This is a genomic window from Methanothermobacter sp., assembly GCF_030055435.1.
Classification (GTDB): Archaea; Methanobacteriota; Methanobacteria; order Methanobacteriales; family Methanothermobacteraceae; genus Methanothermobacter.
This window is the reverse complement of sequence record NZ_JASFYG010000005.1, coordinates 53,502-140,040: the sequence shown is the minus strand read 5'-3', so window position 1 is coordinate 140,040 and position 86,539 is coordinate 53,502. Positions and strand designations below refer to the sequence as shown.

Here is an 86,539-nt window from a genome sequence, read left to right as displayed (position 1 = left end):
ACGGATCAGCACCCCAGATAGCCGGAAAAAACATAGCAAACCCCACAGCCATGATACTCACAACAACACTCATGCTAAAACACCTCAACAAAACACAGGAAGCACAGAAAATACAGGAAGCACTGGAGAGGACACTCCTTAAGGGTATAATGACGCCGGACCTTGGGGGAAGTGCCAGTACCATGGAGATGGCCCGTGCCGTGAAAGAAGAATTAGATAATTTAGATAAAAACTAAAAGAGAACACGAAGCAATCACCTAGTTATCATGGTCCCGATTCCCTTCTTTGTGAATATTTCAAGTAGAAGTGAGTGCTCAACCCTTCCATCGATTATATGGGCTGATGAGACACCATCATTTATGGCCTGTATGCATGTGAGTGTCTTGGGGAGCATTCCCCCCTCAACTATACCGCTCTTTACAAGGTCGCTGAGTTCATCAACACTCACCTTCCTTATGAGGGTGTCGGGATCTGAGGGGTCCTCGAGTATTCCAGGCACATCTGTTAAGACTATAAGCTTCTCTGCCCCTATACCCGCTGCAACCTCACCTGCAACCGTATCTGCATTGAGGTTGAGTGTGTTGGCGTTCCTGTCAACACCTATGGGTGATATCACAGGGATGTAGTTGTTATCTGTGAGCATGTTGATTATGCCGGGGTCCACCGACTCAATCTCACCCACAAGTCCAAGGTCTATCTCCCTTTTCTCACCTGTCTCAGCATCCTTAACAACATGTGGCGCCCTCTTTTTTGCAAGGAGAAGGTTACTGTCCTTACCTGACAGTCCTATGGCCCTTCCGCCATGGTAGCATATCTTTGAGACGATGCTCGTGTTTATCTTACCCACAAGTACCATCTTGACTATCTCCATGGTCTCCTCATCCGTAACCCTGAGGCCCTCTATGAACTTTGGCTCCTTGCCCATCTTGTTCATGGCCCTTGAAATCTCAGGGCCGCCTCCATGGACAACCACTGGCTCCATACCCACATACTTCAAGAGCACAGTATCCCGTGCGGTTGAGTCCATGGCAGCCTCATCTATCATGGCGTGGCCGCCATACTTTATCATTATCTTTTTCTTGTGAAACTTCTTTATGTAGGGGAGTGCCTCCACCAGAATGTTAACGGTCTTCATTCAAACACCCTATAATCTTTATATCTGGCATTATCCTAATTCAGGTCCTATACTCGGTATCTATCCTCAGCCTCATACTAAGTCGTGTACTCAGCATTTATCCTCACATAGTCGTAGGTGAGATCACAGCCGTATGCAGTTGCCGATTCACTGCCGGCGTTGAGGTCAACTGTTATCCTTATCTCATCATCACCCATTATCCTCTCTGCAAGTTCAAGTTCAGGTGTGCCATCAAATGCAAGGACCTCCCCCTCCTCGACTATCCCCACAGATCCGCTCTCAGATTCAAGTATCACACTTATCCTGTCGGGTTCAAATTCTGCACCAGAATATCCTGCAGCCGCAAGTATACGCCCCCAGTTGGGGTCGGCACCGAATATTGCCGTCTTAACGAGGGATGAACCTGCGATTGCCCTGGCGGCTCTCCTTGCATCCTCCCTTGTCCTGGCATTCACCACGTCAACCTGGAATGATTTGGTGGCGCCCTCACCGTCACGGGCCATCATACGGGCAAGTTCCCTGCAGACGACCCCCAGGGCCTCAGTGAAGTTCTCATCTATCCTCCCTGATCTGCAGGTTGATGCTATTATAACCATGTCATTGGTGCTCTCATCACCGTCCACTATGAGCATGTTGAAGCTGTCGTCAACAGCCCTCCTGAGGGCCTCCCTGAGCTCTGAAGGTGATGCATCAACATCAGTTGTTATGAAGGAGAGCATGGTGGCCATATTTGGGGCTATCATACCTGAACCCTTGGCAACCGCCCCTATACGGGCTATTTCGCCATCTTCAAGCTGGAACTCCACTGCAATCTCCTTGGGGAATGTGTCCGTGGTCATTATTGCAGATGCAAGATTTCCTGAGGCCTCAGGGGAGTTTTCAAGTTGATCTGCAGCCCTTCTTATGAGGGATCTGATCTTCCTGATGGGCATCCTCCTTCCTATAACGCCAGTTGATGCAACCGCAACCTCCCCTTCATCTGCCTGGATGGACTCGGCTGTTACCCTGGCCATACTGAGGGCATCATCCATCCCCTCTTTTCCTGTAAAACAGTTGGCGTTTCCACTGTTTGCAACTATGGCTGAAATTCTGCCACCCTCAAGGACCCTCTCCGTAAGTTTAACAGGTTCTGCCCGGACCCTGTTGGATGTTAAAACACCTGCTGCAGTTGCGTTTCTGGTGACAATAAGCCCAACGCCATATTTACCTTCACGGCAACCCGCCGCAAGCACTCCATCGACAGCGCAGACACCGCCTTCAATGAACCTGATTTTCATAGTATCCACTCCCTGCCAAAAAAAGTCCACTGGGACCCTCTCAGAAGGTTGTATTGTTGGAGGATCCCTGCTTGCTGTTAACAACGTTGACTTCCCCGTAACTGTTCTGGACTTCCTCCCTGCCACGATCCTTTATCCCATTCAGGGGCAGGTGGTTGGTGCTGCTGGGGGAGAGCTGGACATCACTGGATGGAGTATCGTTAATATCCATTGCAGTAATATTATCATTGGAAAGACCTATAAAAATGCCCAGACCTGACCCGCAGCCAAATGCTATTAGGGAAATCAGGAAGCTAACAATAATTTTAGCCTCGGTTTCAGGTCTCATTTCAATTCCCCCTTATATTATCTTGAAGTACTCTTAAATAACTTTCCTTTTCATGCCGTGACAGCATAGATAACAGCAAGAAGGATTGCGATAAGACCAAACTCCCAGTGCCCCATATTCCAGCCAAGGAAGGTTGCCACAAATACAAAGACGAACACCAGGAGCGCCACAGACTTTTTATGCATCAGAAAGTCGATAACAGACCTTGTGAAGGGTGATGGAATGAAGTAACCGTATATCCCATCCGCGACATCAAAGATCATGATTGATGTTGGGTTCCACAGCTTTATGCTATCGGCAATCTGGGCCCTCTCACCGGCCTCCCGCCTGGTCTTCCCGATACCAACCCTTATGTTGGCACCATTATCCATCGCATGCCATGCAGAATCTATACCCGCCCTCAGAGCCATGTCCTTTGTGGGAAAGTTTGCTATAAGGTCGTCCCCGCCCTCACGGTAACCCTCGATCTTTCCCCTGCAGTCATTCTCCATGTAGGCCTTTATATCATTCATTATCTCAACAAGGCTGTCACGGCCGAACCTTTCTATGAAGCCTGTTGAGTCGATGATGTCAATGAAGAGGTAGTTGTCACGGTATGATGGGCTGCCTGAGAGTGGTTCAAATTCACTGGTGAATATTATCGCAAATTCACCTCCTAGCTTCGTGAAGCCAACACCCGGAACCTCACCTATCTCCCTGTTGAGGTTTATGGCCCTCTCAATTGCCGCTGCCCCGGTCATCCCGACAGCAGCCCTTACATTTATCCCCCTTCTGCTTCCTGCACCTATCAGTTTTATGGCCACCCTTATGGCGTCGTTCTTGGAGAGGAACCTTGCTAGTATCTCACTTGAACTCTTCTCGATGATCCTCCCATTCTCCTCCTCTATTATGGACACGAACTCATCCATCACTCTTCCGCCATTGAAGACCTCAATGTATAGGTAGCGGTCGCTTCCCATTATTATATTGCTAAGGAGCGCATACTCGTCAACCCTGTCCTCTGCAGGTTTGAGTTCAATGAACTTTCTGTTCTTGGGGATGTTGTCGGTGCCAAGTTCCCTTATGAGGTTATCGAAGATGTTGCTGGTGTTGATATGGGCCCTTTTTATCTCTATAAGCATCGTCTTTGTGTAGTTGAGCATGTCCACATATTCTCTTTCTGTACTGTTAGTGGGCATGTACTTGGTCCCGATACTCAGAACCCTCTGTCCAATGAAAAAACCCAGTATCTTCCTTAGCAAGTAATCCATGACCATCAATCATTGCCTCCCTTCTCAAGAACCACGTCGAATTCCCCTGGCTTCTCAAGCAGCATACTTGGTTTAACAGACACTATGGGGAACCTCCATGACCCTATCCTGGCTGCGATTGTGCTTGCTATGTTCCTTGAATTTTTCTTAACAAAACTGTAATCGTGATCATTTATGGTTATGTTGACGTTGTAGGGGGCCTCCTCCATGACCTCCTCAGAGTACATTATGTTAAGTTCAAAGGTTCCTGGTTTCAGGAAGAGGTCATTCCTTACAGCCACCAGGGGGGCGTGTTCCAGTTTGAGTCTGTCACCAACCGTAACAGCAATGTTGCCAGCGTACTTCACCGCCTCCCTGTAGTCCCTCGGGTGCACCAGAACAAATATGATATAGTTGCTGGTCCGCTCCACCTCCTCCACCATACTCATGAACTTCTCAAAGAGTGGGAGCTTCATGAATATACCCTCAAGTTTGGGTTCCAGGCCCTCCTCCTGACTCCTCCTTATCCTGTCAATGGCCTCCTTGGCTATGGCTATACCGCTGAGTTTCTTGCCCCTTTTGGCCTTATATGAGTCTATCCTTTTCCTTTCGAATTCATTTAGGGCCTCGTTACAGATTTTCTGGAGAATATTCTTAACCTTCTTTGGCTTTCCAGATGTCCCTATGAGGATCCTGTCATCCCTGAATGTGTAGGGTATCCTCCTGCTGTTTATGTCCTGAAACTCGTCCTTATACTCTCTGAACACATCATTTGAGAGTATCTTGGCATCCTCCTCCTCGGCCATCTTGAGTATGAAGTGATCAGCCGTGGTACCTGAGGGCACCTGCTGGAATTTCCCCTCCTCAAGGAGTTTCTTAAACTTCTCCTTATCATCTATCTCATGTCGCAGGGATGCATCGGCAATTATAACAGGTTCATAGCCGAGTTTTTCAAGCTCCTCTGCTGCTGACAGTATATTATCTATGCATGGCCTATTATCGTCGTTTTTCCTTGAATGGGCGACGTTCGATGCATCTATAATTACCCTCAAGTAACCACCTGAATGAAATTATTCCCGCAGGCTATGGGATGCCAGTTCAATCCTTTCTCCCTGAACCTGGTTGAGAAATACTCTTATAGAATCCTCAGTAATGTAATATGTATTATATGAATTAATATCTTTACCCCTCAGTTTAAGGGATGAAACCGTCCCGGCGGTTACAAAGAACGTGTCCTCAACCCTCCAGACATGGGGGACATGCTTGTGGCCCGATATCACAAGGTCAGCGCCCTTCCTGATTATTGAATAGAGTATATCCCCTGCATCTGCAAGGACGTTTCTCTCACGACCGGTCTTGGGAACAGGTATTATATGGTGGTGGAGGGCTATAACCCTGAAATGTCCCCTCTCCGAGGCCCTCTCAAGTTCCTCCTCCATCCAGATCTGCTGGGACCTCCCTATCTTGCCATAGTCGAGATCAGGCTCACTGCTGTCAAGTCCTATTATTGTGAGGTCATCCATCACAAAGGTCCCCTTCCTGTACCTGAAGACATCCTCAAAGGTCTCGTTTCCCACATGCCTTGCATCATGGTTCCCTGGAACAAATATTTTAGGACCCTTGAGGTCGCTGAGGTACTCAGCGGCCTGCAGGAATTCGAGGTAGTAACCGTTATCTGTAAGATCACCGGTTATAACGGTTGCGTCAGGTTTAAGCTCATTTATCTGTCTTATGGCCTCAAGGAGTATGTCCTCCTTGAAGTTGGGTGCGCCCACATGGAGATCCGAGATATGGGCTATTAAGACCATCAGCTCAACCTCATAATGGCCTCTGCCAGGTCACCCCCGGTTTCCTGAAGGGCCCTGGTGGCTTCCTCCCGGCTTGCGCCGGTCTGGTTCATGACAAGTTCAATGTCATCCTCAGGTATCTTAACCTCAGCTTCAAGGTCGCGTTCACGGGCTTTACCTGTCACCTGATAGGTTTTCTGGCCCATGAACTCCATGACATTCACGCGGGGATTCTTTATTATGATCTCCTTCTTTTTGAGTTTGATCACGACCTCCTCAACACCACGGAGGTCCTTCATATCCATTCCCATCTGCTTCATGGCCCTCTGCATCTGTTTCAGCTGCTTCGGGTTCATTCCCATGCCCGGTATCATTCAAAAGCCTCCTTTTCTGGTTTTAACTGCCTGGCCATGGTTGAGGTCCATCATCTCCTCGGCACAGAGGAGGGCCCTGCCTGTGGCCAGAAGTTCATCATGAGCATTAACAATTAAAACTTCATCGCCGGCCCTTATATTATTGTCGCAGTCAATTATAAACTTTGCAAATACACTCCTGCCCTCCCTTGCAAATGGTTCAGACTCCTCATTCACAGCCACCCTGCAGCGGGGGTAGGCTGTGCCATCATGAAGCCTCCTGGCACCCTCGGCTGAGAGCACAAAGAGGCCGTCAGATGCCCGCATGGTGCATATCAGTTTCTCTCCTGAGTATATGTGCCTTATCTTCCCTGTGTTACGGCTCCTCTCAATCCTAACATCATCAGGGAACAGCACTTTACCTGATCCCTCACCGAACTGGTACTCTGCAATCATCCTTATACGGTCAAGGTCATCAACATAGGTCTTCACCTCCCCGGAGTAGGTGTGTGGAAGCTGAAGTCCAAGTTCACTGCAGAGGTCCTCACTGATGATGACATCCCCTTCAAGGTCGAGTATCAGTTCCCTCAGGAAGTGCCTGGCCTCCAGGTCCATGATACCCGGCGCATCGCTCTGGGCGAGTGGGTAGACCTGGTCAAGTTCAAGGGGTATGAGGCCAAAGGGGATGTCTGCAACCACCACACTCCACTCACCATCCAGCTGGGGCTTCATTGAGCGGAAGCCACTGATAGTGGAGGGTAAACTGGATGAGTAGGGTTTCCTTGACGGGCCTATGATGGCCATCCTTCCCTTCAGGTTTTTCTTAGCCCACCGAAGGTGCCTGTGAACCTCAACACGCCCCAGTGATTCTGGTCCAGTGTAGAAGAATGCTGAGCGTTTGGACCTTGGCTCGAATCTCTCAGAGAGTTCAACGTAGGCCGACATCCTCCTGTACCCCTCAAGGAGCCTTGGATGTGCCCTGCATCTCTCCTCAACAAGTTCCATTAGGCTCCCCTCATAAATTGCCTGGCGGACCTTCCTTATCTCTGCAAAGCTCACATGGAGGTTGTGTTCAGCTATGAGGTTCCTTCTATCCTCAGCCTCCATCCCCCGGAGCTCCGATGGGGTATAATCCGTGCATACCCTGCATGAGCACGGCATCTCCTGGAGATTCTCAAGTTTATATGTCCCCTCTGTGCTCAGAAGGCGGCCATCCTCTGCATAGAGTATGTAGGCCGCCGAATCAAAGAGGTCGCATCCCATGGAGGCGGCGAGGGCGAATATCATTGGATGCCCCGCCCCCATGAGGTGCCTTGGCCTTGATGGTGGAAGCTCCGAAACAGAGGACAGTACAGCGTCAACCAGTTCCCTGTACCTGTAGGACTCCATTAGAGGTACGACGGCACCTATTGGGTGGAGTTCCACCGGGAGCTCTGCAAGCTGTGAGGCGCAGTACCTTCTGAGGTCAGGGTGGGTTGATCCCTGTACAACGGCGTTGAGCATCATCCTCTCCCTGTACTCAAGGGACTCCCTGGCCCTTTGAAGTGTGACTTCAACCTCCTCAAGGGCCCTTCTGTGGCTCACACCAGGCGGCGTCGGTATATCCAGTGATGTACCTATGTCTGTTCCTATCTCATCCTGGAAGCGGACTATTTCATGGTTCTCAACCTCAACGTCGCCGTACTCTGAGAGCTGGAATGAACCCGAATCCGTCATTATGGGCCCATCAAAGTTTATGAGTCCATGGACACCCTTTTTCAGTGCCTCCTCCCTGAGTTCAGGGTTCCTGTAGATTATGTATGCATTGGTTATCACGATCTCAGCGCCGAACCTCTTAACGTCAATGGTCTGCTTACCTGGATGTATAACCGGCATCAGTGCCGGTGTCCTGACCTCTCCGTGTTCTGTCTTGAGGATACCTGTTCTTCCCAGGTTGTCCTTTGATCTTATCTCAAACATGAAATCCTCCCGTATTAAGCCATTAAACTCATTGGATCGCTCGAAAATATGAAATCATCGATATCTCATTATTTTAACATAAACCCATGAAGCCCCAGATATGAATCATCAAATCATACTAACGCATTGAATCGTTTTATATATGAATTTACAGTGGAACAGTAAAAAACTAGCAGATTGCATTATCCCTCTATTATCCCTCTGCAACCGGCCACTTCCAGTAGTCTCCTTCTCATTGACATTATCCTTTCCCTGGATGTTGCCACCCTTTCCTCTCCACAGCCACATACACATTCATCCATCTGAGGACATATTATGTAGAGTGCCTTCCCTCCTTTCAGATCGGAGATACCCATCCTTTCAAGGTTCCTTCTGACTCTGCGCCCGATCCTGCCCTCTTCAACGGAACCCCCAAGGTAGATCGGGGTTTTAACGGCGGATGATATCCTTGTAACACCGCGAACGAGCCTGCGTTCAAGTCTACGCCCCTCAATTATGGTTTCACCATCTGAAGAAAGTGTGGGATCCCTGTAGGGTACCCCTGCATCACTGAGGGCCACCATCCTCTCATCCCTCCAGTCCAGGGGCTCTTTAATCTTTGAGGGATCCATTGAGGCCAGTGTGCCTGCAGATTTCCTTCCAAATACCGGGCCGGCACCAACATGGAACCCCACCTCTATAAGGGCGGATCTCAGTGGAGCAGCGGAGGTGTAGGTTGCAAGGACTCCATCTGGCTTTATAACCCTGGCTATCTGTGATAGAAACTCCACAGTGTAGAGTTCAGGTGAAACCCCGGGACTGAATGCGTCAAGGAAGATGGCGTCATAGTATTCAGCCTCAAGTTTCTGTAGCGTCTCCCTTGCATCCTCACAGTGAACCTGCAGGGTGACCTCAGGGGGTGGTGGGGATGATGCCCTCATGCCGACGATTCCCATTTCCATCAGGCGGTCCTCATAGGCAGCCCTGACAAACTCATGGGATTTTACCGGTGATGGGACGATGAGGGCTGCTGCAAGGGTTTCAGGGGAGACCTCCACCATGTCCACTGTAACCTCACCAGCAGAGGTGAATTCAAGTAGCGCTGCTGTGTTATAGCCGAGGCCAGAACAGAGGTCAAGAACCCGGATTTCCTCTGCATCAGGTGGTACTGAGGGCCTTACAAATTTTTCAAAGGACTCTGTTATGGCTCCGCTCCTGGTGTGCATGGCCTCCCCACAGGAATCTGACTCGAGGGTGTATGAGCCATCATCGGTTCTTATGAAACTATCTGAAAGTGAACGCCATGCTTCAGTTCGCCTGTTTATACCATACCGGCGCTCACATTCAAAGTAATTTCTAACAGCCCTCAGAACATCATCCCTTGGCGTGAGTACCATGTTAAATGATCCCATGCATTTTAACTTAAACTTTGCCCTTCCTATATTCTGGGCCTGTAGGGCACAACCGAGAATCTTACCCTGAATTGGGTTCCATCCTTCATATCCACTTCAAGGTCCCCGTCCAGCTGATCCACAAGTCCACCTACAAGTTTCAGGCCCAGTGAATCTGACTCCTCAAGTACAAAGTCTGCTGGAAAACCCACACCATTATCTGAGATGGTGAGTATGAAGTCATCACCCTCTGATTCCAGTTTCACTGTGATCTCTCCCCCCTCACTGAACGCATGTTTCACGGAATTTGTGATGAGCTCATTTATTATGAGACCCAGGGGTACGGCTGTCTCGATGGGGAGAGTCACATCCTCGGCTGAGACATTGATTTCTATCCCCCTTGCATGGTAGCTGTCCAGGATGGATGATGTGAGCCTCTCAATGTAGCGCCTCATGTCGATTCTGGTTATATCCTCAGATTCATAGAGGAGTTCATGTACCAGGGCCATGGATTGAACCCTGGTCTGAAGGTCCATGAGGGGTGCTGGATCCTTGATTTCCTCTAACTGGAGGTTTATGAGGCTGGATATTATCTGGAAGTTGTTCTTGACCCTGTGATGCACCTCCCTCAGCAGCGCCTCCTTCTCCTTTATGGAGGATCTCAGCATCTCCTCATACTCCTTTCTGAGGGTTATATCCCCACATATTATGACAACCTCACCGGTTGAGAGCCTGTATATGTACACTTCAAGCCATCTCTCACCATGTTTAACCTCAGGAAGGTACAGTGGTCCATCCTTCCCGGTCACCCTTTCAAGGGCTTCTCTGATGCTGGACTCTGCGATTTCTGGAAGTGCCCTCTCAAGTTCCATTCCCTTCACGTCCCCGCAGACGACACCCTCCATCTCCTCAGCGACGGGATTCATGGATAAAACCCTGAATCCTCCTTTCACAGGACTTAATACGATTACACCTGCATTCATGTTCCTGAAAAGCTCCCTGAACTTCTCTCGGCTCACCCTGAGGGCCTCCTCTGCGAGTTTATGTTCATGTATATCCCTCAGGCCGAATACGTAGCCACTGATAACACCATCTCTGCGGATGGGCCTGTCAACGTACTCAACCCACCTGTAGCTTCCATCTGGCCTTTTTATCCTGAATGTTGCCCTGTGCATTTCCTCATCACTCATTATAAGTTCCCTGACATTCTCCCGGTCATCCGGGTGCACGTAATCCAGAAAATCGATAGCGGACCTGTTGATGAGGTGCCCATGTCCGTAACCAGTTATGTTCTTCACTGACGGGCTGAGGTATCTGAATTTGAAGTTCCTGTCAAATTCCCCGAGGCCATCAGCCATGTGCTCTGTGAGCAGCACAAGGCGTTCCTCCCTCCTTTTAAGTTTTTTCTCCATCTCCTTTATCGGCCTTATATCTGATCCCGTGAAGAGTAGGCCCACGTGTTCCCCTCCCCTTCCATGGATGTGGCCGGCGGATACAACAACGGGTACCACACCATCCCCTGATTTCAGGGCTGACTCCACCATGGATCCCATCATCTCAGATGGTTTACCATCCAATTCCATGACCTCATCTATCCTCCTCCCCAGAAGTTCCGCTGCACTGAAACCCGTTAACCTCTCGGCTGCAGGGTTAACATAGGATATTCTGAATTCAAGGTCTGTTATGATGAGAAAACTGTTCATGCTCCTCACAATATCCATCGCTGCGTTCATTGGACTGAGTACTGGTATGTGAAACCTGAGCACCCCGTAGGCTATGATGGAGACTCCAGCTGCAGCAGCAGTGTTTGTGAGTGATGGGACCTCAATGCCCATCAATGGAAGCACGAGGTCAGTTAAAAATCCAGTTACAATGGGAAGCATGAGGCCAGTGAAAAGGTAGACTCCCTGGGTCCTCCCTTCACTGGAGGAGGACCTGAGGTGAATCACAATAAGTATAAGTGCAGTTATTCCAACGGCGAGTCCCCAGATGGTTGAAAGATCATATGCTGGTGATCTGGATGCTGCGAAGGTCCAGCCCCATGGTGTAAGCAGCGGTCCCGCAGTTATGAGTCCGGTTGTCAGTTCAAGGACTGAAAATATAAAGGCCGGTGCGTAGAGTGCTGCGAGAGTGTACCATCTTCTCATTCTTCCCGTGAATATCATTACCATGTGAAGGATCACAGGGACCACGAATGGCCAGAGGAACCCCATCTTGACCCAGAGGGCTGCCATCCCATAGGATTCAGAGATGTAAAGGCCGAAATCTATGAGTGAAAGGTAGGCGACGAGTGCCGAAAAAGCAAGGAGTGTCCTGTTGAAACGGCTCTTAGGGTTCTTCACAAAGATGTATATTCCAGATAGGGTTGCAGTCACAAAAGCAGTGATTGAAATCAGGGCCAGTGGATTCATAGGACCACCCGGGTGTTATTATTACTATTTATCCATCATAGATATATAGTTAAGGAACAAGTGCAGGTAATAGAATTAATCTAGAGGAAGTGAGACGTGGGTTCTATGAGGATTCTAATAGTGTCAGATTTCTTTGTACCCCATTACAATGGAGGAGGAGAAAGGCGATACTTTGAAATTGCAAGGAGACTCGTAAGCAGGGGGCATGAGGTTGACGTGATTTCAATGAAGATTCATGGCGTCCCTGATCATGAGGAAATTGAGGGTATCCATGTGCATCATGTTGGCCCCAGAATAAGGGAGCCTCCCCTCAGAAAACCCCTGGACTTTATGAGGTTCATGCTGGCGGTGTTCCGATGGATATGCAGGAATGATTACGATATAATAGACGCCCAGACATACTCGCCGCTTCTACCATCCCTCCTTGCAGCAAGACTTCGTGGAATCCCCATGGTTGCAACCATCCATGATGTGAGTTCCTCCCATGGAGACCAGTGGTTACAGTCATCAGGGCTGGCGTCAGTCCTTGAGAGGATCCTCATGAGGCTGCCCTACGATGGTGTCGTCACTGTGAGCAGGAGCACTGCATCTGCGCTGATGGAAGTATATGGCAGATCCCCTGAGGGTATATATATCATCCCCAATGGCGTGGACCTTGAACTGATAGATTCCACTCCACCCGCCAATGGGGATTACATAATATTTGTGGGTAGACTCGCCCCCCACAAGCATGTCGACCACCTTATTGAAGTCTTCAAGGCCCTTAGCAGTGAGTTTCCAGGTCTGAAACTCGAAATAATCGGGGATGGGGTTGAGAGAACCATACTGAAAAGGATGGTTGATGAATATGGAATCAGTGCAAATGTATCGTTTCATCACAATTTGAGCTACAGGGAGGTCATATCCATGATTAAAGGGGCGAGGGTGCTTGTACTTCCCTCAACAAGGGAGGGATTCGGGATGGTTCTTGCAGAGGCGAACGCCTGCTCTGTGCCGGTTGTGGCATACAGGTCAGGGGGCGTTGTTGAGGTTATAAATGATGGTGAAAATGGATTTCTTGTGGAACCCTGTGATAGAGATTCTCTCAAGGAAAAAATAAATCTAGTCATCTCAAACAGCAAATTAAGGAGTAATATGGGGTATAATGGGCGAAAGATTGTCGAAGAGAAATTCGTATGGGATAAAATTGTCAGTACACTTGAAAACACATACAGAGTGATCCTATGCCAGAAACGTACATAATTGTCAGTACACTTGAAAACACATACAGAGTGATCCTATGCCAGAAACGTACATAATTGTCAGTACACTTGAAAACACATACAGAGTGATCCTATGCCAGAAACGTACATAATAACACCCAACCTCAATGGGCTCAGCTTTCTGGACGCATATTTCAGATCAATCATGAAACAGACGTACACCGATTTCAGAATAGTCTTCATTGACAATGGGTCATCAGATGGGTCCCTTGATTTTATAAAAAAGAATTTTGGGGATCTAATCAATCAGAAGATCCTATTAATTGAAAATGACGAAAATCGCGGATTTGCAGCATCAAACAATCAGGGAATAAGGGTTGCAATGGATGACCCCAAGTGCAGGTACATAGTTTGCCTCAACAATGACACCATGGTTCTTCCGGATTTCCTAGAAAACCTCATCAAAGAAGCCGAAGGAAGTGAGAATATAGGTAGCGTTCAGGCAAAGATGATATGGGGTCAGAAGAAGGATCTGATGGATTCAGCGGGACTTGAATACTCAAAGAACGGTCTTGGGTTCAACAGAGGCGCCTATGAACCCGTGGAAAATTTTGATGAACACAGCAGAATCCTTGGGTGCTGTGCCGGTGCCTGTTTATACCGGAAGGAGGCCCTCGAGGATATCGAAGTTGATGGCGAATATTTCGATGAGGATTTCTTTGCCTATTATGAGGACTTTGATCTTGCACTCAGACTCAGGAATGCCGGCTGGGACTCCTGGTACACTCCAGATGCCATAGTATACCACTACAAGGGTGGTACCAACCCATTCGTAAGTGATTTCACAGTCTATCATAACTGGAGAAATTACACATGGACCTTCATCAAAAATATGCCCCTCAAACTTCTCTTGAAGTATTTCCCCCTTTTCCTTTTCACAGAGATCCTGCAGGTTTTCCTGAATCTGAAGAGAAGGAAGTTTGTCATCCTCAAAGCAAAGTATGATGCATACAGAAACCTAGCCAAGATTATACGTAAAAGAAAAAAATTGAAGATGGTTCCAGATAGCGACCTTGAAGAGTATCTCATAATGAGGTGGAATGTCAGGGTCCCCAAAATTGAAGAATAACTGTTACTTAAAGGTGTTTGCCATCCTATTCTCAGCCTCTAACCAGATAGTAAACAATTCCCGTGAATACTGGAATCACAACAAGTAAAACCGTGGCAGGAAGTGCAGCTCCAGCTGAAAGGTAGGTGAGGGCCACTCCAACTGGGATCACGCCATCACGCATACCCGCCGTGTAAACATATGCGGCCCCATCATTCCCTCTCAGCCTTCGAGAATAAAGCCATAGGTGAAACCTGCAAGTAGCATCACAGAAACCGTAATGACAATCTCCATGACACCCCCAGCTCTCACTGAACCTGACATGTGGGCAACCGCGACAACGATTATAACAAGCCCGAGTATCGCCGACAGTAAGTTAAGGGTCTTCCCTGCAGTTATAAACCTCTCCTCCTCAAGTTTCAGGAGAAGCGCAAAAACTGCAGGCAGGAACACTGTGAATACAAGGAGTTCAAATACCCTGAACGCCACTGAAAGTGATGCCACACCCATTAGGTAGAGGACAGCAGGGTAAACTGCAACAGATAGGAACATGGATGTAAGGGCCGCTGAGAGGGCAGGGGTGCCGTCACCACCGGATAGTTCCGTCCAGAGGGCCGCAACAACCGGGATGGTGCAAATGAGAGGAGTATTATTCCAGTGACAATATCACCGCTAAAGTTGAATATTTTAATAAAAAGGAACCCAGAACGGGTATAACAGAAAATTGGACACAGAGACCAGACAAAGAAACTGAGGGTGGTGGATGATCCTCCAAAGTCCTCCAGGCTGTGTTCAATGAAAAGGGAGAACACCAGCAATGCAAGAAGCAGGGGGTGTGTAGCCTGAGAAAACTGAAAACTTGGGGAACAATAGACCCGTGAGGACCGCATAAGAGCTTCAGGGCCCCATAGTACTTCTTTATGGTTCCTCTCATCTCCATCATTCAACGGTTACACACTTTGCAAGGTTCTTCGGCTTATCAGGGTCAAGTCCCCGCTCAACACTCACATAGTATGAGAGCAGCTGCAGAGGAACAATGTACACAAGGGGTGAGAGCACCTCATCGACCTCAGGGCTCAGACCTATGAAGTCATCGGCCTCCTTCCGGAGGGCCTCATCAAGGGTGCTCCCAACACCTATAACCCTCGCACCCCTCGCCCTGACCTCCTCAACGTTGCTCAGGGTCTTATCATGGCATGGGCCGGGGGGTGAGATTGCAACAACAGGCACCCCATCATCTATGAGTGCCAGGGGTCCATGTTTCAGTTCCCCTGCAGCATAACCTTCCCCATGGATGTAGGTTATCTCCTTGAGTTTAAGGGCGCCCTCAAGGGCTGTTGGATAGGAGAATCCACGCCCTATGAAGAAAAAGTCACTCACGTTGCTGTAGCGGGATGCAAGTTTCCTTATATTATCCTCATCCCCAAGGGCCTCCTCCATGATAGCAGGGACCCTTTCAAGTTTCTCAATGAGCTCAGGGGCGCCCATAGCAGCCACCAGCATGTATATAATGGTGAGCTGGCTCACATAGGTCTTTGTAGCTGCAACACCTATCTCAGGACCCGCCCTCGTGTAGAGGACATGCTGGGCCTCCCTTGTTGCTGAGCTTCCAAGGACATTGACTATTGCAAGGGTCTTGGCCCTTGAATTTGCTGATCTCAGGGCATTGAGGGTGTCTGCTGTTTCGCCTGACTGGCTTATGAACACTGCAAGGGTCCTGTCTGTGAGGGCACGTGCAGAGTACCTGAACTCACTTGCAAGGATGACATCGGTGGGTATGCCCAGGATGCTCTCAAAGAGGTACTTGCCCACCAGTGACGCGTGGTAGGAGGTTCCACAGGCAACAAAGCATACCCTTTCAACCTCACCTATCTCCTTCACCACCCGCATAACATCCTCCATCTCTGTGAGTGTGTCCCTGACGGCCCCTGGCTCCTCATGTATCTCCTTGATCATGAAATGATCGTATCCTGCCTTTTCAGCCATGTCTGCTGTCCAGTCAATTACATGGACCTCCTTCTTCACCGTGTTACCATCAAGGTCCCTTATCCTAACATCACCGTCAATTATGACCATCTCACCGTCATCCAGGTATATGACGTTCTTGGTATGGTTAAGGATGGCCGGGACATCCGAGGCCAGGAAGAACTCGCCATCACCAACACCTACTATGAGGGGGCTCTCCTTCCTTGCACCCACAACCCTGCCGGGTTCACTGGAGGATATGACTGCAATGGCATATGCGCCCTTAAGTTTTCTGAGTGCTGTGGCTGTTGCGGCTTCAAGGTCCATACCCTCATCCATGTACTTCTCTATGAGGTGTGGTATCACCTCTGTGTCTGTCTCTGACCTGAAGACATGGCCCTCTGATTCAAGTTCCTCCTTGATCTCCATGTAGTTCTCTATTATCCCGTTGTGAACGACCGCTATCTCCCCAGTGCAGTCTGTATGGGGGTGGGCGTTCTCAGCTGTTGGAAGGCCATGTGTGGCCCACCTGACATGGGCTATCCCCATGCTGCCTGGTAGATCAGCGAGATCCAGCTCTGAGTCCACCTCGTCGATTTTACCCCTGTCCTTCTTGATATTTATCATTGGGTCTGCCGTTGCAATACCTACAGAGTCATAGCCCCTGTACTCAAGCCTCCTGACGCATTCAAGGAGTACCGGCGCCGCCCTGTTATCTTTGAGTATACAAGCCACAATGCCACACATTCAATCACCCTTAGAAGCATGATAAGGTTCACAAGATTATATAAACTGAATCGTAATATAACTCTAATAAGATTTACACATATATAAGTCTTAGAGGAGAGACTTAATCTCAAGGCTTTAAAAGTGATAGCATGAACGTGAAAATAGACGGCCCACTCTACAGTGGTAAGGCAAAGGATGTTCTAATGACAGATGACCCTGAAATCGTTGCAGTGAGGTTCAGGGACGATATAACCGCAGGTGACGGTGAAAAGAAGGACACCCTTGAAATGAAGGGCTACTATAACTCTGTTATCTCAGCCAAAATATTTGAGGTCCTTGAGGGGGCCGGTATACCAACCCAGTACCTGGAACTCCTGGAACCCGGCTGCATGCTCGCAAGGAAACTTGAAATGATACCCATAGAGGTTATACTGAGGAACATTGCAGCGGGCAGTATTGTTAGAAGGTTCCCCTTCACTGAGGGACAGGAATTCAAGCCCCCAATCATACAGATGGACTATAAGAGCGACGAGCACGGCGACCCCATGCTCAATGAGGACATAATCCTCGCCCTTGGGATAGCAACCAGGAACGAGATATCAGAGATAAGGAGGATGACACTTAAGATAAACGACGTCCTTGTGGAGTTCTTCAGGAAAAAGGGCATAATTCTTCCTGACTTCAAACTGGAATTTGGAAGAGATCCCTCTGGAATGATACGCCTGGGTGATGAGGTGAGCCCTGACACCTGCCGTCTATGGGAGATGGAGACAGGAAAACCCCTGGACAAGGACATATTCCGCCGGGGAGAGGAGGGCGTTGTGAGCGCCTACAGAAGAGTTGCTGAGATGATACTTGACAGAAAAGACATTGAAAGATGGAACGTTAAAATCTGAGGTGATGGAATGAAATTTATGGTTGAGGTCAGAATAAGGCTCAAGAAGGGCATGCTCAACCCGGAGGCGTCCACCATTGAAAGGGCCCTGGCACTCCTTGGATATGAGGTTGAAAATACCGATACAAGTGACATTATAACATTCACCATGGATGAGGAGAGCCCTGAGGATGTCAGGCGTGAGGTGGAGGATATGTGCCAGCGCCTCCTCTGCAACCCTGTTATCCACGACTACGAATTCAGTATAAAGGAAATGGAAGGCTGAAACATGAGGGTTGGAGTAATAAGGTTTCCTGGATCCAACTGTGACCGTGACGTTTACCATGTCCTGGAACTTGCCGGGGCAGAACCCGAATATGTATGGTGGAATCAGCGGGACCTGGGACACCTGGACGCGGTTATAATCCCGGGGGGCTTCTCATACGGGGACTACCTCCGTGCAGGTGCAATCGCAGCCATAACCCCAGTTATGGACGCTGTTAAGGAGCTGGTGAAGGAGGAAAAACCTGTCCTCGGAATATGTAACGGTGCACAGATCCTGGCAGAGGTCGGCCTTGTCCCGGGGGTCTTCACCGTCAATGAGCACCCAAAATTCAACTGCCAGTGGACCAGAATCCAGGTTAAGACCACAAGAACCCCCTTCACACGGCTCTTCAGACGGGATGAGGTTATACGGATGCCTGTTGCCCATGCAGAGGGGAGATACTACCATGAAAACGTCAGCGAGGTCTGGGATAACGATCAGGTCATGCTGCAGTTCCACGGTGAAAACCCCAACGGATCCCTTGATGGGATAACAGGGGTCTGCGATGAATCCGGACTGGTATGTGCTGTGATGCCCCACCCGGAAAGGGCCTCAGAGATGATACTCGGATCAGATGACGGCTTCAAATTCTTCAGGGGCATAATGAAGATCTGATCCAGAGCAAAAGGTGATTATCATGGTGGTTTATCTTGTTGGGGCGGGTCCAGGGGACCCTGAACTCATAACACTAAAGGCCATAAGGGTTCTCGAGAGGGCCGACGTGGTAGTGTATGACAGGCTGGCAGGTGAGGAGATACTCAGATATGCCCCTGAAGATGCAAAACTGATATACGTGGGTAAGAAGGCCGGTGAACACCACAAAACACAGGATGAAATAAACAGAATACTTGTTGAGGAAGGTAAGAAACATGAAACCGTGGTGAGGCTCAAAGGCGGCGACCCATTCGTTTTCGGGAGGGGTGGCGAGGAACTCCTTGCCCTCAGGGAGGCCGGCGTTGAGGCAAGGGTCATTCCAGGCGTGACCTCCGCTGTGGGCGTACCCACATCTGCAGGGCTTCCCGTGACCCACAGGGGCGTTGCAACATCCTTTACTGTTGTCACAGGACACGAGGACCCTACAAAACCTGAAAAACAGGTTCACTGGGATTACAGGGCCGACACCCTCATAATACTCATGGGTGTGGGTAACGTGCGGGAGAACATGCAGGAGATCATGAAGCACCGGCCCCCTGAAACCCCCGTCTGTGTGATTGAGAGGGGGACAACAGAGGATGAGAGGGTCATCCTCGGCACCCTTGAGGACATAGCAGAAAAGGATCTGAGGCCGCCTGGAATCATAGTGGTGGGTGAGGTTGTTAATGTCTACCGGAAAATTAAAGGGTCTCAGGGGTAAAACCATCGCCCTCACAAGGCCCGCTGAGCGGGTATCCGCTGCTGTTAAACTGATCGAGTGTGCCGGTGGAAGGGCCCTCGTCGCCCCAACCCTCGAGCTGAGGATCCTGAAAACAGATTCCCTCAGGGAGGTGTGCCGGAGGGCCCCTGAATGGGACCTGGTTATATTCACCTCCCCTGCGGCTGTTGAATCCCTCTTCAGCACATGCAGGGACTTTCATGAGAAACTCAGGGATGACTGTATTGTCGCAGTTATAGGCCCCAAGACCGCCCGTGCAGCATCTGAGATGGGTCTCATGGTGGACCTGGTGCCTAAAGACTACACCGCAGAGGGTCTCCTGGAGGCCCTCAGAAAATACGACCTCAGGGGGATGCGGGTGGCCCTTCCAAGGACTCTCTCTGCAAGGAAGGTTCTTCCGAGTGGACTCAGAGAGAGGGGCGCGGAGGTCCTCGTTGCAGAGGCCTACCACTCAGGGATACCAGAGGACACTGCACCTGCAGAGGAAATGATAGAGGGTATACTAAAGGGGGAGGTGGATGCTGTTACATTCACAAGTCCCCTCACAGTGGAAAACCTCTTTAAAATTGCAGGTGATAAGGAGAGGGATCTTATCCATGCCCTCAGGGGGATACACGTGGCTGCAATAGGCCCCATAACCCTCAGAAAACTCGAGGAGTATGGTCTTGATGCAGTCATCCCAGAGAGGTACACGGTTAGGGACATGTTAGCCGAGCTTTCAGAGAGGATGATGGAGGGTGAATAATGATAATATGGCCAGCCTATCTCGATTCACGGAAGTCAAGGAGCCAGGGGCGAAGGGTGCCCCTTGAATACGCGGTTGAATCCCCAAGTGCCAGTGAAATACTCAGAGCCGCAAAAAAACTCCAGCTCGAAGCCCGTATGGAATCTGATAAGTCATACCCTTCCTCATGGTGGGAATCATCAGGGAGGGTTATTGTTGAATATGATGGGAGCAAGAGGGAACTCCTCATAAAACTTGCAAGGCTTGTGAGGTCCTCAAAGAAGAACTGAGGGTATGAATAATGAACATGAACGAACTCGAAGGTGCGCTCAGAAGGGGCCGTAAACTGATTGATGAGGCTGAGACGATTACAGTCTACAGCCACACAGACTGTGATGGTATAACAGCGGCAACCATCCTCAGCCAACTCCTTGAGGGTCTCGGGAAGGAACATGAGATCAATATAATCAACATCAATGAGGTCCCTGAGGTTGACCATGACCCGGATCTAACAGTGTTCAGTGACCTTGGATCCGGACAGATGGTCCATGAAAACATGAAAAAGGGCTCCCGTGTTTTAATACTTGACCACCACCCCCCCGTGCGAAAGAGGAACTTTGAACCTCCACGTGGTGAGCTCCTTGAAATAAATCCCATCTTCTATGGAATGGATGGCTCAACCAGCATCTCAGGTGGTGGACTATCATATCTACTTGCAAGGCAGTTCGGATACACGGATCTCAGCTGGATGGGCCTCCTTGCCGCGGTGGGTGACATGCAGAACATCATGACCGGTAAGATGATTGGGGCCAACCGGCTGATCCTGGAGGACAGTATAAGGGAGGGTGCGGTTGAGTGCTGCAGTGACCTTACAATCTACGGTAGACACACCAGGTCCATCGTAAGTGCCCTCTCATACTTCGGGGATGTCACCCTGCCAACAACAAACAATACCAACGAGTGCATAGCAAGGCTTAAGAACCTGGGAATACCCCTGAAAAATGGTGAAACCCAGAGGAGGCTCTGTGACCTTACAGATGACGAGAAAAGGAAACTCTTCAACGAGATATACCGTATGATGGTCAACGAGGTCCCAAGGAGGTACCATAAATACCTCCCCCGGCTCATACTCGGTGAGGTCTACGAGTTAAGATCAGAGGAGAGGTACACAGTATTCAGGGACCTCTCAGAGTTCTCAACCGCAGTTAACGCCTGTAACCGGAACTCAAAGTGGAAGCTTGCAATGGATATCATCGGGGGTGATCGCCATGAAAAACTGGAGGAACTCGAGTATGTCCTAAGGGAACACCGGCTCTACCTGGCAGTCACTCTCGACAGGATAATGGAGGAGGAACTCATAAGGGATATGGATAACCTCCAGTACTTCCATGCCCGGGAGGTGAAACCCGCAGTGGTGGGTACTGTTGCCGGTATGCTCCTGGGTTACGGTGACTGGAGGAGGCCCATGATAGGACTTGCTGAAACCGGTGATGGGCTCAAGGTTTCACTTAGGTGCTCCCGCCTCCTGGCATTTGACGGCATACACTTCGGTTCAATCATGCAGATGGTGGCGGAGAAGGTGGGGGGTAGTGGTGGTGGTCATGCCACTGCCTGCGGAGCATATATACCCTCTGAAAATGAGGGAGAATTCCTAAGACTCCTTAACAGGGCCATAGAAAAGGTGAAGGTGAATGGATGAAGGCTTTCAGGAAGAAGGGTGAACTTACACGGTTCCAGGTGCTGAGTGAGATAGCAAGGCGTCAGCCCTATGTGAGGCAACGGGATATAGCAGATGAACTGGGAATAACGGTCCAGGCAGTGTCTGAGAACATAAAGAGCCTCATAGCAGAGGGCCTTGTGGAGGCAGGAAGTGGAAGGTCCCACTACAAGATAACAAGGAAGGGTGGTGAGAAGCTCAAGAGTGCCGCGGTGAGCCTCAGGCAATACGCCGATGAGGTCCTGGAGTACATGAGTTCCTACAAATCCATCTGGCCAGCCATCGCCTGGGAGGACCTCAACGCAGGTGATGAAGTGGAACTATTCATGGACGACGGCGTCCTATACGCCCGGAGGAGGACCAATGGTGAGGCCCACGCCATAGTCATGAAAGGTGCATCAGAGGGCGAGGATGTAGCCCTCACGGAACTCAGCGGCACCATACCCCTCCAGAGGGGAAAGGTGACCATCGCAGTTCTTCCGGCGATATCCGAGGGCGGTTCAGGGGCAGCGGACCTTGAAAGGATAAGGGAACTCACCCATGGCCAGGACAGGATAGGAATAATGGGGACAGTTTCAAGGGCCGTGGCGACCAGGTTAAACTTAAATGTTGATTTTGAATTTGCAACCCCCCATGCTGCCCTTGCAGCCGCAAAGAGGGGCCTCAATGTCCTCGTACTTGCAGTTGGTAAGATGAGCAGAAGTATAACAAAGAAACTGGAAGAGGAGGGCATAGAGTACTCGGTTGAGGATGTCAGGGTTAAGGGGGAGTAGACCCCAGCCCAGTTGAATATTCCACTCAGAGGGAGTATACCTCCTCTGGTGGAACCATCCGGATCCCGGCATCCCTCAGGGCCTCTTCAAGGGCATCCAGGTCCTCTGTACTCATGAAGAGTATCGCCTTATCCTTTTTTTCATGGACAAATGCGTATATGTAGTCAAGGTTCAGGTCATAGTCTTTGAGGACCCCGAGGATTGAGGCAAGGCCCCCTGGTCTGTCATCCATTTCAACTGCGACGACGTCCTTCAGCTTAAGAACAAAGCCACTCTTCTCAAGCACATCTGCCGCGCGTTCAGGTTCAGGTACTATGAGCCTGAGTATCCCGAATTCTGATGTATCTGCAAGTGATAGGGCCCTCAGGTTTATACCTGCCTCCGCAAGTGTACTCAGTGCCTTCCAGAGCCTTCCCTTCTTGTTTTCAAGAAATATTGATATCTGCTTAACCCTCATGGTATCACCATATTTTAAAGGTTCCTCTTATCTATCACCCTTACTGCCTTCCCCTCACTCCTTGGTATCGTTCCTGGTTCAACCAGGGTCACCTTAACCCTCAGGCCTATCTCGTTTTCTATGAACTCCTCGATCCGGTCCCTGGTCTCCACCATCTGCCGGATGTCATCTGAGAAGAGTTCAGGGGAGGTCTCCACCCTCACCTCAAGTTCATCCATGAGGTGGGGCCTTGTCACTATTATCTGGTAGTGGGGCTCAATACCATCTATGCGGAGGAGCGCCTTCTCTATCTGTGATGGGAACACTGAAACTCCCCTGACCTTGAGCATGTCATCGACTCTACCTGTGATCCTTGAGATCCTTGCAAGGGTCCTGCCACAGGCACAGGGCTCATAGTCTATTGAGGTTATATCCTTTGTCCTGAACCTTATAACCGGCATCCCCACCCGTGTGAGTGTTGTGAGTACCAGCTCCCCCCTTTCACCTGGGCCGACCCTTTCACCGTTCTTATCTATGATCTCAGGGTAGAAGTGGTCCTCTGCAACGTGAAGGCCATTCTTCTCACTGCACTCCATTGCAACCCCTGGCCCCATGATTTCAGTGAGACCGTATATGTTGAAGGCCGGTGCATTGAACCTCCTCTCTATCTCGGCCCTCATCTCCTCTGTCCACATCTCAGCCCCGAATCCTATGGCCTTTAACTGGGATTCGGCAGGGTCAAAGCCCTCCTCAGCTGCAACCTCGGAGAGGTAGAGGCCATAGGATGGGGTGAATATCATGACCGTTGTCCCGAAGTCCTTCATTATCTCTATTTGCCTTCTTGTCTGTCCGGTTGAGATGGGGATAACGGTTGCCCCGATCTTCTGGGCGCCGTAGTGGACCCCGAATCCTCCTGTGAAGAGGCCGTAGCCGTGGGTGTTCTGGATGACGTCATCCTCTGTGAGGCCCATCATTGTGAGGCCCCTTGCCATAACCTCACTCCATATCTCTATGTCCTCCCTGGTGTACCCTGAGACAACGGGTTTTCCTGTGGTTCCTGAGGATGTGTGGACCTCCACTATCTCCTTCCTGGGGACAGCGAACATCCCGAAGGGGTAGACCTTGCGGAGGTCGTCCTTGGTGGTGTAGGGTAACCTTGTGATGTCGTCCAGTGACTCTATGTCCTCGGGGTACACGCCCTCCTTCTCGAAGGCCTCATGGTAGTAGGGTACGTTTTCATATGCCCTCCTTACTGTGTCCTGAAGTCTTTTAAGCTGAAGTTCCTCCAGTTCCTCCCTGCTTATACATTCCATTTCCCTGTTCCAGATCATCTGAATCATTCCCGAATCAGTGTAACTCTTAGATGTTTATGGTGCTCTAAAAATAAATGTTGGTCTCTTTGTCTACTTTAATCCGCTATTGACATACTTATACTTCCAATAATAATACAGCATGGTGCCAGCGCAGGTCTTTTCTCCAGAGTGATATCATATAAACTTTCAGGGAATAAAAGTTTTCAATAAATGTGGGGGTGTTGAATTGAAGGTTAAATGTAAGGAGTGTGGCCACGAATACACTCTAAAAGATGATGAAAACCCTGAAGACTACACATGCGAATGTGGCGGAGAATTAAGGGCCATGAAAAGTGGGCCCACTGTTCCTGTTCTGGAGGGGAGTATCTTTCTAATCCTCCTCTACGTATCCACAGTTGATGTCACTGATAGGATGAGTGGACACGTGGAATGGTTATTAACATTCGTAACACTGATTCTGCCAATAATCCTTATACTGGCTATTATTTACAGAAAGAGAAACCCTAGATTGCTAATAATAGCAGAAGGCATACTCTTCTCCCTCTTAGGAGGTATCCTTTTATGGCACTCCAACGGCATATTTCGTTTTTTAGTAGGTGCAACCACTTTTATACTTGGGGTCCTCTCATCAATTGAGGGTGTCATGATGAAACAGGACACCATATAAATTCATAAATCCTGTTTCTTGATTTAATCAACTTTATATACCTTAATCAGTCGTTCATATCGTGAATGAACCAAGGTTAAGAAATAGAAAATTTTTCTAAAAAATTTATTAGAAGAGGTCGTCGAAGCGTTTTTCGACCTCTTTCCAGTTTACGATGTTCCAGAATGCGTCAACGTAGTCGGGTCTCACGTTCCTGTAGTCAATGTAGTAGGCGTGTTCCCATACATCAAGGACCATGAGGATCCTGAAGTGGGGTATCACGTTGACATTGTGCTTTTCAACCTGCATTATGAAGAGCCTGTCGGTCCTCTGGCAGTAGGTGAGCACAGCCCAGCCTGATCCCTCTGCACTGACAGCAGCCTGAGAAAACTCTTTTTTAAAGCGTTCAAAGCTTCCGAAGTCCCTCTCTATGTACTCTGCAAGCCGTCCACCTGGTTCCCCACCGCACTCATCTGCGGGTCCCATGTTACCCCAGAAGAATAGGTGCAGGACATAGCCCCCAACGTGGAATGAGAGTTCCTTGAGGGCCGCCTTGATGTCAACTTCCTCGTCATTCTCCCGGGCATCGTCGAGTTTTCTGAGGATGGCATTGGCCCCATCCACGTAGGCCTGATGGTGCTTCTCATGGTGTATCCTCAGCTGCTCCTCTGATATGTATGGTTCAAGGGCATCGTAGGGGTATGGGAGTTCAGGGAGTTCATAGAATTTTTTCTCCATCTAATCACCACCTATGCTGCGGTGGCATAGCCACCAGTCATAGCATTCGTATTCCTCTTTCCTTTTCCGGGCGGTTTCAATATCAGATGCCGGTGGGACTATCACATGGTCACCGATGAGCTGGTTATCGGGCCAGTTTGCAGGTGCAGCGACACCCTCGGCATCTATGACCCTGAAGGCACGTATCATCCTCACGATCTCAGGGATGTTCCTTCCAAGTTCCTGTGGATAGTAAAGTATCGCCCTGATTATCCCCTCAGGGTCAACCACAAATACCGCCCTCACAGTGTTTGTGGGCCTCGCAGGGTGTATGAGTCCAAGGGTATCCGCGACTCTCCCTGTATCCGCTATCACAGGGAACTCGATCTCTGTATCAAGGTTCTCCTCTATCCATTCGATCCACTTGATGTGTGAGAAGACCTGGTCAACGCTGAGGCCCACAAGTTCACAGTCAAGTTCCCTCAGTTCAGGGTAGACCTCCTGGAACGCCACGAACTCTGTTGTGCAGACAGGTGTGAAGTCTGCAGGGTGGCTGAAGAGTATGAACCATTTCCCCTTGAATTCATCAGGGAGTTTCATCATCCCATGGGTTGTCTGGACCTCCATTTCAGGGAATTTATCCCCTATGAGGGGCATGCCGCGCCCCTTCTTCTTCACCTTTCTGACTTCGTATACCTTCTCCCCCATAATAAACTATTCCCCCTTCTCACTTGCTGGTGGGTTGTAAACCCTCTTTCCAAGTTCCGCATCGAGCATGAGGAGGCCGCTTGGTGAATCCGATGCAAGGCGCACCTTCTGGAGCACTGAACCCGCGGATTCCTCCTCCTCAACCTGTTCTGCCACGAACCACTGGAGGAAATTGTTGGTTGCATGGTCCCTCTCTGAGATTGCAAGGTCAACGAGGTCATTTATGAGTCCTGTGACCTTCCTCTCATGTTCCAGGACATGCTTGGATACCTCCAGTGGGGACTCCCACTCGAATGGTGGTCTCTCTATCTCCTCAAGCACGACCCTTGCACCCCTCTGGACAAGGTAGTCGTAGAACTTCATTGCGTGTGCAAGTTCCTCCTGGGCCTGGACACGCATCCAGTTTGCAAATCCCGGGAGGTCAGAGGCCTCATAGTAGGCGGCCATTGAAAGATAGAGGTATGCTGAGTAGAGTTCAGCGTTGAGCTGCCTGTTGAGGGCCTCCTGCATCCTTTCACTTACCATTTAATTCACCCCCTATTTCCTTTATCTGAATGGCAAGTTCATCTATCCTCTGAAGGTCCTCCTCACGTGGAAGGCCCTTCACAAGGACTGGTTCAAGGTACTCCACGTTCAGGTTGGATAGCAGACCCTTGACCTCGGATTCAATGAGTGTCCCCCATCCGTAGGATCCCATCAGTGCAATGTGCTTCACCGGGGGTCTCAGTGCATTCACAAGGTAGAGTGCCGATGCAACTGCCGGGTGGGGCCTTGTGAGCACCGTGGGTGATGCGACAACCAGAACCGATGCATCCACGAGTTCCGTGAGGAATTCCCCTGTATCCGTTTCTGCAACGTTGATGGGTCTTACACTCACATCGAGTTCCATGAGCTTCTCTGTGAGTCTCTCAACCATGATCCCTGTGCTTCCATGCATGGTGGTATAGGCGATCACCGTTTTACTGCCCCCTGCGGTCCATCTCCGGTATGCATCCATTATAAGGTCGGGCATGGATACTAGGGGGCCATGGGATGGTGCTATGAGGGATATGTCAAGGTCCGAGATCTTCCTGAGGTTGGATGTGACCATCTGGCTGAAGGGCATCATGATATGGGCGTAGTACCTCTTGGCCTCCCTCAGGAAACCCTCAGGCACCTCCATGATGTCAGATGTTGCAAGGTGTGATCCAAAGAAGTCGCAGGTGAAGAGTATCCGCTCCTCCTCAAGGTAGGTTACCATGGTATCAGGCCAGTGCACCCAGGGTGTTACAATGAACCTCAGCGTTTTATCACCCAGTGAGAGTGTCTCGCCATCCTTAACTGCCCTGAAGTTTCCATCGATCCTTAAAAGTTCCCTGAGGAGTTCAATGCAGGCAGGCGTCCCCAGGACCTCTGCGTCAGGGTACATGTCAAGGAGTTCCGGGATTGTACCTGAGTGGTCCTGTTCTGCGTGCTGGGAGATTATGTAATCGATGTCAGTTTCCATTTCCTTTATGATCCCCAGGAATTCACTGCTCTTTGAGGGCTCTGCAGAATCAATGAGTGCCGTGGCACTGCTTCCAGAGACGATGTACGAGTTGTAGCTTGTGCCCCTTGGGAGGGCTACAAGCTCATCAAAGGTCCTCCGGTCCCAGTCAATGATACCGGTGTAGTAAACCCCATCTGCAATTTTTCTGGCTTTCATTTAATCCATCTTCTTGAACTGGTCCTTTCCAACGCCACATACAGGGCATACCCAGTCGTCGGGGAGGTCCTCAAAGGGTGTTCCGGGTTCTATCCCTGATGTGGGGTCTCCCTCTTCAGGGTCGTAGATATATCCGCACATCTGGCAGACGTATTTGTCCATTTATTCACCTCTCAGTCAAGTGGTTTGAACATCTTCTTCTTTGCACCGCATGACGGGCACCTCCATGTTTCAGGGAGGTCCTCAAACGGTGTTCCTGGTGGTGTGTCTGTCCTTGGTTCGCCCTTCTCAGGGTCGTAGATGTATCCACAAACCCTGCATTTGTATCTTTTCAAGTTTAACACCTTTCTCTTCAATTTTAGGGACACTATATTATTATTACTCTTTAAAAATTTAAAATTATCTATAATGTTTCCATGAGAATCCTTAAATCATCAAATTGCCTCCCTCAGGAAGATCCATTAAGAGGTAGAGAAAACTAAATAAATTGTTGAACAGTAACATGGTTTAAAAATTCAACGAAAAAATCCTTCTAATATTGTTAAATTTGAAGGTTTATAAAAAACTTTAGTAGTTCCCAAAACGATATATAAATTGTACCAAAGGTATAAGCAAGACTCAGAGTTGATTTAAATGAAAAGATATCTTCCTTTAATTTTACTGGGTCTTATTGCAATAGCCTTTTCTGGCACGGCCAGTGTATTCACCTACTTTGGATGGACAATACACATCAAATGTAAACCTAAACATCAAAAACTGCTTATTCATTAATAACACATCAGGCAATGGAGGAGTAATAGCCGTAGACTACTCCACAGTAACCATACAAAACACCACAATCACCAACAACAGAGCATCCTTGGTGGGGCAATAATTGTAAGTATTGTGCTTAATTGCTTGATGTAGAAGTAGAAAGCTTCGAAATAGATCACAGCAATAATTGTAAGTATTGTGCTTAATCGCCCCGAGCCAGCTAAAATCATGCTGCAGGATATTCAACAACCCTGACCAGACAGGTGTGAATGTCTGCACAGATAATAGTGCTGTGGATGCCCGATTCAACTGGTGGGGCTCCAACACTCCAGACTTCTCAATCCTCGTCTCAGGAAGTGTAACATACAACCCATGGATCGTCCTGAGCATCAATGCCAACCCCGGCACCGTCCCCACAGGTGGAACATCACAGATTAATCGCAGACCTCCACCATGACAGTAAGGGAGCGCTGCATGATCCATCTGAAGGATTAATCTAGTACACAGGTCCCGCAAACTTCTCCACAACCCTCGGCTCGATAGACGACACAAACTTCACAGACGGCACTGCCACCTCAACACTAACCAGCCTCAACACCAAGGGGATAGCCACAGTATACTCCAGAGTTGACAACGAAACAGTAAACACCACAGTCCCAGTCGGCCTGAAACCAGCAACCTTCCAATTAAGCAACTTAACAGTCACACCCACAACCGGAATAACACCACTGAACATCAGGATTAAAGCCAGAATCATCAACACAGGAGAACTTACGGCAACTACACAGCAACCCTCAAGGTAAACCAGAGATCCATACAAAACCAGACAACCACCCTAAACCCCGGAGAAACAAAAACAATCGAATTTACACTAATAATCACCCAACCCGGAACCTACAACGTAACCATCGGCACACTCCCACCCAAACCGGTAACTGCAGGTATAACAATAAACCAGCTCGCAGGAACTGCAAACTGGGTCAGAAGATACTACGTGCTTTACAAAAGACTCCCATCTTCAGTGACAATCTCAGGAAATTCACAATGGCACAGTTCCTGGACCTCCTTGTGCGTGCAACCATCCAGATCAACGCAGGCAACCTGAAACCACTCAGCACACGAAACGTAGGCTATGCGGGCTCAACAGAAACCACCCGATCAATCAGACTCTCAAAATCACTTTATATATCCACAGCAATCACCATAAGAAACTCAATAAACAGATACGGAACGGCACCCAAATACGCAACAACCAAGTATGGGAAAATACCCTTCAAAAGACTCGTCTACCTCTACAGCAAAGTCCTGGGATTTTATGGAACCTACAAAAGACTCCCCAGCTACGTGAGTATCTAAAAAACCCATTTTTACATTTTTTTATCATAAAATAATAAGAAAATGTTAATTTTTTCAGTCAAAATACTTCATCCTCACCACATTGAAGCCCACAACACACCCAACAAAACCCATCCTCACATAGGGACTTACAGGGGCATAAACCGCCACTGCAAGTATAAGCACACCCACCACAGTATGGGTTAACAGGTTCTTCCAGTCTGTAAGGTACTCCCGGATTCCTCTAAACACTCTTCTCAACATAACACCTCATACATCGAAATATTATATATCAAATTTTGATATATCAGATAATGATATACCCTTTATATATACCTTTCGGTGAGCAAAAAAAGAGGAGTTTTATTTAACAAGTAGTACCGGTACCTCAACCGTCTTGAGGGTGGTCTCAGCCACGCTACCCATGAGAAGCTTCTCAAGACCTGAACGCCCATGGGATGCGATAACCACGAGATCCGCCCCTGTCTTCTCAGCTATCTTCTTCATATCATGAGCCGGGCTCCCAAATACCAGGACCTCATCCACCTGGACACCGGCATCCCTGCCCTTTCTCTGCACAGCCGCCAGGATCTCCTTTCCCTCCTCCTCAAGGACATCGAAGGGGTAGATCAGCTTCTCATCGATAACATGCACAGCAACCACCACAGACCCCAGGCGACCTGCAAGTTCAATGGCAAGGTCCTCAGCCTTTGCTGCATACTCTGAACCATCTGTTGGGACCATGATCCTCTCAAACATCACAACCACCTATTCAATCCGCCTCACATGATCCCCCACAACAAAAACTGTGCCACCCACATGGAGGACCGGCTTAACCGATTCAACATCAAGGAGCCCATCCCTTATGCACCCGGAGCAGACCGATGCATTAACAACTGAGCCCACTATGAGGTTGTGGTCGCCAACCTCACACATCCTGAGGAGTTCACATTCAAGGTGCGCAACCGCCTCTGCTATCCTGGGGGGCTTAACCCTCTCCGATGGAATCCAGTTAAGACCCGCGGCCTCAAGTTCATTCTCACCCGCCGGGAGATCCCTGGCGGTTATCCACATCTCATCAATTATATCCACCGGCGTTATGTTAAGTACAAACTCATGGGTGTCCTCAACATTCACTGCAGTGTGGTGGTCCGGTGCAGATGCAAAGGCCACAATTGGGGGGTCAATTGATACAGGCATGGTGAAGGAAAATGGGGCCGCATTTATATTCCCATCCCCATCCACCGTTGTTACAATGACCGTTGGCCTTGGAGTAAGTATTCTGTGTGCATTCTCAACAGGAAAATTCTCAAATTCCACCTATATCACCCCTTAACCCTCTGAAGGTATTTTGCATGACTCCTTTCAACAAACTCGTCGCAGAGGCCATCTGGTTCCCCGTCCATTACAAGACGGCCGTCCTCAACCATCACAGCCCTTGTGCTGAGCTCCCTTATGAAATCCACATGGTGACTCACCATGATTATGGTTGTCCCGAACTCCATGTTGATCCTCCTGAGGGAATTTGAAACCATCCTGAGTGTTATGGGGTCAAGGTCCCCGAAAGGCTCATCAAGGACAAGGACATCGGGCCTTGATGCAAGGACAAGGGCAAGGGTCGCCCTCACCCGCTCACCACCTGAGAGTTCATAGGATTTCCTGTCAAGTATGTCCATAGGGAGGTCCAGGGCCCTGAATATGGGCTCAGCATACTTCTTAACCTCACTGTCAGGGAAACTCGGGAATAGCTCCTCAAGTATCTCAGGTGAGAGGCCAAGTTTCTCAAGCCTGTAGCGGGCCTCTGTTTCAGGAAGATCCGTGAGCTGGTAGAGCACATCAAGGACCATATCACTTATCCCAAGCTCCTCGGCCCTCTTCCTTGCCTCTGCAACAACATGTTCACCTTTAACACCAAGCCTTGAGGCTATCTGACTCCTTATGGTGGCATGATGTACAAGGGCAAACTCCTGATGCATGAAACCCATCTTCCTCCTTACGCCCATCCTTTTAACGCCAGGTTCATGCATGTTAACCCATTCACTGTTAAGCCTGAACTCCACCGTACCCTCATCAGGAAGGTCCAGGCCCCCTATCATCCGCAGGAGCACCGTCTTGCCGGCTCCACTGGGCCCTATTATGGATACTATCTCACCCTCCCTGATATCAAGGTTAACATCCCTCATCTCAAGGACTGCCCCTCCCTTGAGGAGTACAAACCTCTTGGCCAGGTTCCTGACCCTGAGGATCTCCCTCTCTGATCTGGGGGGTGTATAGTCAACCGGGGGCTCAATGTCCCCCATGAACCTCTCTATGATCCTCCCGGGTTCCCCCTCATCAACGATGCGCCCGTCCTCCATCAGAACCAGGCGGTCTGCAAGGTACTCGTGGACCTCAGGCAGGTGTGAGACCAGCACCACCGTGACACCCAGTTCCCTGTTGATGTTCTTTATGGCATCCAGTATCTCCTGCTTCGTCCCCGGGCATGACATGGTTGCGGGTTCATCAAGAAGGAGTACCCTGGGTTTTTTTGCAAGTTGCCTGGCCATTATGAGCCTCTGCTTCTCGCCACCGCTGAGGACAGGTGCAAAGTGATCGGCCTTGTGGTCGAGTCCAACCACCCTGAGTAGTTCCATTGCCTCCTCACCGAATTCATCATAGGCGAAGTCAAAGTCCGTCATGGACTCGTCACCATATTTTGCAGCGTACAGCTTCCTTATGACATTCTGAAGGGCGGTCTCCGACCAGAGACCAAATGACCTCTGGAGGTGGATTGCAGTCTTCTTTTTGAGCTTTGAGAAGTAGTACTGTCCTGAATCAGCCTCAACGGTTACATCATCCAGGGTGATCCTCCCTGAATCGAAGGGTTCAACACCCCTCAGGATCCTCAGAAGTGTTGTCTTACCTGAGCCACTCATTCCAAGTATTCCCAGTATTTCCCCCTCAGAAACCTCAAGGTTAACATTAGAAAGTGCCCTGAATTCATCTCCATTCTCAAGTTTATAGGTCTTTGTCAGGTTCTCCACCCTTATCATTGCATCACCGCAACCATTCCTTCAAGGTTCAATGGATACCAGATCATGGCAGTGCCTGAAAAACTGCCAGTGGAAATTTCAATCGTTACAGCAACGTGCTGCCATGAATATATACTAGAACCACTATAGTTCTAATAGTTTTACTGACATAATAACCTTTATGCGGTGATATGAATGAGGGGATTACTGGTTGGAAGGATGCAGCCATTCCACCGGGGACACCTCCAGGTTATAAAGAGGGTGCTCAGGGAGGTTGATGAACTCATAATATGTATCGGGAGCGCCCAGCTGAGCCACAGCCTCAGGGACCCCTTCACAGCCGGTGAGAGGGTGATGATGCTGACCAAGGCACTCAGTGAGAACGGTATCCCTGCATCAAGTTACTATATCATACCCGTCCAGGATATAGAGTGCAACGCCCTCTGGGTTGCACATATAAAGATGCTGACACCCCCATTTGACAGGGTATACAGTGGAAACCCCCTTGTCCAGCGGCTCTTCAGTGAGGACGGCTATGAGGTGACCGCACCCCCACTGTTCTACAGGGACAGGTACTCAGGGACAGAGGTGAGGCGGAGGATGCTGGATGATGGTGACTGGCGCTCACTCCTTCCAGACTCAGTGGTTGAGGTTATAGAGGAGATAAATGGTGTTGAAAGAATAAAACACCTTGCAAAAAAGGAAGTTAGTGAACTGGTGTAGGTGTCAGAGATGATGGTCATGGTGACAGATGAAAAGGAGGCCTTCAGAATGGATGACCTCCTGGAACATGTGAAGAAGAGCCCCTACCTTGATGAATGCGGAGCAGTGTTCACCTTTGAGGGCATCGTCCGTGGTGTTGATGATGAGAGGACAGAGAAACTCATACTGACAACACCTGACATTGAAAAGGCCCAGAGGGAACTGGAGGGGATAGTAAAGGATGTGATGGAGAAGTACCCTGTGAGGGACGTGGCCGTTGTGCACTACGTCGGGGAGTTCTATGTATCTGAGACCCTCTTCATGGTTGCGGTTGCAGGACCCCACCGCGGGGAAACCCTTGAGGCCCTCCAGGAGATAATCGAGAGGACAAAATACGAAATAGACTTCAGAAAGGAGGAGTACACCACGAGCGGCAGGAACGTTATCATGTCAGGCGGCTAGGAGTCTTAAAATGAAATTCATAAGGGACAGCGTCCACGGTAACCTTAAACTCACCGAATTTGAGGTGAGGGTTGTTGACACACCCCAGTTTCAGAGGCTCAGGAGGATAAAGCAGCTGGGATTCACGAATCTGATATACCCCGGGGCAAACCATTCAAGGTTCGAACACTCCATAGGGGCCATGTACCTGGCATCGAGGCTGGCAGAGCACCTCAACCTTGGACCTGAAAAGAAGAGTATACTGAGGCTCTGCGCCCTCCTCCATGACGTGGGTCACGGTCCATTCTCACATGTATCAGAGGGCGTCCTTGAAAGGTCCCATGAGAGCCTCACAAGGGAACTCATAAGGGAATCTGTGCTCGGTGAGATAATATCAGAGGAGTTCGACCTTGAACAGGTTATGAGGATACTGAGGGGTGAGGGTGTCCTTGGACAGGCGATCAATGGGGAGCTTGACGTTGACAGGATGGATTACCTTCTGCGGGACTCCCACTACACAGGGGTGGCCTACGGTATAATAGACGTTGAAAGGCTGATATACAATATGAAGATGGAGAACGACCTTGTTCTTGACAGGAAGGGTGTTCAGGCCGCAGAGTCCGCCCTGCTTGCAAGGTACTTCATGTACCCCAGCGTCTACCAGCACCACACCACGAGGATCGTGAACTCCATGTTCAGGAGGTGCCTCCGGAGCCTCATATCTGAGGGGGTGCTCGATGAGTCCAGGATATACCGGTATGACGACATGGACCTCATCGTCATGTGCAGGGAACAGGAGGGCCTTGCAGGTGATATGATAAGGAGACTGGATAACCGTGACCTCCTCAAGACGGTGGACTCTGTAAAGCTCAATGAATTAGAGGACCCCCAGAGGGTATTCAGGATCACAGATGCTGAGATAAGAAAGGCCGAGAGGGAGATCGCAGAGGATATGGACCTGGACCCTGATTATGTTGTGGTCAACCTTCCCGAGTACCCTGCATTTGATGAGATGAGGACCCAGGTTTCTGTGGGGGACTCCATCGTGAACCTGAGTCATATCTCAAGCCTCGTGGGGGCGCTGAAGGAGGCGAGGTTCAACCATGCAGATATCTGTGTCTACGTGCCCCGCGAATCCGCCGAGGCATTCAGGGAATTCAGCCTCCACGACTACATGGATCTCCCCGAGAGAAGACCAGCACACCCCCGGCAGCTCCGACTCACGGTACCTGATTACCTTAAATTCAGATAAATAATACTCGATTATGATTAACATGAAATCAGCCAAGATTCAGATGAATTCTCATAAAGATGATCATCCATAAAACACTCAGAAGTGATCAGATGATAATACTGGCAATGACAGGTGCAAGTGGCGTTATCTACGGGGATAGAATACTCAGGGCCCTGAAGGACGCCGGGGTAAATGTTGGACTCATGATAACCGATACTGCACGTGATATAATCAGATACGAACTTGGAAGAGACCCTGAAACCCTGGAGGAGATGGCTGATGAGTGCTTTGATTCTGATGACTTCACATCAGCAGTTAACAGTGGCTCCTCCAGTTTCAGTGCCATGGTCATAGCACCATGCACAATGAAGACCCTATCAGCGATAGCCAACGGATATGCAGGCAATGCACTCACAAGGGCCGCTGACGTGTGCCTCAAGGAGAGGCGTAAACTGGTCCTTGTGCCAAGGGAGACCCCCCTTAGAAGTGTGCACCTTGAAAACATGCTGAGGGTTTCAAGGGAGGGGGGTATAATACTCCCTGCCATGCCCGGATTCTACCACAGACCATCATCAATAGAGGAAATCGCCGACTTCATAGCTGGTAAGGTGCTGGACGTCCTGGGGATAGAGAATGAACTCTTCAGAAGGTGGAGCGGTGAGGACATGAAAAGGCCTTAAAGCCGGTACTTCATGTTCACAATGCACTTATTCACAGAAAAGTGAGGATATGAAAAGGTCTTAAAGTGAGTGCAACGGTGGTGTGAGTTGATACCTGACCATGAATTCATAAAGAACCCCTCTGTACCGGGACCAACAGCCATGGAGGTGAGGTGCCTCCTTATGTGCCTTGCAGATCCCCGGAAAGGGGACATCGCGGTTGATGTGGGGTGTGGAACGGGTGGAGTGACCCTTGAACTTTCAAGGAGGGCTGAAAGGGTCTATGCAATTGATAAAAGCCCCGATGCAATTTCAACAACAGAGATGAACCTTAAAAAGCATGGACTGGGGGATAACGTCACACTGATATGTGGTGATGCAGTGGAAGCCCTCTCTGAAATTGATGCACTGGACATTGCCGTGATCGGGGGAAGCGGCGGTAGACTTGGGGAAATACTTGAAGTGGTTACAGATAAACTTAGAGATGGTGGAAGGATCCTTATAACAGCAATACTCCTTGAGACAAGATGCGAGGCCGTGAAGTGCCTGCGGGAGCTTGGATTCAATGTTAACATAACCGAGCTGAGCATAAAAAGGGGCCGTGTACTTGAAAGGGGGACCATGATGGTTTCAAAGAACCCCATCGCAGTGATTTACACGGAGAATTCAGATTAAGATTCTCAGGTGATGATATGAACTCAAGGCTAAACTGGAAATTCAGGCTGGGGATTCTGCTTGTACTTGTATCAGCCTCCATCTACCTTCTCCTATACCTCATATTCCATAAGCCAGAGACTGAACTCTTCTATATCGGTATAGACCTTGCATTTGTGCCCCTGGAAATTCTGATAGTCGTTATAATCGTGGAGGCCGCCATATCCCGGCGGGAACTTGTTGAGAGACTCGAGAAACTCAACATGGTCGTGGGGGCGTTCTTCAGTGAGGTGGGCACCGAATTCCTTAAGAGCGTATCTCCATTTGAGTCAAATAAAGATAGGATTGCATCAAAACTTAAGATAGATGCATCATGGAGTCCAGATGACTTTAAGGGAATGCTCAGTGAGATAAGGGGATGCGAATTTGATTTTAAGCTGGGGTCCCCTGAAAGTGTTGAACTCCTCAAGTACCTCAGAGTTTTCCTAACGTCCCGTAGGAAGTTTCTACTGGGGCTTCTTGAAAACCCCAATCTACTTGAGCATGAAAGCTTCACAGACATGCTCTGGGCTGTTTTTCATCTCATGGAGGAACTTGAGGCGCGAGAGGACCTCTCATCTCTACCTCCCACAGACTATGAGCACCTGGCCGGTGACCTCCAGAGGGCCTACTCTGCAGTTGTGTCAGAGTGGCTGGGATACATGGAACACCTCAGTGAAAACTACCCCTATCTCTTCTCACTTGCCGTGAGGAAGAACCCCTTCAACAGGGATGCGAGGGTGGAGATTCTTGAATGATGATCACAGTTTTAGAATTTACCCTGGCACAGGGCCATAAAGAGGAATAAGATACACATGTATTCATATTTTGATTTAAATTTTTAATAATGGCTTGTTTTGAAAATAAAATCGTATAGCTTATATATTATAACGGAGAGATTATAGAAAAACTCCAATGGTTGGTATCCATGGAACGTTTGACCCTTGAGCAGTATAGGGAAATGGTTAATGAGATAATTGAATTTAAGAATCTGTACGGGTCTTTACCGGAATATGCCCTCGTCGATGGGAAGAAAATCCGCAAAGAACACTACATCGACATGATCGAGAGGGTAAACAAGTTTGTTCTTGAGATGGGAAGGAATCCCCGCACTGTGGATATCAGATCCTGAGGTCCTCCGGGCGGTTGAAGTTCCTGAAAGTCCGAAGGGTTGGATCCAGCCTGATAGCGTCTATGGGGCAGGATTCAATGGAGTTAAGGAGGACCCCAACTCTCCTTTCATTTTTGGCGAGCAGACACTCTATATGGTCCCTTATTTTTACCGAGTAGATTGAGTGTAGCGGCTCGGGTAGACCATCCCTGCAGGGTACAATGGCATCACACCTATCCCCCATCATCCTGAAGGCATCCTTCATATTAAGGAGGAATTCGCTGGTAACAAGAGGAGAGTCACAGGGGAGAAAGAGTGCCGCGGAACCTGATATTCTTCCAAGGGCAGTGAATATACCCCCCAACGGGCCAACACCCCGCACCTCATCTGTGAGGACTCTGATACTGGAATCGAGAAGATCCCTGTAATTACCTGCCTGCGTGCTGTCACGGAAGACCACGGTAACCTCACTGAAATACTCCAGCAGCTTATCTGTTATGATCTCAATGAAGGTCCTTCCATCCATCACAAGAAGGCCCTTATCTGACCCCATCCTCCTGCCCATTCCCCCGCATAGTACCACAGCGGCGTTCAGTTCACGGTTCTTCATTGGATCTGAAATTTCAGGAAAATGATTTATTTAAGTGTGGGGTAGTTGGGGCTTTCATTGGTTATGAGGAGGTCGTGGGGGTGGCTCTCCTTTATACCGCTTGAGGTTATCCTTACAAGCTTCGCCTTCTCCTTCATCTCACTGAGGTTTGCGGCACCACAGTATCCCATTGAGGCCCTGAGACCTCCGATTAACTGGAAGAGGACCTCACTAACAGTTCCCCTATAGGGGACAACCCCCTCAACACCCTCAGGGACGACCTTGGTGTGCTTCATGTGCCCCTTGGGCTCCTGGAAGTACCTGTCTGTCCCAGCGCCTATGCCGCCTGTCATTGCACCCAGGGACCCCATTCCACGGTACTGCTTGTACTTACGGCCATTCATAACAACAACGTCCCCTGGGGCCTCATAGGTACCTGCAAGTAGGTTCCCGAGCATGACACAGTCCGCCCCAACAGCCACTGCCTTTGCAATATCCCCTGAGTACCTTATACCACCATCGGCGATCACAGGAACATCGTACTCTGCTGCCACATCAGCCACCTCTGCTATGGCGGTGAGCTGCGGCACACCCACACCTGCAATTATCCTGGTGGTGCACATCGACCCGGGACCTATACCAACCTTGAGGCCATCAACGTCCTGTGCGATGAGGTCCTCTGCAGCCTCCCTGGTTGCGATGTTACCCACTATTAGGTCCGCGTCTATCTCCCTCTTCATTTTCCCGGCGCTCTTAACAAGGTTCATGTTGTGTCCATGGGCGCTGTCAATTGCCAGTATATCTGCCCCTGCCTCATCAAGTGCATGGGCCCTTTCAAGGTCAAATGGTCCTGTGGCTGCTGCAACCATGAGGTAACCCTCACTGTCCCTTGATGCATTGGGGTACCTCTTCCTCTCAAGTATGTCCTTCATGGTGAGTATACCAACGATCTTCCCGTCCTTCACAACAGGGAGCCTTTCAACCTTGTTCTCGTAGGCTATGTCAAGGGCCTCTGATGGGGTTACAGATTCATCAACCGTGACGACATCCCTTGTCATCACCTGGTCAACCTTTCTGTCGGCCTCGGAGTTAAATATGGGCTCAATGTCCCTCCGGCTTATTATACCTATGAGTATTCCATCCTCAACCACGGGCAGCCCGCTGATCTCCTCCTGATCCATTATCTCATGGGCCTCCCTGAGGGTGGAGTCCGGTGATATGGTTATAACATCCCTTATTGTGAGGTCACCTGACCTCTTGACCTTCTTGACCTGCTCCACCTGGTCCTTGATGCTCATGTTCCTGTGGATAACACCCATTCCGCCCTCCTGAGCCATTGCGATAGCCATTTCATACTCTGTAACGGTGTCCATCGCAGAGCTTATTATGGGTATCTTGAGCCTGATATTTCTTGAGACCCTTCCAGATGTCTCCACATCCTTTGGTTCCACATATGATGCCTGGGGAAGAAGGAGAAAATCATCAAATGTGTAACCGGTTTCTGCTTCCCTCAACTTTTTCGTGTACATTATAAACCACCTGAGAGGCCGCCAGGGTTATTTTAGAAGCTTTCTATCAGTTCTTTGAGCTCCCTCACAGCTGTCCTGTGAATTCTGCCGGTGTTGCGGTCTCCGCCAACACATGCGGCACCCCTTATGCCGACCACATCACATCCAATATCATAGAGTGGTTTGAGGTGCTCCCTTCCAACGGACCCTGCAAGGGCGGATTTCAGTCCATGGTCCCTGGTTTCTGAGACAAATGATTCCAGCCGTTCCATGTCCATGAAATCAAAAAGTGACTTACCATCCTTCACAGCGGTGTCAAGCATTGCAAGGTCAGCCCCTGAATCTGCGGCGACGCGGGGTATCTCCATTGGATCCACTGCACCCACACGGTGGGCGTCGGCGTAGCCAGCTGCAACTACGATTGCGTCGGATTCATCCTTAACCGCCCTTACAACGTTCTTCATGACATCAACCGCCTCTTCATAGTTTTTTGTCCCGTAGAGGCCGACCTTTATGTAGTCTGCACCTGATACAAGGGCCCCCATGGCTGCCAGCGCCACTGTCCCTGGCTTGTAGGGCACATCACCCAGGGTGGCGCTCACAAGCATCTCATCGGGTGTCATCTCCCTGACCCGGCGGATAACCCATGGGAAGTTAGCCCCAAGAGATCCCTCATGGGGGTTCTTAACGTCAACTATGTCTGCACCGCCTTCTATGGCTTCAAGTGCCTCCTCTGTGTTAACTGGACTTATCAATAGAAGCAAACCAATAACCTCCTGGTAAAAATTATGGAATGATATCCCAAGAAACATTACATGATAATTTTTTTAATTTATCTAGAACAGCACCCTTTTATACCTTTCTTTTCAGAGTGGTGAACCCCTTCTTTTTATCCTCTCAGCCACCCCCCGATGTGACCTGTGATAGAGGCCTGCGGCATTGCACTCCCCCCTCAGCCTCTCCATGAGGGAGGCTGTTGGCGTCCCCACCGGACACTTCTCTGTGCAGAGACCGCAGAGGGTGCACATGTAGAGTCCTGATTCAACCGCTGTTTCCCTATCAGCAAGGAAGGAACTCATAACAACGCCCCTACCCCCAAGGTAACCCCTGTACCCGAACCTGTTCCCAACAGCATTGTAAACCGGACAGCTCACTATACAGCTACCGCAGCCTATGCAGAGGAGGGCCTCAGGATAAGCTGAGGATCTGCCATTATCCACTGCAACTGCAATTACCCTTGATGCCCCGTACATGCCCCTGAGTAGCATCTTCTCTATATCTGCGGTCTTTGATGGTCCTGAGATCACATTTATATAGGTGGGGACCCCTGTACCTGTCGCATAGGCGGTCTCGAGTTTCACCACTGACACCGCATCCTCTATTTCAGGTACAAACTTATCTATCCCGAATACTAGTATGTGGGTGTCCATGAGGGATAGCCTTCCCACATTACCCTCATTGTGGACTATCACAGCCGCTCCATCATGTGCTGCAACGGAATTTGCCCCTGTCACTCCCGTGTTACAGGATTCGATTTTGCTGAGGATATCCTCCCTTACAGCCGCCATTATCTCATATGGATCATCTGAAATATCAACCCCCAGCCTATCCCTTACTATCCCAGCTATTTCAGAAACTCCCAGGTGAAGTGCCGGTCCAACAGGATGTGCTGGTTTCTTAATTCCGGCAAGCTGAAGTATCCGATCCCCCAGATCAGTCTCAATGACCCTCACACCCTTCCTTCGGAGATAATCAGAAAGACCTATCTCAGATAGGGTGTTGGATTTGGACTTTGCAACAGTATCCCCATCAAGTGACTCATGAATTATCCTGCAGGCCTCATCTGCATCCTCTGCAAGATGGAACTCAACGCCGTTATCCCTGAATCGTCTCTGTGCCTCTGACAGGAGCTCCTCCATTTTCTCAACTGCCAGATCACGTATCCCCGCCACCCTATCTCTCAGTCCATCAAGTTCTGGTGTGTCAAGGAGTCCAGTACGCCTCTCGTCAAGTTTGCTGAAGGATATCCTCATCTGACGGATTTCATCATCGTTCAACCTTTATCCTCCCTGATAATTTCAGATAGAAGCTCTGTTATGTCCATTACCCTCATGGATGTGGATTCAAGGTTCAGGCGGCAGAATGGGCAGGATGTGCAGAGTATATCTGCCCCTGTCCTCTCAGCCTCATCTATGCGTGATGACGCAATCCTGGCTGATATGTCCCTGTGGGCTGATCTCAAGCCACCCCCGGCGCCACAGCACCTTGAGTCCCTCCCATGGTGTTCCATTTCCCTGAAATCTGTAAACACCTTTAAAATCTCCCTGGTGGCGTCCTTCTCGTCTGTGTGCCTCGATAGGTGGCAGGGGTCATGGTATGTCACCCTCAGGGCGGTTTTATCAAATTCAATGTCCCCTGCATCTACAAGGTCAAGGATAACCTGTGAGATGTGCTTCACCCCTATGCTGTAGCCCATCCTCCTGTAGTCCTCGTTGAGTGTCCGGTAACATCCAGCACATGATACGATAACTTCCCTTCCCTGGAGCATCTTCCCTGTCCTCTTAATTTGCCTTTCAGCGTCCTTCAGAAATCCTGTTCTAAGGAGTACTGATCCACAGCACGTTTCATCATCCATAACCATGTATTCAAGCCCTGCTGTCTGGAGGATTTTCTCTGTGGCCCTTTCTATTTCTGTGAGCCTCTCCCTTGCAAGACATCCCCTGAAATAGATAACCATGATATCAGTTATGCCAACGACTCTATTTAATATATTGGAGTTTTCAGAAAAAGAGATGTCCTCTGATTTAGAAGTAGATTTTATCATTTCAAGAAAAGATCAGAGACCTGTAACCTCTTTCAGGATTTCCTCAAGTTTTTTCCCGATTGAATCTGCACTGTAATCCCTGAAAACATCCGATGCCTCCTTTGTGAGTTTTCCGTGGAGTTTCCTGTCAGATAAAAGGGTTCGGAGTTTATCTGCCAGGTCCCTCCAGTTGCAGGGTTCAAAGAAGAGCCCACCCATCTCACTGCTTGCCTCCATCACAGGTGGTATCCGTGAAGCCACGAAGGGTGTCCCGCAGCCCATTGCCTCCACAACAACTATGCCAAAACCCTCAACCACACTTGGAAGGCAGAAGACCCAGGACTCCGCTATAACCCTCAGGACATCCTCATGTTCCTCCACGAACCCAAGAAACTCAACCCTATCATCCACCCCCAGTTCAGCCACAAGGTCCCGGAGCTCCCCCTCCAGTGGCCCCGTACCTATTATCCTGCACCTCAGATCAGGGAATTCCTCTGCGAGAACCGAAACCGCCCTTATGAGATCCCCCACTCTCTTGTATTCAACGAGTCTTGAAACACATGCAATGGATGGGCTGATGGTTTTCTCAACCAGCGGCGGACTGAAGTCCACCATGTTGTGGACGACCGAGACACGCTGCCAGGGGTACCTCTCAAGTATCTTCCCCGCGGTGTACTCTGACACCGCTATTATCCTGTCAAACCTCCTTGAGAGGGTGTATCTTTCAAGTATCTCACCGAGTATTCCTGAAAAACCAATATTTTTGATCCATTCACCAATCCAGACATCATGGTAACGTGCCAGGGCCTTCGCATTCGTTTTCCCTGCTATCATCCAGGCCACAGGATGTGTTATGAAGTTGTACCCTATAACAGCGTCAGGTTCAAGTTTCAGGCCCTCCCTGTAGGCTGAAAGCATAAATGAGAGCCTCTCACATATGGAGCCTGCCTGAACATAGGACCTCATGGGACCACAGCAGATGACATCCATGTTTCCCCTGGTGTATCCATCAGAATTTTCAGGTGTCCTTGAGGTTAGGACCGTCACATCATGCTTCTCTGATAATTTAAGGGCCTCGTTGAATGCGCAGGCCTCTGCACCGCCCCTTATGTCGAGTTTCTCACCTGCTGGAAAGTACTCTGTCACGATACATATTCTCATATCAATCACTGAAATGTGGAAGTGGATCTACTCATCATCACCTCTAAGTGCAATCTCATGCACAATTTCTGTTATTTCCTCATGTAGCTTGTCCACAATCAAGTATATCCTGAATAAAATGTAGTAAGCTCCCAGTATGCCTATTATGAGGAGAAAATCAAGTCCTCTACCTATCCCAAGGAGGTTTGCAATTTTAGTCGAAAATGAAGGTCTCAGTGAAAAGAATATGACAGAAACCCAGAGTATCAGCCACAATATGAGGCCACCGGGAGATGTCCTTGAATCCCTGAACCTGAGAATAGATATCAGTATCCCTGCAATTCCAATTAAAATTCCCAGAACCTGGTATATCATGAACACACCGCCTTAAATATCACACTTAAAAAACCTAAACCTTCCGGAATATATTGAGCAGAAGCCTCAGGAGTATCCTTATACCCACCGACGTGCTTGTCCCCTTGGCAATTGTCTCAGGCGTGTATATGGTCCTTATGGTAACTTCATCCATCCTGAGGTCATTTCTGCGGATCTCCCCGATTATCTCTGATGAAACACCGTAGCCCCTGCTTTTTATATCAATAAGTGATGCCGCCCTGGATGTGAAGGCCCGGAGACCTGACTGGGAATCCGAGACCCTGCACCCATAGAAGAGGAGAGTGAGGAGGTTCATTATGGTGTTCCCAAGGTTCCTTGAGAGGGGCATATCCGTGAAATCTCTCCTTCCAATAACCACATCTGCAGAACCTTCCAGGAGAGGTTTTAAGACCCTCTCAATGTCGTCGGGATCATGCTGTCCATCGGCATCGAAGGTCACCATGTAGTCTGCCCCCTCCTTCAGGGCCGCCCTGATGCCCGTCCTCAGGGCCGCCCCGAGGCCCCTGTTTATGACGTGGGTATAGACAGATAACCTGTCATCCCTAGAGGACATCCTCTTGAGTATCTCTGGAGTTGAGTCCCTTGAGCCGTCGTCAACAACGAGAACCCTGTAACCCCTTTCAAGAAGGGCCTTCAGGACATCCTCTATGGTCTTCTCCTCATTATAGGCCGGCACAACCACAGTGACATTCCCTGGTATCGATTCCATTGGCATTCACTCATACCTCAATTAACCATGAATCTCCATGGGATTATGTGGCATGGTACATCAAACAGCGAATACTCATACCTCAATTAACCATGAATCTTCATTGCAAGTGAGGCTACCTTTCTTCCAAGGTTCCTGGATGTCTCGATACCCGTTGCATCCTCTGCAGAGTCCCCCTTTGCACCGCCGACACCTGTACCTCCGTAGTGGGCTGTTGGTGCTGCATCACCCACAACAACAGCCTCATGTATCAGGAAGAAGTTGTGTATATCGCCACACGCGGTCTCCTGGCCGCCGTTCCTTGAGCCCCCAACAGTTACTGCACCCCCAACCTTATCTGATAATCTGAAATTGCTTCTGAGGGGCCTCGTCCTGTCCATGAACATCTTGGTCTGGGCTGTTACAGAGCCAAAGTACACGGGGCTCCCTATTATTATCCCATCAGCCTCTGCTGCGAGCTCAATCACCTCATTGAGGTCATCGTCGATATCGCATTCCCCTTTAGTCTTACATGAGTCACAGGCCCTGCAGGGGTTTATATCCCTGCCTGCGAGCCTCACAAGCTCGGTTTCAGCACCCTCACTTGCAGCGGCCTCAAGGGCCTCCCTGAGCAGAATCTCAGTGTTACCATTTTTTCTTGGACTTCCACAGATTCCAATAACCTTAACCATCAGATACACCTCCAATTTTTAGAGGGGCCCCACATCAGGTTTGCCCTCACGCATACCCATCCCTGCATCACGTGTCAGCCGTTCTGGCCTGAAGAGCATCATGATGAGGTTCTGGGCATGTTCCCTTGCCCTGTTATCTGCAAGGACCTTTAGATCCTCGGGATTATCCTCCTCATCCTCATGGACAAATACCTCAAGTATATGGGTGTTTGTCATAAGCTGAGCCTGTATGAGGCCAGTGGATGCCTCATGGGCACATACCTTATCCTTCTCCTCTGGACCCGGCATCCCGAGGGCCATGACCATTTCACAGCCTTCCTCCTCGATTAATTTTTTGCAGGCCACCGGAAGGTCCTTTATCCCGGGGACGGTTCTCCTTATGATCTTTATACCTGTGGCATGCTTTTTAATCTCATCGATGGCTGCACCACCCATATCATACCTTGCAAAGGTTGTATCACAGATCCCGACCTTTATCATGATATCACCCTATTTCAGCTGTTCACGGAGTTTTCTCCTAGCCTCCCCGATCGTGAGGGGGTATGGTTCCCCAAATGGGAGGTCATCCTCCTTCTGAAGTATCTCCACCAGATGCGCTATCCTTGGAAGACGGAGATTGGCTCCCCTTATGGTGTCTATATCTGAGAAAACATCTCCGGGTGTTCCATCACTTATTATCTCTCCCCCGCTTATTATGTATATTCTGTCCGAGTAGAGGGGTGCCAGGTCAACATCATGGGTGGATATTATTATGGTCATGCCCTCCTCATTCAGCTCATGGAGAAGTCTGAGTATCTGCGATGCCCCGCGGGGGTCAAGGCCGGAGGTTGGCTCATCAAGTATCATTATATCAGGTTTCATGGCCAGTATACCTGCTATTGCAACCCTCTTCTTCTCACCTCCACTCAGATGGTGGGGGGGTCTGTCCTCGTAGCCTGACATTCCCACCTTTCGCAGGGCGTCCTTAACCCTCTCCTTAACCTCGTCCTCATCAAGTCCCATGTTGAGGGGCCCGAATGCAACGTCCTCGTCAACCCTTGGTGCGAACAGCTGGTCATCAGGATTCTGGAACACAATTCCAACCTTCTGCCTGACTTCTATGAGCCCTGATTTACTGTAGTCGATTTCCTTCCCATCCACCAGTACCTTCCCGCTGGTTGGCTGCAGTATGCCGTTGAAGTGAAGGAAGAGTGTGGACTTTCCTGCCCCGTTGGGGCCGAGAAGAGCAACCACCTCACCCCTTCTGGCATGGAAATTTATACCCTTCAGTGCCTCGGTGCCATCCGGGTAGGTATACCTTACATTTACTGCCTCAATAATCTTCATGTTCACACCACAGAAACTGACCATATGATGAATAGTGTTCATTTAATATTTAACTGTGCCCCGGTGGTGATCTTCTGGACGGATCAGAAAATCCCGCCATTTGATGTGAAAAGAAGCCCCGCTAAAAGTAAGCCATCAAATAATACTAGCATAACCGCTTCACGGGTTCCAATGGACTGCCTTCTGATGGACGGCATGGCCCCCTGATAGCACCTCGCCTCCATGGAACGGTACACCGTCTCACCCCTCAGCCACGACCTTATAAAGAGGTTACCTGCAAGGAGGCCTAGGGATCTATAGGAATTTTTAATACCACTGTAGCCTAGCCTTGAATCCTGGGCATTATACATCACCGATGCTTCCTCAAGGAAAACAAATATGGACCTGTACATGAGGAGGGCTATCTCAATGAAAGCCGCTGGAAGACCCAGCCTTCCAAGTTCATGGAAGATCTCATTGAGGGGTGTCGTGAGTGCAAGGAATGCAAGGCAAGAAAAACCGCCGAGTATCCTTGAGAATACGAGAATACCTGTCTGCAGGCCGTCACTGTAGACCCTGAGGCCCATGAATGTTACAAGGGGGTCCACACCAAAGAATAGCGCCATGAGCACGAGTGTCAGGACACCGAATCCCACCGGGATGGCGGCAAACCGCAGGTAGTATGAGGCGGGTATATCCGCTGCAAAGAGAATCAGGAGTGTCATTAAAAATGCGATGATGAGGGGTATAACAGGGTTTGGTGATAGGACTGAAATGAGCATCGTGATAATGGCCAGGGCCATCTTAAAGCCCGGGCTCATGTTTCTGAGGCCATTGGTATGTGCATAGTGGTCAACAGATATGTTCATCGTCCTTCACCATGGAAAAATTTTATTCAGGGGATTCTCCCCTCCCCCTGTAGTAGCCAAATACGTATCCGATTATGAGGGCGCCTATGGCGGCCTGGAGAGCAAATAGCAGGCTCTCTATCTCACCACTCGGCGGCTCCCATATGGGCTGGAACCAGGGTTCATATCCTGTTTCAGATATTGCCTCGCCGGCACTGTCATCTGCCCCTCCAAAGTATCCCTGATCCTCTCCAAGGCCACTGTAGATTACAAGGGGTGCTATGGCAATCACCGCAACTGTAATAAGCATTATGATGTGTCTTTTATCCATTTTAACCCTCCAAGGCAGGTTTTCCTATAATCTGCAGTTTTTCCATTATATCCGGCTTGAGCTTGAGGATGTTCTCAAATATAACCACTGTGAGAAGGCCCTCGGCAACCGCCAGTGGGAGCTGGGTGTAGGCGAATATCACCATGAACTTCATAAGGGCCTCCATGAACCCTGGTTTGGGGAATGCAACTGCAAGCTGGATGGATGTTGTCACATAGGTCATGAGGTCACCCAGAAATGCTGCAAGGAAGACCGCTGCAGATGAGGGTATGGCTGACCTTGTGATCCTGTAGATTCCCCAGGCACAGACCGGGCCAATGATACCCATGGAGAACACGTTTGCCCCCAGGGTTGTTATGCCCCCATGGGCAAGGAGCAGCGCCTGGAATAGGAGAACAATGAGTGCCATTACAGATGTGACTGCAGGGCCGAAGAGCACGGCTCCGAGACCATTACCTGTGGGGTGTGAACAGCTACCGGTTACAGATGGAAGTTTAAGGGATGATAGGACAAACATGAAGGCGCCGCTGACAGCAAGAAGCGGTTTTGCCTCGGGTTTTTCATCTGAAATCCTTATTATCCTTATTAAACCATAAACTATGACAGGTGCCGATAGCAGATACCAGAAGAGACACCACTCAGGTGGCAGGAATCCTTCCATGATATGCAATTTATCACCTTCTTGAATCCTTCTAAAGTAAACTTTAAGATATGAGTATATAATATTTTCTATAATTTCTGATTTAAATTAAAGTTTTCTTGAGAGTCACATGGGGGCAGAAATGAATAACACAACTCCCCTTCTCATTCCACTATCACAAACCATCAAACATATCATCCCAGCAAAATAGATAACATAACTCCAATAGAGTGGTTAACATGAAAATCAAAAACAGACTCATCCTTGCAATGGACCTCATGGACCCCGGTGAAGCCCTGAGGGTCACAGGAGAGGTTGCCAAATACATTGACACGGTTAAGATAGGTTACCCCCTCGTACTCTCTGCGGGTATTGAGGTTATCGGGGAGTTCCGGGAGAACTTTGGGTGCAGGGTTATAGCCGATTTCAAGGTGGCTGATATACCTGAAACCAATGAGAAGATATGCAGGGCCACCTTCAGGGCAGGGGCCGATGCTGTGATAGTACATGGATTCACAGGTGCAGATAGTGTAAGTGCATGCCTGGATGTTGCAGATGAAATGAAAAGGGACGTTTTCCTGCTGACAGAGATGTCACATCCAGGTGCAGAGATGTTCCTACAGGGATCTGCAGATAGAATAGCTGAGATGGGCGTTGAACTGGGTGTTAAAAACTATGTGGGCCCCTCCACAAGGATAGAGAGGCTTTCAAGACTCAGGGAGATCATTGGCCCCGAAGCATTCCTCATATCACCCGGTGTGGGTGCCCAGGGTGGTGACCCATCTGAAACACTGAAATTTGCAGATGCTGTTATCGTTGGAAGGTCAATTTACCTTGCAGAGGACCCCGCTGCTGCTACAGGTGAGATTCTGGATTCAATAAGAGGTGAATAATTCATTTTTAACTTTTAGTGTTCCTCAAGACCATAAATAGCTATCAAACCATTTATCCACCTATCCTAAACAACAAGATAAGAACCATATCGAACTCCTAAATCCTGATTCTTCCTGCAATTTCGTAGGCGGCCTCAAAGAGGATGAAAAAAAGGACCGTCGCAGGACCAAAACCTGTATCTGAAACCCCAAGCAGTGAAATAACAGCAAGGAGAACTATTACAGCCTTGAGGGAGAACCTGTAATCAAAGAAAAATCTGAAAAAACGGCCCTTTTTGTATACCTGTGGATTGTCATTGCCATATTCATCAATGTAGGCTCCCGCTGTACATGCAACAAGAGCGGGGATGCTCAGTGAGGGCACACCACCCAAAAAAAGGACCAGAAGGAATACCACTGCAGCAAGCACATGGCTCGGGCAGTCTATCTTACATGATATGAGGGTGCCTGCAAATATCCCGATAAATATAGATGCAGCGGCGTTCTCAGCAGTGGAGAGAACACCAGATGAAAGCCCACAGAGGGCACCGGCAACCATGCCTGTGAAGGGCCTTCCCCACTCATCCTCGGCTTCATCCGCAACCTTCATAAGGAAACCTGAAACAGGAAAAAGAAGTTCAATCATGAAAGGACCTCAAACCCAATCAATCACTGTCAGAAAGTGCAGCTGAAAGTATAAGTGGAAAAAGGGCCGTTGCATCCCCAATCACAGTTACAAGATTCGAACCAGCCTGTGCCTTGGCCCAGGACTTGGCCTCCTCAAGGGGGGCACCGCTGAGGCTTCCAGTTTCACTTCGATCCATGGTTATCTGGATCGCAGCATCCACACCACCCCTTAGGAGTGTGGATGCCAGTGTGTAATGCTTTGGAAGTCCCCCTCCAAGTATAACAGCCCCTATCCTCTCATGACTGAACACAAGGTCAGAGAGGCTGTGCATATCCCTAACAGCATCTAAGCATATCCTGTTGTCCTGTGTGTACATCCAGAGCTGGAGGCCAAGCATGCTGTCAATGATCCCGGGGGCATAGATGGGAACACCCCTCAGGTGGGCCGTTCTTATGATGGACATCTCATCCTTCAGATGCCCCCCTATCTCGTCAATGAGCTCTTGAATTGAAATATGGGGTTTTGATTTGAATATGGATGAGAAAATGTCCTGCATCCTGGCTTCAAAGACCTCAAAGTCCTCAGACCTTGTGTATATGTCACCTATACGACCTATCCCCTCCTCATGAAGCCTTTCATCATCGAATCCATATTCCCTGTAATGTGCCCCTCCAAAGGCCTCAAGTAGGTCATGGGTAAGGTTAGCCCCGCTTGTTATGAGTGCTGATATAACTTTCTGATCTATGAGATCCCTTATGATCCTCCTCATTCCGCCGGGCACCAGTGGTCCTGCAACACTCATGAATAAAGCCATTTCACTGTCATCAATCATCTCACGGAGCAGTTCTGCTGCCCTGTGGACCCTGCCTGCTCCAAGGACCCCTGATCGCCCCATCTCCCTTATAAGGTCCCATGCCTTCATATCAGCTTTTATATTCATATGATTCACATTCAAAAGTAACACTTCCTGTTAGTGATAAATACAGTTAACTCCTCATGAACACCCAGAAAACTACAGAATTATTGCACATTGATATATATTCAGATCTCTATTAAAATATTCAGATATCCAGTATGATCTGATTTTGCAGTATATTTAATTAAAATCAAAAAACTGAGTCTCAATCGAGACCCGCTATACTGTCAAGGATATCCGTACGGGTTATTATACCTGAAAGTTTACCCTCACTGTCTGTAACGATCAGTCTCCCTATATTGTGTTTGTTCATGATCTCTATTGCATCAGATATCAACATTTCAGGTTTAACCGTTATTATATTCTTTGACATAATCTCTGAAACAGGCAGGTTCTCGGTACCCTCCGCTATGGATGCTGTTATGTCACTGAGGGTAACTATCCCCTTCACCTCATCGCCCTCTACTATCGGGGCTCCCTCGATTCCCAGTGAAGAGAGCTTAACAGCGGCATCCTTAACACTGATATCAGGGGGGAGTGTCACAAGTTCACGGGTTGCAACCTCCTCAACCGTCCTCTTGGGTATGCTCCTTATGGCGGTGGTGTCCAGGAGGATTATGTTGTCCATATCATCCCTTCCCACAACAACCCCGTCAACAATGAGTTTGTTAACAGGTGTTGGGCCTATGCGAACCCTATCGCCCAGGTCAAGTTTCCTTATGCTGCCAACCAGTTTTATTGCGGCCTCACACTCCCCTGGGTCAGGGATGCTTGTGAACTCTATCTTTGCAACAGAAAGGTCATCGATTCTCTCACCGCCCCTGTAGATGGGGACGGCTGTTTCCCTCCCACTTGATGATATGTTCAGCTGATGGTAGGCCTTTATGGTTGGCTTGTATCCCCCACGAGGTCCGGGAACACCCTTCACAAGTCCCAGGCTGCGAAGGGACTGCATCTGGTTCCTTATCGTGCCTGGATTGCGGTTCATTATGGCTGCTATCTCCTCACCCTTAATGGATTTGCCGTTTGAATTCCTGTAGAGGTTGATGAGTGTCTGGAGTATTTCCTTCTGAACAGAGGTAAGCATCTTAACACCTGATGATCTATTATGAATAATAATTATAATTATTTTTAATTAATATGTTTTTTTATGTTGTATCAATTATAAATTCTAAAAGCTGATCATCTGCTGATTTTCCTATCCCTCTTAAAGTATATGCAGTGTGCGGGGCTACCCGGCCCCCTGGGGTGCCTGCAGTAAAGTTTAATCTCTCCAAGATCCTCAAGGACAACCTCGCATCTGTAGACACATTCCGGACATTCTCCTGTGGTCGAAATTATTCTGAAACCTTCCACTGACTTCATATTTAACACTGCAAAAAATGATAAATCTCTTATTTAACTTTCAACTTAAATAGGTTGGGGTGCTGTTAATGGAGATCAATATTTCAAGGGAATCCCTTGTATCAGCCGTATATGACGATCTTAAGGGTAATGGTCTTGTAAGACCTGAAGATAAGGAGCTCTGCGTACAGGACATAAATTACCATCTAGACTACCTGGAGGAAGCCATCAGAAATTCAAGTCCAGAACTCTTTGAGGACTATGTCCTCTGGGCCGATATCCTTCTGAGGAACCTTGGACTCCCTGAAGAGTGCCTCAGGGGTTCGCTTAAAAGTATAGAAAAGGCTATAGTTGAAATTCTAGATAATGAATCCGCTTCCATTGCTTCCAGTTACATCTCAGGTTCCCTCAGGAAACTTGAAATGGAACATAAACCACAAAGCTACATCAGGGATCAGCCCCTGAGGGACCTTGCAGAGAAGTACCTTGAACTTGTTCTGAATACGGAGGCAAAAAAGGCCCGGGACCTCATAATCTCATCCCTGAAGTCAGGCGTGAATGTGAAAGACGTATACCTCTATGTTTTTGAGCCTGTCCAGCATGAAATTGGCAGGCTATGGCAGACCAACCAGATATCGGTCGCCCATGAACACTACGCAACATCAGTTACGCAGATGATAATGTCAGAACTCTACCCCTACATATACCAGGCATCAGAGCGGAAAAACCTCAGACTTGTTGCTGGATGTGTCAACAATGAGCTTCATGAGATAGGAATAAGGATGGTCAGTGATTTCTTTGAAATCAATGGCTGGGATTCTGTTTACCTGGGGGCAAGCACACCGCCAGAGGATTTCAGGAAGATGGTGGATGAATTGAAGCCTGACCTTGTTGCTGTATCAGCCACCATGACATTCAACGTTGGACATGTGAGAAGTCTCATAAAACTGCTTGGGGAGCTGGATGATTCTCCCCCTGTAATGGTAGGTGGCTACCCATTCAATGTGGACACTGAACTCTGGAGGAAGGTCGGAGCTGACCTACACGCCGCCAGTGCCTCCAGCGCCGTGAGGGTGGCTGAAGAATTCTTGAAAAAAGAATAGGAGATCCTGTTTAGACTTTAGGCTATTGAGGGTTATAAGATGAATAATAATGGACTTGAGGGTGTTTTCCTTATCCTGAGGAAGGACGGATCCATTGAAAAGATAATAGACCATGGATCCGACATACCCCTGACCATTGAATCCTTCGTTGACCTCATGGACATGGGTAGCCAGGCAAAGGCCTCCCTTTTCATCCAGGAGATCAATGATAAAGGGGCTGAATACAACTGGGAACTGAATTTAAAGAACCTTAAGACCTACCACTTTTCAGGTTTCATGGCTGATGAAAGGATCTATGTTGTCGGTGCAGCTAGAAGGGAAGATATGATAAAAATCTACCACCTTATTGATACTGAGCTGCCTGAAACACCAGAAATGGTTCCATATGCTGGTGGGGATGTGAAGGAAGAACTTTTTGATGAACTCACAAGGCTCAACAACCAGCTCTCTGCAGCCAGAAGAGAACTTCTAAAGAAGAACCTGGAACTGGAGAGAGCCCTCAAGGAGAAGGAGATGCTTCTACGGGAGATAAACCACAGGGTCAAGAACAACCTCATGATAATCTCAAGTATCCTCAACATCCAGTCAAGGTATGTGAAGGATAGGGATGATCTCATGCTCTTCAGGGAGGCCCAGTCAAAGGCCAGAGCAATGGCCATGCTTCATGAGCGGCTTTACACTTCAGGTAAACACAGGAGAGTGGACTTCGGTGAATACCTTAGGGGACTTGTGAGGGACCTCTACCAGACATTCCTATCGGATCCGGGCCGCATAGCCCTTGAGACAGATATAGATGAAGCTGAACTCGATATAAACACGGTTGTCCCTCTGGCACTCATCGTAAATGAGCTCTTCATAAATGCAATCAAACATGCATTCCCTGAGGGAAAGAAAGGTAAAATAAGGGTTTCATTTAAAAAAAGGATGGCAGTTACATTCTTGAAGTGGAAGATGACGGCGTGGGTCTTCCCGAGAACTTTGACCTCCACAGCACATCCAGTATGGGTATGCAGCTTGTAAAAAGCCTTACTGATCAGATAAATGGCAACCTAAAAGTTGAATCAGAGGGTGGGACCCGTTTCTCAATTGAGTTCAGGGAGTGGAAGTAGTCAGGCGCCCATTGCAAGCGATATCCCCGCTTATATATTTGGAGCCCCAATCATAAATGGGGATTTTTATGGTGGGAAGTGTTTATATACTGGCGGTCAGGGCATTCATTGAGGATGATAATGGAAGGGTCCTCATAATAAAAAGATCTGAAAATTCAAAGACCAACCCATCCACATGGGAGCTTCCCGGTGGAAAGGTGGGTACCGGCGAGTCCCTTGAGGAGGCCCTTAAAAGGGAGGTCAGGGAGGAAACCGGCCTTGAAATAACCCCCTGTGATGTCATGGGGGTTGTTGAACAGAAGTTCCCGATAATAAACGCTGTTCATATAATAATCAGGTGCAAAGCCTCGGGTAACGTGAAGCTGAGCCACGAACATGAGGGCTTTGCATGGGTTGAACCGGCTGGTCTTTCGAAATACAGACTTGCAGACTGGCTAGCAGACTTTGTGAAGGACATGAAGGTAGAAAGAAAAAGTGGAGGGTCATTCAGAATATCCTCGGATTCATAAGAAGGCAATGAATCTAAAGGCTTATTAAACATCCACCAATGAAACTCCCTAATCCCTAATCAATTGAAACCTTTTTAACCTCTATGCTGCAGCTCCCTTCTCCACAGTACTCAAACACATATCCACATTTACTGCACTTTATGGCCCCAACTATCTCCTGATCCTCAGGTATGCCTGCCTCTTTAAGTTTTTCCTTATTCTGGGGGTATTTAACCGTTGAGACATCCTTATCCACTTCACCGCACTCAGGACACGGTTTTTTTAAATCTTCGACCCTCATGTTACCACTCGTTCGTATTCTATAGAACTACTATGAACCTTCCAACATATAAAGGTCACCATCCATATAGGTTTTAGGTGAGGAAAATGGAAGTCCTCGAAGCAATTAAAACAAGACGAAGCATAAGAAAATACAGGAAGAAAGATGTGCCAGATGAAATGCTCCATAAAATCCTAGAGGCGGCCATGTGCGGACCATCAGCGGTTGATCAGAGACCCTGGCACTTCATAGTAGTGAAAAACAGGGATATGCTTAAGAAGATACCAGAGGTGCATCCCTACGGGACCATGGTAAAGGATGCCCCCGTTGCAATCATAGTATGCTGTGACACCAGCCTTGAAAAATTCCCTGGATTCTGGGTGCAGGACTGCTCCATTGCTTCACAGAATATACTGCTTGCAGCCCACTCCCTTGGTCTTGGTGCGGTCTGGACAGGCATATACCCCCTTGAAGACCGTGTTGAGGGCATAAGGAGACTATTCCAGATTCCAGACCACGTTATACCATTCTCAGTGATACCCATAGGTTACCCTGCAGAGGACCCGGGGACAAGGGACCTGTTTGACCCTGAAAGAATACACATTGATAAATGGTAAGAAATTTTGATAGACCTGGACATTAAGTTAAGATCATCAACCGATTCAGGTGAAATTATGAAGATAATTCTGGGATTACCCAAAGGTAGTTTGAATAATGTTAACCGTGGAAACACCTACAGGCTCTTCAAGGACGCCGGTTATGAGGTTAAAGGCTATGAACCTGGACGTGAAGAGAATGAAATAGAGATCACCAACGATCCTGAAATAAAGGCTTACCTCACAAGACCCCAGAGTGCCCCTGTGGAGCTTAACCGTGGAATGCTCGATATTGCAATAATCGGCGAGGACTGGGTTCGTGAGGAATCCATAAACAGTGGTGACGAGTCCATAAAAAAGATAGGGGACCTTGATTACGGTCAGACAAGGCTTATAGTTGCCCTACCCAGAGAGGAACCCTACACATCACTGGAGGATTTCTTCCTGAAAAATGCTGATAGAAAAACCCCCATACTCTGTTTTACAGAGTATCCCAACCTCACAAGGGACTTTTTCATGAAGAATGCCGGCTACAGGGAACTCTTCGGTGACTCAAGACCCGTGGTGCAGATAAGGGGCCTCAGGGATGGCGACAATGAAATGGTCCAGATAATAAACTCTGATGGTGCAACCGAGGTTTACATCGCCAAGGGCGCAGATCTGATAGTGGACAACACCCAGACAGGGAGCAGTCTTAGAAAGGCTGGACTCAAAATAATTGATACAATAATGGAATCAAGCGCCGGGCTCTATGCAGGACCATCATGCACCGGTGAAAAACTTGAAAAGGCTGAGATGATATTCAAACAGCTCTACGGTGCCACCAAGGCAAGGAACTACTTTGATGTTAAATTCAACATAGCAAACCACAGGGCAGAGGATGTGGTTGAGTTCCTTATGAAGATGAAGTACTGCTCAGATGAGCCAACCGTTGTTCCAGGAAGGGAATTTTCACAGATCAACGTCCTCATAGATAAAAAGCGATTCCCTGAAATGCTTGAAGAGATAAAGGGCTTCGGAGCATCAGCAATAGTACGGGAAAACGTAAAACAGTACATAAGATAGGCTTAAAGAATCAGCAATAGTACGGGAAAACGTAAAACAGTACATAAGATAGGCTTAAAGAATCAGCAATAGTACGGGAAAATGTGAAACAGTACATAAGATAGGCTTAAAGAATCAGCAATAGTACGGGAAAACGTAAAATAGTGCAGATATGGACTATCTGATTTTTCAGAAAATAAAAAGGTTTGAGAGATTTACTCTGAAACCTTTTCCTTTTTCAGGATGCTGTTAAGTGATCTCAGCAGGGCAAGATCATTCTTGGAATCTATGCTTGCAGTCTTATTTTTGCCTCCGCAGTATGGACATGCATCTTCTCCATCAATCCACTGCTCGCCACAGATCAAACACTTCTGTTTTATCTCAGGAACCAAATTATCACCATTAAATGATTATAAGAAAAAAATTCGGGGCTTGATATGTAGGACCTCATCTTATATAAATCTTCTGAAAAATTACTTAAAGAAGTGGCAATATAGATTCGTGAAGGTGATAGTTTGCAATTAAAGGGAATTATACTGTTGATGACAGCCCTTGTCCTTTTTTCGGTGAATATCACTGGTGCAGCGGCAGTTGATATATTTCTCACCTCAGACTGCATAACCGGTAACTGCTCCTCTGATATTGAAAACCTCAACCTCATCAAAAGCTACATTGAAAACGGAAGCGAACATAACGTTACAGTGGATCCCAAAGCCCCGAACCCCGGTGAGGGTTGCCGTGCAATAAGCTGCGCTCCTCAGGGTGGAGTAGCGGTTTACCTTGCAGCCTCCTGCCCCGGAGCAATGAGGGAAGTCGCTAAACTTGCAGCAACCACATCCAAGGGAGTGATATTTGTAAACACCGGGAGGCTCAACCTCAAAAATACCTACATGCTGAGGAGGGCATGGGACGATAACTTCTCCACAAAGTACTTTGCAGGTATCTGGTATCCCTACAGGTTCCTCACCTCTGCAGGTGTCAGGATCATACAGCCAAACATTGACTGTCCAGATGCCTCGTGGGAGGAGAAGTGCCGGTTCATTGCATCGGAGATCATGAGAATTCTGAATGAAACCCCTTGGATGATTCAGAAGAATGGAAGATTCTACAACAGCAAACTCATAGCCTACCACAACATTGACCCGGCAGTTATGGCCCGTGTGGCTGATGGAATACACACTGACCTGAAAAACGGCAGAAAACTCAAAAGAACCTACAATGGTTACAGACCAGAGACATTCCTTCTCATGGTAACAGACTACATGAACGGACCCATAAGATACCTGAAGGTAAGGGGACCCTCAAATCCTGGTGTTAAGAGTACATTCCATGGTTACCTCTCAAGGACCCAATACCGAAAACTTGCAGCCGATATCAACAGGTACATGAGAAGGTACCTGCGGGCACCAAACTATATACGATTTGAAAATGGAATAATAGGCTACAGGGACCTCTTAAGAATGTACTCAGGGATTACAAGAACCCACACATCCAGTAAGAAAATGCAGCTACCATCATCCGTGAAAATCTAATTTTGAGTGGCTCCTCATAATGTGAAGATAACACCACACTTCAATTTTTTAAACCTTTCCAACCGGCGCCATGTAAATGGCGAATTCATCCACACCATCAACCCCCAGCACCTCATCAAGGTACTCCTGGTCATAGGCTGCAACCGCACAGGTACCCGCACCTATGGCCTCACAGGCAAGGTAGAGGTTCTGGCAGACATGACCTGCGTCAATGAGTATCACCCTGTGGGCTGCAAGACCATACCTCCACTCCATCCTGTATGGTATCGTGGTCCAGATGAATGTCACAGCGGATTCTCCGGTGAAGCGCTGATTGAAGGACGCCTCCACTATCCTCTGGGAGATGTTATCATCAAGGTACTCCACCAGCAACCGGTGCACCGATGGTATGTACCTGTAGAGGCCCGCCTCAAGGCCCTCCACATTGAATACCGCAAGGTAGGTTTCAAAGGTGTGTCTGCAGCCGGCTGAGGGGACTGTGCGGAAGGCACTGTGACCTGCAACCATCCTTATCCCCTGGGTGGCCCAGAGAAGAAAAGAGAGTTCCTCAAGTTTCAGGGGCCTGTCAGTGTAACTCCTGCGGCTCTTACGGTTTCTTATGCATCTAACAATATTCACATCCACCATTTCGGCCCAGTCAAGTACCGGGAGGTCAATCATTTCAGCATCCTCTGGCCATGGCTTCTCAAATGGTGGTGCAGCCGCCCCCATGCTCTGGGGTGTTTTTGAAAAATCTATCCTCTTCCTTATACTGTCCTTCAGGAAGTAACGGTTTCTTTCAATCTCATTCATCAGAACCCCACCATTCATATCTTCACAAGGATCTCATTCCTCCGCAGAAAACCAGGAACTGCAGGATGGTTATACTGGGCAACTATGAATCCTGATCTGGGTTTTATGGAATTTTTTCTGAGCCATTCCCTGAATTCACCGGTTTTTTCCTCCACCATACTCTCATTTACCCTTCCTGAAAATTTATAGGCCGCAAACCTCTGATTCTTCTCAACCCTGAACCTTATACGTTTGTCACTGGGCTCTGGAAGTGTTTCAAGTGTGTATGATGATGGCATGGTAAACGATATCCTGTAGACTCCCCCATCATCTAGTTTCTCCTCTGTCACCGGCGCTGCCATTGGTATCTTCTCTCCCAGTTTGACTCCAGTTACTGGGGATGTCATTGGAATCTCCTCCCTGCGTCTGTTATTCCCGAATATGTAGTCTGCAAGGATGGAAAATCCCCTAAGCATCGCATCCCTGAAGTTCCCCTCAACATCCACCTGCGCCAGTATGTACCCTGGATAGCACCTTATCTCAAAGTCACCGTCCTCCAGTTCAACCTCATAGTCTGGACTCTCAGTCAAAAAAACAACCCCCTTACAACCTTATATATCAGACCATATATATCTAGGTTACATGATGTGGATAGTCAAAGCTTACTGTGACCTCTGCAGGGCTAAGAGAACCCTTGAAGTTGAAGGTAAAACACCACCCTATCACATTGGAGATCGAATAGAGGAGTGTCCCTGTGGCGGCAAATACGTGGTGGAAGAGATAATAGAGGTCTGACCATGAAGATGGAGGAGTTTTTGAAGGAGTGCCCTGTCTGCGGCTGCAGGGACAAGGTTGTTAAGAGAAGATTCATGGATGAGCACAAGTCAAGGACGTCCATGAAGGAAATCGTCTGTGAAAAGTGTGGCCATGTCTTTGAAACCGCTGATTAGGTGATGGAATGGCATTCCATGTTATGATCATCCCCTCAATGAACTGTCCCTCCGACTGCAGCTACTGCTGGGGCGTTGACAGGAACTCCAAGGTGATGGACACTGAAACAGTGAGGGAAATGGTTTCGTGGCTGAGGGATTTCAGGAGAGAACCAGCCACCTTCACCTTCCATGGGGGAGAACCTCTCCTTGCAGGCTACGAATTTTACAGAAAAACCCTGCAGCTGATATCTACTGAACTCGATTTTCTAAAGCCCGCATTTGCCATCCAGACAAACCTTTGGCTTATGACCGATGAACTCGCGGAGCTCTTTGCAGAGTACAGCATACCCATCGGTTCAAGCCTTGATGGTCCACGGGAGATAAATGATCACCAGAGGGGTGATGGTTACTTCAATAAAACCATGAAGGGCTATAAGATAGCCAGGAGGCACGGTCTGAAGGTGAGCTTCATAAGCACATTCACCTCCTACTCCATAAGGAGAAAGGAGGACATATTCGAGTTCTTCCTTGAAAATAAGATGAACATGAAGCTCCACCCGGCCCTCCCATCCCTCAAGAGCCCTGACCCTGAGGAATGGGCCATAACCGCAGAGGAGTACGGGGATCTCCTCCTCTACCTCCTTGAGAGGTACCTTGAGCACTTCGGTGAAATCGAGATACAGAACATTGACCACTTTGCAAAGAGCGCGTTCCTCCGCAGGGGTGTTGTGTGCACACACGCGGACTGTGTGGGTAATACCTTTGCAGTTGACCCCTACGGGGACATATACCCCTGTTATCGCTTCGTGGGCATGAAGGATTACATAATGGGTAACGTATCTGATAGACCCAGCATGGAGGACCTCAATGAGAGTGATGCCCTCAGGTCCCTCTATGAGTGGAGAAAAATGGTTGATGATGAATGCGGTGACTGTGAATTCTACAGATACTGCCTCGGTGGCTGCCCATACAATGCCATAACAGTGGAGAATGGAGTGCGGAGGATAGATGGTGTGGACCATCAGTGCCAGGCCTACAGGATGATCTTCACTGAGATCAACAGGAGGGCCAACAGGGAGTTTCTTGAATCTGGAATCCTCGGAGGGCAGAAGAAGAAATCAAAACCAGGAGTGCTGGATATAATGATGAAATAGTTGTAAAACCATGAGACATTCACTAAAGACAGGTTTCAGTTTTGGTCTTACATCGGCCATAATAACCACCCTTGGCCTTATGGTGGGACTCCATTCAGGTACCCATTCCAGGCTTGGAGTGATTGGAGGTGTGCTCACAATAGCAATAGCTGACGCATTCTCTGATGCCATGGGCATACACATCGCCGAGGAGTCCGAGAACAGGCACAGCGAAGTTGAGGTGTGGGAGTCCACCATTGCAACGTTCATTAGCAAATTCGTCTTTGCCATCACATTCCTCTTACCTGTTCTTTTACTGGATCTGACAGTTGCAATTGCAGTGTCAGTCATCTGGGGCCTTCTACTTCTGGGTATCCTTAGTGTACATATTGCAGGGTCACAGAATGCTCCCCTCTAGAGGGTTCTTGGTGAGCATCTCATGGTGGCAATCCTGATTATAGTGATAACACACTACACAGGTGACTGGATAGCCTCAACATTTGGCTAAACCCACTTTAAAAAGACCCATATACCACTACAATCTCAAAATTTGGGAAAAAAGAGTATCAGGACCCTATTGAGTTCATGATCTCCTTACAGGATACACTGCATGCCAGGTCAAGTGCCCCCGATATGCATGAGTCATCACCCTCGGAAACCCAGGAACTCCAGAGTCTCATTGCCTCCATTTCAGGGTCATCAGGGACAGGACCCATTACAGGTTCAAGCATCATTGCACGTATCTCATAGACCGTGTGGAGGTACCTGCTGGATCCCGGGGATGTGTGTGGACCGCAGATGCCATCAGAGATATAGTGGCTTGCAACACCATAGCAGTAGCTGGCATAACTGTAGTTACCTGAATCATAGCTGATCTTACCCTGATTTAGCCAGAAACTGGCCTTTTCAAGGTTATATGGGTATACATGATATTCAAAATCAAAGAAAACCGTGTCAGGGTCGTCTGCACCATTCTTCATCTCATCAAGACTCAGACGGTTTTGAACATCAGAGGGCATTGCATGGTAGACCCCCTCTGCAATATCATGGTGATTCTTTACAGACCAGGCCGATGCCCCCTGAATCTGTGATGCCACAAGAATCAGGACCGCAGCTATAAAAATAGACCTCATCTTAACCTCACAGTAATCAGAGAATTTTTATAGAAATAATTAGGTTCTCCCCATATAAACCTTTTGTGAGATAGCGTGTGAATTAATAAAAAATTTATGATGAAGGTTAACTTTTATGATGAACACCCATATTAATAAAACCTATTAATAAAAAATTTACAGTACACGCTTGAGTTTCATGGTAACGTTACAGGCGTAAACCTCTGCGGGTATTGAAAATGTCTCAACACAGGTTTTCACAGAATCTGCGATTGGGTAGGGTGCAACTATCCAGAACCTGATGCCATCGGTGTATGCAAATCTTCTCCATTTCCTTATATCACTATTATCGGTGCTTATCTCAACAACAATTTCATCGGAGCCATTAAGGGCATGGACATCAGGCAGGAACCCCTTCAGCATACGTGGTCTGAGTTTCTTTTTACCGTTATTCACCTTTAAATCGTATCCATGATCTCTGAGGTGTTCAACAACGGTTTTTAACGTTATGAAATATTTCTCATCATTTTTACTGTAATTTAAAGGTCTTTTAATCATTTCAGGCCCCTTAACTCTTTTTTTATTATGATTCCAGAAATTTATTTTTCTGAACATTGTATATGATATTGTCCAATATAGTATAAATACTTATACCTCATGGAGATTGCACTGCAAAAAATATATATATTGCTGGAATATAGTAGATATTGGTGATTATGATGAGCGTTCTTGATGATGAAACTCTGAAGATGAGGTACATTGAACTTGTCAGGAAGGGTATACTGGAGAGTGATGAATGTGCTTCATATGCCAGTAAGGATGAGTTGAAGCCCTGTATGAAGCAGAAGGTTGCGGAATTCGATGATTTCTTTGTGCCGGGTACTGTACTTATAAGTGAGAGGGCATCCTACAGGCTCAGGGTTGGATACCCCATGGAATAGACATTTCCACTGTATTGATAACCACTTCAAAAACCTCCTTTTTTGTAAAACTGCGCCGGTTGATACCAAAACCTAAACCAACTCCTTCTTTGTAAACCTTTAACCTCCATTAGATTATAACAAGTTTACCTGCATCTGTAATGGAGTATCTATCAAACATCTGGGACTGCTCCACAAGTCCCATCTCCATCAGACCTGATAGGTGCTTGTAGACCATAGCCCTTGAAATGCCGACCTTCCTTGCAATTAAAACCGCGTTGAGGCTTTCCTCCTCAAGGGCCTCCAGTATCCTGAGCCTGGTATCAGATATATCAAGTTTCAGTGGGGGAAGACGCACCGCAGAATCCCCAAAACACGTGTAGATACCAGCCACACCCTCACGGTGGGCCAAAAATGAGAGTAAACCTCCAAGGTCACTTCCATCAAAGGCAACATAGACCTCTCCATGCTTTTTAGCACCCCTTATGACCTCTGCTATCTTTCTGGCGGCCTCAATGGGGTTTCTCCCCTCAACCCGAATAATGCCTCCCTTTATGAATTTCTCGAGACATGTGTCATTGAAGTCCTCTGTCTGTACCGATATGAGCCCATCTATCTGGGCCTTCACAGCCACATCAAAGAGGCACCTTCCCCGCAGGTTACTCACAAGTGTCCTCATACTATCACCATTTACAGATCTCAGTATAGTAGATAATAATCTCATTATAATATATAATTGTATATTCCTGATTTCCAGAAATGGGAATCCTTAAATTATGCACTGTGGAAAATGTTCATAAAAGCACATTAAACAACAGGGGATGTTAGATGACTGTTCAGGAGATGAAAATCGCAGGTGATGATCTCTCAACAAGGGACATCAACAGGAAGATAAAGGAAGGGCTGAAGGATAACATAAGAAAATTCAGCATAGAGAGCAACGCTGAACTTGACTCCATTGTTGTGGGGATAAGGGAGGAGGCAGAATTCATCCTCAATGGAAGGTTCGGTGACTTCGTTGGGGCCCTCAACCACGGACCCAGGATAGAGATTCATGGAAAAACCGGGAGATACGTTGGCAACAACATGACCGCGGGGGAAATAATCGTATACGGAGATGCAGAAGATGGTGTGGGTTTTGGAACCTACAACGGAACAATAGTCGTCCATGGAGACGCAGGTGACGGAATCGGTCAGCTCAACAAGGGTGGTGTAATCATAATCGATGGAGACATAGGTGACCTTGCAGGGCTCTACATGCTTAGCGGAGACCTCATAATAACCGGTGACAGCGGTAGGGACATAGGTGACTGGATAATCGGCGGCAACATATACGTTGGTGGAGACTTTGAAACCGGGACCAATGCAAAGGTCCTGGAACCTGAAAGGGAAGACCTGGACAAGCTATCATCACTCTTCAGCAGATACTCAATAGAAGCCTCTCCAGAGGAATTCAAAAAAATACAGCGCAAGGAGATACGTCCATTCTACGGTTAGGTGGTTTAAATGGTGCAGATACTCTTAACAGAACCTGAAAAATGTGATGGGTGTAACAAGTGTATGGAGGCCTGTGAGGAGGTCCTAGGAAGAAGTGCCATATTCCTCAACAAAATGGACACAGGATACCATGCAATCGTATGCCAGCAGTGTGTTGATCCTTCATGTGCAAGGGGCTGCTTCAGGGACGCCATCCAGAGGGAAAATGGTGCAGTGAAGATCGAACAGGAGTCATGTGTGGGCTGCAAGCTCTGCATGCTCATGTGCCCAATAGGTGCCATAACCTACACAGAGGACGGGATGGTTAAGTGTGACCAGCAGTGTATGGAAAACCCCGGGGATACACCTGCATGTGTGGCTGCCTGTGAACAGGGGTGCCTGGAGGCACTTGACGTTATGGAGTATGTGAACGACATTCAGAGGGGCTTTGAAATCAAAAAACCAAGTGCAAGCTCAATAACACCCTCATCACCATCATCAGACCTTGCAGCAGCAACACAGGGGCTCTGTGTATTCTGCGGTACCTGCGAAATCGTCTGTCCCACAGACGCCATAGAGATTGTTGAGGACCATGCCGAGATAGATAAGACCAAGTGTATCATGTGTGGGTCATGTCTTGCAGCATGTCCTGTTCTCCTGCCAACCGGTGCAGGCAGCATATGGGACCCCAGGACAATCGCAGATATCAGGTACACATCCAAGGCAGGTAAATATGTCCTCAGGGGATTCGGTACAGAGAGGAGGCTGCCAAACTTTGATGATATAATAATACTCCCTGCCCAGGCATCAATTCCCCCGGTTGACAAGTACAGGGAGCCCTGCAACACCAGCGTGGTGCTGGGTGACAGGTTCGCAGAGGAGCCACTGGTCCTCCAGACACCTGTACTCATCGCAGGTATGTCCTTCGGTGCCCTCAGCAAGGAGAGCAAACTGGCCATGGCCAAGGGCACATCCCTCGTGGGATCCTGCGCCAACACAGGTGAAGGAGGGATGCTACCCGAGGAAAGGGAACTTGCAGATAACCTCATGGTCCAGTACTCCAGCGGCCGCTTCGGTGTATCCTCAGATTACCTCAACGTGGCAGATGCAATAGAGGTCAAGATAGGTCAGGGCGCAAAACCTGGAATGGGTGGGCACCTCCTGGCAGAGAAGGTGAGCCCTGAGGTTGCAAAGATCCGTGGAATACCCGAGGGAACAGATGCCCTCAGCCCTGCCCGTTTCCTTGACGCCACAAGGGAGGGTGACCTTGCAAAGCACATAGAACTCCTCAGGGAGGTCACCGACTGGAGGGTGCCGATCGTTGTCAAACTTGGACCTGGAAGGGTCTACGAGGACGTCCAGATCGCCGCCGAGGCCGGTGCAGATGTGATATCAGTTGATGGAATGGAGGGGGGAACCGGTGCTGCACCTGAGGTTGTTATAGAGCATACAGGTGTTCCAACCCTCGCAGCCCTTGTGCAGGCAGTTAACGGCCTCAATGATATCGGGCTCAAGGATGAGGTTGACCTCATCATAACAGGGGGTATCAGGAGCGGTGCCGACGTCGCCAAGGCCATGGCAATGGGTGCAGATGCGGTCTACATCGGTACAGGTGCAATGATCGCCATGGGATGCCGTGCCTGCCGTATGTGCTACACCGGTAAGTGCCCGGTTGGTGTGGCAACACAGGACCCCGCCCTGCGGAAAAGGATGGACGTGGACCTTGCAGCCAGAAGGGTTGCCAATTACATAAAGTCCATGACCGAGGAGGCCAAGATGCTGGCACAGCTTGCAGGCCACGACGACATAAGGAAATTCAGCCCCGATGACCTGCGTGCACTGGACACCAATACAGCGGAGATCACTGGACTTAAACTCATAAACCAGTGAGATTCGCTGAAACCTTTCTCCTTTTCAAAATCCCCATCTTTTTCACAATCCCTAAACCACAAAATTCAAGGAACCCTCTTTTCCGTTGATTATTTTTTCACAATCCCAACCACAAAATTCCAGGAAACTTTCTTTCCGTGAAATTGATAAAGGATTTATCGGTTGAACACTGAATATTTCACATGGACAAAAAAAGCAGAAACATAATACTGGTACTGCTCTTTGCCGGAGTATTCATGGGGGCGCTGGATATAGGAATAATCGGTCCGGCGCTTCCTGCAATCGAGAAATCATTCCATGTGGACCCCCGCCTTGCATCATGGATGTTTGCATCATACATACTCTTCTTCATGGTGGGAACACCTGTCATGGCAAAGCTCTCAGACAGGTACGGGCGGAGAAACATTTACATCCTTGACATAACCCTCTTTGCAGCGGGATCCGCCATAACAGCACTATCACCATCATATCCCCTTCTCATCCTCGGAAGATCCCTTCAGGGATTCGGTGCCGGGGGCATCTTCCCCGTTGCAAGTGCATTCATAGGGGACACGTTCCCCCCTGAAAGCCGTGGCAGGGCTCTGGGTATCATTGGATCGGTATTCGGTTTCTCATCAATAGCAGGTCCCGTGCTTGCAGGTTTCATACTCCCCTACGGGTGGGAGTGGCTTTTCCTCATCAACATCCCAATAGCAGCCATCATTATTATAGCAGGGTTCTTCATACTCCCCGTCACGGTTAAAGATGATGAGGGTGGTTTTGATGTCCTGGGGACCATCATACTTGCCGTTCTCGTCACATCACTGGCCATTGGCATAAATCAGCTTGATACAGCAGATATCCCCGGGAGCATCACAAGACCAATCGTTTCACTTCCCCTTCTAATCGCCATAGCACTTCTACCCATCCTCTGGCGCGTTGAGAACAGTGCCCGGGACCCCATAATACAGGTGGACCTCCTGAGGGAAAGGGAGGTCAGGATTGCAACTGCAATATCCGCAGGTAATGGCCTGTCACAGTCGGCCATCGTCTTCATACCAAGCTATGCCCTCCTGGCCCTTTCACTATCAGAATCAATGGCCAGTTTCAGTTTACTCCCATTTGTGATGACAATGGCCCTTGGGGCACCTGTTATCGGTTTCCTGCTTGACAGGGTTGGGTCAAGGACCGTGATGGTCTCAGGTAGCCTCATACTTATAACAGGGTGCCTGATGATGGCCCTTCTATCATCCACCCTGGGACTCTTCATACTGGCCGAGGTTCTCATGGCCCTTGGCCTCATAACAGTTATAGGGGCCCCATTGAGGTACATAATGCTTTCTGAGGCTCCCCCTGAACACAGGGCCTCAGGGCAGGCCCTCCTGAATATACTTTCAAGTGCCGGCCAGCTGGTGGGGGGTGCCATGATCGGGGGTGTTGTGGCATCCATTGGAGGAACCGGTGGTTACAGGTACTCATTCATCCTCCTTGTGTTTGTCGCCATAACGATCTTCCTCCTCTCAATACGCCTCAAGAGAAGGGAAGAACAGATTGCTACCATGAAAAGGAACCTTTAGTTTTTTAAAACCATATACACGTGATTAGTTCTACTAAAAGAATTAAAAGTTTAGTTATTCCGATGTGAGATACCGGTAGGTGAGTGCTGCAAGCACCGCCCCCACAATGGGACCTATGACGTAAATGGGGTAGTAGTTCCAGAGGTTAGTGCCTGCGAAGATCATGTCATTGAGGTAGGGGCCGAAGGTACGTGCCGGGTTCAGTGAGCTTCCACTTATGTTACCTATTGTTGTGATTATACCTGCAACCGTGAGACCAATTATAATCCCTGCGAATCCCTTTGGGGCCCTCTCATCAACGGCAATACCCATGATTGTGATCATAAGCAGGAATGTACCAACCACCTCTGCAAGCATTGCCTGCCAGTAGCTGATCCCCGGGAATGGTGCCGTTGCCCCCAGCCCGCCAACGGTGGCTGCTCCTATACCGGCGCACTGGAGGAATATGAAGCTCCCGAATGCGGCTCCAAGGAGCTGTGCAATGATGTAGGGTACGACTTCACGGCCAGGGAACTTCTTAACAGACCAGAGCCCTATGGTAACTGCAGGGTTTATGTGGCAGCCCGAGATGTTTCCCAGGGCATATATGCTGGCGGCTATTGCAAAACCAAAGGCGAGGCCTATTGCAACCCAGTCCCCGAGGCCCCCAAGGAGACCTATTCCAATATTGAAGGGGTTGGGGGATGTGCCACCAGATGCTATCATGAGTGTCACCGCGGCTGACCCTGCACCAAAGAACACCAGGAAAAATGTTCCTATAAACTCGGCGATGCACCTTTTTGTAAGGGATACCATGCTAGTCCTCCTTCATGACGTTGTAGCAGTAGGGGCAGAGTATCCTGGGCAGAGTGCCCCCAACCTTCTCTGCCGGGAAGGGGTAGCCGCCACTCCATACCTCTGTTTCCTCACGTATTGCGTGTTCTGTGCAGAGGCCCATGCCGCAGACAATGCATATGGCCACAGCATCGGTGTCCTTTCCCTGCTCTGCACATACATAGCATTTCATACCATCACCTGAAAAAGAAATGCTTTGAGGCTTATACAGCCTCTCTCCACTGGCAGTGGTTGTGCCTGAAGTCCACAAGTGCTGCCGCTGCACAGTTCTTACAGGTCCTTGCAGGTGATGCTGCGCTCTCCTTATGGAGTGCGATTATGTTGGTCATGAGGGTTGCTGTTACAGGTTCGCTTGTAAGGAGGCATGGGTAATCTGCGAGTCTCATGAGGGCTGAGAACCTCACGGTTATTGCGCAGGCAGGGTATGTGTAGCGCTGCGGGTTCATTATAACCTCGTTTTCATGTATCGGTGAGAGATCAACCTTATGCCCAGCGACCATTGGCTCAAGAGGACCCTCTGCTCCGTTAAGCAGTCTCCTTGCCTCATCCAGGTGGATCCATCCACGGTATATCATGTCCATGAAGTCACTGTTGTGGAGCTCTGCTGCGGCCCCCCTTGTGGGGTATAACTGGACATAGTTGTGGAACCTCTTGGTGAGGAGGTCAACAACACCGATTGCATTGAATCCGTCGAGTTCAAGTATGTATTCAACTGCACATGCAGATGAACCTGTTGCAAGGCTCAGCACATCATATTCGCTCTTAAATGAGCTGACCGCACTGTTCAGTGTGCTTTCCATAACCCCGGTTGTTGCCTCGATTATGGCCATAACCACATCATCCTTGCACATGTTGTAGGTGGACTGGGCTATGTGGTGTGATATGTCACCGACACAGTATGCCGGTACCGTGAGTATGTTGCCATAGTGCACCCCATCATCAATGGCGGCCTTCACCGTCCCCTCCATCTCCTTCCTGTAGCGGGACATGTACTCCCTCACATCAAAGGATTCGTGTCCATGGTCGTCCATGAGTTTTGCCTGTGCCTCAACAGGTTCCTGGTAGATGTATTTCACCATCTCTATTTCCTTCTCTGCCGCCTCTGCAGCGGTTGCCCCGTTTTCGATCTCATTTGCGAATACCTCTCCAATACCATAGGAGGTGTTCATACCCCATGACTTTGCTGAGAGGATCGCCTGTTTGTGCATCTCGGGTATATCTGTCTCCCTGAGGATCCTGTTCACCACGTTGCTTGTGCTTCCTGGCATGAGGGCAAAGTCAACCACACAGGTTGGCCCATAGAATCCCCCATACCTTCTTATTGCCTCCCTTCCTATGAGGGCCTCTGCCCTTCCTATTGCATCTATGAATGCCTCAAGGCTCTTCTCAAATTCGCTGTCCTCGTCCCTCAGTATCTCCAGAACAACAGGTGTCTGGTAGTGTTCAACGAATGGGTCATCCTCTGGTCTTATGGTGTCTGTAAGGCTGTCAAGTATCTCATAGTGGGCCTTCACTGAGTCTTTGTGCAGGTTTATCACCGCCTCGCTCTGGTCTCCCACAGCCTTCATGTCCTGCACAACGTCCAGGTAGGCCTTTGTATCCTTTATTTTAAACTCCTTTCCCCTGTTCTTTTTTATGGTTTCCACATCGGCTTTCTGGGCCATCATGGCCTCTTTTACCATTTTCTCATATAACTCAGCCATTAGATCACCTTCGGTAGAAATGGTTGCCGGGTTATCCGGTTGACCACATTCTACCAATATTAAATAGATCACCTTCATTAATATCAGTTTCTAAAAGTTACAAGACAAAAGTTTTAAATAAAGGTCGTTTTCTGGAAAAAATTCAGTTTATCATGATTATTAATTGAAATTTTTTGGAGTTGGGGCAAATATGAAGTGGCAGCAGACACATATACAGTTACGGTGATGGCATGGAGGTTGACTTCAGTATGGAAAACATCAGAAGGTGCCTCTGCCTTGAGTGTCCCGTCCAGAGCAGGAGTCAGTGCGTGGCAGATAAAAAGAAGATAATGCTCCTCATAACCCAGCAGGACCTTGACAGTGCCATGCGCATGGACACCGACAGGGTTCCAGGGGTCTACTGTTCCACAGGTGAGGCCATTTGCAGGGATATAGATCCCCATGAGGAGTGCCTCTGCAGTGGGTGTGAGGTCTGGCGTGAGCACAGGTTATCTGAGGGTGATGTATCTGAGTACTTCTGTGTCAGACAGAGATAACTTCGTAATATAGATGTATAATGAAGTTGTCCCTGGTGTGGAAAAATGGCCAGAAATGCCAGATCTGGACCGCCACATATATACCATAACAGCAATAAACCGTAAAGTTGACTTGAAATCTTTCACCACCCGCCAGACATATCTGTAAGCGACATCATAGAAGGATGAGTCAGTCAGGTAAGTGACATCATAATTTTACCGAGGTGAAACATATCCAGCTATCACACATATCTGTAAGCGACATCATAACCGTCCTCACACCCACCTGCAACCTCAGATGCAGGTACTGCTTCTTCACCCCAAGAAACTGCAGGGAGTACGATGCAGGGAGGATAGCAGACAGGGTCCTGAAGATCAGTTCAGAGGAGGGTACAGACAGGGTGCTCATAGCCGGTGGTGAGCCCACACTGCAGAAGGACCTCCCTGAACTCACAGAGGCCCTCAGTCGGGACCTCCACGTGACCATCTCAACCAACGGCACACGATGGGAGATCCTGAGGGATAGTGCATTCCACGAGGTCCACGTTGACCTCAAGGCCCTGGATGACAAGAAACACCTGCAGCTCACAGGGAAATCCAACCAGGCGGTTCTTGAGTGCATAGAGAAACTCGCTGGTTCAGGTAAACTGGAGGTCTCAACTGTCCTTGTACCTGGAATCGTGGATGTTGATGAGATTGAAAAAATAGCAGAGTTCCTTTCAGAGTGGGACGTCCCCTACCGCATAACAGGTTATGTCGGCTACAACAACAGCCTGGGTGCCAGGAGGCCAGGGGATGATGAAATACTGAGGGCTGCGGAGATAAGCAGGAAGTACCTCAGCAGTGTCTCAACGTCACTGGACTTCCGGAGGCATAAGAGGAGAAGGATGATCCTGGACCACATCTGAACAGATGATACTCCATCAGATGTTTTTTGGGTGTTCTGGATAGCATTTCCCATTGAGGCATCTGAACAGACGATGTCCCATCAGATGCGCTCCTCTGCGAAAAATCAAAAAATATATAAATGGTCTTCTTTTATATTGACAGTAGGTTGGGGATCTTATGAAAAACGCGCTGATTCCGGTTATGGCATTATTTTTCCTGGTTATGGGTGTTTTCACTGCAGCAGCGGTCAATGAGACAGGAAACAATTCATCAGTGAATAACACATCAAGTCCCCGTGGGGGTGTGGTGCAGCCACTTTCACTGTGGTCATCAATAACAGTTGAACCATCCACCATCAGCCTCGGAACGGTACCCCCTGATGGGACTGAGCGGAGCTACCCGGACGCTGTAACAGTAACTGTCAGCTACATTATTGCCTTTGGTGATACCCTCTCTGTGAGGGCATCAGGCAACCTTGTGAATACAGCCAACAGTTCACTCACAATACCACTCTCCAATTTCAAGTTCAGCACACCCAGCCTAAGCAAGAGGTCATTTACAACCTCCAACCAAGTCATAATGACATACTCAGGGTTTAGAGGAGCCCAGAGTGTCCCCCTCAGCCTTTACATAACTGTGCCCCCATACACGGATCCTGGCACATACTCAACAACCCTCATCTACACCTCAACCTGATTTTGTGAAAATGGTCACGAATATATTAATTATATGTTTCCCGTGTCACGAAATCTCGAAAGATTTATATAGGGGGCTGTGACAACTAATTATATCTGAAATTAACTGGTGATATATATGAGGGAAAAGATAATGGGTGTAATCCCACTTATAGTTGCCCTGATGTTTGTGGTGGCACTCGGTGCATACAGTTCACCATCCTATGCGGCACAGGCAACACAGACAGTGACCGTTACAGTGCCACAGGCAATAGCAATAGAAGTTGACAACGTCGACAACTGGGTTGTGGCAGCTGGAGCCACAAACACAAGTGAGAACTTCACAGTGAAAAACAGAGGTAACGTTAAAATAGACCTATACATAAAGGCAAACAGTGCAGCATTCACAAGTACAAGCGGCGCAACAGACACCATACCAATAACTGAGTTCTACATATTCAGTAAAGATGCAAATAATTACCAGAACATCGTGCAGACATACCAGAAGATATATACAAACATGAACAAAGCAGCCCAGGGTTCAGGTACCCCAACAATATGGTCAACAACACTCAAACTTACAGTGCCAGCATACACAGAGGATGGTACCTACACGATAACAAACACATACGCAGCCGTGAAAACCGGTGGAATCGCTCCATAAGTTAAGTATCCAATTTTTTAAAGACTCTTTTTTTCATTAACCTTTTCATTAACTATTTAAATTTCAGAATTAAACTTTTTCTAGAGGTTGATAACCATGAAACCCAGACATCTAACTGCAATTCTCATATTTCTTTTCATCCTGGGATCAGCGGCGCCGGTAATCGCAACCGGACTCTGGGCCTCACCTGCAGACTTCAGATACAACCTTAAACCTGGCCAGTCAGTGAGTGGCGAAATCACAGTGAGAAACATTGGTAAGGAAGAGGTGAACGTCAACGTAACAAAGAAGAGGCTCCTCATGGACAGCGTTAACCTGGTATACTCCGACAGGGGGATAGCCCAGTGGATCACCATAGAGGGCAACACGTCATTCAAGCTGAAACCCGGCGAGTCAAGGAATATCAGGTTCACAGTGAAGGCACCGGGAAAGATAAACTACCTTGACGCTGCAGGGGCCATCGTCATAAAGGGGCTTCCTGTGCAGAATGTTACAGGTGGCATCCAGATAGTCCAGGGGGTTGAACTCGTCGTCCCCATCTACGTGGGGCTCCCGGGACCAATAATCGAGTCACTGAAACTTGAAGATCACAGCGCACCCAAGGTGCTTGTGAGCTTCATGCCAGGTAAATTCACCTACCTCCTAAAAAACACTGGTACGGTGCAGGCAAACATGACAGGGGCCATTGAACTCACCGGTATAACAGGGACGCAGAGGGTCCCCATTGAGGGTGTGGTGTACCCGGAGGACAATTACACGCTGGTTGAGACCTGGAAGCCGGGTTGGATAGAATTTGGACCCTATATCGCAAAGACAAAGATAAACTATGGCCGCTACCACCAGACAAAAACCATAGAGACATCTGATACCCTCATAGTGATACCCGCATGGCTCATAATCCTCATTGTGCTTGGAGCCACGATCTGGGTGATCCGTAAGAAGGAAATTGAACCCCCAATCTCAATCAGGATAGAAAGGAAGAAATAGAGGAGTTAAACGTTTCTCCAAATACTTTTTTATTTTTAAAACCATTTAAACGTCTTTCATTCTCACACCGAATAGCCCATCACCATACAGAATTGAGTATTATTTTTGTCCAGGGCTGAATTTAGTAATAATTAAAATTTATATGTTATTAATATCATTATTTTTTATGAAAGAATTGAAGGAGGCGAAAATTTGATGAGAAGACTGTATTTCATGGCTTTCCTTGCTCTTCTCGTTGCTGTCGCACTGACGGGTTCAGTGAGCGCAGTGGACACAGAATGTGAGGTGGGAGTAGATGTAAAGTACGAGTACGCCGACGACAACGGTCAGATAAATCCAGACATACAGCAACTCAAGGACCAAAGCGGTACAAGGATCAACTTCACAAGGACCTTTGACCCGGCAACCAACATCACAAAGATCATCTTCAACTACGGGAACATCACAAACACCACAAGGTTCACCATAAAGATCAGGGCCCCAGGTTACAGGGAACTCTCACACACATTCCAGCTCACAGACTACGGGACAAAATACGCCGCTTACCTCCCCCTCCGGATGAACGCCACAGACGCCTACAGACTGGGAAGGGAGATCACCAGAAAGGCTGACCAGATTCTGAACTTCACAAAAACAGGTGATGTGCTGGTTATAACAACCGCAGGGACAGCATATTACAGAAACCAGACCACAGAGGACGTCCTTGAGGGTATACTCAACCAGGCCCGCGGAATGGTGAGCTACGGGAAGAGTAACCTCCTGATGCTCAGAAAAACACACCTCGACCCCCTTGACTTCGCATTCATCGTAAGGAAGGGGAACGACCTCATAGCCGCATACTTCAAAAACGCCAGCATGACACCCATCTACGTTGGAACCGTGTCACAGAACATGCCACTGGTACAGTACCAGGCACTCCAGAAAAAACTCGGAAACGACACATTCCCCATAGCAAGCCTTGCCAACGCATGGGCAATCGGACTATCACCTGACATACTCAGGGAGGCAGCATTCCATGGACACGTCTGCCTCGGTACCATCAGCGGATATGCAATGATAGAGACACTCCTAAAATACTACCCTGCAACCAATGAATTCGGACTTCCACTGGAGGGTGTCAGTTACCAGGTTGTTGGTGTGCCCGGTGGATCAGACGATGACGTCTTCATATACGCCATGGACGCAACACCAGGTAAGAGGGCCTACGTTGGTTTCAACACAACGGCCGACACCAATATTGGTGGATTCATCAGGTGGAACTCAAAGACAAAGACAGGAACCCTCATAATAATGGCCTACAGTCAGCAGGAACTGATAAACAAATATAAACAGGAAACAGGGGCCACAGCGGTCTCTGAACTCAAGTTCAATGCATGGGCGGTTAAAAAACTCACAACAAGTCCCGAATCACTTGTTAAGATCCTCTACGCATTCGACAACCTCACACAGGACCAGGTCAACTATATCATGGGATATGAACCCACCAAGGGTAACACAACCATCAGTGCAGCCGGACTCGACCTAAACTACATACTGAACCAGACAAACCTTGTGAATGCAACACCAGCAAACAGAACATACAGCACAGGAAACCTCACCTACAGTGACCTCAAGAACATAGGCCGCCTTGCAGCCGAAAAGGCCGTGGAGCTCTTCAGGGCAATGGGTATAAACCTTGAAAAGGATGACTATCACCTTTTCGTGCTGACATCCGCGGGTTACATGAGGATCAACGGCCAGGACACAGGGGCGGTCCGGGATGGAATATTCGATGTGCTGGGATCAAGGTTAAGCAGGAAGACACTCCTGCCTGTCCATGCGCCGCTATGGGGTCAGCTGAAGTTCGACTTCTGCCTCATCAACGGGACCCAGAAGATAATCAAGTCAATGTACTACAACCTCACAACAGGGACATTCACTGTTCAGAGTTCAGCAAATTACATAATAGAGGATGTGCTACCATATGATCCGCCATTCGACGTCCTCATGGGCTGACTCTTCAACAACCATGTCTGTGGTGGAAGCTCACCCGGTTACCTAATAGCAGACTACATATCCCAGAATTACCCCAAGGGTGAGAACGAGAAGTACATCTACGTCACAACGCTGGACAACTGTAAGGATGACATCCTCTTCATGCTCCTGGGAGTTTCAGCTGGACAGGAACCTACCATAACCAGAGGCTGACAACCGAGGAGACAAGGCTCGAGACAGAGGGCGGAATGAACGGAATGGTAGGCTACATAGTGATATGGAATGAGAAGACCAACACAGGAAGGGTTGCGATCATCACCTGGCAGGGCCCACGCTTCGCAGCCGGATCCAACATGTACGAGGAATACATCAGGCTATACAAGCACGACTACTCATCACCCAACCTGCTATCCCTGCCGACGGTCAATACAGCAGCTGAGCGCTTTATAAACAGAGAAGAGCTCAACATACTCCTCTCAGGGGGCACAGGGTCCATGAATGCGCTCCAGTACATATTCAGCATCCCAGCAAACAGGACGCTTGAGGACCTCATCCCGGTGAACAATGGTGGAAGTCAGAACGGAAACCAGGGTGGTATACCTGGTGGTTCGACCGGGGGCTCCACGGGTGGTTCGACCGGTGGTTTACCCTCAGGTTCCCATGGCAATGCAGGCCATGCAGGTTACACACCAGGTGCTGATTACAGTGCTTCACCGGCTGATGTGAGTGCAGCATCTGAGGTTTCAGAGAATTCTCCAGTGGAGGGTAAGAGGGCCTATGAGGTTACAAATGCAACATCCACTTCTGGCGGCGCTGACTCCTCATGGTACGTCTATGGTATCGTGGGTGTCCTTGTGGCTGCTGGCCTCGTGGCCTTCGGATTCCTCAGGGGCGGAGCAGGAAAATAAACGCTCTATTTTTCTATTTTTTATATCATCATAACCCTGTTAAGAAAAAATTTATACATGTAAATCCCCCCTATTATCATGGAGGTTTTAAAATGAAGAGGGGTGTGTCATTAATTCTCGTTCTCGTCCTCATCCTGATGCCCTGCTCCTATGCATGGAAGACCGTCACCCACTATGACGCCGCCGAGGCCATCTATGAGAAACTCCCATCCTACAAGAGATCAAAGATCAACATCAAAGCCATGATCAACGGATCCAACGACCCTGACGAAAAGTTCCATGACACTGTAAGGCACAGCTTCCCCAGAAGCTTTGCAGAGGCTAAAAAATGGCTTGACAGGGGTAGAAGCGCCTACAGAAGCAATAATTACAGGTATGCCAGCTACTGCTAGGTGTTGCAAGCCACTATATCATAGACACTTTTTCAGCACCTCACTGTGTAAGTGGAGAGTCATCTACACTCCACAACAGCTACGAAAAACAGGCCACCTACCTTGCACCCAGAATAAGTTACGTTTCAGGGGACCTCTACAGCCTCATGCAGAGGGGTTACCTCAATGGAAGGAGCGACTGGTCACGGTGGACGAAAACCAAAAGCAGCTCGATAGTCCAGAGGAACCTCAATATGGGGACCAGCGTAGCCTACATGGCCATAAACCTTGCCATGAATTAAAAACTCAACTCTTATTTTTTTTGGAAGATTAGCCCTACACATCCTCATCAAGAATATGATAATTACCTGACCTGCACTCGGTTGCATGATCAAAAAAGTAATTTCAGGCCTCCAGAGACCTGAACCAACAAAAGTAAATAATCAAAATTTACATTTTCAGAGCTAACCTAGAAGCTGAGTTCAGATATCCTCTCCATTGCCCTCACGGTGTTTTTAAGGGAGTTGAATGCTGTCAATCGGAAGTATCCCTCACCGCTCGGTCCAAAGCCAGAACCTGGTGTTCCCACAACCTCTGCCTCGTTGAGTAGCATGTCAAAGAACTGCCATGAATCCATGCCATCAGGTGTCTTTATCCAGATGTATGGTGCGTTAACACCACCATAGTACCTCAGACCGGCACTTTCAAGGCTCTCCCTTATTATCCGTGCATTCTCCATGTAGTAGTCTATGGACTCCCTTATTTCCCTTTGGCCATCAGGTGTGTAAACGGCCTCCGCGGCCCTCTGCACAGGGTAGGAGACCCCGTTGAATTTTGTTGTCTGGCGCCTGTTCCAGAGCTCCTTCAGGGAGTGCATCCTTCCCTGACTGTCGGGTACCTCCAGTTCCTCGGGTACCACAGTGAAGGCGCACCTTGTACCTGTGAAACCGGCGTTCTTTGAGAAGCTCCTGAACTCAACTGCAACCTCCCTTGCACCCTCCACCTCATAGATGCTGTGGGGTATTCCATCCTCCTGTATGTAGGCCTCGTACGCTGCATCGAAGAGTATTATACTGCCACTGTCCCTGGCATAGTCAACCCACTCTGCGAGTTGCTTCTCTGTGAGTGCTGTTCCTGTGGGGTTGTTGGGGTAGCAGAGGTATATGAGGTCAACGTTCTCTTCAGGGAGGGATGGTATGAATCCGTTCTCCTCTGTGCATGGAATGTACACCAGACCCCTGTACCTTCCAGTCTCATCTGCGGGGCCGGCCCTTCCCGCCATCACGTTGCTCTCAACGTATACCGGGTAGACAGGGTCTGTTACAGCGACCACATTGTCCTGTCCAAAGATCTCCTGGATGTTTCCTGTGTCACACTTTGCACCGTCACTTATGAAGATCTCCTCGGGTGAAACATCAACACCCCTTGAGGCGTAGTCGTTTTCTGCTATGGCCTCCCTGAGGAATGGGTAGCCCTGTTCGGGCCCATATCCCCTGAAGGTTTCCTTCTGTGCCATCTCATCAACGGCCCTGTGGAAGGCCTCCACCACCGCGGATGGGAGGGGCCTTGTAACATCCCCTATACCCATCCTTATCACATCGGCGTCGGGGTTTTTCCTCTGGAAGTCTTCCACTCTCCTGTTTATCTCAGAGAATATGTAACTGCTTTTAAGTAGCAGGTAGTTTTCGTTTATCGTCACCATGATTTAACCTCTCAGAAACTAATTTCAGGTAGGTCCCTGAAGAAGAATGATATTATCATGTAGTATACGGGAGTTAATAAAAATTGCTGTATAAACAGCTGCAGTCTGGATGGGTAATAAAAACAGTTGCAGTCCTCATTAAAGATACTGGATGCCATCAATAGGATGCATATATTTATTTAAATGATTTACATTCCTCAACGAACTTCCATGCTCCCTTGCTTATAATAATTGCCTCTCTGATCTATTCTGAAAGAATACCATAATCAGCCACTTCCCTATATTCATATGCCTCAGAAGCATGTCAAATATCTCCTTCTGGAATCCCCCCTTTTACGAATTTGAGTCCAAACTGTGAAATCAATCCCGTGTGAGTCTTCGGGTAAATGTTCCTCCGTGATAGCAGCGCTCTTGCTGCAAAGAACATTTCCTAGTATGCTCTGCTTACAGCATCTCCATAGAATCCATTTTGGCACCGTGTTCTGGCAGCCTCAAGTTTCCTGACTGCCTTTTCCATTAAAATTTCCTCATCAGCCAATTACGCACCATCTTTCCTTATTCTGGAGATGAAATGGGTGTCACCCAGAAGCCTGTATTCCTCAGGGAAAATGACCTTAACTGAGATATGGACACCTGTGCTGAGGAGTATATCGCCCGCTTCCTTATGCCTTTTTCAGTTTTTGTGGAGATTATGATTATGTCTCTCAGAGCCCTCTCTATCATCCCCCTGGCAACGGACCAAAAAGGATTATTTTTTCTATTTCAGGATAATTCAGTGACTCCGAAAACTTCCTGGCAAGTTCAAGTCTGTTCATCATACCCCCAGAACGAAGTGTGAACCGAAGATCTACTGACAGTTTCAGATCCTTTCGCCATATAATTATTTATGTGTGCTCCCAGTAGAGTCTACCTGTTTAATCTGACTGAAAGACGATCTCGCTCAAAGACAAGCATGTGTCTTCGACTTCTACCTGTTTAATCTGTTCACTGAAAGGCCTTCAAGAAAAAGAGGGTTTGAGGTTCCAATTCATTTATGGGCATAATAGAATACCAGCCTCTCCCCTGATGAATCAACCCTTGCAAAGCCGAATCTTTCAAGCTGTACCACATCATCAACCTCAAGTTCTGAGGCATCTCCCTCAATGACACCCTCAATCTCTGAGGCGTCAGGCATCACAACCACTGCTTTGAGGGCTGATTCAGCTGGAACCCAGTGTATCATCGCTGCCTGCAGCTTCCTTGCCTCCTCGATGCCCTCACTGTGGTATCTGAGTTCACCATCAGAGTAGATCACGTTAACAGCATCTATTAACCTGAGAGGACCCTCCCTGAGGTCCCCCCGGGGGATGTACACGTCCCCATTCAGCTCGAGGATGCGGTTACCCAGTTCTGGTTTATCAGGGTGCAGAGGTCTTTCAACCCTGATAGGTCCTGGCAGGCCCTTTATTTCAAACTTAACAGGGTGCGCCGCGAAGAAGTACCTCCTGGCTTCTTCCTCAAGTATGTTCCTGTTGAGGCCGTAGATCTTCTTCCAGCTCATGGTGGAGTCCGCTATCTTGACACCGATCTCAATCATGAGTTTCCTTATTGCCTCAGGCCTTATACCCCTCCTTGCGATGGCCCTGATGGTTCCAAGTCGGGGGTCATCCCAGCCAGAGTATTTGCCCTCGGCTATTCCCTCTCTTGCCCCGGATGTGCTCAGTGCAACATCATCCATCTTAAGGCGTCCGTAGTGTATGAATACAGGGGGCTCCCAGCCCATGTGCCTGTAGAGGTACTCCTGTTTTTCACTGTTTGCAAGGTGGTCCTTGCCCCTGAGGACATGGGTCACCCCGAGGAGGTGGTCGTCCACTGCAACCGAGAAGTTCATCATGGGGTACACCCTGTAGCGGGTGCCTGTGCGGGGGTGTTCGGCCTCCACTATCCTCATTGAAACCCAGTCCCTTATGGCCGGGTTGGGGTGCTGGAGGTCGGTCTTAACCCTCACAACCGCTGAACCCTCTGGCATCTCAAACATCTCCCTCCAGCGCTGCAGATTCTCCCTGACCCCCAAGTCACGACAGTGACAGGCCTCCCCATCCTTTTTGAGTTTTCTGAATTCCTCGGGGGTGCATGTGCATACGTATGCCCCTCCCCGCTCTATGAGCCTCTCTGTGTACTCATAGTAGATCTCCATTCGGTCGCTCTGGATGACGGTCTCATCCCATTCAACACCAAGCCACTCCAGGTCAGAGGGGATCATATCATAGGCCTCCAGGTCAACCCTTCGGGGGTCGGTGTCCTCGATTCTGAGTATTAGCCTCCCATCATACCTCCTGGCGTATTCGTGGTTGAGGATGGCTGCCCTTGCATGGCCTATGTGGAGTGGTCCGCTGGGGTTGGGGGCGAACCTCAGTACAACTTCACCCTTAACATCAGGGAGGTCCCTGAGTCCCTGTCTCTTCTTCTGCTTCCTCTCCTTGATCTCCAGGCCTAGCCTCTCCATTTCCCTCTGCTGTTCCTCAGGTGTTAAACTGTTAACCTTCTCAACAGCGGCCTGAACAGCCTCCTTAACCTCAGGGACCCTCCTTCTGAGTTCAGGTTCATTGCTCATAACGGCCCCCATGACGGCGCCCGGATTTGCCTTTCCCTTATGCTTAACAGCATTCATGAGTGCGTAGCGGTAGACGAGGTCCTCCACCATCATCACCTAGTGTTCCCTTTCAAGTACAAAGTCAGCTATCATCATGAGTGCGTCCTTTGCATCTGATTCTTCAAGTATCTCAAGGCGCTCCTTGGCCATCTTCACATAGTCAAGGGCCACTTCATGGGCATAGTGGGCTGCACCGTAGCGTTCAAAGATCTCTATGGCCTCAGCGGCACGGCCCTCATCACCTGATCCAAGTATCGATATGAGCCTCTCCCTGTCCTCCTCTGATGCCTCCTCAAGGGCCTTTACAACCATGAGGGTCATCTTGCCCTCTGCTATGTCACTGCCCACAGGTTTGCCCAGGGATTCTTCATCGCTCACCACATCCAGGTAGTCGTCGTGTATCTGGAATGCAAGGCCGATGAATTTGCCATAGTCCTCCAGGGCCTCAACCTCTCTCTCTGATGCGCCGCCCATTATGGCACCCGCCTTTGTCGCTGCTGCTATGAGGGCTGCGGTCTTCTTGTAGATCATCTCCATGTACTCATCCTCTGTGACGTCCAGCCTCTCCTCAAAGCCCATGTCAAGGGCTTGGCCCTCACATATCTTAACGCATGAGTCAACCACCACTGCAAGGGCATCCTTCACCCTTTCTGAGTCCCCGTTCCTGATGACAGCCTCGAAGGCCTTGGAGAAGAGGACGTCCCCAGCAAGTATGGCCATGGGTTCACCCCAGATGACATGGACTGATGGTTCACCCCGCCTCATCTCATCATCATCCATTATATCGTCGTGGATTAGTGAGAATGTGTGTATCAGTTCTATGGCCGCAGCCACTCCTGCAGCGTCCCCAGGGTCTCCGCCTACGGCCTCGCAGCTCAGGAGTGCCAGTGAAGGTCTTATCTTCTTACCACCGGCCGTTATGAGGTGTTCTGATGCCTTAAGGAGCGTATCAGGTGTTATGTCGCTGATGCACTCCATTATCTTCTTATCGGCCACTTCAGAGTACTTTCTGAGAATATCTAATACTTCCGTCATAGGATACCTCCATTAAATACCTGTGCCTGTCCATTCCTCAAGATGTGTATGTCGTTACCCAGCTTGTAGCCCTCCTCCTCTGCTATTTCGGCGTAGGCCGAGAGCATGCTGAGGTCGCCGTGGGCTGGTATTATGTGCATGGGGTTGAGCATCCTTATGAAGTCCCTGTGGTCCTCCCTACCTGCATGCCCTGAGACGTGTGCATTTGTATAGATCCTTGCACCACTTGATGCCAGACGACGCTCCATTAGGTTCCTGTTTGCAACGTTCATGGGGTTTGGTATGACAGGGGCTGATATCACCACATTGTCACCCCTCCTTATCCTGAACTGGGTCTTTGCATTGGCTATCCTTGGTAGCAGGGCATCGGGTTCCCCCTGGTGACCCGTTGTGATGAGGAGGTAATCCTCACGCTTTGCCTCTGCACGTGCAAGGGCCCTGTTAACAGCCTTGGGGCTCCCGTATATGCTTGCATTCTCCGGGAGTTTGAGTATGCCCATGGCCTCTGCGAGTCCACAGTATCTCTCCATTGACCTTCCAAGGAGGAGCATCTTCCTGTCGCTCTCTGATGCTATGTCACTTATGGCCTGTATACGCTCCATGTGGGAGGAGAAGGTTGTCACTATCATCCCGTTTTTCTCCTCGAGGGGGTTCTTCATTATATCCTCAAGGACTATCCTTGCAACCTTCTCTGAGTGTGTCTTGACCTCCTGCTTCTCGTTGGCCCTGGTTGTTTCAACTATCATTGCAAGGACGCCCTTCCTTCCAAGTTCCCTGAGGCGGTGGTAGTCCGGTGGTGGTGATATCTTCTGGTGATCGTCGAATTTGAAGTCAAGTGCATAGACTATTATACCCTCCGGTGTGTGGAGTGCTGCTATAACCGACTGTGGTATACTGTGGGTTGACTGTATGAACTCCAGTGTTATCCCCGGGGATATCTGGCACTTCTCACCTGCATTGAGGACCTGGAGTGTGTTGAGGACATTGAACTTCCGCTCTGCCTTTATTGTCCTCTCTATGAGTGCTATTGTGTAGGGTGTTGCTATTATGGGGGCCTGGTACCTGTGGGCCAGCTTTGCAACCGCCCCTATATGGTCCAGGTGGCCGTGTGTGAACACTATTGCCCTTACCTTTCCATCAACGTCCTTCATGAGTGTATCATCGGGTATGACGCCCCTCTCTATGAGGTCCAGGCTGTGCATCCTTGCGATGTCCGTGTCCTCATGTATGTGAACCCTGTCAAGGTGAATCCCCATGTCAAATATTACAACATCATCCCCCACCTTAACGGCGGACATGTTCTTACCTACTTCCTCGTATCCGCCGATCGCTATTACCTCTACGCTCAAATTATTACCTCCTGGCGTATTTTATTGTTTCAAAGCCCCTTTCATTTAGCCATTCTCTGGTTCTGCCCATTATTATGACCTGTGAATTTTTGAGATCGTCAAGTGTTTCTGCACCTGCAAGGTACATGGCGGTTTTAAGTGCCTCGTTGAACCTTTCAATTACCCTTATAACGGCCCTGTGGCCCTGGCCTGCAGCTTCAAGTACGGGGAGTGCTATTCCAGTCATTGTTGCACCTAGGGCTATGGCCTTTGCAGCGTCAATTCCACTTCTTATGCCCCCTGATGCAATCACAGGTATGTTTACTGACTCTGCAACCTCCACGGTGCTTGCAGCGGTGGGTATTCCCCAGTCCCAGAAAAGCTCACCCATGTATCTGTCTTCTGCACGGTAGGTTTCAACTGCGGCCCAGCTGGTGCCGCCTGCACCTGCAACGTCTATGGCCGCCACTCCACATGATTCTAGTTTTATGGCGTCCTCTGAGGATATACCTGCACCTGTCTCCTTGACCATTACAGGGACATCCATGGATTTCACAATTGATGATATGGATTCTAGGGCCCCGGTTGAGTCCACATCGCCCCCTGGCTGTATTGACTCCTGGAGGGGGTTGAGGTGCACTGCGAGTGCATCTGCGTCTATCATCTCAACCGCCCTTTCTGCATATTCAATGTGGGAGCTTCCAATGTTACCCACGAGCATCGCCGATGGGGCCTCTCTCCTTGCTATAGTGTAGGTCTCCTCAACCTCAGGGTGTTCAACACCTGCCCTCTGGCTTCCAAGTCCAAGTGCAATTCCAAGTTCCTCTGAGGCCCTTGCAAGTTCCCTGTTTATTTTGAGGGCTGCAGGGTGTCCGCCTGTAATTGCACTTATCATTATGGGTGATGAAAGCTCCTTACCCAGGAAATCTAGGCTTATATCTATCTTTTCCCTGTTTATCTCAGGTATGGCCCTGTGAACTATTTCAATTTCCTCGAAGCCTGTCCTCTTCCTGTACTCCACGTCACAGCTTGTGCACAGGATTAAATGCTCCAGTTTTCTATCCGAAATCATTTTAACGCCCTTCAAATTTCCCTTAATTTATAATCCTGAACTTTTCATCTTACTATGGTGTCTTCAAATTTCCCTTAACCCGCTGTCATGTGACAGGTGATGATAATGATCTATTTTCGGATCCTGGTGCCCCTAACAGCCTCTCCGCGGAGTGCCTTCATGACATTTCCAGGCACGCAAGCATTTATTATCTCTGATTCTACGCCCCTCTCTGCGAGAACCAGGAGTTCCTTTACCTTACCAACCATTCCACCTGTAACGTCGGTGGTCACTGTCCCATCAAGGGATTCGAGATCATCAAGGGATCCTATAACGTCAAGAAGCCTTGCATCAGGGTATTTCTTTGGGTTTCTGGTGTAAACTCCGTCTACATCTGTTCCCAGGATGACCCTCTCTGGCCTTAACCTGATGGAGAAGTGGTTTATGAGCTGGTCCCCTGATATCACGGAGAACCTCACACTGGGGTTTAAGTCAAGGACCACGTCACCGTAACTTACAGGAACCATCCCCTCCTTCAGGTAGGATTCTA

General features: G+C 48.7%; 108 protein-coding genes (1 of these 108 running past the window's edge). 47 read left to right on the top strand and 61 right to left on the bottom strand.

Features of this window, described 5'->3' with window-relative positions; genetic code table 11:
• Window positions 1-236: isocitrate/isopropylmalate family dehydrogenase (locus QFX30_RS07305; RefSeq protein WP_300490249.1), on the top strand; the 236-nt coding region annotated here is incomplete at its 5' end.
• 17 nt (window positions 237-253) lie between these two features.
• Here QFX30_RS07305 and argB read toward each other — a convergent pair.
• From argB to QFX30_RS07255, 10 genes are all read right to left on the bottom strand, one after another.
• The gene (gene argB, locus QFX30_RS07300; protein WP_300490245.1) at window positions 254-1,135 is read right to left on the bottom strand and encodes an acetylglutamate kinase; all 882 of its coding nucleotides are present in this window, start codon (window positions 1,133-1,135) and stop codon (window positions 254-256) included.
• 77 nt (window positions 1,136-1,212) lie between these two features.
• A complete protein-coding gene (gene argJ / locus QFX30_RS07295) occupies window positions 1,213-2,412 on the bottom strand; it encodes a bifunctional ornithine acetyltransferase/N-acetylglutamate synthase (protein ID WP_300490241.1) in 1,200 nt (399 codons plus the stop codon).
• A 40-nt stretch (window positions 2,413-2,452) separates the two neighbouring features.
• Window positions 2,453-2,740, bottom strand: a complete 288-nt coding sequence (locus QFX30_RS07290; RefSeq protein ID WP_300490238.1) for a hypothetical protein — start codon at window positions 2,738-2,740, stop codon at window positions 2,453-2,455.
• A gap of 50 nt (window positions 2,741-2,790) precedes the next feature.
• Window positions 2,791-3,996: a hypothetical protein gene (locus tag QFX30_RS07285; RefSeq protein WP_300490275.1), complete on the bottom strand. Its 1,206-nt coding sequence runs from the start codon at window positions 3,994-3,996 to the stop codon at window positions 2,791-2,793.
• Window positions 3,996-5,021, bottom strand: a complete 1,026-nt coding sequence (locus QFX30_RS07280; RefSeq protein ID WP_300490235.1) for a Zc3h12a-like ribonuclease — start codon at window positions 5,019-5,021, stop codon at window positions 3,996-3,998. The genes QFX30_RS07285 and QFX30_RS07280 overlap by 1 nt, the downstream gene beginning before the upstream one ends.
• An 18-nt stretch (window positions 5,022-5,039) precedes the next feature.
• Window positions 5,040-5,777 carry a metallophosphoesterase gene (locus QFX30_RS07275; RefSeq protein ID WP_300490232.1) on the bottom strand — a complete coding sequence of 246 codons (738 nt, stop codon included), beginning with the start codon at window positions 5,775-5,777 and terminating at the stop codon, window positions 5,040-5,042.
• A complete protein-coding gene (locus tag QFX30_RS07270; RefSeq protein ID WP_300490229.1) occupies window positions 5,777-6,130 on the bottom strand; it encodes a nascent polypeptide-associated complex protein in 354 nt (117 codons plus the stop codon). The genes QFX30_RS07275 and QFX30_RS07270 overlap by 1 nt, the downstream gene beginning before the upstream one ends.
• Window positions 6,131-8,068 (bottom strand): tRNA guanosine(15) transglycosylase TgtA, encoded by a 1,938-nt coding sequence (tgtA, locus tag QFX30_RS07265; RefSeq protein WP_300490226.1) that lies wholly within the window; start codon window positions 8,066-8,068, stop codon window positions 6,131-6,133.
• Window positions 8,069-8,250: 182 nt separating this feature from the next.
• Window positions 8,251-9,444 (bottom strand): MnmC family methyltransferase, encoded by a 1,194-nt coding sequence (locus tag QFX30_RS07260; protein WP_300490223.1) that lies wholly within the window; start codon window positions 9,442-9,444, stop codon window positions 8,251-8,253.
• Between the two features lie 41 nt (window positions 9,445-9,485).
• Window positions 9,486-11,849, bottom strand: a complete 2,364-nt coding sequence (locus QFX30_RS07255) for a PAS domain S-box protein (RefSeq protein WP_300490220.1) — start codon at window positions 11,847-11,849, stop codon at window positions 9,486-9,488.
• A gap of 105 nt (window positions 11,850-11,954) precedes the next feature.
• Here QFX30_RS07255 and QFX30_RS07250 point away from each other — a divergent pair, with 105 nt between their 5' ends.
• A complete protein-coding gene (locus tag QFX30_RS07250; protein WP_300490217.1) occupies window positions 11,955-13,091 on the top strand; it encodes a glycosyltransferase family 4 protein in 1,137 nt (378 codons plus the stop codon).
• A gap of 93 nt (window positions 13,092-13,184) precedes the next feature.
• Window positions 13,185-14,180: a glycosyltransferase family 2 protein gene (locus QFX30_RS07245; protein WP_300490214.1), complete on the top strand. Its 996-nt coding sequence runs from the start codon at window positions 13,185-13,187 to the stop codon at window positions 14,178-14,180.
• A 31-nt stretch (window positions 14,181-14,211) separates the two neighbouring features.
• Here QFX30_RS07245 and QFX30_RS07240 read toward each other — a convergent pair whose 3' ends face one another.
• The 3 genes from QFX30_RS07240 to glmS all read right to left on the bottom strand — a co-directional run bounded on the left by QFX30_RS07240 (window position 14,212) and on the right by glmS (window position 16,871).
• Entirely contained in the window at window positions 14,212-14,343 is a 132-nt protein-coding gene (locus tag QFX30_RS07240; protein ID WP_300490212.1) for a hypothetical protein, read from the bottom strand.
• Between the two features lie 38 nt (window positions 14,344-14,381).
• On the bottom strand, window positions 14,382-14,711 hold the full coding sequence (locus QFX30_RS07235; protein ID WP_300490210.1) for a hypothetical protein: 330 nt from the start codon (window positions 14,709-14,711) through the stop codon (window positions 14,382-14,384).
• 387 nt (window positions 14,712-15,098) lie between these two features.
• The gene (gene glmS, locus QFX30_RS07230) at window positions 15,099-16,871 is read right to left on the bottom strand and encodes a glutamine--fructose-6-phosphate transaminase (isomerizing) (RefSeq protein WP_300490209.1); all 1,773 of its coding nucleotides are present in this window, start codon (window positions 16,869-16,871) and stop codon (window positions 15,099-15,101) included.
• A gap of 131 nt (window positions 16,872-17,002) precedes the next feature.
• Here glmS and purC point away from each other — a divergent pair, with 131 nt between their 5' ends.
• Genes purC through QFX30_RS07190 form a run of 8 tightly spaced genes read left to right on the top strand, consistent with a single transcriptional unit; the run spans window position 17,003 to window position 22,638 of the window.
• Window positions 17,003-17,749, top strand: a complete 747-nt coding sequence (gene purC, locus QFX30_RS07225; RefSeq protein WP_300490206.1) for a phosphoribosylaminoimidazolesuccinocarboxamide synthase — start codon at window positions 17,003-17,005, stop codon at window positions 17,747-17,749.
• 9 nt (window positions 17,750-17,758) lie between these two features.
• Window positions 17,759-18,013: a phosphoribosylformylglycinamidine synthase subunit PurS gene (gene purS, locus QFX30_RS07220; RefSeq protein WP_300490203.1), complete on the top strand. Its 255-nt coding sequence runs from the start codon at window positions 17,759-17,761 to the stop codon at window positions 18,011-18,013.
• A 3-nt stretch (window positions 18,014-18,016) separates the two neighbouring features.
• Window positions 18,017-18,667 (top strand): phosphoribosylformylglycinamidine synthase subunit PurQ, encoded by a 651-nt coding sequence (purQ, locus tag QFX30_RS07215; protein ID WP_300490200.1) that lies wholly within the window; start codon window positions 18,017-18,019, stop codon window positions 18,665-18,667.
• Between the two features lie 22 nt (window positions 18,668-18,689).
• Window positions 18,690-19,406, top strand: a complete 717-nt coding sequence (cobA, locus tag QFX30_RS07210) for a uroporphyrinogen-III C-methyltransferase (protein ID WP_300490197.1) — start codon at window positions 18,690-18,692, stop codon at window positions 19,404-19,406.
• Complete coding sequence (locus tag QFX30_RS07205; RefSeq protein ID WP_300490195.1) at window positions 19,372-20,169, top strand: uroporphyrinogen-III synthase; 798 nt, start codon at window positions 19,372-19,374, stop codon at window positions 20,167-20,169. Before cobA ends, QFX30_RS07205 begins: the two co-directional genes overlap by 35 nt.
• Entirely contained in the window at window positions 20,169-20,438 is a 270-nt protein-coding gene (locus QFX30_RS07200) for a signal recognition particle subunit SRP19/SEC65 family protein (protein ID WP_300490194.1), read from the top strand. Before QFX30_RS07205 ends, QFX30_RS07200 begins: the two co-directional genes overlap by 1 nt.
• 11 nt (window positions 20,439-20,449) lie before the next feature.
• A complete protein-coding gene (recJ, locus tag QFX30_RS07195; RefSeq protein ID WP_300490191.1) occupies window positions 20,450-21,847 on the top strand; it encodes a single-stranded-DNA-specific exonuclease RecJ in 1,398 nt (465 codons plus the stop codon).
• The gene (locus QFX30_RS07190) at window positions 21,844-22,638 is read left to right on the top strand and encodes a MarR family transcriptional regulator (protein ID WP_300490188.1); all 795 of its coding nucleotides are present in this window, start codon (window positions 21,844-21,846) and stop codon (window positions 22,636-22,638) included. Before recJ ends, QFX30_RS07190 begins: the two co-directional genes overlap by 4 nt.
• A 25-nt stretch (window positions 22,639-22,663) precedes the next feature.
• Here the strand turns inward: QFX30_RS07190 and QFX30_RS07185 are convergent, their stop codons facing one another.
• On the bottom strand, window positions 22,664-23,095 hold the full coding sequence (locus QFX30_RS07185; RefSeq protein WP_300490185.1) for an ACT domain-containing protein: 432 nt from the start codon (window positions 23,093-23,095) through the stop codon (window positions 22,664-22,666).
• A 14-nt stretch (window positions 23,096-23,109) separates the two neighbouring features.
• A complete protein-coding gene (locus QFX30_RS07180; protein WP_300490273.1) occupies window positions 23,110-24,405 on the bottom strand; it encodes a phenylacetate--CoA ligase family protein in 1,296 nt (431 codons plus the stop codon).
• A gap of 208 nt (window positions 24,406-24,613) precedes the next feature.
• Between QFX30_RS07180 and QFX30_RS07175 the strand changes: the two genes are divergently transcribed.
• Window positions 24,614-25,054: a hypothetical protein gene (locus QFX30_RS07175; RefSeq protein WP_300490182.1), complete on the top strand. Its 441-nt coding sequence runs from the start codon at window positions 24,614-24,616 to the stop codon at window positions 25,052-25,054.
• A gap of 108 nt (window positions 25,055-25,162) precedes the next feature.
• Here QFX30_RS07175 and QFX30_RS07170 read toward each other — a convergent pair whose 3' ends face one another.
• Genes QFX30_RS07170 through QFX30_RS07145 form a run of 6 tightly spaced genes read right to left on the bottom strand, consistent with a single transcriptional unit; the run spans window position 25,163 to window position 28,477 of the window.
• Window positions 25,163-25,771: a superoxide dismutase gene (locus QFX30_RS07170; protein WP_300490180.1), complete on the bottom strand. Its 609-nt coding sequence runs from the start codon at window positions 25,769-25,771 to the stop codon at window positions 25,163-25,165.
• Window positions 25,772-26,458 (bottom strand): peroxiredoxin, encoded by a 687-nt coding sequence (locus tag QFX30_RS07165; protein WP_300490177.1) that lies wholly within the window; start codon window positions 26,456-26,458, stop codon window positions 25,772-25,774.
• Between the two features lie 6 nt (window positions 26,459-26,464).
• Window positions 26,465-26,983: a ferritin gene (locus QFX30_RS07160; RefSeq protein ID WP_300490174.1), complete on the bottom strand. Its 519-nt coding sequence runs from the start codon at window positions 26,981-26,983 to the stop codon at window positions 26,465-26,467.
• Window positions 26,973-28,142 (bottom strand): FprA family A-type flavoprotein, encoded by a 1,170-nt coding sequence (locus QFX30_RS07155; protein ID WP_300490171.1) that lies wholly within the window; start codon window positions 28,140-28,142, stop codon window positions 26,973-26,975. Before QFX30_RS07155 ends, QFX30_RS07160 begins: the two co-directional genes overlap by 11 nt.
• Window positions 28,143-28,304: a rubredoxin gene (gene rd, locus QFX30_RS07150; protein WP_300479545.1), complete on the bottom strand. Its 162-nt coding sequence runs from the start codon at window positions 28,302-28,304 to the stop codon at window positions 28,143-28,145.
• 11 nt (window positions 28,305-28,315) lie between these two features.
• Complete coding sequence (locus QFX30_RS07145; RefSeq protein ID WP_013295425.1) at window positions 28,316-28,477, bottom strand: rubredoxin; 162 nt, start codon at window positions 28,475-28,477, stop codon at window positions 28,316-28,318.
• Between the two features lie 614 nt (window positions 28,478-29,091).
• On the opposite strand from QFX30_RS07145, the gene QFX30_RS07140 reads away from it, so the two are divergent.
• Window positions 29,092-29,352, top strand: a complete 261-nt coding sequence (locus QFX30_RS07140) for a hypothetical protein (RefSeq protein WP_300490168.1) — start codon at window positions 29,092-29,094, stop codon at window positions 29,350-29,352.
• A 39-nt stretch (window positions 29,353-29,391) separates the two neighbouring features.
• Here QFX30_RS07140 and QFX30_RS07135 read toward each other — a convergent pair whose 3' ends face one another.
• Window positions 29,392-29,715: a hypothetical protein gene (locus QFX30_RS07135; protein WP_300490165.1), complete on the bottom strand. Its 324-nt coding sequence runs from the start codon at window positions 29,713-29,715 to the stop codon at window positions 29,392-29,394.
• Window positions 29,716-29,939: 224 nt separating this feature from the next.
• On the opposite strand from QFX30_RS07135, the gene QFX30_RS07130 reads away from it, so the two are divergent.
• Window positions 29,940-30,251, top strand: a complete 312-nt coding sequence (locus QFX30_RS07130) for a pseudomurein-binding repeat-containing protein (protein WP_300490162.1) — start codon at window positions 29,940-29,942, stop codon at window positions 30,249-30,251.
• A 54-nt stretch (window positions 30,252-30,305) separates the two neighbouring features.
• Here the strand turns inward: QFX30_RS07130 and QFX30_RS07125 are convergent, their stop codons facing one another.
• From QFX30_RS07125 to QFX30_RS07110, 4 genes are all read right to left on the bottom strand, one after another.
• The gene (locus tag QFX30_RS07125; RefSeq protein WP_013295423.1) at window positions 30,306-30,491 is read right to left on the bottom strand and encodes a hypothetical protein; all 186 of its coding nucleotides are present in this window, start codon (window positions 30,489-30,491) and stop codon (window positions 30,306-30,308) included.
• Between the two features lie 102 nt (window positions 30,492-30,593).
• Entirely contained in the window at window positions 30,594-30,989 is a 396-nt protein-coding gene (locus QFX30_RS07120; RefSeq protein ID WP_300490159.1) for a universal stress protein, read from the bottom strand.
• Between the two features lie 9 nt (window positions 30,990-30,998).
• The gene (locus QFX30_RS07115) at window positions 30,999-31,550 is read right to left on the bottom strand and encodes a flavin reductase family protein (RefSeq protein WP_300490156.1); all 552 of its coding nucleotides are present in this window, start codon (window positions 31,548-31,550) and stop codon (window positions 30,999-31,001) included.
• A 5-nt stretch (window positions 31,551-31,555) separates the two neighbouring features.
• The gene (locus QFX30_RS07110; RefSeq protein WP_300490153.1) at window positions 31,556-33,262 is read right to left on the bottom strand and encodes an ABC transporter ATP-binding protein; all 1,707 of its coding nucleotides are present in this window, start codon (window positions 33,260-33,262) and stop codon (window positions 31,556-31,558) included.
• 174 nt (window positions 33,263-33,436) lie between these two features.
• Here QFX30_RS07110 and QFX30_RS07105 point away from each other — a divergent pair, with 174 nt between their 5' ends.
• The 7 genes from QFX30_RS07105 to QFX30_RS07075 all read left to right on the top strand — a co-directional run bounded on the left by QFX30_RS07105 (window position 33,437) and on the right by QFX30_RS07075 (window position 38,102).
• Window positions 33,437-33,964: a nicotinamide-nucleotide adenylyltransferase gene (locus QFX30_RS07105; RefSeq protein WP_300490150.1), complete on the top strand. Its 528-nt coding sequence runs from the start codon at window positions 33,437-33,439 to the stop codon at window positions 33,962-33,964.
• Between the two features lie 9 nt (window positions 33,965-33,973).
• Window positions 33,974-34,405, top strand: coding sequence for a molybdenum cofactor biosynthesis protein MoaE (locus QFX30_RS07100; RefSeq protein WP_300490147.1), 432 nt, complete (start codon window positions 33,974-33,976; stop codon window positions 34,403-34,405).
• Window positions 34,406-34,415: 10 nt separating this feature from the next.
• Window positions 34,416-35,636, top strand: coding sequence for an HD domain-containing protein (locus QFX30_RS07095; RefSeq protein ID WP_300490144.1), 1,221 nt, complete (start codon window positions 34,416-34,418; stop codon window positions 35,634-35,636).
• Window positions 35,637-35,728: 92 nt separating this feature from the next.
• Window positions 35,729-36,298 (top strand): UbiX family flavin prenyltransferase, encoded by a 570-nt coding sequence (locus QFX30_RS07090; RefSeq protein WP_300490141.1) that lies wholly within the window; start codon window positions 35,729-35,731, stop codon window positions 36,296-36,298.
• A gap of 87 nt (window positions 36,299-36,385) precedes the next feature.
• Window positions 36,386-36,952 carry a precorrin-6Y C5,15-methyltransferase (decarboxylating) subunit CbiT gene (gene cbiT / locus QFX30_RS07085; protein ID WP_300490139.1) on the top strand — a complete coding sequence of 189 codons (567 nt, stop codon included), beginning with the start codon at window positions 36,386-36,388 and terminating at the stop codon, window positions 36,950-36,952.
• Window positions 36,953-36,969: 17 nt separating this feature from the next.
• Entirely contained in the window at window positions 36,970-37,728 is a 759-nt protein-coding gene (locus QFX30_RS07080; RefSeq protein WP_300490136.1) for a hypothetical protein, read from the top strand.
• A 170-nt stretch (window positions 37,729-37,898) separates the two neighbouring features.
• A complete protein-coding gene (locus QFX30_RS07075; RefSeq protein WP_300490133.1) occupies window positions 37,899-38,102 on the top strand; it encodes a pseudomurein-binding repeat-containing protein in 204 nt (67 codons plus the stop codon).
• On the opposite strand, the gene QFX30_RS07070 is transcribed toward QFX30_RS07075, so the two are convergent.
• From QFX30_RS07070 to cbiM, 14 genes are all read right to left on the bottom strand, one after another.
• A complete protein-coding gene (locus QFX30_RS07070; RefSeq protein ID WP_300490130.1) occupies window positions 38,092-38,691 on the bottom strand; it encodes a molybdenum cofactor guanylyltransferase in 600 nt (199 codons plus the stop codon). The two genes, QFX30_RS07075 and QFX30_RS07070, sit on opposite strands and share 11 nt — an antisense overlap.
• A 26-nt stretch (window positions 38,692-38,717) precedes the next feature.
• Window positions 38,718-40,199, bottom strand: a complete 1,482-nt coding sequence (gene guaB, locus QFX30_RS07065) for an IMP dehydrogenase (RefSeq protein WP_300490127.1) — start codon at window positions 40,197-40,199, stop codon at window positions 38,718-38,720.
• A 32-nt stretch (window positions 40,200-40,231) separates the two neighbouring features.
• Entirely contained in the window at window positions 40,232-40,942 is a 711-nt protein-coding gene (locus QFX30_RS07060) for a (5-formylfuran-3-yl)methyl phosphate synthase (protein WP_300490124.1), read from the bottom strand.
• Window positions 40,943-41,044: 102 nt separating this feature from the next.
• Entirely contained in the window at window positions 41,045-42,235 is a 1,191-nt protein-coding gene (locus QFX30_RS07055; RefSeq protein ID WP_300490121.1) for an LUD domain-containing protein, read from the bottom strand.
• Complete coding sequence (locus tag QFX30_RS07050; protein WP_300490119.1) at window positions 42,232-42,915, bottom strand: heterodisulfide reductase-related iron-sulfur binding cluster; 684 nt, start codon at window positions 42,913-42,915, stop codon at window positions 42,232-42,234. The genes QFX30_RS07055 and QFX30_RS07050 overlap by 4 nt, the downstream gene beginning before the upstream one ends.
• A 99-nt stretch (window positions 42,916-43,014) precedes the next feature.
• A complete protein-coding gene (locus QFX30_RS07045; protein ID WP_300490116.1) occupies window positions 43,015-44,142 on the bottom strand; it encodes a glycosyltransferase family 4 protein in 1,128 nt (375 codons plus the stop codon).
• Between the two features lie 27 nt (window positions 44,143-44,169).
• Window positions 44,170-44,496, bottom strand: coding sequence for a DUF2304 family protein (locus QFX30_RS07040; RefSeq protein WP_300490113.1), 327 nt, complete (start codon window positions 44,494-44,496; stop codon window positions 44,170-44,172).
• 34 nt (window positions 44,497-44,530) lie between these two features.
• Window positions 44,531-45,226, bottom strand: coding sequence for a glycosyltransferase family 2 protein (locus QFX30_RS07035; protein WP_300490270.1), 696 nt, complete (start codon window positions 45,224-45,226; stop codon window positions 44,531-44,533).
• Between the two features lie 86 nt (window positions 45,227-45,312).
• A complete protein-coding gene (locus tag QFX30_RS07030; RefSeq protein ID WP_300490110.1) occupies window positions 45,313-45,897 on the bottom strand; it encodes a flavodoxin family protein in 585 nt (194 codons plus the stop codon).
• Window positions 45,898-45,915: 18 nt separating this feature from the next.
• Window positions 45,916-46,374, bottom strand: a complete 459-nt coding sequence (ribC, locus tag QFX30_RS07025; protein ID WP_300490267.1) for a riboflavin synthase — start codon at window positions 46,372-46,374, stop codon at window positions 45,916-45,918.
• 12 nt (window positions 46,375-46,386) lie between these two features.
• The gene (locus QFX30_RS07020; RefSeq protein ID WP_300490107.1) at window positions 46,387-47,223 is read right to left on the bottom strand and encodes an ATP-binding cassette domain-containing protein; all 837 of its coding nucleotides are present in this window, start codon (window positions 47,221-47,223) and stop codon (window positions 46,387-46,389) included.
• A gap of 83 nt (window positions 47,224-47,306) precedes the next feature.
• Entirely contained in the window at window positions 47,307-48,071 is a 765-nt protein-coding gene (gene cbiQ, locus QFX30_RS07015; RefSeq protein WP_300490104.1) for a cobalt ECF transporter T component CbiQ, read from the bottom strand.
• Window positions 48,072-48,093: 22 nt separating this feature from the next.
• Window positions 48,094-48,381 carry an energy-coupling factor ABC transporter substrate-binding protein gene (locus tag QFX30_RS07010; RefSeq protein ID WP_300490102.1) on the bottom strand — a complete coding sequence of 96 codons (288 nt, stop codon included), beginning with the start codon at window positions 48,379-48,381 and terminating at the stop codon, window positions 48,094-48,096.
• 1 nt (window position 48,382) lies between these two features.
• On the bottom strand, window positions 48,383-49,051 hold the full coding sequence (cbiM, locus tag QFX30_RS07005; RefSeq protein ID WP_300490099.1) for a cobalt ECF transporter S component CbiM: 669 nt from the start codon (window positions 49,049-49,051) through the stop codon (window positions 48,383-48,385).
• A gap of 209 nt (window positions 49,052-49,260) precedes the next feature.
• Between cbiM and pyrF the strand changes: the two genes are divergently transcribed.
• On the top strand, window positions 49,261-49,914 hold the full coding sequence (gene pyrF / locus QFX30_RS07000; RefSeq protein ID WP_300490096.1) for an orotidine-5'-phosphate decarboxylase: 654 nt from the start codon (window positions 49,261-49,263) through the stop codon (window positions 49,912-49,914).
• A 97-nt stretch (window positions 49,915-50,011) separates the two neighbouring features.
• Here pyrF and QFX30_RS06995 read toward each other — a convergent pair whose 3' ends face one another.
• The 4 genes from QFX30_RS06995 to QFX30_RS06980 form a co-directional block, all read right to left on the bottom strand.
• Complete coding sequence (locus QFX30_RS06995; RefSeq protein ID WP_300490092.1) at window positions 50,012-50,539, bottom strand: hypothetical protein; 528 nt, start codon at window positions 50,537-50,539, stop codon at window positions 50,012-50,014.
• Window positions 50,540-50,558: 19 nt separating this feature from the next.
• On the bottom strand, window positions 50,559-51,461 hold the full coding sequence (locus tag QFX30_RS06990) for a deoxyhypusine synthase (protein ID WP_300490089.1): 903 nt from the start codon (window positions 51,459-51,461) through the stop codon (window positions 50,559-50,561).
• A 181-nt stretch (window positions 51,462-51,642) separates the two neighbouring features.
• Window positions 51,643-52,524: a CBS domain-containing protein gene (locus tag QFX30_RS06985; RefSeq protein ID WP_300490086.1), complete on the bottom strand. Its 882-nt coding sequence runs from the start codon at window positions 52,522-52,524 to the stop codon at window positions 51,643-51,645.
• Between the two features lie 95 nt (window positions 52,525-52,619).
• Window positions 52,620-52,802: a hypothetical protein gene (locus tag QFX30_RS06980; protein ID WP_300490083.1), complete on the bottom strand. Its 183-nt coding sequence runs from the start codon at window positions 52,800-52,802 to the stop codon at window positions 52,620-52,622.
• A gap of 68 nt (window positions 52,803-52,870) precedes the next feature.
• On the opposite strand from QFX30_RS06980, the gene QFX30_RS06975 reads away from it, so the two are divergent.
• From QFX30_RS06975 to QFX30_RS06965, 4 genes are all read left to right on the top strand, one after another.
• The gene (locus QFX30_RS06975) at window positions 52,871-53,884 is read left to right on the top strand and encodes a B12-binding domain-containing protein (RefSeq protein WP_300490081.1); all 1,014 of its coding nucleotides are present in this window, start codon (window positions 52,871-52,873) and stop codon (window positions 53,882-53,884) included.
• 39 nt (window positions 53,885-53,923) lie between these two features.
• The gene (locus tag QFX30_RS06970) at window positions 53,924-54,904 is read left to right on the top strand and encodes a sensor histidine kinase (RefSeq protein ID WP_300490078.1); all 981 of its coding nucleotides are present in this window, start codon (window positions 53,924-53,926) and stop codon (window positions 54,902-54,904) included.
• Window positions 54,829-54,993 (top strand): hypothetical protein, encoded by a 165-nt coding sequence (locus tag QFX30_RS09075; RefSeq protein WP_367186140.1) that lies wholly within the window; start codon window positions 54,829-54,831, stop codon window positions 54,991-54,993. The genes QFX30_RS06970 and QFX30_RS09075 overlap by 76 nt, the downstream gene beginning before the upstream one ends.
• Window positions 54,994-55,061: 68 nt before the next feature.
• The gene (locus QFX30_RS06965; RefSeq protein WP_300490075.1) at window positions 55,062-55,502 is read left to right on the top strand and encodes an NUDIX domain-containing protein; all 441 of its coding nucleotides are present in this window, start codon (window positions 55,062-55,064) and stop codon (window positions 55,500-55,502) included.
• 55 nt (window positions 55,503-55,557) lie between these two features.
• Here the strand turns inward: QFX30_RS06965 and QFX30_RS06960 are convergent, their stop codons facing one another.
• Window positions 55,558-55,782: a TIGR04165 family Cys-rich peptide gene (locus QFX30_RS06960; RefSeq protein WP_300490072.1), complete on the bottom strand. Its 225-nt coding sequence runs from the start codon at window positions 55,780-55,782 to the stop codon at window positions 55,558-55,560.
• An 86-nt stretch (window positions 55,783-55,868) separates the two neighbouring features.
• On the opposite strand from QFX30_RS06960, the gene QFX30_RS06955 reads away from it, so the two are divergent.
• A complete protein-coding gene (locus QFX30_RS06955; protein ID WP_300490069.1) occupies window positions 55,869-56,378 on the top strand; it encodes a nitroreductase family protein in 510 nt (169 codons plus the stop codon).
• Window positions 56,379-56,432: 54 nt separating this feature from the next.
• Window positions 56,433-57,422, top strand: coding sequence for an ATP phosphoribosyltransferase (locus QFX30_RS06950; RefSeq protein ID WP_300490264.1), 990 nt, complete (start codon window positions 56,433-56,435; stop codon window positions 57,420-57,422).
• A gap of 194 nt (window positions 57,423-57,616) precedes the next feature.
• Here QFX30_RS06950 and QFX30_RS06945 read toward each other — a convergent pair whose 3' ends face one another.
• A complete protein-coding gene (locus QFX30_RS06945; protein ID WP_300490066.1) occupies window positions 57,617-57,793 on the bottom strand; it encodes a hypothetical protein in 177 nt (58 codons plus the stop codon).
• Window positions 57,794-57,916: 123 nt separating this feature from the next.
• Between QFX30_RS06945 and QFX30_RS06940 the strand changes: the two genes are divergently transcribed.
• Window positions 57,917-58,933, top strand: coding sequence for a pseudomurein-binding repeat-containing protein (locus QFX30_RS06940; protein ID WP_300490063.1), 1,017 nt, complete (start codon window positions 57,917-57,919; stop codon window positions 58,931-58,933).
• A 48-nt stretch (window positions 58,934-58,981) separates the two neighbouring features.
• Here the strand turns inward: QFX30_RS06940 and QFX30_RS06935 are convergent, their stop codons facing one another.
• Together QFX30_RS06935 and QFX30_RS06930 are read right to left on the bottom strand one after the other, a co-directional pair.
• The gene (locus tag QFX30_RS06935; RefSeq protein WP_300490060.1) at window positions 58,982-59,725 is read right to left on the bottom strand and encodes a SagB/ThcOx family dehydrogenase; all 744 of its coding nucleotides are present in this window, start codon (window positions 59,723-59,725) and stop codon (window positions 58,982-58,984) included.
• Between the two features lie 14 nt (window positions 59,726-59,739).
• A complete protein-coding gene (locus QFX30_RS06930; RefSeq protein WP_300490057.1) occupies window positions 59,740-60,294 on the bottom strand; it encodes a heme-binding protein in 555 nt (184 codons plus the stop codon).
• A 55-nt stretch (window positions 60,295-60,349) separates the two neighbouring features.
• Here QFX30_RS06930 and QFX30_RS06925 point away from each other — a divergent pair, with 55 nt between their 5' ends.
• From QFX30_RS06925 to QFX30_RS06910, 4 genes are read left to right on the top strand one after another with little or no spacing between them, the layout of a single operon-like run.
• The gene (locus tag QFX30_RS06925; RefSeq protein ID WP_300490054.1) at window positions 60,350-60,499 is read left to right on the top strand and encodes a hypothetical protein; all 150 of its coding nucleotides are present in this window, start codon (window positions 60,350-60,352) and stop codon (window positions 60,497-60,499) included.
• A 2-nt stretch (window positions 60,500-60,501) separates the two neighbouring features.
• A complete protein-coding gene (locus QFX30_RS06920) occupies window positions 60,502-60,654 on the top strand; it encodes a TIGR04165 family Cys-rich peptide (RefSeq protein ID WP_192961114.1) in 153 nt (50 codons plus the stop codon).
• Between the two features lie 8 nt (window positions 60,655-60,662).
• Entirely contained in the window at window positions 60,663-61,790 is a 1,128-nt protein-coding gene (locus tag QFX30_RS06915) for a TIGR04083 family peptide-modifying radical SAM enzyme (protein ID WP_300490049.1), read from the top strand.
• A 10-nt stretch (window positions 61,791-61,800) separates the two neighbouring features.
• The gene (locus QFX30_RS06910; protein WP_300490046.1) at window positions 61,801-62,187 is read left to right on the top strand and encodes a hypothetical protein; all 387 of its coding nucleotides are present in this window, start codon (window positions 61,801-61,803) and stop codon (window positions 62,185-62,187) included.
• Between the two features lie 148 nt (window positions 62,188-62,335).
• On the opposite strand, the gene QFX30_RS06905 is transcribed toward QFX30_RS06910, so the two are convergent.
• Both QFX30_RS06905 and QFX30_RS06900 read right to left on the bottom strand, forming a co-directional pair.
• A complete protein-coding gene (locus QFX30_RS06905; protein WP_300490043.1) occupies window positions 62,336-62,902 on the bottom strand; it encodes a zinc dependent phospholipase C family protein in 567 nt (188 codons plus the stop codon).
• Window positions 62,903-63,058: 156 nt separating this feature from the next.
• Complete coding sequence (locus tag QFX30_RS06900; protein WP_300490041.1) at window positions 63,059-63,439, bottom strand: hypothetical protein; 381 nt, start codon at window positions 63,437-63,439, stop codon at window positions 63,059-63,061.
• A gap of 161 nt (window positions 63,440-63,600) precedes the next feature.
• On the opposite strand from QFX30_RS06900, the gene QFX30_RS06895 reads away from it, so the two are divergent.
• A complete protein-coding gene (locus QFX30_RS06895) occupies window positions 63,601-63,822 on the top strand; it encodes a hypothetical protein (protein ID WP_147671043.1) in 222 nt (73 codons plus the stop codon).
• A gap of 109 nt (window positions 63,823-63,931) precedes the next feature.
• Here QFX30_RS06895 and QFX30_RS06890 read toward each other — a convergent pair whose 3' ends face one another.
• Window positions 63,932-64,480 (bottom strand): ArsR family transcriptional regulator, encoded by a 549-nt coding sequence (locus QFX30_RS06890; RefSeq protein WP_300490038.1) that lies wholly within the window; start codon window positions 64,478-64,480, stop codon window positions 63,932-63,934.
• A gap of 149 nt (window positions 64,481-64,629) precedes the next feature.
• On the opposite strand from QFX30_RS06890, the gene QFX30_RS06885 reads away from it, so the two are divergent.
• From QFX30_RS06885 to QFX30_RS06875, 3 genes are all read left to right on the top strand, one after another.
• On the top strand, window positions 64,630-65,298 hold the full coding sequence (locus QFX30_RS06885) for a GXGXG domain-containing protein (RefSeq protein WP_300490035.1): 669 nt from the start codon (window positions 64,630-64,632) through the stop codon (window positions 65,296-65,298).
• 9 nt (window positions 65,299-65,307) lie between these two features.
• Window positions 65,308-67,167 (top strand): glutamate synthase-related protein, encoded by a 1,860-nt coding sequence (locus tag QFX30_RS06880; RefSeq protein WP_300490032.1) that lies wholly within the window; start codon window positions 65,308-65,310, stop codon window positions 67,165-67,167.
• A gap of 182 nt (window positions 67,168-67,349) precedes the next feature.
• Entirely contained in the window at window positions 67,350-68,723 is a 1,374-nt protein-coding gene (locus tag QFX30_RS06875; RefSeq protein WP_300490029.1) for an MFS transporter, read from the top strand.
• A gap of 54 nt (window positions 68,724-68,777) precedes the next feature.
• Here the strand turns inward: QFX30_RS06875 and aqpM are convergent, their stop codons facing one another.
• Genes aqpM through QFX30_RS06860 form a run of 3 tightly spaced genes read right to left on the bottom strand, consistent with a single transcriptional unit; the run spans window position 68,778 to window position 71,260 of the window.
• Complete coding sequence (aqpM, locus tag QFX30_RS06870; protein ID WP_300490026.1) at window positions 68,778-69,518, bottom strand: aquaporin AqpM; 741 nt, start codon at window positions 69,516-69,518, stop codon at window positions 68,778-68,780.
• A 1-nt stretch (window position 69,519) separates the two neighbouring features.
• A complete protein-coding gene (locus QFX30_RS06865) occupies window positions 69,520-69,729 on the bottom strand; it encodes a DUF2180 family protein (protein WP_300479682.1) in 210 nt (69 codons plus the stop codon).
• A 31-nt stretch (window positions 69,730-69,760) separates the two neighbouring features.
• Window positions 69,761-71,260, bottom strand: coding sequence for a DUF2193 domain-containing protein (locus QFX30_RS06860; RefSeq protein WP_300490024.1), 1,500 nt, complete (start codon window positions 71,258-71,260; stop codon window positions 69,761-69,763).
• A 230-nt stretch (window positions 71,261-71,490) separates the two neighbouring features.
• Between QFX30_RS06860 and QFX30_RS06855 the strand changes: the two genes are divergently transcribed.
• From QFX30_RS06855 to QFX30_RS06810, 10 genes are all read left to right on the top strand, one after another.
• On the top strand, window positions 71,491-71,796 hold the full coding sequence (locus QFX30_RS06855) for a DUF2769 domain-containing protein (protein ID WP_300490021.1): 306 nt from the start codon (window positions 71,491-71,493) through the stop codon (window positions 71,794-71,796).
• A 203-nt stretch (window positions 71,797-71,999) separates the two neighbouring features.
• A complete protein-coding gene (locus QFX30_RS06850) occupies window positions 72,000-72,683 on the top strand; it encodes a GTP 3',8-cyclase MoaA (protein ID WP_300490019.1) in 684 nt (227 codons plus the stop codon).
• A gap of 181 nt (window positions 72,684-72,864) precedes the next feature.
• Window positions 72,865-73,359, top strand: a complete 495-nt coding sequence (locus QFX30_RS06845; protein ID WP_300490017.1) for a hypothetical protein — start codon at window positions 72,865-72,867, stop codon at window positions 73,357-73,359.
• Between the two features lie 117 nt (window positions 73,360-73,476).
• Window positions 73,477-74,001 (top strand): hypothetical protein, encoded by a 525-nt coding sequence (locus QFX30_RS06840; protein WP_300490015.1) that lies wholly within the window; start codon window positions 73,477-73,479, stop codon window positions 73,999-74,001.
• Between the two features lie 96 nt (window positions 74,002-74,097).
• Window positions 74,098-74,988, top strand: a complete 891-nt coding sequence (locus QFX30_RS06835) for a hypothetical protein (RefSeq protein WP_300490013.1) — start codon at window positions 74,098-74,100, stop codon at window positions 74,986-74,988.
• Between the two features lie 213 nt (window positions 74,989-75,201).
• The gene (locus tag QFX30_RS06830) at window positions 75,202-76,983 is read left to right on the top strand and encodes an FmdE family protein (RefSeq protein WP_300490010.1); all 1,782 of its coding nucleotides are present in this window, start codon (window positions 75,202-75,204) and stop codon (window positions 76,981-76,983) included.
• Window positions 76,984-77,028: 45 nt separating this feature from the next.
• Entirely contained in the window at window positions 77,029-77,175 is a 147-nt protein-coding gene (locus QFX30_RS06825) for a hypothetical protein (RefSeq protein WP_367186144.1), read from the top strand.
• A 35-nt stretch (window positions 77,176-77,210) separates the two neighbouring features.
• Window positions 77,211-77,870 carry a hypothetical protein gene (locus QFX30_RS06820; protein ID WP_300490007.1) on the top strand — a complete coding sequence of 220 codons (660 nt, stop codon included), beginning with the start codon at window positions 77,211-77,213 and terminating at the stop codon, window positions 77,868-77,870.
• Window positions 77,871-77,962: 92 nt separating this feature from the next.
• The gene (locus QFX30_RS06815; RefSeq protein WP_300490004.1) at window positions 77,963-78,262 is read left to right on the top strand and encodes a hypothetical protein; all 300 of its coding nucleotides are present in this window, start codon (window positions 77,963-77,965) and stop codon (window positions 78,260-78,262) included.
• Between the two features lie 146 nt (window positions 78,263-78,408).
• Window positions 78,409-78,543, top strand: a complete 135-nt coding sequence (locus QFX30_RS06810; RefSeq protein ID WP_300490002.1) for a hypothetical protein — start codon at window positions 78,409-78,411, stop codon at window positions 78,541-78,543.
• A 167-nt stretch (window positions 78,544-78,710) separates the two neighbouring features.
• On the opposite strand, the gene QFX30_RS06805 is transcribed toward QFX30_RS06810, so the two are convergent.
• The 7 genes from QFX30_RS06805 to QFX30_RS06775 all read right to left on the bottom strand — a co-directional run.
• Window positions 78,711-79,946, bottom strand: coding sequence for an LL-diaminopimelate aminotransferase (locus tag QFX30_RS06805; RefSeq protein ID WP_300490258.1), 1,236 nt, complete (start codon window positions 79,944-79,946; stop codon window positions 78,711-78,713).
• Between the two features lie 552 nt (window positions 79,947-80,498).
• On the bottom strand, window positions 80,499-80,666 hold the full coding sequence (locus QFX30_RS06800; RefSeq protein WP_300489999.1) for a hypothetical protein: 168 nt from the start codon (window positions 80,664-80,666) through the stop codon (window positions 80,499-80,501).
• Window positions 80,667-80,970: 304 nt separating this feature from the next.
• Window positions 80,971-82,632 (bottom strand): glutamate--tRNA ligase, encoded by a 1,662-nt coding sequence (gene gltX, locus QFX30_RS06795; protein WP_300489996.1) that lies wholly within the window; start codon window positions 82,630-82,632, stop codon window positions 80,971-80,973.
• Window positions 82,633-83,610: a short chain isoprenyl diphosphate synthase IdsA gene (gene idsA, locus QFX30_RS06790; protein ID WP_300489993.1), complete on the bottom strand. Its 978-nt coding sequence runs from the start codon at window positions 83,608-83,610 to the stop codon at window positions 82,633-82,635.
• A complete protein-coding gene (locus QFX30_RS06785) occupies window positions 83,607-84,959 on the bottom strand; it encodes an RNase J family beta-CASP ribonuclease (RefSeq protein ID WP_300489990.1) in 1,353 nt (450 codons plus the stop codon). The genes idsA and QFX30_RS06785 overlap by 4 nt, the downstream gene beginning before the upstream one ends.
• A 4-nt stretch (window positions 84,960-84,963) precedes the next feature.
• A complete protein-coding gene (gene fni / locus QFX30_RS06780; RefSeq protein ID WP_300489987.1) occupies window positions 84,964-86,010 on the bottom strand; it encodes a type 2 isopentenyl-diphosphate Delta-isomerase in 1,047 nt (348 codons plus the stop codon).
• Between the two features lie 110 nt (window positions 86,011-86,120).
• On the bottom strand, window positions 86,121-86,539 hold the 3' portion of the coding sequence (locus QFX30_RS06775; RefSeq protein ID WP_300489984.1) for an isopentenyl phosphate kinase. 376 nt of this gene lie beyond the right edge of the window; the window shows 419 of its 795 coding nt (coding positions 377-795); its start codon lies off the right edge, out of view; the stop codon is at window positions 86,121-86,123.

Coding starts and splice junctions, on each gene's coding strand:
- QFX30_RS07180 (WP_300490273.1), bottom strand. CDS start 24,405: ATGATCTGGAACAGGGAAATGGAATGTATAAGCAGGGAGGAACTGGAG.
- QFX30_RS07275 (WP_300490232.1), bottom strand. CDS start 5,777: ATGGTCTTAATAGCCCATATCTCGGATCTCCATGTGGGCGCACCCAAC.
- QFX30_RS07050 (WP_300490119.1), bottom strand. CDS start 42,915: ATGGTTATCTATTTCAGGGGATGTCTTGCAAGGGAGAGGCTCACAGAA.
- QFX30_RS06880 (WP_300490032.1), top strand. CDS start 65,308: ATGGTGCAGATACTCTTAACAGAACCTGAAAAATGTGATGGGTGTAAC.
- purS (WP_300490203.1), top strand. CDS start 17,759: ATGAAATTTATGGTTGAGGTCAGAATAAGGCTCAAGAAGGGCATGCTC.
- QFX30_RS07120 (WP_300490159.1), bottom strand. CDS start 30,989: ATGTTTGAGAGGATCATGGTCCCAACAGATGGTTCAGAGTATGCAGCA.
- QFX30_RS07035 (WP_300490270.1), bottom strand. CDS start 45,226: ATGGAATCGATACCAGGGAATGTCACTGTGGTTGTGCCGGCCTATAAT.
- QFX30_RS07070 (WP_300490130.1), bottom strand. CDS start 38,691: ATGAAGAACCGTGAACTGAACGCCGCTGTGGTACTATGCGGGGGAATG.
- QFX30_RS06800 (WP_300489999.1), bottom strand. CDS start 80,666: ATGATAGAGAGGGCTCTGAGAGACATAATCATAATCTCCACAAAAACT.
- QFX30_RS07075 (WP_300490133.1), top strand. CDS start 37,899: ATGGAACGTTTGACCCTTGAGCAGTATAGGGAAATGGTTAATGAGATA.
- QFX30_RS07185 (WP_300490185.1), bottom strand. CDS start 23,095: ATGAGGGTTAAGCAGATATCAATATTTCTTGAAAACAAGAAGGGAAGG.
- QFX30_RS07020 (WP_300490107.1), bottom strand. CDS start 47,223: ATGAAGATTATTGAGGCAGTAAATGTAAGGTATACCTACCCGGATGGC.
- QFX30_RS06905 (WP_300490043.1), bottom strand. CDS start 62,902: ATGAGGTCTATTTTTATAGCTGCGGTCCTGATTCTTGTGGCATCACAG.
- QFX30_RS06920 (WP_192961114.1), top strand. CDS start 60,502: ATGAAGATGGAGGAGTTTTTGAAGGAGTGCCCTGTCTGCGGCTGCAGG.
- QFX30_RS06955 (WP_300490069.1), top strand. CDS start 55,869: ATGGAAGTCCTCGAAGCAATTAAAACAAGACGAAGCATAAGAAAATAC.
- purC (WP_300490206.1), top strand. CDS start 17,003: ATGAACGTGAAAATAGACGGCCCACTCTACAGTGGTAAGGCAAAGGAT.
- QFX30_RS06960 (WP_300490072.1), bottom strand. CDS start 55,782: ATGAGGGTCGAAGATTTAAAAAAACCGTGTCCTGAGTGCGGTGAAGTG.
- QFX30_RS06890 (WP_300490038.1), bottom strand. CDS start 64,480: ATGAGGACACTTGTGAGTAACCTGCGGGGAAGGTGCCTCTTTGATGTG.
- rd (WP_300479545.1), bottom strand. CDS start 28,304: ATGGACAAATACGTCTGCCAGATGTGCGGATATATCTACGACCCTGAA.
- QFX30_RS06965 (WP_300490075.1), top strand. CDS start 55,062: ATGGTGGGAAGTGTTTATATACTGGCGGTCAGGGCATTCATTGAGGAT.
- QFX30_RS06855 (WP_300490021.1), top strand. CDS start 71,491: ATGGAGGTTGACTTCAGTATGGAAAACATCAGAAGGTGCCTCTGCCTT.
- idsA (WP_300489993.1), bottom strand. CDS start 83,610: ATGACGGAAGTATTAGATATTCTCAGAAAGTACTCTGAAGTGGCCGAT.
- fni (WP_300489987.1), bottom strand. CDS start 86,010: ATGATTTCGGATAGAAAACTGGAGCATTTAATCCTGTGCACAAGCTGT.
- argB (WP_300490245.1), bottom strand. CDS start 1,135: ATGAAGACCGTTAACATTCTGGTGGAGGCACTCCCCTACATAAAGAAG.
- QFX30_RS06975 (WP_300490081.1), top strand. CDS start 52,871: ATGGAGATCAATATTTCAAGGGAATCCCTTGTATCAGCCGTATATGAC.
- QFX30_RS06900 (WP_300490041.1), bottom strand. CDS start 63,439: ATGATTAAAAGACCTTTAAATTACAGTAAAAATGATGAGAAATATTTC.
- QFX30_RS07205 (WP_300490195.1), top strand. CDS start 19,372: ATGTCTACCGGAAAATTAAAGGGTCTCAGGGGTAAAACCATCGCCCTC.
- QFX30_RS07250 (WP_300490217.1), top strand. CDS start 11,955: ATGAGGATTCTAATAGTGTCAGATTTCTTTGTACCCCATTACAATGGA.
- QFX30_RS06830 (WP_300490010.1), top strand. CDS start 75,202: ATGGCTTTCCTTGCTCTTCTCGTTGCTGTCGCACTGACGGGTTCAGTG.
- QFX30_RS07245 (WP_300490214.1), top strand. CDS start 13,185: ATGCCAGAAACGTACATAATAACACCCAACCTCAATGGGCTCAGCTTT.
- QFX30_RS07045 (WP_300490116.1), bottom strand. CDS start 44,142: ATGAGAATATGTATCGTGACAGAGTACTTTCCAGCAGGTGAGAAACTC.
- QFX30_RS07190 (WP_300490188.1), top strand. CDS start 21,844: ATGAAGGCTTTCAGGAAGAAGGGTGAACTTACACGGTTCCAGGTGCTG.
- QFX30_RS06885 (WP_300490035.1), top strand. CDS start 64,630: ATGACTGTTCAGGAGATGAAAATCGCAGGTGATGATCTCTCAACAAGG.
- QFX30_RS07285 (WP_300490275.1), bottom strand. CDS start 3,996: ATGGTCATGGATTACTTGCTAAGGAAGATACTGGGTTTTTTCATTGGA.
- QFX30_RS07165 (WP_300490177.1), bottom strand. CDS start 26,458: ATGGGGGAGAAGGTATACGAAGTCAGAAAGGTGAAGAAGAAGGGGCGC.
- QFX30_RS07170 (WP_300490180.1), bottom strand. CDS start 25,771: ATGGAGAAAAAATTCTATGAACTCCCTGAACTCCCATACCCCTACGAT.
- QFX30_RS07090 (WP_300490141.1), top strand. CDS start 35,729: ATGATAATACTGGCAATGACAGGTGCAAGTGGCGTTATCTACGGGGAT.
- argJ (WP_300490241.1), bottom strand. CDS start 2,412: ATGAAAATCAGGTTCATTGAAGGCGGTGTCTGCGCTGTCGATGGAGTG.
- QFX30_RS07100 (WP_300490147.1), top strand. CDS start 33,974: ATGATGGTCATGGTGACAGATGAAAAGGAGGCCTTCAGAATGGATGAC.
- QFX30_RS06970 (WP_300490078.1), top strand. CDS start 53,924: ATGAATAATAATGGACTTGAGGGTGTTTTCCTTATCCTGAGGAAGGAC.
- QFX30_RS06860 (WP_300490024.1), bottom strand. CDS start 71,260: ATGGCTGAGTTATATGAGAAAATGGTAAAAGAGGCCATGATGGCCCAG.
- QFX30_RS07235 (WP_300490210.1), bottom strand. CDS start 14,711: ATGTTCCTATCTGTTGCAGTTTACCCTGCTGTCCTCTACCTAATGGGT.
- aqpM (WP_300490026.1), bottom strand. CDS start 69,518: ATGGTATCCCTTACAAAAAGGTGCATCGCCGAGTTTATAGGAACATTT.
- QFX30_RS06820 (WP_300490007.1), top strand. CDS start 77,211: ATGAACGGAATGGTAGGCTACATAGTGATATGGAATGAGAAGACCAAC.
- glmS (WP_300490209.1), bottom strand. CDS start 16,871: ATGTGTGGCATTGTGGCTTGTATACTCAAAGATAACAGGGCGGCGCCG.
- QFX30_RS06815 (WP_300490004.1), top strand. CDS start 77,963: ATGAAGAGGGGTGTGTCATTAATTCTCGTTCTCGTCCTCATCCTGATG.
- purQ (WP_300490200.1), top strand. CDS start 18,017: ATGAGGGTTGGAGTAATAAGGTTTCCTGGATCCAACTGTGACCGTGAC.
- QFX30_RS07270 (WP_300490229.1), bottom strand. CDS start 6,130: ATGATACCGGGCATGGGAATGAACCCGAAGCAGCTGAAACAGATGCAG.
- QFX30_RS07030 (WP_300490110.1), bottom strand. CDS start 45,897: ATGGTTAAGGTTATTGGAATCTGTGGAAGTCCAAGAAAAAATGGTAAC.
- pyrF (WP_300490096.1), top strand. CDS start 49,261: ATGAAAATCAAAAACAGACTCATCCTTGCAATGGACCTCATGGACCCC.
- QFX30_RS07010 (WP_300490102.1), bottom strand. CDS start 48,381: ATGGATAAAAGACACATCATAATGCTTATTACAGTTGCGGTGATTGCC.
- QFX30_RS07095 (WP_300490144.1), top strand. CDS start 34,416: ATGAAATTCATAAGGGACAGCGTCCACGGTAACCTTAAACTCACCGAA.
- QFX30_RS07040 (WP_300490113.1), bottom strand. CDS start 44,496: ATGATATACCAGGTTCTGGGAATTTTAATTGGAATTGCAGGGATACTG.
- QFX30_RS07200 (WP_300490194.1), top strand. CDS start 20,169: ATGATAATATGGCCAGCCTATCTCGATTCACGGAAGTCAAGGAGCCAG.
- QFX30_RS07290 (WP_300490238.1), bottom strand. CDS start 2,740: ATGAGACCTGAAACCGAGGCTAAAATTATTGTTAGCTTCCTGATTTCC.
- QFX30_RS07105 (WP_300490150.1), top strand. CDS start 33,437: ATGAGGGGATTACTGGTTGGAAGGATGCAGCCATTCCACCGGGGACAC.
- cbiQ (WP_300490104.1), bottom strand. CDS start 48,071: ATGAACATATCTGTTGACCACTATGCACATACCAATGGCCTCAGAAAC.
- QFX30_RS06990 (WP_300490089.1), bottom strand. CDS start 51,461: ATGAATATAAAAGCTGATATGAAGGCATGGGACCTTATAAGGGAGATG.
- QFX30_RS07110 (WP_300490153.1), bottom strand. CDS start 33,262: ATGATAAGGGTGGAGAACCTGACAAAGACCTATAAACTTGAGAATGGA.
- QFX30_RS07255 (WP_300490220.1), bottom strand. CDS start 11,849: ATGAATCCACTGGCCCTGATTTCAATCACTGCTTTTGTGACTGCAACC.
- QFX30_RS07260 (WP_300490223.1), bottom strand. CDS start 9,444: ATGGTACTCACGCCAAGGGATGATGTTCTGAGGGCTGTTAGAAATTAC.
- QFX30_RS06865 (WP_300479682.1), bottom strand. CDS start 69,729: ATGAAATGCTATGTATGTGCAGAGCAGGGAAAGGACACCGATGCTGTG.
- recJ (WP_300490191.1), top strand. CDS start 20,450: ATGAACATGAACGAACTCGAAGGTGCGCTCAGAAGGGGCCGTAAACTG.
- QFX30_RS06840 (WP_300490015.1), top strand. CDS start 73,477: ATGAGGGAAAAGATAATGGGTGTAATCCCACTTATAGTTGCCCTGATG.
- QFX30_RS06985 (WP_300490086.1), bottom strand. CDS start 52,524: ATGCTTACCTCTGTTCAGAAGGAAATACTCCAGACACTCATCAACCTC.
- QFX30_RS07155 (WP_300490171.1), bottom strand. CDS start 28,142: ATGAAAGCCAGAAAAATTGCAGATGGGGTTTACTACACCGGTATCATT.
- QFX30_RS07160 (WP_300490174.1), bottom strand. CDS start 26,983: ATGGTAAGTGAAAGGATGCAGGAGGCCCTCAACAGGCAGCTCAACGCT.
- tgtA (WP_300490226.1), bottom strand. CDS start 8,068: ATGTTTGAGATAAGATCAAAGGACAACCTGGGAAGAACAGGTATCCTC.
- QFX30_RS06980 (WP_300490083.1), bottom strand. CDS start 52,802: ATGAAGTCAGTGGAAGGTTTCAGAATAATTTCGACCACAGGAGAATGT.
- QFX30_RS06835 (WP_300490013.1), top strand. CDS start 74,098: ATGAAACCCAGACATCTAACTGCAATTCTCATATTTCTTTTCATCCTG.
- QFX30_RS06925 (WP_300490054.1), top strand. CDS start 60,350: ATGTGGATAGTCAAAGCTTACTGTGACCTCTGCAGGGCTAAGAGAACC.
- guaB (WP_300490127.1), bottom strand. CDS start 40,199: ATGTACACGAAAAAGTTGAGGGAAGCAGAAACCGGTTACACATTTGAT.
- QFX30_RS07080 (WP_300490136.1), top strand. CDS start 36,970: ATGAACTCAAGGCTAAACTGGAAATTCAGGCTGGGGATTCTGCTTGTA.
- QFX30_RS06845 (WP_300490017.1), top strand. CDS start 72,865: ATGGCATTATTTTTCCTGGTTATGGGTGTTTTCACTGCAGCAGCGGTC.
- QFX30_RS07240 (WP_300490212.1), bottom strand. CDS start 14,343: ATGCGTGATGGCGTGATCCCAGTTGGAGTGGCCCTCACCTACCTTTCA.
- QFX30_RS06995 (WP_300490092.1), bottom strand. CDS start 50,539: ATGATTGAACTTCTTTTTCCTGTTTCAGGTTTCCTTATGAAGGTTGCG.
- QFX30_RS06895 (WP_147671043.1), top strand. CDS start 63,601: ATGAGCGTTCTTGATGATGAAACTCTGAAGATGAGGTACATTGAACTT.
- QFX30_RS06875 (WP_300490029.1), top strand. CDS start 67,350: ATGGACAAAAAAAGCAGAAACATAATACTGGTACTGCTCTTTGCCGGA.
- QFX30_RS06910 (WP_300490046.1), top strand. CDS start 61,801: ATGAGACATTCACTAAAGACAGGTTTCAGTTTTGGTCTTACATCGGCC.
- QFX30_RS06935 (WP_300490060.1), bottom strand. CDS start 59,725: ATGAATGAGATTGAAAGAAACCGTTACTTCCTGAAGGACAGTATAAGG.
- QFX30_RS06915 (WP_300490049.1), top strand. CDS start 60,663: ATGGCATTCCATGTTATGATCATCCCCTCAATGAACTGTCCCTCCGAC.
- cobA (WP_300490197.1), top strand. CDS start 18,690: ATGGTGGTTTATCTTGTTGGGGCGGGTCCAGGGGACCCTGAACTCATA.
- QFX30_RS06810 (WP_300490002.1), top strand. CDS start 78,409: ATGCAGAGGGGTTACCTCAATGGAAGGAGCGACTGGTCACGGTGGACG.
- QFX30_RS07130 (WP_300490162.1), top strand. CDS start 29,940: ATGGCACAGTTCCTGGACCTCCTTGTGCGTGCAACCATCCAGATCAAC.